This window comes from Shewanella sp. YLB-07 (genome assembly GCF_009377275.1).
On sequence record NZ_VOQB01000016.1, the window covers coordinates 1 to 115,343 of the forward strand.

Annotated in this window: 98 protein-coding genes and 3 pseudogenes (1 of these 101 running past the window's edge); 52 read left to right on the forward strand and 49 right to left on the reverse strand. The window is 45.0% G+C overall.

What is annotated here, in order from left to right; all coding sequences use genetic code 11:
• The 7 genes and pseudogenes from FS373_RS26090 to FS373_RS26120 form a co-directional block, all read right to left on the reverse strand.
• On the reverse strand, positions 1–1,390 hold a 1,390-nt coding region (locus tag FS373_RS26090), incomplete at its 3' end, for an Ig-like domain-containing protein (protein ID WP_194165937.1).
• Between the two features lie 41 nt (positions 1,391–1,431).
• Complete coding sequence (locus FS373_RS26095) at positions 1,432–2,514, reverse strand: OmpA family protein (RefSeq protein WP_227993276.1); 1,083 nt, start codon at positions 2,512–2,514, stop codon at positions 1,432–1,434.
• A 92-nt stretch (positions 2,515–2,606) separates the two neighbouring features.
• Positions 2,607–3,539: a LysR family transcriptional regulator gene (locus tag FS373_RS26100; RefSeq protein WP_322619572.1), complete on the reverse strand. Its 933-nt coding sequence runs from the start codon at positions 3,537–3,539 to the stop codon at positions 2,607–2,609.
• Between the two features lie 12 nt (positions 3,540–3,551).
• Entirely contained in the window at positions 3,552–4,436 is an 885-nt protein-coding gene (locus FS373_RS26105) for a LysR family transcriptional regulator (protein WP_185977008.1), read from the reverse strand.
• Positions 4,437–4,771: 335 nt separating this feature from the next.
• Positions 4,772–5,268, reverse strand: a pseudogene (locus tag FS373_RS26110) (IS6 family transposase); the annotation flags it as partial.
• Between the two features lie 337 nt (positions 5,269–5,605).
• On the reverse strand, positions 5,606–6,658 hold the full coding sequence (zipA, locus tag FS373_RS26115; protein WP_144046034.1) for a cell division protein ZipA: 1,053 nt from the start codon (positions 6,656–6,658) through the stop codon (positions 5,606–5,608).
• A gap of 22 nt (positions 6,659–6,680) precedes the next feature.
• On the reverse strand, positions 6,681–10,091 hold the full coding sequence (locus FS373_RS26120; protein WP_152830923.1) for a chromosome segregation protein SMC: 3,411 nt from the start codon (positions 10,089–10,091) through the stop codon (positions 6,681–6,683).
• Between the two features lie 476 nt (positions 10,092–10,567).
• On the opposite strand from FS373_RS26120, the gene cysZ (FS373_RS26130) reads away from it, so the two are divergent.
• The gene (cysZ, locus tag FS373_RS26130; protein ID WP_144046032.1) at positions 10,568–11,344 is read left to right on the forward strand and encodes a sulfate transporter CysZ; all 777 of its coding nucleotides are present in this window, start codon (positions 10,568–10,570) and stop codon (positions 11,342–11,344) included.
• 688 nt (positions 11,345–12,032) lie between these two features.
• Here the strand turns inward: cysZ (FS373_RS26130) and FS373_RS26135 are convergent.
• The 3 genes and pseudogenes from FS373_RS26135 to FS373_RS26145 form a co-directional block, all read right to left on the reverse strand.
• Positions 12,033–12,662, reverse strand: a complete 630-nt coding sequence (locus FS373_RS26135; RefSeq protein WP_144046031.1) for an SDR family NAD(P)-dependent oxidoreductase — start codon at positions 12,660–12,662, stop codon at positions 12,033–12,035.
• Between the two features lie 364 nt (positions 12,663–13,026).
• Entirely contained in the window at positions 13,027–13,554 is a 528-nt protein-coding gene (locus tag FS373_RS31705; protein ID WP_194165938.1) for a hypothetical protein, read from the reverse strand.
• Positions 13,555–14,604: 1,050 nt separating this feature from the next.
• Positions 14,605–15,134 (reverse strand): annotated as a pseudogene (locus tag FS373_RS26145) (alpha/beta hydrolase fold domain-containing protein).
• Between the two features lie 507 nt (positions 15,135–15,641).
• On the opposite strand from FS373_RS26145, the gene FS373_RS26155 reads away from it, so the two are divergent.
• The 4 genes and pseudogenes from FS373_RS26155 to cysZ (FS373_RS26170) form a co-directional block, all read left to right on the forward strand.
• Positions 15,642–16,325, forward strand: a complete 684-nt coding sequence (locus FS373_RS26155) for an outer membrane beta-barrel protein (protein ID WP_152830926.1) — start codon at positions 15,642–15,644, stop codon at positions 16,323–16,325.
• Positions 16,326–16,450: 125 nt separating this feature from the next.
• A complete protein-coding gene (locus tag FS373_RS26160; protein ID WP_152830927.1) occupies positions 16,451–16,744 on the forward strand; it encodes a DUF333 domain-containing protein in 294 nt (97 codons plus the stop codon).
• A gap of 41 nt (positions 16,745–16,785) precedes the next feature.
• Positions 16,786–17,406: a type II secretion system protein gene (locus FS373_RS26165; RefSeq protein WP_152830928.1), complete on the forward strand. Its 621-nt coding sequence runs from the start codon at positions 16,786–16,788 to the stop codon at positions 17,404–17,406.
• Positions 17,407–17,671: 265 nt separating this feature from the next.
• Positions 17,672–17,990 (forward strand): annotated as a pseudogene (gene cysZ, locus FS373_RS26170) (sulfate transporter CysZ); the annotation flags it as partial.
• A gap of 190 nt (positions 17,991–18,180) precedes the next feature.
• On the opposite strand, the gene FS373_RS26175 reads toward cysZ (FS373_RS26170), so the two are convergent.
• A complete protein-coding gene (locus FS373_RS26175; RefSeq protein WP_144046025.1) occupies positions 18,181–18,534 on the reverse strand; it encodes a YkgJ family cysteine cluster protein in 354 nt (117 codons plus the stop codon).
• 757 nt (positions 18,535–19,291) lie between these two features.
• Here FS373_RS26175 and FS373_RS26180 point away from each other — a divergent pair.
• Positions 19,292–19,954, forward strand: coding sequence for a phosphatase PAP2 family protein (locus FS373_RS26180; RefSeq protein WP_185977005.1), 663 nt, complete (start codon positions 19,292–19,294; stop codon positions 19,952–19,954).
• A 152-nt stretch (positions 19,955–20,106) separates the two neighbouring features.
• On the opposite strand, the gene FS373_RS26185 is transcribed toward FS373_RS26180, so the two are convergent.
• Positions 20,107–21,015 carry an EamA family transporter gene (locus FS373_RS26185; protein WP_152830929.1) on the reverse strand — a complete coding sequence of 303 codons (909 nt, stop codon included), beginning with the start codon at positions 21,013–21,015 and terminating at the stop codon, positions 20,107–20,109.
• A gap of 124 nt (positions 21,016–21,139) precedes the next feature.
• Here FS373_RS26185 and FS373_RS26190 point away from each other — a divergent pair, with 124 nt between their 5' ends.
• On the forward strand, positions 21,140–21,598 hold the full coding sequence (locus tag FS373_RS26190; RefSeq protein ID WP_152830930.1) for an Lrp/AsnC family transcriptional regulator: 459 nt from the start codon (positions 21,140–21,142) through the stop codon (positions 21,596–21,598).
• Between the two features lie 63 nt (positions 21,599–21,661).
• On the opposite strand, the gene FS373_RS26195 is transcribed toward FS373_RS26190, so the two are convergent.
• The 5 genes from FS373_RS26195 to FS373_RS26215 all read right to left on the reverse strand — a co-directional run bounded on the left by FS373_RS26195 (position 21,662) and on the right by FS373_RS26215 (position 26,384).
• On the reverse strand, positions 21,662–22,525 hold the full coding sequence (locus FS373_RS26195) for a DMT family transporter (protein ID WP_152830931.1): 864 nt from the start codon (positions 22,523–22,525) through the stop codon (positions 21,662–21,664).
• The gene (locus FS373_RS26200) at positions 22,525–22,995 is read right to left on the reverse strand and encodes a GNAT family N-acetyltransferase (protein WP_152830932.1); all 471 of its coding nucleotides are present in this window, start codon (positions 22,993–22,995) and stop codon (positions 22,525–22,527) included. The genes FS373_RS26195 and FS373_RS26200 overlap by 1 nt, the downstream gene beginning before the upstream one ends.
• Before the next feature lie 59 nt (positions 22,996–23,054).
• Entirely contained in the window at positions 23,055–23,597 is a 543-nt protein-coding gene (locus FS373_RS26205; RefSeq protein ID WP_227993297.1) for a Crp/Fnr family transcriptional regulator, read from the reverse strand.
• A 171-nt stretch (positions 23,598–23,768) separates the two neighbouring features.
• Positions 23,769–24,059, reverse strand: coding sequence for a hypothetical protein (locus FS373_RS26210; RefSeq protein WP_144046018.1), 291 nt, complete (start codon positions 24,057–24,059; stop codon positions 23,769–23,771).
• A gap of 138 nt (positions 24,060–24,197) precedes the next feature.
• Positions 24,198–26,384, reverse strand: coding sequence for an OsmC domain/YcaO domain-containing protein (locus FS373_RS26215; protein WP_152830934.1), 2,187 nt, complete (start codon positions 26,382–26,384; stop codon positions 24,198–24,200).
• Between the two features lie 358 nt (positions 26,385–26,742).
• Here FS373_RS26215 and FS373_RS26220 point away from each other — a divergent pair, with 358 nt between their 5' ends.
• From FS373_RS26220 to FS373_RS26250, 7 genes are all read left to right on the forward strand, one after another.
• Positions 26,743–29,118: a carbohydrate binding family 9 domain-containing protein gene (locus FS373_RS26220; RefSeq protein WP_152830935.1), complete on the forward strand. Its 2,376-nt coding sequence runs from the start codon at positions 26,743–26,745 to the stop codon at positions 29,116–29,118.
• Between the two features lie 578 nt (positions 29,119–29,696).
• The gene (gene betI, locus FS373_RS26225) at positions 29,697–30,302 is read left to right on the forward strand and encodes a transcriptional regulator BetI (protein WP_144046016.1); all 606 of its coding nucleotides are present in this window, start codon (positions 29,697–29,699) and stop codon (positions 30,300–30,302) included.
• Complete coding sequence (betB, locus tag FS373_RS26230; protein WP_152830936.1) at positions 30,293–31,756, forward strand: betaine-aldehyde dehydrogenase; 1,464 nt, start codon at positions 30,293–30,295, stop codon at positions 31,754–31,756. The genes betI and betB overlap by 10 nt, the downstream gene beginning before the upstream one ends.
• A 3-nt stretch (positions 31,757–31,759) precedes the next feature.
• Positions 31,760–33,460 (forward strand): choline dehydrogenase, encoded by a 1,701-nt coding sequence (betA, locus tag FS373_RS26235; RefSeq protein WP_152830937.1) that lies wholly within the window; start codon positions 31,760–31,762, stop codon positions 33,458–33,460.
• Between the two features lie 252 nt (positions 33,461–33,712).
• The gene (locus tag FS373_RS26240; RefSeq protein ID WP_152830938.1) at positions 33,713–34,930 is read left to right on the forward strand and encodes a BCCT family transporter; all 1,218 of its coding nucleotides are present in this window, start codon (positions 33,713–33,715) and stop codon (positions 34,928–34,930) included.
• Positions 34,931–34,959: 29 nt separating this feature from the next.
• Entirely contained in the window at positions 34,960–35,664 is a 705-nt protein-coding gene (locus FS373_RS26245; RefSeq protein ID WP_144048920.1) for a TorF family putative porin, read from the forward strand.
• A gap of 126 nt (positions 35,665–35,790) precedes the next feature.
• A complete protein-coding gene (locus tag FS373_RS26250) occupies positions 35,791–36,267 on the forward strand; it encodes a MarR family winged helix-turn-helix transcriptional regulator (RefSeq protein ID WP_144046012.1) in 477 nt (158 codons plus the stop codon).
• 33 nt (positions 36,268–36,300) lie between these two features.
• Here the strand turns inward: FS373_RS26250 and FS373_RS26255 are convergent, their stop codons facing one another.
• Positions 36,301–37,542 carry a diguanylate cyclase gene (locus FS373_RS26255; protein ID WP_152830939.1) on the reverse strand — a complete coding sequence of 414 codons (1,242 nt, stop codon included), beginning with the start codon at positions 37,540–37,542 and terminating at the stop codon, positions 36,301–36,303.
• Positions 37,543–37,813: 271 nt separating this feature from the next.
• Complete coding sequence (locus tag FS373_RS26260; RefSeq protein ID WP_152830940.1) at positions 37,814–39,085, reverse strand: RDD family protein; 1,272 nt, start codon at positions 39,083–39,085, stop codon at positions 37,814–37,816.
• Positions 39,086–39,389: 304 nt separating this feature from the next.
• Here FS373_RS26260 and cysK point away from each other — a divergent pair, with 304 nt between their 5' ends.
• On the forward strand, positions 39,390–40,358 hold the full coding sequence (gene cysK, locus FS373_RS26265) for a cysteine synthase A (protein ID WP_144046011.1): 969 nt from the start codon (positions 39,390–39,392) through the stop codon (positions 40,356–40,358).
• Between the two features lie 61 nt (positions 40,359–40,419).
• On the opposite strand, the gene FS373_RS26270 is transcribed toward cysK, so the two are convergent.
• Positions 40,420–41,112, reverse strand: a complete 693-nt coding sequence (locus FS373_RS26270) for a TetR/AcrR family transcriptional regulator (RefSeq protein ID WP_144048919.1) — start codon at positions 41,110–41,112, stop codon at positions 40,420–40,422.
• A 296-nt stretch (positions 41,113–41,408) separates the two neighbouring features.
• Here FS373_RS26270 and FS373_RS26275 point away from each other — a divergent pair, with 296 nt between their 5' ends.
• From FS373_RS26275 to FS373_RS26360, 17 genes are all read left to right on the forward strand, one after another.
• A complete protein-coding gene (locus FS373_RS26275; protein WP_144046010.1) occupies positions 41,409–41,840 on the forward strand; it encodes a CBS domain-containing protein in 432 nt (143 codons plus the stop codon).
• A gap of 207 nt (positions 41,841–42,047) precedes the next feature.
• The gene (locus FS373_RS26280; protein ID WP_152830941.1) at positions 42,048–42,419 is read left to right on the forward strand and encodes an NADH-quinone oxidoreductase subunit A; all 372 of its coding nucleotides are present in this window, start codon (positions 42,048–42,050) and stop codon (positions 42,417–42,419) included.
• Between the two features lie 59 nt (positions 42,420–42,478).
• Complete coding sequence (locus tag FS373_RS26285; protein WP_194165942.1) at positions 42,479–43,075, forward strand: NuoB/complex I 20 kDa subunit family protein; 597 nt, start codon at positions 42,479–42,481, stop codon at positions 43,073–43,075.
• Positions 43,076–43,098: 23 nt separating this feature from the next.
• Complete coding sequence (nuoC, locus tag FS373_RS26290; RefSeq protein ID WP_265575355.1) at positions 43,099–44,868, forward strand: NADH-quinone oxidoreductase subunit C/D; 1,770 nt, start codon at positions 43,099–43,101, stop codon at positions 44,866–44,868.
• An 8-nt stretch (positions 44,869–44,876) separates the two neighbouring features.
• Entirely contained in the window at positions 44,877–45,614 is a 738-nt protein-coding gene (nuoE, locus tag FS373_RS26295) for an NADH-quinone oxidoreductase subunit NuoE (protein WP_227993280.1), read from the forward strand.
• Positions 45,611–46,981 (forward strand): NADH-quinone oxidoreductase subunit NuoF, encoded by a 1,371-nt coding sequence (gene nuoF, locus FS373_RS26300; RefSeq protein ID WP_152830944.1) that lies wholly within the window; start codon positions 45,611–45,613, stop codon positions 46,979–46,981. The genes nuoE and nuoF overlap by 4 nt, the downstream gene beginning before the upstream one ends.
• Positions 46,981–49,965 carry an NADH-quinone oxidoreductase subunit NuoG gene (gene nuoG / locus FS373_RS26305; protein ID WP_227993282.1) on the forward strand — a complete coding sequence of 995 codons (2,985 nt, stop codon included), beginning with the start codon at positions 46,981–46,983 and terminating at the stop codon, positions 49,963–49,965. Before nuoF ends, nuoG begins: the two co-directional genes overlap by 1 nt.
• A gap of 186 nt (positions 49,966–50,151) precedes the next feature.
• Positions 50,152–51,108, forward strand: coding sequence for an NADH-quinone oxidoreductase subunit NuoH (gene nuoH / locus FS373_RS26310; protein ID WP_144046005.1), 957 nt, complete (start codon positions 50,152–50,154; stop codon positions 51,106–51,108).
• A 14-nt stretch (positions 51,109–51,122) separates the two neighbouring features.
• Positions 51,123–51,638 (forward strand): NADH-quinone oxidoreductase subunit NuoI, encoded by a 516-nt coding sequence (gene nuoI, locus FS373_RS26315; protein WP_112353248.1) that lies wholly within the window; start codon positions 51,123–51,125, stop codon positions 51,636–51,638.
• Positions 51,635–52,417, forward strand: a complete 783-nt coding sequence (locus tag FS373_RS26320) for an NADH-quinone oxidoreductase subunit J (RefSeq protein WP_227993290.1) — start codon at positions 51,635–51,637, stop codon at positions 52,415–52,417. Before nuoI ends, FS373_RS26320 begins: the two co-directional genes overlap by 4 nt.
• A complete protein-coding gene (nuoK, locus tag FS373_RS26330) occupies positions 52,414–52,716 on the forward strand; it encodes an NADH-quinone oxidoreductase subunit NuoK (protein WP_144046004.1) in 303 nt (100 codons plus the stop codon). The genes FS373_RS26320 and nuoK overlap by 4 nt, the downstream gene beginning before the upstream one ends.
• A gap of 1 nt (position 52,717) precedes the next feature.
• Entirely contained in the window at positions 52,718–54,622 is a 1,905-nt protein-coding gene (gene nuoL / locus FS373_RS26335) for an NADH-quinone oxidoreductase subunit L (RefSeq protein ID WP_227993292.1), read from the forward strand.
• A gap of 79 nt (positions 54,623–54,701) precedes the next feature.
• The gene (locus FS373_RS26340; RefSeq protein WP_152830945.1) at positions 54,702–56,300 is read left to right on the forward strand and encodes a complex I subunit 4 family protein; all 1,599 of its coding nucleotides are present in this window, start codon (positions 54,702–54,704) and stop codon (positions 56,298–56,300) included.
• Complete coding sequence (locus FS373_RS26345) at positions 56,297–57,724, forward strand: NADH-quinone oxidoreductase subunit N (RefSeq protein ID WP_152830946.1); 1,428 nt, start codon at positions 56,297–56,299, stop codon at positions 57,722–57,724. The genes FS373_RS26340 and FS373_RS26345 overlap by 4 nt, the downstream gene beginning before the upstream one ends.
• 143 nt (positions 57,725–57,867) lie before the next feature.
• Complete coding sequence (locus FS373_RS26350; protein WP_144046001.1) at positions 57,868–58,944, forward strand: methyltransferase; 1,077 nt, start codon at positions 57,868–57,870, stop codon at positions 58,942–58,944.
• 118 nt (positions 58,945–59,062) lie between these two features.
• Entirely contained in the window at positions 59,063–60,049 is a 987-nt protein-coding gene (locus FS373_RS26355) for a TDT family transporter (RefSeq protein WP_144046000.1), read from the forward strand.
• Between the two features lie 671 nt (positions 60,050–60,720).
• On the forward strand, positions 60,721–63,339 hold the full coding sequence (locus FS373_RS26360; protein WP_144045999.1) for a TonB-dependent receptor plug domain-containing protein: 2,619 nt from the start codon (positions 60,721–60,723) through the stop codon (positions 63,337–63,339).
• Positions 63,340–63,466: 127 nt separating this feature from the next.
• Here the strand turns inward: FS373_RS26360 and yfcC are convergent, their stop codons facing one another.
• Positions 63,467–65,005, reverse strand: coding sequence for a putative basic amino acid antiporter YfcC (gene yfcC, locus FS373_RS26365; protein WP_144045998.1), 1,539 nt, complete (start codon positions 65,003–65,005; stop codon positions 63,467–63,469).
• A gap of 725 nt (positions 65,006–65,730) precedes the next feature.
• Here yfcC and focA point away from each other — a divergent pair.
• The 3 genes from focA to pflA all read left to right on the forward strand — a co-directional run bounded on the left by focA (position 65,731) and on the right by pflA (position 69,758).
• Positions 65,731–66,612, forward strand: a complete 882-nt coding sequence (gene focA, locus FS373_RS26370; protein WP_144045997.1) for a formate transporter FocA — start codon at positions 65,731–65,733, stop codon at positions 66,610–66,612.
• 24 nt (positions 66,613–66,636) lie between these two features.
• Complete coding sequence (pflB, locus tag FS373_RS26375; protein ID WP_144045996.1) at positions 66,637–68,919, forward strand: formate C-acetyltransferase; 2,283 nt, start codon at positions 66,637–66,639, stop codon at positions 68,917–68,919.
• Between the two features lie 98 nt (positions 68,920–69,017).
• A complete protein-coding gene (gene pflA / locus FS373_RS26380) occupies positions 69,018–69,758 on the forward strand; it encodes a pyruvate formate lyase 1-activating protein (protein WP_144045995.1) in 741 nt (246 codons plus the stop codon).
• A gap of 37 nt (positions 69,759–69,795) precedes the next feature.
• On the opposite strand, the gene yfbV is transcribed toward pflA, so the two are convergent.
• Positions 69,796–70,239 (reverse strand): terminus macrodomain insulation protein YfbV, encoded by a 444-nt coding sequence (yfbV, locus tag FS373_RS26385; protein ID WP_144045994.1) that lies wholly within the window; start codon positions 70,237–70,239, stop codon positions 69,796–69,798.
• A 193-nt stretch (positions 70,240–70,432) separates the two neighbouring features.
• Here yfbV and ackA point away from each other — a divergent pair, with 193 nt between their 5' ends.
• The 4 genes from ackA to FS373_RS26405 all read left to right on the forward strand — a co-directional run bounded on the left by ackA (position 70,433) and on the right by FS373_RS26405 (position 75,485).
• Positions 70,433–71,629 (forward strand): acetate kinase, encoded by a 1,197-nt coding sequence (ackA, locus tag FS373_RS26390; RefSeq protein WP_144045993.1) that lies wholly within the window; start codon positions 70,433–70,435, stop codon positions 71,627–71,629.
• A gap of 128 nt (positions 71,630–71,757) precedes the next feature.
• Positions 71,758–73,905 carry a phosphate acetyltransferase gene (gene pta, locus FS373_RS26395; protein WP_144045992.1) on the forward strand — a complete coding sequence of 716 codons (2,148 nt, stop codon included), beginning with the start codon at positions 71,758–71,760 and terminating at the stop codon, positions 73,903–73,905.
• Between the two features lie 374 nt (positions 73,906–74,279).
• On the forward strand, positions 74,280–74,702 hold the full coding sequence (locus FS373_RS26400; RefSeq protein ID WP_144045991.1) for a hypothetical protein: 423 nt from the start codon (positions 74,280–74,282) through the stop codon (positions 74,700–74,702).
• A gap of 558 nt (positions 74,703–75,260) precedes the next feature.
• Positions 75,261–75,485 carry a hypothetical protein gene (locus FS373_RS26405; protein ID WP_144045990.1) on the forward strand — a complete coding sequence of 75 codons (225 nt, stop codon included), beginning with the start codon at positions 75,261–75,263 and terminating at the stop codon, positions 75,483–75,485.
• A 109-nt stretch (positions 75,486–75,594) separates the two neighbouring features.
• Here the strand turns inward: FS373_RS26405 and FS373_RS26410 are convergent, their stop codons facing one another.
• Together FS373_RS26410 and FS373_RS26415 are read right to left on the reverse strand one after the other, a co-directional pair.
• Complete coding sequence (locus tag FS373_RS26410) at positions 75,595–76,509, reverse strand: class I SAM-dependent methyltransferase (RefSeq protein WP_152830947.1); 915 nt, start codon at positions 76,507–76,509, stop codon at positions 75,595–75,597.
• Between the two features lie 90 nt (positions 76,510–76,599).
• Positions 76,600–77,685 carry an AI-2E family transporter gene (locus FS373_RS26415; protein WP_152830948.1) on the reverse strand — a complete coding sequence of 362 codons (1,086 nt, stop codon included), beginning with the start codon at positions 77,683–77,685 and terminating at the stop codon, positions 76,600–76,602.
• Positions 77,686–77,780: 95 nt separating this feature from the next.
• Between FS373_RS26415 and folX the strand changes: the two genes are divergently transcribed.
• Together folX and FS373_RS26425 are read left to right on the forward strand one after the other, a co-directional pair.
• Positions 77,781–78,155 (forward strand): dihydroneopterin triphosphate 2'-epimerase, encoded by a 375-nt coding sequence (gene folX / locus FS373_RS26420; RefSeq protein ID WP_144045987.1) that lies wholly within the window; start codon positions 77,781–77,783, stop codon positions 78,153–78,155.
• A gap of 322 nt (positions 78,156–78,477) precedes the next feature.
• Entirely contained in the window at positions 78,478–79,401 is a 924-nt protein-coding gene (locus tag FS373_RS26425; protein ID WP_144045986.1) for a TIGR01777 family oxidoreductase, read from the forward strand.
• Between the two features lie 17 nt (positions 79,402–79,418).
• On the opposite strand, the gene FS373_RS26430 is transcribed toward FS373_RS26425, so the two are convergent.
• From FS373_RS26430 to FS373_RS26440, 3 genes are all read right to left on the reverse strand, one after another.
• A complete protein-coding gene (locus FS373_RS26430; protein ID WP_194165939.1) occupies positions 79,419–80,072 on the reverse strand; it encodes an START domain-containing protein in 654 nt (217 codons plus the stop codon).
• A gap of 182 nt (positions 80,073–80,254) precedes the next feature.
• Positions 80,255–82,708: an ABC transporter permease gene (locus FS373_RS26435; RefSeq protein ID WP_152830949.1), complete on the reverse strand. Its 2,454-nt coding sequence runs from the start codon at positions 82,706–82,708 to the stop codon at positions 80,255–80,257.
• Positions 82,708–83,460: an ABC transporter ATP-binding protein gene (locus FS373_RS26440; RefSeq protein ID WP_144045985.1), complete on the reverse strand. Its 753-nt coding sequence runs from the start codon at positions 83,458–83,460 to the stop codon at positions 82,708–82,710. The genes FS373_RS26435 and FS373_RS26440 overlap by 1 nt, the downstream gene beginning before the upstream one ends.
• Positions 83,461–83,494: 34 nt before the next feature.
• Between FS373_RS26440 and FS373_RS26445 the strand changes: the two genes are divergently transcribed.
• The 6 genes from FS373_RS26445 (at position 83,495) to FS373_RS26475 (ending at position 91,328) form a co-directional block, all read left to right on the forward strand.
• Entirely contained in the window at positions 83,495–84,079 is a 585-nt protein-coding gene (locus FS373_RS26445) for an arylesterase (RefSeq protein ID WP_152830973.1), read from the forward strand.
• Positions 84,080–84,264: 185 nt separating this feature from the next.
• Entirely contained in the window at positions 84,265–85,383 is a 1,119-nt protein-coding gene (locus FS373_RS26450; protein ID WP_152830950.1) for a DUF481 domain-containing protein, read from the forward strand.
• A 271-nt stretch (positions 85,384–85,654) separates the two neighbouring features.
• The gene (locus tag FS373_RS32490) at positions 85,655–86,335 is read left to right on the forward strand and encodes an EAL domain-containing protein (RefSeq protein WP_152830951.1); all 681 of its coding nucleotides are present in this window, start codon (positions 85,655–85,657) and stop codon (positions 86,333–86,335) included.
• Positions 86,311–86,763, forward strand: a complete 453-nt coding sequence (locus FS373_RS32495; RefSeq protein WP_194165940.1) for an EAL domain-containing protein — start codon at positions 86,311–86,313, stop codon at positions 86,761–86,763. The genes FS373_RS32490 and FS373_RS32495 overlap by 25 nt, the downstream gene beginning before the upstream one ends.
• Positions 86,764–87,111: 348 nt before the next feature.
• The gene (locus FS373_RS26465) at positions 87,112–89,751 is read left to right on the forward strand and encodes a parallel beta-helix domain-containing protein (protein ID WP_152830953.1); all 2,640 of its coding nucleotides are present in this window, start codon (positions 87,112–87,114) and stop codon (positions 89,749–89,751) included.
• A gap of 374 nt (positions 89,752–90,125) precedes the next feature.
• A complete protein-coding gene (locus FS373_RS26475; protein ID WP_152830954.1) occupies positions 90,126–91,328 on the forward strand; it encodes an SO2930 family diheme c-type cytochrome in 1,203 nt (400 codons plus the stop codon).
• Between the two features lie 60 nt (positions 91,329–91,388).
• On the opposite strand, the gene FS373_RS26480 is transcribed toward FS373_RS26475, so the two are convergent.
• The 13 genes from FS373_RS26480 to trmJ all read right to left on the reverse strand — a co-directional run bounded on the left by FS373_RS26480 (position 91,389) and on the right by trmJ (position 104,250).
• Entirely contained in the window at positions 91,389–92,414 is a 1,026-nt protein-coding gene (locus FS373_RS26480; protein WP_194165941.1) for an AraC family transcriptional regulator, read from the reverse strand.
• A 192-nt stretch (positions 92,415–92,606) separates the two neighbouring features.
• On the reverse strand, positions 92,607–95,291 hold the full coding sequence (locus tag FS373_RS26485) for a TonB-dependent receptor (RefSeq protein WP_144045980.1): 2,685 nt from the start codon (positions 95,289–95,291) through the stop codon (positions 92,607–92,609).
• Positions 95,292–96,117: 826 nt separating this feature from the next.
• Positions 96,118–96,549 carry a nucleoside-diphosphate kinase gene (ndk, locus tag FS373_RS26490; protein ID WP_144045979.1) on the reverse strand — a complete coding sequence of 144 codons (432 nt, stop codon included), beginning with the start codon at positions 96,547–96,549 and terminating at the stop codon, positions 96,118–96,120.
• Between the two features lie 200 nt (positions 96,550–96,749).
• Positions 96,750–96,947 carry a Fe-S cluster assembly protein IscX gene (iscX, locus tag FS373_RS26495; protein WP_144045978.1) on the reverse strand — a complete coding sequence of 66 codons (198 nt, stop codon included), beginning with the start codon at positions 96,945–96,947 and terminating at the stop codon, positions 96,750–96,752.
• Between the two features lie 135 nt (positions 96,948–97,082).
• Positions 97,083–97,421 (reverse strand): ISC system 2Fe-2S type ferredoxin, encoded by a 339-nt coding sequence (gene fdx, locus FS373_RS26500; protein WP_005497949.1) that lies wholly within the window; start codon positions 97,419–97,421, stop codon positions 97,083–97,085.
• A 55-nt stretch (positions 97,422–97,476) separates the two neighbouring features.
• A complete protein-coding gene (gene hscA / locus FS373_RS26505) occupies positions 97,477–99,339 on the reverse strand; it encodes a Fe-S protein assembly chaperone HscA (protein WP_144045977.1) in 1,863 nt (620 codons plus the stop codon).
• 64 nt (positions 99,340–99,403) lie between these two features.
• Entirely contained in the window at positions 99,404–99,928 is a 525-nt protein-coding gene (gene hscB, locus FS373_RS26510; RefSeq protein ID WP_144045976.1) for a co-chaperone HscB, read from the reverse strand.
• A 20-nt stretch (positions 99,929–99,948) separates the two neighbouring features.
• Positions 99,949–100,272 carry an iron-sulfur cluster assembly protein IscA gene (gene iscA, locus FS373_RS26515; RefSeq protein WP_144045975.1) on the reverse strand — a complete coding sequence of 108 codons (324 nt, stop codon included), beginning with the start codon at positions 100,270–100,272 and terminating at the stop codon, positions 99,949–99,951.
• A 14-nt stretch (positions 100,273–100,286) separates the two neighbouring features.
• Entirely contained in the window at positions 100,287–100,670 is a 384-nt protein-coding gene (gene iscU, locus FS373_RS26520; RefSeq protein WP_005497959.1) for a Fe-S cluster assembly scaffold IscU, read from the reverse strand.
• A gap of 37 nt (positions 100,671–100,707) precedes the next feature.
• On the reverse strand, positions 100,708–101,922 hold the full coding sequence (locus FS373_RS26525) for an IscS subfamily cysteine desulfurase (protein WP_144045974.1): 1,215 nt from the start codon (positions 101,920–101,922) through the stop codon (positions 100,708–100,710).
• Positions 101,923–101,996: 74 nt separating this feature from the next.
• Positions 101,997–102,458 (reverse strand): Fe-S cluster assembly transcriptional regulator IscR, encoded by a 462-nt coding sequence (gene iscR, locus FS373_RS26530; RefSeq protein WP_144045973.1) that lies wholly within the window; start codon positions 102,456–102,458, stop codon positions 101,997–101,999.
• A gap of 194 nt (positions 102,459–102,652) precedes the next feature.
• Positions 102,653–103,474, reverse strand: coding sequence for a serine O-acetyltransferase (gene cysE / locus FS373_RS26535; RefSeq protein ID WP_152830955.1), 822 nt, complete (start codon positions 103,472–103,474; stop codon positions 102,653–102,655).
• A gap of 11 nt (positions 103,475–103,485) precedes the next feature.
• Positions 103,486–104,250: a tRNA (cytosine(32)/uridine(32)-2'-O)-methyltransferase TrmJ gene (gene trmJ / locus FS373_RS26540; protein ID WP_144045971.1), complete on the reverse strand. Its 765-nt coding sequence runs from the start codon at positions 104,248–104,250 to the stop codon at positions 103,486–103,488.
• Positions 104,251–104,404: 154 nt separating this feature from the next.
• Between trmJ and suhB the strand changes: the two genes are divergently transcribed.
• The 5 genes from suhB to FS373_RS26565 all read left to right on the forward strand — a co-directional run bounded on the left by suhB (position 104,405) and on the right by FS373_RS26565 (position 107,437).
• On the forward strand, positions 104,405–105,208 hold the full coding sequence (suhB, locus tag FS373_RS26545; protein ID WP_144045970.1) for an inositol-1-monophosphatase: 804 nt from the start codon (positions 104,405–104,407) through the stop codon (positions 105,206–105,208).
• A gap of 234 nt (positions 105,209–105,442) precedes the next feature.
• Positions 105,443–105,844, forward strand: coding sequence for a phosphate-starvation-inducible protein PsiE (locus tag FS373_RS26550; RefSeq protein WP_144045969.1), 402 nt, complete (start codon positions 105,443–105,445; stop codon positions 105,842–105,844).
• 172 nt (positions 105,845–106,016) lie between these two features.
• Positions 106,017–106,319, forward strand: a complete 303-nt coding sequence (locus FS373_RS26555; protein ID WP_144045968.1) for a PilZ domain-containing protein — start codon at positions 106,017–106,019, stop codon at positions 106,317–106,319.
• A 115-nt stretch (positions 106,320–106,434) separates the two neighbouring features.
• Positions 106,435–107,103, forward strand: a complete 669-nt coding sequence (locus tag FS373_RS26560) for an AAA family ATPase (RefSeq protein ID WP_144045967.1) — start codon at positions 106,435–106,437, stop codon at positions 107,101–107,103.
• Positions 107,090–107,437: a replication protein RepA gene (locus FS373_RS26565; RefSeq protein WP_144045966.1), complete on the forward strand. Its 348-nt coding sequence runs from the start codon at positions 107,090–107,092 to the stop codon at positions 107,435–107,437. The genes FS373_RS26560 and FS373_RS26565 overlap by 14 nt, the downstream gene beginning before the upstream one ends.
• Before the next feature lie 65 nt (positions 107,438–107,502).
• Here FS373_RS26565 and FS373_RS26570 read toward each other — a convergent pair whose 3' ends face one another.
• From FS373_RS26570 to queA, 9 genes are all read right to left on the reverse strand, one after another.
• Positions 107,503–107,745 (reverse strand): YecH family metal-binding protein, encoded by a 243-nt coding sequence (locus tag FS373_RS26570; RefSeq protein WP_144045965.1) that lies wholly within the window; start codon positions 107,743–107,745, stop codon positions 107,503–107,505.
• A 155-nt stretch (positions 107,746–107,900) separates the two neighbouring features.
• A complete protein-coding gene (locus tag FS373_RS26575) occupies positions 107,901–108,440 on the reverse strand; it encodes a YaeQ family protein (RefSeq protein ID WP_144045964.1) in 540 nt (179 codons plus the stop codon).
• 239 nt (positions 108,441–108,679) lie between these two features.
• Positions 108,680–109,591: a precorrin-2 dehydrogenase/sirohydrochlorin ferrochelatase family protein gene (locus FS373_RS26580; RefSeq protein ID WP_152830956.1), complete on the reverse strand. Its 912-nt coding sequence runs from the start codon at positions 109,589–109,591 to the stop codon at positions 108,680–108,682.
• Positions 109,592–109,703: 112 nt separating this feature from the next.
• A complete protein-coding gene (locus FS373_RS26585; protein WP_144045962.1) occupies positions 109,704–110,021 on the reverse strand; it encodes a putative signal transducing protein in 318 nt (105 codons plus the stop codon).
• A gap of 270 nt (positions 110,022–110,291) precedes the next feature.
• Entirely contained in the window at positions 110,292–111,239 is a 948-nt protein-coding gene (secF, locus tag FS373_RS26590) for a protein translocase subunit SecF (protein ID WP_144045961.1), read from the reverse strand.
• A 12-nt stretch (positions 111,240–111,251) separates the two neighbouring features.
• On the reverse strand, positions 111,252–113,102 hold the full coding sequence (secD, locus tag FS373_RS26595) for a protein translocase subunit SecD (RefSeq protein WP_144045960.1): 1,851 nt from the start codon (positions 113,100–113,102) through the stop codon (positions 111,252–111,254).
• 17 nt (positions 113,103–113,119) lie between these two features.
• On the reverse strand, positions 113,120–113,446 hold the full coding sequence (gene yajC / locus FS373_RS26600) for a preprotein translocase subunit YajC (RefSeq protein ID WP_142874218.1): 327 nt from the start codon (positions 113,444–113,446) through the stop codon (positions 113,120–113,122).
• 32 nt (positions 113,447–113,478) lie between these two features.
• Positions 113,479–114,603 carry a tRNA guanosine(34) transglycosylase Tgt gene (gene tgt / locus FS373_RS26605; RefSeq protein ID WP_152830957.1) on the reverse strand — a complete coding sequence of 375 codons (1,125 nt, stop codon included), beginning with the start codon at positions 114,601–114,603 and terminating at the stop codon, positions 113,479–113,481.
• A 198-nt stretch (positions 114,604–114,801) separates the two neighbouring features.
• A protein-coding gene (gene queA / locus FS373_RS26610; RefSeq protein ID WP_144045958.1) for a tRNA preQ1(34) S-adenosylmethionine ribosyltransferase-isomerase QueA crosses the window boundary here: on the reverse strand, positions 114,802–115,343 show its 3' portion. The gene runs 496 nt beyond the window's last position; 542 of the gene's 1,038 nt are visible here — the last part of the coding sequence; its start codon lies beyond the right edge, outside the window — the gene reads right to left on this strand; the stop codon is at positions 114,802–114,804.

Here is a 115,343-nt window from a genome sequence, read left to right on the forward strand (position 1 = left end):
CAATGGTGGCACCACTTCCTGATTGATAGAAAATGGTCCAATTCACTTCGCTGCCATCTTGTATGGCAACATACGTTGTGTTATCGGACAAAGTCGCCGTGGCAGTAAAGGCTATTGAGAAACCTGCCGCCACACTGTCGGTATTCGATGTGACTACAACGGATGTGACTGTCGCATCGGTCACGGTAATGGTTTTATCGGCAGTGTCACTCCACGCAGTCGAGGTGCCTGTAGCCCGCACCGTGATCTCGCCCACTGAATCTGTCGCAGTCGTGAGTATCCCTGTCTTAGTATCGATGGTCGCACCACTTCCTGATTGATAGAAAATGGTCCAATTCACTTCACTGCCATCCTCTAAGCCAGTATGGGTTGTGCCATCAGATAAGGTGGCTGTGGCAGTAAATGCTATTGAGAAGCCCGCCGCCACACTGTCAATATCCGACGTCACCGCGACTGACGAGACTGATGCATCGGTCACGGTAATGGTTTTATCGGCAGTGTCACTCCACGCAGCCGAGGTCCCCTTAACCTGCACAGTGATCTCGCCCACTGAATCCACTCCAGTGGTTAGCACCCCTGTGTTGGCATCAATGGTGGCACCACTTCCTGATTGATAGAAAATGGTCCAATTCACTTCGCTGCCATCTTGTGTGGCAACATACGTTGTGCTATCGGATAAGGTTGCCGTGGCAGTAAATGCTATTGAAAAGCCCGCCGCCACACTGTCAATATCCGATGTGACGGCAACGGATGTGACTGATGCATCGGTCACGGTAATGGTTTTATCGGCAGTGTCACTCCACGCCGCCGAAGTGCCTGTAGCCCGCACCGTGATCTCACCCACTGAATCCACTCCAGTGGTTAGCACCCCAGTCTTAGTATCGATGGTCGCACCGATTCCTGGTTGTGAGACGATAGTCCAGTCCTCTTCACTACCATCCTCTAAGCCAGTATGGGTTGTGCCATCAGATAAGGTGGCTGTGGCAGTAAAGTCTATTGAGAAGCCTGCCGCCACGCTGTCGGTATTCGATGTAACCGCAACGGATGTGACTGTTGCATCGGTCACGGTTAAGGTTGCGGTTTGATTGAACTCAATCCCATCAGCCATACCCGAAGCAGTAATAGTCACCTCACCCGGCATGACGCCAGTAGCAAACCCTGTTGCAATCTCTACCGCCGCGATAGCGGTATCACTGCTACTCCACGATAGTGTAGGATGCGTGGTGACATCTTCGGTAGAACCATCTGACATGATGGCCGTGGCCTCATACTGCTGGTGCAGCCCTACGGGAATGGAAGCTGTGGCCGGAGTGACTTGTAACCCTACAATAGGGTCCCCTAAGTCTGGGCTCCCTAAAAGACCATCATCCCCATTACACGCAGTAAGCATCAACGAAGCCAAAAAAAAGAACGCGTATTTAAAGTAATTCATCATTGTTCATTGCCGCTATTAATTGATGTCTCGTTGCTCACTTCTTCTGTGATTGTTTTTTCAAACGTGATATCTACACGTCTATTTTCCGCACGACCTTCAGCCGTTTCATTGCTCGCAGCAGGGGAGGACTCCCCTTTACCGATTGCAGTAATACGTGATGAGCTAATGCCGTTTTGTATCAAATGGTCTGCAATGGCGTTCGCTCGCCTTTCTGATAACCACTGATTGTATTTCGCACTCCCTGAGCTGTCCGTGTGGCCCGTAATCTCAATGCTCCCTTCACTCGATAGCTGCAACTGCGTTATCAACGCCGTGAGTTGGGCGCTGGCTTTAATGATTGACGAGTCAAAATTAAACGTAGCACTCGGCTTTAAAGAAACTTGGGTGGTCACCAGCACCCACTCTACGACAGGCTCAACCATCTCAGGGATTGGCGCTGCAATAAACTGCCTCTTCTGACCAAAGTGATAACTCAAACCCAATGACACAAAATGCATGTCAGCCTGCATCACCTCTTCATCTCCTATCCCATCGATAAACTGGTATTCTCCGCGAAGCGACCAATTCTTAGATAATCGATAATCCAAACCCACCGCAGACACGATCCCCCACTCATTGGATGTCTGCGCGTCACCCCAGGTACTCTCTTTATCAATGCCTTGATAGGCTGCACCCACCCTAAGGTAAGCATCCAGATGCTCAGAAACGTCGTAAGAAAACACACCCGACAGCTCACTTCCCCAAATATCGGCACTGACATTGTTCACACCGTAACTCGCGTCAGGAGAGCCATAGTCAGTCACAGCAGCCTCAAGCGCAAACCAAGATGTGAACTGATAACCCGCATACAAGCCATACCCGAAGGTATCATCATTGCACACTGAACTATCACTTGAACACGCACCTTCAACGTTCGTCCACCCTCCGCGCAAACCAACATAAGCATGTGCATTATTTTGACGTGTATCAAACCATTCTCCAAGGTTCTCATCTTGAGCTACATTCACGGTATCCGCCTGTACATAAGACATTGCCCAAAATAGCAATAATATTGGTGTAGTTAGCAAGTATCGTTTCATCGGTGTCATCCTACAAAAGAGTATTGTTAATAAAAAATGTCTATCACGTTACATTTAACCTGTCGCTTTACACAACAGAGTAATTAATTGAGTCAACGTATGGTGTCTAAGTGTTCATCAATCAAACTTAAAATTCGATTTTTAAACCACTGAATAATTGGGTCGCTATGTACTCGTGCATGCCAACATAAATAATTGATAGCACTCTTTGCCTCCGGAATATGAACCCGTAATAAATGCTGGCGCCAAAAAGGATCATGAAAAATCCTTTCAGGTACAAAACCAACATGCTGCCCAGCTAATAATCCATGTAACATCACCGTCATCGAATCACTGCTAAATGTGACTTGTCTAATGCAATCAAGCTGAGTAGCAAGTTGATCTATTACTGACTCCAATGAATCTGATGAGCTATACTCCGCAGTTGCATGAGACAAAATTTGTTTCAACGTCGGCTTGTTAATGGCTGAAAGTGGGTGACTATGAACATACACAGCATAATTCTTAAGGTTAGGAATCACACTTCCATAAATATTTGTCGGCGGGTGTTCACTGGCAACGGTAGCTAAATCTAATTCACCCCTCTCAAGCATCGAAAACACCTGACGAGATTTATTCATGAACTCTAACTCAAGATGAGGAGCTTCACTTGCCATTGTTCTTAATATTAACGGCATAAATTGTTCTGCCTGATCATCTCGAAATGCAATGCGGATCGCCCCTCGGAGATCTGATGCATCGAAAGGCGATTGCAGCATAAGGCGCTGACTCATTTGTAGCCATTGATGTAAATTGGGTAACAGCGACAGCGCTTTATCGTTAGCTTTGATCCTATGTCCTTGTTTAAAGAACAATTCATCATCAAAGTAAATGCGTAACTTCTTTAAATGCTTGCTCATTGTCGGTTGAGAAAGCCCGAGACGTTCTGCACTAACTGAAACACTTTGCTCTTCGATCAACACGGCTAAACTCAATAACAAATTAAGATCACATGCTTGTATACGTTCTAATATTGAATAATGCACTCCCCTTCTCCCTCAATCGCACAGTATTGTAGGCAATAACAGAGCAAGCTCATTGCGTAACCATTTGTTAACTTCCGCATGTTCACTATAATCATTCCAAAACAGTTTTAATGCATGTTGCTCTGCGTGTCCTTTCCATTGGAGCGCGGTACGGCACTCACCATCCAGCACCTTTGCCGCATAGTAAGGCAGCCAAGCCACTGTATTAGGAGCACTCAAGGCATTCATAACCGAGCCTAACAAGCAAGACCTCAAAACGATCAGTTCATCGAGAGACTTATCTGCAACAACTGATGATTTTTCACAGCCGAGATGTGTATACACCAATCGTTTTAATTCCTTATCTTGTGAAACGTGACCCATTGACACATCTTGATAAGTAATATAGGAAATGACCTTATGATTAAGGGCGTAAGGGACTCTGTCATAACAGCTAATAACAAAGTCAACCTGTCCTCCTCGTAATTTTTGAAAACTATTGTGATCTAATAAGTTAATTTGCAGATTTAATTTCGGCGCTAAAACCTTTAAATGCTCGATAATTTTTACCGTGCAGAGTCGAGCACTGACATCATCCATGACCAGTCGTACGGAGCCTTGGGCCGTTAATGGAGAAAACCGACGGTTTTCAATCGTATCAACCATGAGTGCAAAGATGGGTTCAAGTGATTGTTTTATCTCCTGAGCTTTATTTGTCAAAATCATGCCGTCTTTAGTTTTAACTAAGATGGGGTCATTAAATAGATGCCGAAACTTTTTTAACATTTGACTCATAGCGGGCTGAGACACTTTCAGTTTTTTTGCAGCATTTGTTACATGCATTTCTTTTAATAAAACTGCTAACATGGGTAAATAATTAAGATCCAGATGAGTCAACTCATCAAAAGACTGATTCATATTGTTCATAAGTAAATTTTCGATAAATACAAAAATAGTAGAACAGAATTCAAATTAAGCTAAATTTGTAGTAGAAAAATTTGATATCTAGAATCAAAACATCTCTGTTTGAGGGCATCCTGCCAATTTATAGATAAAAACTAAATTTTATTATGAGCAAATTTCCTACCCTTTACAACAAGGCGCTTAAATATGCAACATAAGTGCGAGGAATACAGGAGGAGTTCAAGGTAAGAAAACAGGTTCTGTCTCATCTTTGAGAAACAAAGTGATCGCAGTTTCCTCCACGTGCTGTTTGGCCGCTAAAGAATAAAATTGATCCCATGGCGTCATAATTTCAGTTGTGTCCATCTTTGCTCGACAATATTATTTAAATATTTAACGGCCAAAATCTCAATCATAGACAGTATATGTCCAGATAACCAAAGACGAATATTGATGGTATCTAATGCTGCAGCATTCGCACCACCTTTATCAATAACTACCTTTGTCAGATAAGCCATGTTGGTTCATGGCTTTATTTAAAAAGGCCTGTGCCGCTGACTCATCAAGGGTTTCACTCAAATAAAAAATCAATAATAGCGCCGTAGTTATCCACGACCCGATAATAGTAAATCCAGCGATCTTTAACTTTTATATAGGTCTCATACATTCGCCAAGAGCCAAATACTCGGCGCTGTAACGTCCTGAATACGGCTTCGAGTTGCAGCTCATATTTGATAATCCAACGGTTCAGGATTGAGTGGTAAAAGTGGATATTACAATCAGCGAACATCTCCTCAATGTCACGGTAACTGAGTTTATAAGCCAGATAATAGCGAAGCGCCTACATGATGATATTTGGTAGATAATGTTGAGAAGTTGATGGTCATGCAGTGAATGCTCAAAGTTAATATCTGAACATCATCAATATTTTAGCTTGCTTCGTCAACTTTGTGACAGGACCATTGAAATGGATGCTGACATTTTTGAAAGAGCTGCTAACAACTTCAAATGATGTTGTCATAAAGCAAAAAACCGCCGATTAAGGCGGTTTTTATTTTCCTAACGGTTACGTGTGGTCAATACGTGAACACCAAAACTATGGTGCCGATATAAATCAATAATTTACAAGGTTACAGCAAGCCGCAAAGGCGGCCTTTCTAAAATCAATGAGTCTGCAGGAGTGTTTAAGGCAATTGCGTTCGAATACGCTGCAGATAGCTTTGTTTAGTCGTCTCGCTCCAGGTATCACGACCACCATCGAGCACTTTACCACCTAAGTCATCAGCGAGTTGATGCGCAGAATTAAGCATAATCGAGAAGTTCATCAGAGGATCACCATGGCAAGGTAATGTCATAAATAACACCACACCTTCTGTACTGAACTGTTCCATTTCATCTGGATTGAAAATACCAGGTTTCACCATGTTCGCCAGCGAGAACAACACCTTACCTGTGCCTGCATTGTCTTCATGACGATGGAAAATGCTCATGTCACCGAACTTAAAGTTAAGCGTTAGCAAACTAGGTAACAAGTCGGTGCCATTTAATGACGCATCTTCAGCCGCAACAACATGCAGCACCAATACATCTCTGGGTTCGGCTAAGATATCTTGCTCGGCAACTTGAGGCTTTGTTTTAGCCTGAAGTTTTGGCGCGGCCTGTACTCTAGGCTCTGTCACTGGTGTGGCGTAGATAGGGGCTGCTGTTTCTACAAAAATCTCGGCCTCTGGCTGAGCACTATCCGTCTCAAACAAAGAGCTTTGACTCGGCGCTGCTTCCTGTCCAAGCCCGAGTTCCATCTGATTGAGATCGTCAGAATCCTGAACTTGAGCAGATAATACCGGCTCTTGTCTCTGGCGGTTCATCTTCTGCTTCGGTTGATCTGACAATGAAAAATCACTCTCGCTCTCAATTGTCATTTCCACATCACTCAGGCTCTGTGCCTCTGCTGCAGAATTAAATTGTGGCTCACTCTTTACCGTATCGGAATCAAGCGGATCGGTAAGGACTTCATCGTCTAAATTCAGTTCGCTTTTACGAACCCTGACTTCACCAATACCGTCGACATCGAAACCTTGTGAGTCCCGATTTGCGGATTGATCTTTGTAGAAGCCCGACATGGGGCTATCTTTCAATGATTTAGGTTGTTGCTTTCTAATGGACCAAAAACCATGCACAAGTACGGCGATAATAGCTATTGCGCCTAAAACGAATAATACAAGTTGCAAATTTTCCATTGGGTACCCTGTCTTTCCTATGTTATCCAGCGTCGGCCAGTGCCACCGCTTCATCAATATCTACAGCAACTATGCGTGAAACTCCGGGTTCATGCATAGTGACTCCTATCAGTTGATCGGCCAATTCCATGGTGATCTTGTTATGACTAATAAAAATAAATTGCACACTCTGAGACATCTCTTTCACTAATCGACAGAATCTATCGACATTGGCGTCATCCAGAGGGGCATCAACCTCATCTAACATACAAAATGGTGCTGGATTGAGCCTAAAAATCGCAAACACCAATGATAATGCGGTTAACGCTTTTTCTCCACCAGAAAGAAGGTGGATCGTGCTATTCTTTTTACCTGGCGGTCTGGCCATAATAGTCACTCCGGTCTCGAGTAGATCATCATGGGTCAACGCCAGCTCGGCACTGCCGCCGCCAAAAACTTTAGGAAACAACAAACCCAAGTCTTTATTCACCTTATCGAAGGTATCTTTAAAGCGACTCTTGGTTTCCTTATCTATCTTACGAATCGCCTCTTCCAGACTGGTCAACGCCGAAGTAAGATCCGCATCTTGGCTATCTAAATAGTTCTTTCGTTCACTTTGTTGTTCATATTCTTCGATAGCGGCCAAGTTGATCGCACCTAGATGAATAATTTGAGCTCTGATCCTTTCTAACTCTCGTTGACGAGTCTGAGCACTTTTATTCAGATCCAGCGAAGATTTAACTTGTTCCAACTCAATATTTTGCTCTTTTAGCTGCATCAGTTGGCTATCAGCCTGACCTTTCAAGCCTTCGCGACGTAACTTTAACGTGCTGATAGACTGAGTCAAGTTTTCTGTCTTGCCAAGCTGTTGTTTTTTCTTTATTCCTGCACTATCACTCGATTCTTGCAGTTGAGTCTGCTGCGAACGAAGTGAAGCTAATTCGACTTGCTTAGTTTGTTGCTGTGCCAGAGCCTGACCTAACTGCTCTTTTAAAGTGCTCAGGCGGCCATCTTCACTGGCCACATTTTGTTCAACCAACTGATGTTCAAGCGCGGACTTAGCTAAGGTCAGCTCCTCGATGCGAACACCTTGCTGCTCGATAGACTGCTCGTTGAGCGCCAGCTTAGTCGTTAATGTCTGACATATTTGGCTCAACTCACGATCCTCTTGTTGCAGCTGCTTGTATTTATCTTTACAAACACTCACCGAGTCCACTCGTTCCTCAAGGCCTTGAACTAAGCGAGTTTGCGCTTGCTCACCTTGCTCCAAGCTAGATTGCGCCTCATTCAGGCGAGCCTGAATACTCACCTCACCCTCTTGCAGCTCGTTAAGCAGGGCTTTTAGGCGAGCGAGTTCAGAGTCAAGATGTTCACGGCGACGGTTTCGCTCTTGATTTCGTTGTTTATCCGCTTCTATCTGCACGCTCAAGCTAGCAATGGATACATTGAGCTTCTGTAGAGTCTCAATACCCGATGACAGCTCTATTTTTAGCGGCTTGATATGGGCATCTAAGTCATGGCCCTGACGATTAAGATCATTAAGTAAGGACTCGCTATCATCAATGCTGACTTCTAACGCTTCTTGCTCACACTTAAGTTGGACCAGGGAACCTGAATCAGTGCCTTTCTTGATCACGAAGCCTCTGCCTAACAGATAGCCATCCGCGGTCACTATGCGTTCGTGCTCACTTATCCCGCCAACCCACTCTTTAGCCTGCTCCAGGCTATCGGCCCATTGAACCTGACTCAACCAAGGTGAGAGATTCGCATTACTGCTCAGCCCGTGCCACTCTTGGTGTACTAGGCCTTCAAAGCCAAATTCCCCTTTGTCCACACCCGCTGGAATTTTCAGTAAACCGTCAAATATCAGCTCTACTGCTTTCTCCCAACCTGGCTGTACATCGATAAGTTGCCATAGGGCTTTAGTCCCTTCTTGACTCACATCATCGGGCAATAACTTAGTGACTAAGGCCAAACGCCCCCGCTCTTCGGCGAGAGATTGACCCAGGGCTTCCTGCTTAGCCTTGAGGTTAATTTGGGCTTGTAGAAGTTCGCTTAGCTTGTCGTCATGTTCATCATTGAACTCGCCTTGCTCCATGGCATCGCTGTGCCATTGAGTCAGCCGAGAAATATTATCTTGCTCAATCTTAGCCGCTTCTTGTTCGAGGAGCCCGGTAGCTTCTTGCTCTATCTTAGTAAGCTGAGTCCTTGTCTGCTCCAACATAACGCCTTGATGTGACAATTTGCCCCTTGAGACTTCATGGGCCAGACGATACGAGGATACTTTTTCTTTGTGTTCGGATAACTTGGCTCTTGATTCTCCGGCCTTAAGCTCATGCTCACTCAAGTTACTGGTGACCCGTGTCAAGGATAAGTGTGCCAGTTCAAGTTGCGGCTGCTTGAGGGCCAAATCGATCCTCAATGTCTGCTGAGAGATTTCATCAGCAGATAATTTATCTTGATGTTGCTTGAGTTTATGCACGATACCCGCAATACGTTGCTCGACATGTGAGTCTTGCTGCTGACGGTGCTTAAGATCTTGCTCAAGTTTAGCTATCTGAGTACCAGAGAGATAAAAAGACTCGACGCGCTTTTGCTCTTCACCATCGAGTTCTACCAGTTGCACATTGAGCCGAGTCAGCTCAAGCTCTGTGCGCTCCTTCTCGGCCTCAACTTCCGCCTTGGCTAACTCGAGACGATTTACGTCCAGGGTCAGTCTCTCAGTTTGATCGGTTAACTCTAAGTAGCGACTAACAAACAACTCTGAGTCTAACTGGCGCTCAGATTGTTTCAGCTCACGATATTGCTTCGCCGCCGTGGCTTGCTCAGCTAATTTGTCTAACTGTCGACCCAACTCTGTTCGGATATCACCGAGACGCTCTAAGTTCTCTCTGGTATGGCGGATGCGATTTTCGGTTTCACGGCGACGCTCTTTATAACGAGATATCCCCGCCGCTTCTTCGATAAACACTCTCAGCTCTTGGGGCTTAGACTCGATTAACCTTGAAATAGTCCCCTGCTCGATAATCGCATAGCTTCTCGGGCCAAGACCTGTGCCCATAAATAGATCGGTAATGTCTTTACGACGACACTTCTGACCATTTAAAAAGTAGCTTGAGTCTCCGTCACGGCTGACCTGACGTTTAACCACAATTTCCTGATAACTGGAATATTCGCCCGTTAACCTGCCATCTAAGTTCTCGAAGTTCAGCTCGACACTGGCCACAGAAACTGGACGGCGAGCCGTCGAGCCATTGAAGATAACATCGGCCATGGAGTCGCCACGCAGATGTTTAGCCGAGCTTTCGCCCAACACCCAACGTACGGCATCTATGATATTAGATTTACCACAACCATTTGGGCCTATGATGGCGCTTAAGGGGTTAAGAAAGGGGATCTTAGTTGAATCGACAAACGACTTAAATCCAGCAAGTTTTATCTGTTTGAGTCTCATGGTGCCAGTTAGGTCGTTTCCGGTAAGAATAAACTAAATTTAATTTTACCGAACTGAGCTTGTTTAGAGTTGATTTTCTGCGGCTACTCTACCAAAACGGGTAGGTTTTTGTCACGTTTTTATTGAGCTAGAGGCTATATACCAATCAGTATAAAGATGTGATCGCTCAGCGAGAGTTTAGCGCTTCAGAGGCAAGGCAATGAGTGAAGAACATAGTTATTCTACGTTTTAGCTCGTTAACACAGCATCTGAAGCGCTAAAACTCGCCTTTCAGGAGTGTTTTTGGCCGCCTACTTCTTCGTTGAATTACTTCACAAGGGAGCACCATCCCATTATCTATTCACCTTGAATTAGTTTGCCAAAAATAACTCTGAGTAGATCACTTTCTTATATTGATTGGTATTACTACTTGTCATCATCATGCGGGTGGAACACAATCTCGTTAAGTTTACATGGAACGGTGATCGAATCTATTTATGAACCCCAAAACAAACCAAGCAACGACGAAGAGCGGAGTGAACTATTTCCTCGATGGATTTAGTCTGATCAAGACTAAAGGGCTGAGACGCTTTGTGTTTATCCCCTTGATGATTAACCTGGTCATCTTTGCCAGCGTCATCTATTTTGCCATAGGTCAGTTAGAAAGTGCTTTCGCCTGGGTATCGGGTCAACTCCCTGAGTACCTTAGTTGGCTCAATTTTATCCTCTGGCCTCTGGCCGTGATCACCCTACTGGTGGTGCTGTCTTTTCTGTTTAGCTCTGTGATGAACTGGATTGCCGCGCCTTTTAATGGCTTACTCGCCGAAAAGGTCGAGCAACACCTGACAGGTAAAGATCTCAATACCGGTACCACGGTAGACTTAATTAAAGATCTGCCACGTATCTTGGGCCGGGAATGGATAAAGCTTAAATATTACCTGCCCAGGGCCATCATCTGCCTAATCTTGTTCTGGGTCCCTTTTGTCGGTCAAACTTTTGCCCCCATCATCTGGTTCCTGTTTAGTGCCTGGATGATGGCGATACAATACTGTGATTATCCCTTCGATAACCACAAGGTACCCTTCCCTGACATGAAATTTGCCCTCAATCAGACCAAGGGAACGAGTTTCAGTTTCGGCGCGGCCGTCACCCTATTTTCGATGATCCCCATCGTTAACTTTATCGTGATGCCAGTGGCTATTTGTGGCGCGACAGCCATGTGGGTCGATAAATATCGTGAAGCCTATAAACACCCAGAAATTGCGCCAGAGTAACGTCTCGGGTTTACATTTTATTCTGAGCTCAGTTTCATTTAGCTGTTTGATGTTTTGGGTTTGGGTTTGGGTTTGGGTTTGGGTTTGGGTTTGGTGCCATTTGGACTCAATGCATAAGTGCACTTCTACTTTGAACAAGGGTGAGCGGTTATTAATCATCTACTATGGGTACAGTACAAGGATTCACTAATGTCGTATTCACATGGTCAGAGATATCTCAAGACATTTCCCATCTGACCAACACGGACGTGGGAAATGCCTGAGTGATATCTGGAATATCTCAGGCCTTATGGGTCAGATGTGAATGACCTTAAAGTGCAAACACTTCTGCGACACGGTGAATTTGGCATAGCCAAGTGCTTATGAACGAGAGGCAAGGACGCCGAACTGGCCTTTAGGTAGGATATCATTCAAGCACCCTATAGCCTCTGCCGAGACATCCTTGCCACGGAAGGTCACAGCCGCGTTTACACCTGTTATGATTTCGAGAAAGTTATCTCTTCGATTTGAATATATTTTTCTATGTGAAATGTGTGGGGTTTTAGCACGTTTATGGACCGAAATGATTTAAGTCTACAAGTGCGCATAAATAGAAAAACTGTTAAATACCGCCCTTTGGGGAGGTATTTAACAGACTATTTTCTGGCGCACTTTGATTAAGGGGATGCTTTCCTCCTTAAAACTTTCTTTAGTCGGTTGCAGTAGGATCAACACACTGGTAAATCTCACCAACAGATGACGATTCTAATAATTTATGCGTTAACCTTGCAACTTCAGCTCGTGTTATCACGCCATGAACTTCCACTTCTTGTGACAATTCTCCGTTATTTGTCATTGCGCCATCTAGTAAACCGCCGGGACGTAAAATAGTAAAATTTAAGCTACTACTTTTGAGCCACGCCTCAGCAAGTGATTTTTCCCGTACAGCACTACCAAAACCTTGTTTTGCACGCTCAGATAAGTATTTCCATGAGTCGCCACAACCCAGTGATGTAACTAAGAGAAAACGAGAGTGGGAGTACTTTTCTAATGCATTAATAAGATTACGGTGCCCAATATAATCAACAGGAATATCAGCGCGAAAGCTTCCCATTGTAGAAATATTTATCACATCTCTAGGTAGTTGACTGACAGCATTTTCAACTTGATTGCTGTTTGTTGCATCACATGAAATAGCCGTCAACTGGTATTCTGCGATCTTAGTATTCTTATCAGGGTTTCTTGCAATAGCGATTACGTTAATACCTTTTTGATGATAGTAATCAACCATTGCAGCACCAAGCCCACTAGCTGCTCCCCATATCGCGATATTTTTCATAATGTTAATCCATGCCGTTAGAGATGATAATAGTTAGTATTAATGTATATTGTTTTATATCCTATTTTTACGCGATTGTTGTTGTAAAATATAACGACCTGACTTCCCCCACACTAAACAGCTTCGCTGCACAGGCGAATTTTTTTATATTCTTAGCTGCCGCTATATCACGGTCATCGGACGAACTAGCCCTAATTTACATCGGGAATTTATCTAGTCAAGGATAACCATTTAGTTGCACATCCAGCATAAGAAACTTTCATTCAGTATCACCAAGGACAAGATCCTTTAAGTGCTATAACAGCATTTTAGCAAACGAATCATTACAATTTAATAGGCTAAATGGAGCCTATCTTCATGATTGTTAAACCTTCGATAAACTATTTTTTAATATTTTTGCCATCGTATTACCAGATTTTGGTTTATGGGGTTCTTTTAAATGTATTACATCGACAGAATCAGAAGTAAATTCAAAAGCCCTACCAAAACCTCTAAAATACAAGCCTCCAATGGGTTTTAATAAAAAAACTTTAAAATCTGTAACATCCATAAGCCCAGAGGCAAATGTACCAAGATGCTTTTCAAATAACCCTCTTAATTTATCATCCTTTTCTAACTCTTTGGGTTTACAGAGTATTGTCACCCTTTTACGAGAGAAAAGATTTTGCTTTACAGTGCACTCACCAACGACAATGACTGAGAGTTCACTCCCTGCTTCATAATATTTTGTTTGCTTGGCAATCTTAGTCGACAATATATAAAAATGTCCCTCATGGTAAAAAGTGGGGTGGGTACAAATAAACGGTTGATGTGTTTCACAATCGAATACAGACGAGGTGATCTCTGCCGCATTCTTCATTAAACCTTCTATGTCATTTTTTATATCACTCATTCTAATTTCCTTTATCTTACTTAAAGTATGGTTTTATCAGTTTTATTTAAATTTAAAAGTGACACTAATCACACTCTAATATTCACGATCGAAATATTATACTTGTTGTATACAAATGCATTATCAATTAGTGGTGACAATTATTAACAATTGGTATATGTGAACGTATTAATAATGTATTAATGAGTATTTGCACTAAATAATTTTAGGGCATAAACGTGTGAGTTAACAGCTGATAAATTAGCTAAAAGCAGGTCTATTTACCGTAAAATAAAGATGGCTGATAAGAAGGTCTTTCCGCACCATAGATTAAAACGACTCATTACTTGAGCACTACATAGTTCTAATAATGAAAGTACGGTAAATACATTATATAGGCTTTTAAATACACGCTCATTAGAATCCCGAACATGACCTTACCACCTCGCCTGTAAGCAATGCACCTATAAAACTAAACAGCGGTGGGAATCACTAAAAGTTACTTCCCACTTCGATTCCTTCAAGTCATAGGTTTAGACCCTTAATGAAGAATCGATATTGATGAATATTTAAAGAAATAAAACCCGCTAATTGATGGGGGAATTAGCGGGTTGGAGTCACTGAAAAACTAAATAGGAATCTAACTTTCCGTACTAGAATGAATGATTGACTGGTGACGAGCAACTCTCCTAAAAGTCAGTTGACGAAAATGAAATCTAGATAGTTAGACGGTAAGAAATTAAGGCAAAAAAACCGCTAAGTAGCGGTCAAAAGATAGCAATGTTTGTTATAGAGTAATACTGAGCAACTCTCCCAATGGTCAGTTGACATAAAGACAAGCCCCCTTTTTATAATCACGGTCACCCGACGTCAGGCTTGCAGCTATTAACTTGATATAAAACATAATTATTTACATAAAGGCAAAGTATTCAAATGCTGATTTAGGTCAATTTAACTGTGATATGGTCCATTGAAAGGATAAAATCCAGTCTAGTTTTTAATCTAACTATTAGGTTTTTTTTGAATGAACTTCCTTACCAGGACATAATGAAGAACCTGATTGATAACTCGCTACTGCATCTCTATATCTCTATATCTCTGTTGCTGAAACATCTCGTTTAGTGCCTGTTTATAAGCGTAATGAAATATTGGTGCGTCACTTAAAAAGAGTTCCTTGGTACCAGCTTGAATTAAGGTCGGTGGAAAAGGTTTGCTGTAGTCACCATATACCGGAGATACATAAGGATGCTTTTGATCTTTCTTTGCAGCGTAGGCTTCTGCCGATGGTCTTAGCAGTAAGTCGTACAGATAAAGAGGATCGGCATCTTTTAGCGTGTGGTAGCTGTCGCCGGTATCTGTAATGTCTGACCTGGGAGACCAAAGCACAACTGCTGCGGGGAGTTCCATGCCTAAATCACGCATTTTAAGCACAGAACCTGCGGCTAAGCCCCACCCGCGGAGTCCCCATAGATGGCGATATCTGACATCTTGTAACCTTGCTTGGTTAACCCTTGGATAACAGAGATAACCTGATCTGTTATGGTGTCATATTTGGCATGAGGTGCCAGAGTATAATCTACAGATATCACACGAAGACCCATGTTTTGATTTTCATTTTTTCACCCATCATTATTAAAAGTAATTTACCGATTCGATGTGTGTTTATCTTATTGATAACCTTTCCATTATTCATTACTTACAGTGTTAGTTGTTGAGTCACTTTTTTATACCTATCACTAAGATTTTGCCGGCTGAGTAACCTAAGTCATATAAAAAGAGCCTCGAGAATAACTCAATTCTGACATATTTATTTCTACTGAAACCACCCGTTAAAAATGATCACCGTATAATAACGATGAGGCGGCGATTTTTCCTCTTTGTATCTCTAAGGTTTATCAATGTTCTTAATGATGTCTGGTAAACCCTCTCCCAATATCATGAACCCATCTTAATAAAGAGAGACCCCATCTTTGTTAAAACCAAACCATAGTAACCATTAGCAAGCCTAAGTAGTCGCCAGTGACACGCTATGTCAGAAAGTAGCCAGGCTCACAAAGGTGAACAACCGGGCAACAGCCAACTCATTCAGAGAATCAGAGAGAATTTAGATGAAAAAAGTATTATTAGCGTGCGCCGTAACTTCAATGCTTGCCCTATCCGCTTCAGCAAGTGCGAGTGAATTTACACTCAACCCTATGCTTGGTGCATCCAACAATAAAGCATTCGGTACTAACTTAGCTTTGGGCCTGGAAGCCGGCTACCAGAATTTCATCTTTGGTTATACCTATACAGGCGATAAAAATGAGTCAAACTGGTCGGCTGCTAGTGATGATATACATGTAATTCCTTTTGATATTAATGGAGTTATTCAAGCTGATGCTTATACAAATGAAAGCTATAAAGCTCACACTCTATATGTGGGCTATCAGTTTGCCGTGGGTGCGGGTCACCTAGCGGTTAAGGCGGGTGCCGAGTTCTCAAAATATAAGATGGGTGCTGGTGCTGATTTCACTGAAATGGCTCCAGGAGGCATTAGTCATGACACTGGACTCCATTTGAATGCTAGCAGCAGTACAGTCGTTAGCCCAATGATTGGTGTAGGTTACTACATGGATAACGGCCTGAACTTCAACTTGCACTACACCATTCAAAGTGGTGATAGAGACATGGATTACTCTGCTCGTGCCTATATGGATGGCAAGTCTACAAGCGGCTCTTTAGGTCGTGTTAAAAACGAAATTGATAACAAAGACTTCAGCACTGTGATGTTTACTGTCGGTTACCGTTTCTAAGTCATTACTTAAATAATAAACGATAAGCGTTATCTCTAAGCGTCCACTCGGGCGCTTTGTTATATCTACAGGCCGATAAGTGAGAGCTTATCGGTCTGATATCGAAGATTACCTGGAGTTATTTCATGAAAAATATGCACCCTGGTTTGTTTAGCAAGGTCTCATTTGAGAAGGTGGTTAACGGCGTCTTTCTCAGTGTTGGCCTGCTTACTATTATCTTAGCCCTCACGGCATGTTGCCTTCATGAAGAGGCCGTTATGGCAAACATGAGTAACCCAGCTTCCGACTACTGTATCACACAGGGTGGAGAGCTGGAGATAGTCACCGGTCCCGATGGACAACAAGGTATTTGCACGCTTCCCTCGGGTGAAGTCATTGAAGAGTGGGCCCTCTACCGTAGAGATCATCAAGACAAATAAAACTTGTTTCATATGGTTTCGGCCACAACGGGTTTATCACAATGACCAACGCAGTAGCAGTAGTACCAAAAGAGGCAATAATCTTGCGTCCAGCAGTCAGATTAACAACAGATTCAGGTTTTACCTTAGTCGAACTCGTGATAGTGATAGTGATTTTGGGCATTTTGTCAGTCATTGCGACGCCCAAATTTATCAACTTAAAAAGTGAGGCTCATCGTTCAGTATTAAATGGCGTAAGGGGGGCTATTTCAAGCGGAAACCAGCTGGTCTACTCTAAAGCTGTACTACAGGGAAAAGAGCGGCAAGCTGTGGCCGACGTTCAGCTGGGAGGTGGCATCGGCAGCGCCGTATTGACCTATGGTCATATCCCCTCCTCTTTGCAGGTGACACGAAAAGCCAACACAAGTAACTATGGTAGTGCTGATAATAGTGCCGCCGTATATGAAAGTATTACTCAGGTTTTAGCATTAGATGCCGAGCATCTCAAGGATGAGTCCTCTGTCGTTACTCGCCAGTGGGGTATTTATATCCACGGCAATGATAATTTTGTCAATTTTGTGCCCAAAGGTTTATCTGTCGAGTCACAATGCTTTTTGCAATACTCGGGTATAAATGCGCAGGGAGATAAGGTTAGAGTCGAATTAATCGACTCGAGTTGCTAAGAGTATGATGCCGAGTCGTATCTAAAAACTGACTGCTTTCGTCATCCCGGAATCGAGGAACTAGATATCCGGGATCCAGCTAGACTTAAGCGCCTTAGATTCCGTATAAGTTCGTCCCTCACTTTACGGAATGACCAACTTATCAAAATTTGTGTGATTGACTATCAATAACCAATAACCAATAACCAATAACCAATAACCAAGATTGTCAGATGAGGATCCCTTGGCTATCTCCCTGAGAATAAAAATGGATGTCTCGTTATTCATCTGCCTGATCTTGTTCTGGGTCTCCTTCGTCGGTCAAACCTTTACCCCCATCATCTGGTTCCTGTTTAGTGCCTGAATGATGGCGATACAATACTGTGATTATCCCTTCGATAACCATAAGGTGCCCTTCCCCGACATGAAATTCGCCCTCAATCAAACCAAGGGAACAAGTTTCAATTTCGGCGCCGCCGTTACCCTATTTTCGATGATCCCGACAGTTAACTTTATCGTGATGCCAGTGGCTATTTGTGGCGCGACAGCCATGGGTAGATAAATATCGTGAAGCTTATAAACACCCAGAAATAGCACCTGAATAACTTATCCAGCCATCCCTTAAGTGTTAGTGGCGCTATGATGAGTAAGATAGCAATCATGAAGCCTATAAACTGCGCCGGAATAACGTCTCAGGTTAACGTTTTTATTTGGGGTTTAGTTCCATTGGTTTTTTGGGGCTTGATGCTAGTTGGACTCAATGAATGAGTCCATAACTGAGCTGTGATTGATCACTTACACCAAGACTTGTCGTGTGTTCGCGATGTAGTGATGGATCTGACCCTCAGTTTTCGAGTCAATCATCTCTTTTGGTCGACAACCATTTGGGCAGGGCATATTCGGTGTTGTGCCAAACACACGGCAGATCAAGGGGCGTTCCTCATATACCTCGCAACCATTAGGTCCCAGATGTACACAGTTCCACTCATCTAATGCGGCTTCATGTTCAGCATCAGTTTTCACTGGCAGGCGCGACATTTCTTCCGAAGAAGTCGTTACCGGTCCACAACAATCGTGACACCCCTTCACACATTCAAACGACGGAATACGCTCGCGAAGAATCGCGATTATCTCTCTGTTATTATTCATTCGAACCTAACTTCTTTTACAATTCGCGACAATTATAGCGCTATAGCTAATTCATTAAAAGAAGGCGATTTAGTAGGAACTGCGATGGGCTCGATTACTGATAGCAGAGAAGGTGCAACTAGTAGGTGATGTCTTGAAGGCGAAGTTCAACGTGACTGCTGTTAGCGGTTACTAAAGCGCACCATGGCTAACCTCATTAAATGACTCAATTAGGTATCTCTGTGGCGATGAGTTTCATTTAATTTAAGAGATAAATCATCAAGTAGAAGCAGTATAACTCAGTGGCTAGATGTACTGTTATTCATTGCAAGCTAACAGATATGGATCACCAGCATTCCCAAACATTCTCTGGTTACATTTGGATACAATGTCCTGTCTGCAGGTGGAATATAGTGACCCCATAGTCATGTACAGGTGCAATAAAGATCAAAAATGAAAAGAATAAGCTCAATTATCTCAATAACCTTGATGTCCTTCCAAGCCATTGCACAAAGCAATACCTACGTCCGTAACGGTAACATCTACAACCACTAGGACCTGTTTTACACCTCAAGAGTTAATTTGTACCCACTAGCCACTATGGAGATATAACTTGCCTGCATTTAAACAAATAAATAAACGTTCCATAGACAAAACGAACAGTCTGATGAGCGGTTTCCCCATCATTTTATGCATATTATTTCTTCTGCATTTGTTCACCTTAAACCAAGCTAGCAATTATCTAATATTTCATGGCATTAATGAAATGAGTAACTATATGCCGAATTGGATCTCGGCGTTGGTCTCCGATTTTGGTAATGGCATCACCCTGGGGGCTTTGATCTTATGCTATCTAGTCAAACGTCCTGAGTTGATCTGTAGAGTGCTCCTTGCAGCCTTGTTAAGCCTGATTTTTGTCCCCTTGCTTAAGCAGTACTTCGATGCGCCAAGGCCAGCTGTGATATTGGAACATTTAAACGTGATCGGAGAGGCCAGACACAAGCACAGCTTTCCTTCCGGACATAGCGCCACCGCATTCCTATTCGCTGGGCTCATTTACCTTTCAAACCAGCAGGCATTTCTCAGGATGAGCATGATCTTCATGGCGACATTAGTAGGAATATCACGGATCTTGGTGGGAGCACATTGGCCTGCTGATGTAGTCATGGGGGCGATTGTGGGTCTTAGCTGTGCCTATGCCGCGAGTCACATATGTCCTTTAATCCGACTCACGTTCAGAAAGCGCCTATTGGCTTATTTACTCTTTTTCTCGGCTCTGGTGTCGAGTGAATTGCATACGGGCTACGACTTTTCAGATATTTCCATCGTACAATATGTTAGGTGGGGCTTGCTCACCCTAAGTATTGCTGCAGTGCTTATGTTTGCTATGCGGGAAACCATGGCAAGCATAACGGCTAAACGTCAAAGGTTACATCCATAGCAGCAAGAGGCATTTCTGTTGATGAAAGTGATACGTTCCAACCATTTTAATGGATTGATCTTGAGCTCTTTGACTATGGCCGTCACATTGCTGAGTATGTGGGCAGAAAATCAGGCTACCTATTATTAATCAATATTATAAGGAGGTTCTGTTTATTTAGTCATGGTTACGCCCATAGCCTTTTTATTATTTACCCGTTTAATACTGGGTATTGGCGACGTTACAGTGCCTATGGACGCTATTACTATCGTGGCGAGGCCGAGAAATTGAAGAGTGGTAAGCTGCTCACCTAACATGAAGAAACCAACCGCTGCCCCCACAACAGGCTCGCCGCTGGTTAAGACGCCATAGGTTTTTGTCGGCAAATGCCGTAACGCTTTCATCTCTAGGATAAGCGGGATCACACTCGACAAGAGCGCGATCAAAGCGATTAACATGATCACATTCCAATCAATGATACTGAATGATAATTTTTCAATTCCGATGGGAAAGACGAGTATAGACGCAACAATTAACCCTAAAGCCGGCGCCTTCTGTCCGTGTTGCCTGCCGGCTTTTTTCCCCGCAATGACATAAGCCCCCCAAAAGGCGCCAGCGACCAATGCGTAGAGCACACCTGTCGCGTCTAGATTCATCACACTGGTTGAAGTTGGCAGTAAAATCGCTATCCCAACAGCCACTAAGGCCACCCAAATAACATCAGAGCGCTTGCGTGAATAGACGATAGAGACACAGAGCGGCCCCACCAACTCAATGGCGAGCGCCATGCCAATGGGTATAGTCTCGATTGCCAGATAGAAAAACAGATTCATTCCTGCAATCATGCTGCCATACACCACGACAGTGCCGATATTGTCCCGGGTTAATTGCACCTCCCAAGCCCGCAGTACACAGGTGAGAAACACGGCTGACATGATGAATCGTATCGCGGTCACACTGGCTGGGTCAATATAGGAAAACATCGATTTGGCTAAGGCCGCCCCAGCCGTTAGCGACATCATCGCTAGAGCAACAGCCATAACTGACAGCGCTGTTTCGTTGTTGATTAGTAGACCTTTCATGATTTTTACTTTCGTCACCCAATAAGAGTGATAAATTTTATCAATATGCAAGCGTAATAACTGCTAAACTTAAACCGAAAATGATAACTTTTATCACGATTCATGTAAAAGAGATCTTGAAGTTATGGATGCCATTGATTTAAAAATCCTCGAACAGCTACAAATTGACGCGAAAGTCTCAATGGGCGATTTAGCCCACAAGGTTGGCCTGTCAGAACCCGCTTGTTATCGCCGGGTAAGGCTGCTGCGTAAAAGTGGCGTCATAGAGCGAGAGATTGCGGTAGTCAAACCTAAGAGTATGGGCTGGCCGTTGAGCATGATGGTGATGATCACCTTAGAAAGGGATCACAGTTCGATACTAAACCAGTTTTTAACTCGGATTAACAAAGAACCTGAAGTCTTAGATTCCTGGTACGTGACGGGAGACTTTGACTTGATCTTGCGGGTGGTAGCAAAAGACATGGAAGCATACGATGAATTCACCACCAGAGTCTTGCATAAAGATGATTCGGTGAAAGTGTTTCAAACGCAGGTAGTGATGAGACACGCTAAGATAAACGGTCCTATACCAGCTTCACTTTAACCGAGCTCACATGTTGAGCGATACGTCTTAGCATGTGAGCTCGATTTATAGCTTAAGCCTTATTTATTGCCGTTTTCCCTGCCAAGCCTGAAGTGCAATTGGCAATATGATCAACAAGATGCCCATTGAAGTATAGATATCTAAGGATTCGTTAAACAAGTAATAACCAAAGAGTGCGGCGAATATCAGGCCGCTGTATTCGGCAATGACTGCGGCACTGGCATCGGCTTGTCGAAACGCTAGCACCACGCAGCCCTGATAAATACCCACGGTAATGGCGGCGCAGGTCCCGAGTATCAGCAGATCCTGAAATTCTTGGCCACTCATAGGCTGCCAGGTAGCCAAGACCAATATGCTAGTCACCGGTAGTGCACACAGATTAGTCCACATCATGACGCTCACCACCGAAATAGTCTTAGGCAGTTTCACCACTAATAAATTAAAGCCTGTGATGGTTATGGCTACCACAAAAGCCACCAGTGCAGCCCAATGCAGCTGATCCGGACGTAAGGCTATCATCACGCCAATAAAACCAATCACAGCGTTGATAATACGCTGGCGCTGAACCTTCTCTTTAAGCCATATAAAGGCTGCTAACACGGTTAATAACGGCGCTGCATAGAAAATGACATTGGCGGTGGCGAGGCTCAAGTGTAATAACGCGAAAAGTGTACAAGTCGCACCGATAATGCTCAGGTGAGCCCTGAGCAAGTGAATTTTGATCGCGCCAGGACGGCGCTGACTCGGTCCCTGTGCCCACCAAAATGGAAACACCAACACAAGCGTTGCCACCTGGCGTAACCACAGATATTGAAACACAGTATTTCCATCACCTAGGGCCTTAACGATTACATCGGAGAGCGTGGCAAACAGGTTGCCCAAAACCAACAAGGCCATGGCCATCAGCAGTCCACCAGAGTATTTCATTACTGCGATATGAGTTGTTGCGGCGCTCTGACCATGGCCACATGGTCGATACCATCTTCCAGATAGACGTCAGAAACGGTGACAAATCCCTGACGGCCATAATAGCCCTGTAGGTGTTCCTGGGCAGAGATCTTGATTGCTAACTCGGCGTCTTGGGCTAAACACAACGCGACGCCCTCCTCTAACAGCTGATGCCCTGTCCCTTGACCACGCACTGCATCACTGGTGACAACCCGGCCTATGCTTTGATACTCCGGATAAGACACGCCTCTTGGCAATGTTCGTAAATAGCCCGCTAAACGGCCGTCGTGATAACCGAGCAGATGCTGGGCTCCAGGGTGACGGTCTTTATCATCAAGATCTTGGTAATAGCAGGTCTGCTCGACCACAAAGACTTCAATGCGCAGCTGCAACAGCTCATACAATTCATCTATAGTCAGTTCTTTAAAGCTTTTGGTTATAAAATGCATGGTTATCCTTCCTCGTTAATGGCTAAAGTCTATGAGGAATGGCCATGGGACTCATTAACTTATGTTAAGTTAAGGCGTTTTTTTATGCGGCTGTAACTAATCGGAGTCATCGCCAGATAGGAAGCTATCTGGTAGCCCTTGATACGGTGTAGTAGGAAGCCATAATCACGATGAAAGGCGAACACTCGTTGCTCGGGAGTGTTTAACAGCAGAAATGCTTCTTTACGTTCTTTAATTAACAGGTGCTGCTCCAGCTGCTCACGGTGGTAATCGGCCCATTGTGGATCTTGATCGATCATTGTCCGGTAGACGTCTACCGATAAGCGCAGCAAATTACACGGCTCGAGGGCTACCACACTATAAGGCAGAGGTTCATTACCGAGTAGGCTGCGCATGCCATATATCACATCCCCTTGCCAATAGAACTCTTTGCAAAATTCTTTACCCTCTGCGGTAACAAAATATGCGCACAGCAAGCCCTGTTCGAGCCAATAGACATGCGCGGTCTTGTCACCACAATTAAAGAGTTGCTGACCTTTAGCTAACGGGTACGAGCTAGAATGACGACTTTTTTCAAGCAAGTCCCTAAGCTGCTCTGTCATCCCGTTCACTGTATCTCCTTGATTTTAACTTGCTCTCTGCGGATTTTTACTTGGGTCATGATCTTACTTTTTTATGGGGAGTTCAGACTACAACTTTAACAAGCTACAGTAAGAAAAATCAAATATGCTACTGATTACAGCAGCCTAAACTCTCTAACTTATAACGTGAATTCAGGCTAATGAGTCTAGAACTCGGTAAGTATCAAATTCAACTCTTTGATAGGTTCCTTCATCCAGCTTGATGGTGTGAAACTCAGGCTCTCCATCGTTGTTAATAAAGTTCACTTCAACCCATGTATGGTCAAACTCATCTATCAGGCATACTCTCCACAATAAATGTGATTCCACTAATAGCTGATATATTTGATAGGTACGAAATAGCTCACAAGCTCGGTCATTAGAGGCTTGTTTCAAATCTTCAGGTAAAATCGTAACTTTAACTAAATAATCAATTTTTTTCATTCATCATTCTCTGTGTCACGGGATAAAGGAATCAGAGCGAATTAAAGTCAAACAGCCTTGAAAACCACTAAGTCTAGATGCTAACAGGCCCATCATTTGATGGGCCTGTTAGCTCTTAGCAATAAAGAATTTAACGTATTAATTCGATGCGCTAACTTTGCGGGCTTGATGAAGCTTTTTGTAGCTTTCGATCAGCCTTAGATGCGGCTCTATGCCTTCGAGCTTTATGCTGGTTTGGATCAGCCCGAAGAACTTAATCTCACCTGTCACTGAGCCAACCACATTATCCATGGTGTCTTTACCGAACATCCTATTGAAGTTATTAATATAATGTTCGAGTGCCAACTCTTCATCTAAGCTAACCTCAAGCACTGCATGTACCGCTTGATAGAACAGGCCACGCGCTACCGTATTGTCATTGTACTGCAAGAACTCGCCGACAAGCTCCATGGCGTCTTCAAGTTCGCCCAAGGCAAGGTAGATCAGAATCTTGAGCTCAATAATGGTTAGCTGACCCCAAGGGGTATTGTCATCAAATACGATGCCAATCAAGGTAGGAATATCGGTTTGGTTATCTAATTGACTCTCTTCGAGACGCTCAGCTAGGCTGGTTAACTCATCATCAGTCAGCGAATGAAGATTTAAAATATCTTCGCGATAATGGAGTGACTTATTGGTGTTATCCCAAATAAGATCTTCTACCGGATACACTTCTGAATAGTCCGGCACTAAAATGCGGCACACTGAGGCACCGAGTTGATCAAATTCAGCAATGTAAGCTTCTTTACCTATATCTTTTAATATGCCAAATAAGCTTTGACACTCTTCTTCGTTGCTACCAGAGAAGTCCCATTCGCAAAACTCATAGTCATGCTTGCTGCTAAAGAAGCGCCAGGAAATAACCCCAGTTGAATCAATGAAGTGATCGACAAAATTTTCTGGCTCAGTGACAGTCATGCTATCGAAGGTGGGCTTAGGTACGTCGTTTAAGCCTTCAAAACTGCGACCTTGTAATAACTCAGTCAGGCTACGCTCTAACGCCACTTCTAAACTAGGATGAGCACCAAAAGAGGCAAATACCCCGCCCGTTCTCGGGTTCATCAAGGTGACACACATTACCGGAAATTGGCCACCCAGAGACGCATCTTTAACCACAACAGGAAAGCCCTGTGCTTCTAGGCCTTTGATGCCCGCTAAGATACTTGGATACTTTTCCAGCACATCCATGGGCACGTCTGGCAAGATTATTTCTTGCTCGATGATCTGTCTTTTAACCGCGCGCTCAAAAATCTCAGATAAGCATTGCACCTGAGCTTCTTGCAGGTTATTGCCTGCGCTCATGCCATTACTTAAGAATAGGTTTTCGATCAAATTCGAGGGAAAGTACGCTGTTTTTCCATCTGAGTGACGAACATAGGGAATCGCACATATGCCACGCTCAACCATGCCCGAGTTGGTATCGATGAGGTTAGAGCCACTGAGCTCACCATCTGGATTGTAAATATCTAAACAATAGTCATCTAAAATACCAGACGGTAGCGCATCGTCCTCTTCTAACTGAAACCATTTTTCATTGGGATAATGAACAAACTCACTGTTTGCGATATCGGAGCCGAAAAATTGATCGTTATAGAAGAAGTTGCAGTTTAGGCGCTCGATAAACTCGCCAAGTGCAGAGCAAAGCGCACTTTCTTTGGTTGCGCCTTTACCGTTGGTAAAACACATGGGAGATGCGGCATCGCGAATATGCAAAGACCACACATTGGGGACTATGTTGCGCCACGAAGATATCTCAATTTTCATACCAAGGTCGGCTAACATACCCGTCATGTTCGAGATGGTTTGCTCGAGTGGCAGGTCTTTGCCCAAGATGTAAGTGCTAGTATCGTCACCGGGTTGCCCCATCAACATGGCATTAGCGTCTTGGTCTAAGTTTTCAACCGTTTCGATTTTAAACTCTGGGCCTGTTTGTACCACCTTTTTCACGGTACAGCGATCGATCGAACGTAAGATACCTTCTCTATGTTTATCAGAAATGTCATCGGGAAGCTCGACCTGAATTTGGAAAATTTGGTTGTAGCGATCTTCAGGATCGACAATATTGTTTTGTGACAGTCTGATATTTTCCGTTGAAATGTCACGAGCTTTACAATACACCTTTACAAAGTAGGCCGCACAAAGAGCTGACGATACTAAGAAATAATCGAAAGGGCTGGGAGCTGAGCCGTCGCCTTTATAGCGAATAGGCTGATCGGCGGTGACGGTAAAATCATCAAACTTTGCTTCCAGTCTAAGATTGTCGAGAAAATTAACTTTGATTTCCATTAAATATGTCCAGATACGTGCGCTGTCAATCGGCGATTGCTTGTCTTAATTGATGAGAATTATCGGTGTTTTTAGCCCAATAGTCTTGGGTTAATTGCAAAAACGACTTAAATAAGGGCCTTTAAAGAAAAATGGTGTGTGTAAGCTAGGAACTTACCTGTGATATTTGAATTTAAAACACAGATACAAAAGCAGAAATCCCATCCCTAAACAAGCCAAAGCTAAAATCCAAACGACCCTCATTCTAATGCTGACAATTTTTGTAACATATTCCAGTCGGCTAGCGCTTCGCATAACCGCCTTCACCTGTCACAGTTCGCACACACAACAACAACATAAATTGATCAAAAGCAACATAATGACTTTTAAAGTGACATCTAAACATCTAATACGTCCCCTGCTCTCTACTATTCTATTAGCCTCATCCGCCTGCGCGTTTTCAGTTTTAGCTGGGACGAGCCAGCAATTTCATATCGATATTCCAACGCTGGAACAAGGCGTCACCATAGATGGACGGCTCGATGAGCGTCAGTGGCAGCTGGCGGCAAATGCTGAGCTAAAATATGAAACCAGCCCAGGGGAGAACATAGCCGCACCGGTGGCGACTCAGGTCAAAATCTTCGCCACTGACACCAGTTTATTTGTTTCTTTTATCGCCCAAGACCCTGATTCCAGTGCCAGTGGTAACCTTATCCGCGCCAATATCACCGACCGTGACTCTCTTTGGGGTGACGATTTAATCGGTATCAAGCTAGACACCTTCAATGATGAGCGCCTCGCTTATCAGTTCTTCGTTAACCCCTATGGCGTGCAGATGGACTCCATAGAGAATGAGCTTACCGGTGAAGAGAGTAACGCCTGGGATGGGATATGGCACAGCAGTGCCCGAAAAACCTATGCAGGCTACGTGGTGGAAATAGAGCTGCCCTTAAGGCTATTTAATTTCGATAGCAAGCTGGACATGCAGACTTGGGGCATCGAGTTTATTCGTTTTTACCCGAGAGATAAGACCCATAGACTGTCGACCCACTCCATTGACAGAAACAATAATTGCCAACTCTGCCAGTTAGGCACGGCGACAGGCCTCAGCGGCATAGAGTCTGGCCAAGATCTACAGCTCACACCGTCACTGGTGATGAACAAAAACAGTCAGCGAGATTTAGATCCGTTAGAGGATTGGCAGAGTGATAACAACATAGAGCCCGGACTGGATATTCGCTGGGGGATCACCCCGAATACCTTACTGAGTGCCACCATAAGCCCTGATTTTTCTCAGGTCGAAGCCGATGCAGGTCAGCTGGATATTAACAGCACTTTCGCCCTCTTCTACCCGGAGAAGCGGGCCTTCTTCCTCGATAATAAGGACTACTTCGACACTCAACTGCAGCTGCTGCATACCCGAAATATCATCTCACCCGACTATGGTGTCAAGCTCACCAGTAAGATCGATAACCACACCTTCGCCGTGATGGTCACCAACGACACTAAGACCAACTTCCTGGTACCGGGTAACTTGAGCTCAGATATCGCCAGCATCGACGAGGAAAGCTATAACCTTGCGGGGCGATACCGAGCCGACTTTGGCAGTGAGCTTTCTATCGGCGCACTTGTCACAGCCAAACAGAGCGAGCAATACCATAACTATGTGGCCAGTGGTGATGTGAAATACCAGCCGACAAAACAAGATACCATTACTGCACAATATGTATTCTCGACCACGGAATATCCCGATTCTCTGTATAAGGAGCTCTGCTCGGAAGATACCTGTATTCCCGACAGTTCATGTGAGCTGGGTGATTGTGGCATCAATGAGCGCGTGTTGCGGACCAAACTAGATGATGAGATCAGTGATGATTTTTATCGACTCAAATACGTCCATAAACGCCGCAACTGGTTTGCCTTCACTCAATATGAATCGGTTGGTGACGATTTCAGAGCCGACTTAGGCTTTATCAGCCGAGTCGATGTGACTAAGTTGGTCGCGGGCGGTGGCTATATTTGGTATCCCCTTAATTCAAGCTTCAACCGTATCGAACTCAGTGGCGACTGGGATATCAGCCACAACCAAGCTGGGGAGTTAATCGAAGAGGAGACAGAAGCAAGAATAGAGCTTGAGGGCTCGATGCAAAGCTTCACCGCCATTGGCTTTGTAAATCGAGACCGTGTCGGCAGACGCCATGATGCTTCGAGTCTGGCCATCGAGGGAAACACGCAGATGTTTACCGAAAATGTTGGCTGGCTCTATTTCGAATTTACCCCTTTCAGGCAGATAAGCATAGAACTGGATGCCGATTACGGCGACAGCATAGATTATAGCAACGACAGACTAGGCACTCAGCTGTTTATCAACCCAGGAGTAGAGTGGAATATCACAGACAGCGTATCTCTGGAGCTATCCCATATGTATCGCAGCTTAGATGTTTATGATGGCGAGCTGTTCACCGCTAACTTGACGGACATGCGCCTCAGTTGGTATTTCAATATCAACAACTTCATTCGCATCTCCAGTATCTATACAGATATTCAACGCAATCCAAGTTTATACCTCTACAGCACACCAAAAGAGAACGAACAGAGCCTAGGCAGTGAGATCCTCTACGGTTACAAGCTCAACCCACAGAGTGTGTTTTACCTGGGTTACTCAGACGGTATGCAGTCAAACGACGATATAGATTCTCTGACGAGGGATGAGCAAACCTACTTTATGAAATTAAGTTACGCTTGGTTACTCTAGTGAGTAAGTGAGTACAGTAAGAGATGAGCAAACCTTATACAAAACATGAAACTCAGTTATGCTTGGTTACTCTAACTTATGGCTTATAACTTACGGCTTTCGGCTTTCGGCTTTCGGCTGATGGATGATTTGTGACGAAGTAGAGTAAAAAGCGGTTTTAATTGCTAAGGGTACCGATTTTTGGTGCTCTGTTTCGATGCTGTTCTTTGTAGAAACACCGACGCTAAAAATTAAATATTTATCCCAATAAAAGCACTTCCCTCCAAAAAAATTAAACCGTTATTAGATTTTTCAATTGACTAAATTTAAAGCCAAACCTCGACAAAAGTTAGGGTTGAAACTAATTTTAGATAAAATATCGAAATATTTTTCTCCATTATCACTTCGGATTCAACATTTTATTTACTCATTGATAAACAGTACCTTACAACGTGAAGCCTTCTAATCGCAAAGCCTAAAAAAATCTGTGATTGAGTTCTCACTTTGGAATTTGATTTGATAGTTACAGCTCTAACCATTAGAGTTGTAATTAATTGAACGTTCAATTAACAAGTTAAAACACGGAAATTCGCTTTTTTATGCCCAGGCCGCCAATGAAAGCTGTGAGACAACAGCAGCTAATCGACGCAACTTTGATCTCAGTTGAACGTCATGGTTTACACCACACCACAATTAATACCATTAGCGATCTAGCCGGCACATCATCCGGGCTAATCAGTCACTATTTTGGTGGTAAACAAGGTCTGATAGAGGCGACACTCAAGCATCTTCTCGACGAACTTAAACTGGCTTTATTGAGTCGCACCTCAGGTAAAAACCTGACCTCAATCGAACGTCTATTCATGATTGTCGAAGCCAACTTTACCGAGTTTCAACGTTCAACCCCGGCTACTAAGACTTGGTTAAGCTTCTGGTCTCAGGCAGTGCACGAGCCAGGTTTAGCCAGGCTGCAACACATCAACAACCAACGCCTATATAGCAACTTACTGTTTTCTTTTAAGCAATTACTTCCTGAGTCTGAGGCAATAACTGCCTCAAAACAGACTGCGGCTATGATTGACGGGTTTTGGCTACGCAGCGCATTGAGCGCCTACCCCGAGAAAGAATTCGAGCAAGCCCAATTATTATGTAAAGCCTTTATTGAGGCTGTGATCATCCAGTATGGAGAACATCAATGTCATTAGTTGTTTATCAAAATTATGTCCACGGACAATCTCTCTCCAATGACACAGGTGAAACCTTCGAAGTCATTAATCCGGCGACCGGAGAAGTCAGTTACTTAGTTGAAGTCGCTGATGAAAAAATTCAACAAGCGGCCATAGAAAGTGCCAAGACAGGTTTTGCCATCTGGTCAAAGATGACCCCGATGGAACGTAGTCGCATTCTATTAAAGGCAGTGACGATTCTGCGAGAGCGCAATGACGAACTTGCCGTAATCGAAGTACAAGATACAGGTAAGCCTTGGCAAGAGGCCTCTGAGGTCGACGTAGTGACTGGAGCCGACTCCATCGAGTTTTTTGCAGGACTAGCGCCAAGTATCGAAGGTAATCAACAGCAAGTTGGCGATGATTTCTATTACACCCGCCGTGAGCCTCTAGGGATCTGTGCCGGTATTGGCGCATGGAACTATCCTTTGCAGATAGCCTGCTGGAAATCGGCACCGGCACTGGCATGCGGCAATGTGATGATTTTTAAGCCGTCTGAAGAGACGCCACGAGGAGCACTTAATCTGGCTGAAGTCTTCACTCAAGCAGGCGCACCCGATGGCGTGTTTAACGTCGTTCAGGGAGATGGCCGCGTCGGTGCATGGCTGACGACACATGAGGATATCGCTAAGGTATCCTTCACCGGAGAAGTCGGTACAGGTAAAAAAGTGATGGCTGCGGCAGCGGGCTCACTGAAACAAGTGACCATGGAGCTAGGCGGCAAGTCACCTCTGATCATCTTCAACGATGCCGATGTCGACAATGCGGTATCTGCGGCCATGTTAGGTAACTTCTACACTCAAGGTGAAGTTTGTACCAACGGCACCCGGGTGTTTGTCCAGCAAGACATTTACCCAAGCTTTATCGAGAAACTGCTTGAGCGCACACAGAAGAATATAGTTTGCGGCGATCCTATGGATCCAGCCACTAACTTTGGCGCTCTCATTTCAAAAGACCACCAAGCAAAAGTGCTCGAATATATCGAGATTGGCAAGGCAGAAGGCGCACATCTGCTTACAGGTGGTCAGGCCTTGCGACCAGAGAATGCCCCTAATGGCTTCTTCGTCGCCCCTACCATCTTTACTCAGTGCACCGATGAAATGACCCTGAGCAAAGAAGAGATTTTCGGCCCTGTGATGTCGGTACTGACCTTTACTGATGAAGATGAAGTGATCAGACGTGCTAACGATACCCGTTTAGGCTTAGCCGCCGGTGTCTTTACTCAAGATATCACCCGCGCCCATCGCGTGATCCATCAACTAGAGGCAGGGATCTGCTGGATAAATGCCTATGGCGCCTCCCCTGCTGAGATGCCCGTCGGTGGATACAAGATGTCAGGCATAGGCCGTGAAAACGGCAGCGAGACCTTGAAAGCCTATACTCAAATTAAAGCTGTGTATGTCGGTATGCAGCCACTGGAAAGCCCGTTTTAAGACATGAATATGACAAATACCCAGACACAAAAACAATCCGAGTACGATTACATCATAGTTGGCGCTGGCAGTGCAGGTTGTGTATTAGCCAACCGACTGTCGGCAGACTCGGCGAACAAGGTACTCTTATTAGAAACCGGTGGCAGTGATAGAAGCATCTTCATCCAGATGCCGACAGCCCTCTCGATCCCGATGAACAGTGCTAAGTACGCATGGCAGTTTGAGACTGAGGCCGAGCCTCACCTGGACAATCGCCGTATGCATTGCCCACGTGGAAAAGTATTAGGCGGCTCCTCCTCTATCAATGGCATGGTCTACGTAAGGGGTCATGCCCGTGATTTCGATGAGTGGCAGCAAAGCGGCGCAAAAGATTGGGATTATGCCCATTGCCTGCCCTACTTCAAGAAAGCCGAAACCTGGGCCTTTGGCGCTGATGAGTACCGTGGTGATGCGGGACCTCTGGCGATCAATAACGGCAACAATATGAAGAACCCCTTATATCAGGCCTTCGTCGATGCCGGTGTCGATGCCGGATACTTGGCAACGGCGGATTATAACGGTGCCCAGCAAGAGGGCTTTGGCCCTATGCATATGACCATCAAGAATGGCGTACGTTGGTCGACGGCCAATGCATACCTTAGACCTGCGATGAAACGCAGTAACCTGACAGTCGTTACCCATGCCTTGGTACACAAGGTGTTATTCCAGGGTAAAAAAGCGGTCGGTGTTCGTTATGAGCGCAAGGGAAAAATTACCGATATCGAGTGCAACAATGAAGTAGTACTGAGCGCAGGCTCCATCGGCTCGCCACACATTCTTCAGTTATCAGGCATAGGTGAGGCCGATACTTTGGCCAAAGCAGGTATTGACCTGATACATGAATTACCTGGTGTAGGCGAAAACCTACAAGATCATCTCGAGTTCTATTTTCAGTTTAAGTGTCTTAAACCCATTTCGCTCAATGGTAAACTCGATCCATTGAATAAGCTGTTTATCGGTACCCGCTGGATCTTAAATAAATCTGGCTTAGGCGCGACCAATCATTTCGAGTCTTGTGGCTTTATTCGCTCCAAACCAGGACTTGAGTGGCCAGATCTGCAATATCACTTCCTGCCTGCAGCCATGCGTTATGACGGTAAAGAGGCCTTCGCGGGACACGGATTCCAGGTCCACATAGGTCACAACAAGCCAAAGAGTCGCGGTGCTGTCAAGGTCGTATCCAGCGATCCCCATGCGGCCCCGAGTATTCAATTTAATTACCTATCTCATCAAGATGATATTGAGGGCTTTCGGGCTTGTGTACGTTTAACCCGAGAGATCATTAATCAGCCTGGGCTCGATGAGTACCGTGGCGAAGAGATCCAACCGGGAACTGGGATTCAAACAGATGAAGAGATCGATACCTTCGTCAGAAGCTCGGTCGAGAGTGCTTACCACCCCTCCTGTTCATGCAAGATGGGCGAAGATGCTATGGCTGTAGTGGACTCAGAAACCAGAGTACATGGCATCCAAGGGCTTAGGGTGGTTGATTCATCGATTTTCCCTATCATTCCCAATGGCAACCTTAACTCACCCACAATCATGGTGGCCGAGCGCGCTGCCGATCTTATTTTGGGCAATGCACCTTTGACAGCCAGTACGGTCCCCGTCACCTTAGCCAGTGATTGGCAGCAGAAACAGAGGCTAAACCCACCAAAAAGATAACCCCTGATGACTCGTTAGCCCGAGGCATGAGGACAAGAGGTAATTACCAGGTAGTAAGGCCAACCTGAGCCGTATCGGCTAAATGGCCCTATTAACGCCAAGTTCAATTTATCAATCCTTAAATTTTGTCGCATCGATGTTTAAGGCTTGAGGGATTCTTACGAGTTTAAAACCTTGTTCCTTGGCACATTTAGAATAAAAATAAGGAACTAAACCTATGTTTTATCATAATATTAAGGCGAGGACTCAATAATGACAACCTGGCTTACTATCGGGATATTATTTACCTTCGCCGCTATCGCCTTTGTGATTTACCGTTGGGGTAATGTGGAATGTATCGGTGTCACCCCAGTTCGTACTTTCACCTTTATCGCCATACTCTTCACCTCTGGACTCGACGTGGGACTCATCATGTTCCCCCTCACCGAGTTTGCCGGATATGCTGATGTGACTGCTAGCCCTGAATACGGCTTTAGCAATCCTTTGGCCATAGAGTTTGGCTTCTGGGCATTTCTGATCTGGGCATTTTACTTCTTAACTTGCTTCTATTTCTGTGTGATAGAGCCGAGAGTTAAATTCTTTGAGATCCCGCTGATTAAGTTTATCAATAACCTGGTCATTATCGGTACCTGTGCCTTCACCGCTTACCTCTTGCTGACTAACCTACCTTGGTATCTGCCGGGGATGGGCGACGGTGAGACTATTGTCAGCAGCTTCTATCTGATTGTCTTTGCCGTGATTGCCACTGCTGTTTATTCCAGTACCAGTATTCGTTACGTCCGAACCCTGAGCTTAGCCAGCACTTGGATGTTCTTAGGCTTGATCGTGATAATGTGGGCTGGCGCTTTCTTGTCGGACGGCTCCGGTGTCGGCGAGTTTGTCACCACCTTTGCCATGATCGGCGATTACTTCGGCAACCTACATCACTTTGTATTACCGATGAATGATTACCATGAATTCTACCTGTTTTGGTGGTTTGCCTGGAGCATCATGATTGGTCAATTTACCTCTCGCTTCGTGGGTGGTATGAAGACCTATCAAGTGCTGATAGCCATGATGGTGTTCCCATCTATCCCAATCGCAGTTTGGTTTACTGTGCTTTACTACTACAGCGCCAACGAAATCGCGACCACAGGTTTCTATAACTTAGCTATGGTCATGGTAGGTATCACCTTTGTAGTCAATTCACTGGATTCACTCATTCGACTCTATACTGACAATCTAAACTTAACTGTACAGCGTTTCGGTAAGACCAAGTACATCATCGGCAACATAGTGCTTATGAGTGGATTAACCTTACTGTTCCAACTGGATTTCTTGCAAATACAGTGGGTAGGTGCGGTCGCTATCGGTCTGATTTTAGGTTGCTTCGGTTATATTTTAGCGAAGAAATATAAGCAAGTGGCGACCATCGAGCAATCACCTAAAGAAAACAAGATTGATTTTACTAAAATTGAATTAGCTAACTAATAAGCTGAAAATAAAACAAAGAGAAGATGATGAACAATACAATAAAAAATCTAGCATTACTGGGATTAATAGCCCTACCGACAACGGCAATGGCAGGCGTAAGCTCGACCGTCACGGCGGTATCTGATTACACCTTCAACGGTGTGAGCCAAACAGATAATGGCCCGGCCTTACAAGCCAGCCTGGATTATGCAGCAGATTCAGGTTGGTATGTTGGCACTTGGGCCTCAAATGTCGACTTTGGCTCGGGTGACGATACCTGGTTAGAGTTAGATTTCTATGGCGGTAAGTTCTTCCAGCTAACACAGAGCGTGTCTCTGGACGCCGGTATCGCTTATTACACCTATCATGGTGACTCTGGTTCAGATGAATACCAATACCCAGAGCTATACACTAAGTTTGGTTATGCTTCATCAATCGGCCAGAGTGAACTTAATTTCTGGTATTCATGGGATTATTTTGGTGTCGATGCAGGCCATTACATCATGATGGCAGCTCATACGTTTAATATTGCCGAAGGTCATGACATTCGAATCGTTTTCGATCGCTCAACCTCTCTCGATGAAGACAAATGGGCATGGGATGGAGATAAGGCCTACAACCATTACCGCGCCGAGTATATGACAAGCTGGAAAGGCTTCGACTTTAATCTCGCGGTGGAAGATACCAGCATGAACATGGATACCAGCGATACCCGTGCGGTATTGTCTGTAGCGCGAACCTTTGGTTTCTAACTTGGCCTTGCTAGGCAAGGTTAGTCCATAAAACATGCAGAATAGCGCTTAAACGTTATTCTGCATTTTTGTTGCGTGAGTCCCACTAAGAATTCTGTTATTGTGCTCAAAAATGAGGGGAGGATTATGGAAAAGTACGAACAACTATTGATTTCACTGCGCCGGGTTATTCGGGCCATCGATATACATTCCCGTCAGCTGAATAAGCAATCGGGGTTAACTGGCCCTCAACTCATGGTCATGCAAAACATTGCCCAGTTGGACGCACCTCTCGTCAAAGAGATAGCCCAAGAAGTTGCCCTGAGTCCTGCCACTGTGACCACGATTATCGATAGACTCGAAAGCCGTAAATTGGTGTTCAGAACTCGTAGTAAAACAGATAAACGCAAAGTGCATCTGTCATTGAGTGAAGATGGACAAGCGTTACTGAGCAACGCCCCAAAGCCCCTTCAAGAACATTTTATTACCCGTTATCAAAACCTCGAAGGGTGGGAGCAGAGTCAACTGCTGTCGGCCGTAGAGCGTATCGCCTCGATGATGGATGCCCAGGAACTCGATGCAGCTCCTGTGTTACTGGTGGGCCAGATTCAAGCCGAAGAGTAGCGTCACCGCTGGTTTCTAAAAACGAAGGCGAGCTTAGGCGTCGATACAGACTAAGTTTCGACCAGACTCTTTGGCATCATAAAGAGCCTTATCGGCTCTTTGGATAAGTCCATCCAGACCATCATCTGCCAGTCCGGCAATACCTGTGCTCACAGTGATAAACATATCCCCCCTCGAAGTCACGATAGGCTTCATCTCCAGTTGAGAGCGAAACTTATCCATCAAGGCAAAGGCTTTCTCTTGATTAAGGCCTTTAAACGCAACGGTGAACTCCTCACCACCGAATCGAAATACGGTAAAGTGTTGACCGAAGAAATGCTTTAAACGAGCCGAAAACTCAATTAACACTTCATCTCCCACATCATGGCCATGGGTATCGTTGACCCTCTTAAAGAAATCGAGATCCAACAAGGCAACCGTTAATACCCCCTGCTTCTGCTTAATTTGTTCAATTTGCTCTTCAAAGAGCCCGAAAAAATATCGACGGCTATAAACACCAGTTAAGTAATCTAAGTTAGCTTGATCCCACAGCTTACGGATCATATCCAGAGAGTCCAAAGTATTGAGCACTCGGCAGTGAAACTCTTCATGGACGAAAGGCTTCTTCAGAAAGTCATTGGCACCATTTTTAATGAATCGTGCAGACAAACTCTCATCCGAATCACTGGACAGGCCGATGATCGCCAGCTCTTCCCGGCTGAACTTTTCTCTGACCTTCAAGATGAGACCAAAACCATCCAAACCTGGCATATTGTAGTCTGTGATAAGCAGCTGGACATCTGGTTGGCTTTGTAATATCTCCCAAGCCGAATTTCCATCATCGGCTTCGATAACTTGATAGAGGTGCTGCTCGAGTAAAGTTCTGACAAATCTTCGGCTCACCACGGAATCATCGGCAACAAGGACTTTGACGTCTATATTACGTTGAAGACGACGAACTAAACGGACGACATATTCGTAACTGAAACGATTTTCTTTTAAGATATAATCGACAATGCCGAGTTGTAACAGGCGCTGACGCTTCTCTGAATCCAGACTTCCGGTGAGCACGATACAGGGCGTCTTTTTTGACAGAACCAGCCTGACGATTTCCCCTTCCTGGGCATCGGGCAGATTTAAGTCTGTGATCGCGACAAAATATTTTTTCTGTTCTAATAGCAATTTTGCCGACGCCATATCCACCGCGAAATCGACTTCACAGTCTAACTCCTGAGCAATAAGATGCTGTAAAATACGGGACACAACTTTACTGTCCTCTACGACTAAAATACGCAATTTATTCTCCTAAGGCTTATTCTATTTATAATATAATGACTTACTTTTATTTCCCTCATAGGTATTATCATATATTTCTCTGATGAGCGTGTTCTGGCGAGGATTCCGTTTCTCGTTTATATCCACTGCTACGTCTTTGAACTATGCCACCCCTTCATGGAGCCGAATATGTTTTGTTGCATCTATTAAAGGTAGCACTTTAGCTCTGTTTGCCACAAAAGATTTACCTGATAGTATCGATAATTTTGTACAAGCGATGCCTTATCGACCCTTACAGATAATTACCGAGTGTTTTAGCGCTTCTATCGAGATTGAACGACTCACTATCATCGACATGTGTTGTTCTTGCCCTATTGAGATCAATCACGACCGTTGCCGAAATTTTATCTTGTATTGCCTGCCTGTTTGCATCCCAAAATATTTGTAGAAATCCAAGCAGCCCAGTTGCAAATCCAGCACCATAGCCACCATAACGACCAAAAGAATCCCATAAAGAGAGTTTAGTGCCATCGAGTTGGATGACTCTAATCCCCAGTAGCTTCTTGCCCAAAGTTTGTCCGTCAAACCAGGCGGTAAATACGGTGAAGTAAAATGCAGCCCAACCAAAGCCCAAACCTAAGTCATTGAGTATCCCTTTTGCCCAGGAAATTATACTGTAGTCATCCCCCTCATCATCTTCTTTGTCTAATTTTTGTAACTGGCTCATCTCACCCGATTGGCTAAACTCATGCAGTTCCTGGACTTCCTCTGGTAGGTTCAGCTCTTGTAACACCCGAGTATTGGTTAAGACTTCCTCATCACCGGATTGTTCAGACCCCTGTGGCGGTACTAATTCAGTCTCCTTAATGACACTAGCCTCATTTAACTTATCTTTCTCGAGCCCATTTACCTCACCTAATTTTAACTCATCCAATTCGGCCAGGCCTTGCGCTATATTCTGCTTAAGCTTTACCTTGTCGGCTTCCGATAAGGCAAGATCTTCTATGGTATCCTTGAGTATCGAGGCCTGCTCAGAAATTGGCAATTGTGATGCTCTCAGTGCAGGCACTAACTCATTTAGCTCAGTTTCGGCGCAATCCAAAGTTAAACAACTGCTAAAACGAATAATATTGGGTACATAACCAATAAGCTGGCCTACAGCTTCCATTGTCACTGGCGAAGCGGAGAAGCCTGACTCTATATTTAAATCATCATCATCGGCTGAGGATAAGAAGTTCCCTATTGTCACCCAAAGCATCATCACCAACATGGAAATATACAGGCCCCATTTAAATATTTTCCCCAGTTCACGGCTCTTTTTCTGGATCAGCAAGGTCAAACCAACTAATAGGATAAACACCCAGCCCGCCTGCTCAGCGAGCACGGAAATCAACAAGCCATCGACCAACATGGCCAAGCCACGCTTCATTGGAGTCGCTAATGGGGTATAGAGCACCTGAGGTGCAATCTCGAAGGCAAAGGGAGTGACGATTGATTTAGGATCGGTTTTAGGAGCCAATTGCGAGACGTGTTCAGATTTTTTCTCGTGAGTTGCACTTATCATAGCTATCCGCTTTTATTATTTTTTTAGTTTATACACAGATAAACTTATGCCAAAGTGAGCAAATATTTTATACCTAAGGTAGGTAAATACCTTTATATTAAACATCTTAGATTTAGTAGTAGATATAAGCCAGAATCAATTACAGATACAATAGGTTAACATTTTTAACCGACTTCCAACTCAAGGTTTAATACTAGATACATGATGTTTCATAACTAAATGGAATAACGAAGAACAAACTATCACTTCTATTGCCGCTAAAGGCGATTATGATTAGCTTGGATATTCAAAGGAGCAGCAAGCAATGAGCAAAATTTTCGAAGACAATTCTTATACCATAGGTAACACCCCTCTTGTTCGCCTAAAACGTGTGAGCAAAGGCAATGTTTTAGCCAAAATAGAAGCCAGAAATCCAAGCTTTAGCGTTAAGTGCCGCATCGGTGCAAATATGATTTGGGATGCTGAGAAGAAAGGTTTGCTGACTCAAGATAAAGAGCTGATCGAACCAACATCGGGTAATACAGGTATCGCCCTGGCTTATGTTGCAGCAGCACGCGGTTATAAGCTGACTCTAACCATGCCAAATACCATGAGCCTGGAGCGCCGTAAGCTACTCAAAGCTTTAGGGGCTAATTTAGTGCTTACCGATGGTGCTAAAGGCATGAAGGGCGCTATCGACAAGGCCGAAGAAATTCGCCAATCTGCTCCTGAGAAATATGTATTACTGCAGCAATTTGATAACCCGGCTAACCCAGAGATCCATGAAAAGACAACGGGTCCTGAGATCTGGAACGACACCGACGGTGAAGTCGATGTTATCGTTGCGGGTGTGGGCACCGGTGGTACTATCACTGGGGTGAGCCGTTTTATTAAGAATGCTAAAGGTAAGGCAATCACTTCTGTTGCTGTCGAGCCGGCGGATTCACCGGTTATCGCCCAGACTCTTGCAGGTCAACCAGTACAACCTGGACCACATAAGATCCAAGGTATCGGTGCTGGTTTCATTCCTGGTAACTTAGACCTTGAGATAATCGATCGCGTCGAAGCTGTGACTAACGAAGAGTCAATCGAAATGGCTCAACGTTTGATGAAAGAGGAAGGTATTTTAGTGGGTATCTCTTCCGGTGCAGCGGTAGTGGCTGCAAATCGCATTGCCGAGCTTCCAGAATTTGAAGGCAAGACCATAGTTGTGATTTTACCCTCTGCTGCCGAGCGTTATCTCTCTTCAGTATTATTCCAGGGCGAATTCTCTGACGCTGAAAATGTTCAGTAAGAATCACTGATATTGGAATTAAAAAACCGGATGTGATATCCGGTTTTTTTATGCCTCCCCGTTACGCAAGAATACCTCTGATAATATTTCGAATCGTCGAACTGATTATTTTTTCAAACTCGGGCCCGGACTCACTATTATCGTCTCGAACGATAGATTGGTATTCGAGCAGCTTTATCAAGCCTAATATTTGGTAGGCATCCGCCAACGAGCTGCACGAACCCAGCTGCTCGAAAAAACCTTGAATGGTCGCCAGTAAAGATTCATCTAACTGCTTTATCGCACTGGCAAGTTGTTTGTTTCTGAGCGCTTCCTCATGAAAAGCCACCTCCAGTATACGATCATCTCTGCAGGACACCTGCTCTCGGATATGGGTACAGATAAATTGCGTTAACTTGCTCACTAAAACTTCAGTGCTTTCGCTAGCTTTATATGCTTCTTCGTCGGCTCCTAGGCTCGCACTGCTGAATTGTTTGAGTAACTCGAAGCTGCGGGTTTCTAACTTTTTATTCATCCATAAGGTTTTTTCAGCAAAATAGGTCAATGAATCACTGATAAGATCTTTGATGTCTTTAAAATAATAAGTGGTAGATGCTAAAGGCACATCGGCTTCTTTCGCCACGGCGCGATGGCGAACCCCACGGATCCCCTCTCTGACAATAAGCCTCAGGGTGGCTTCTAAAATAACCAGCCGCCTCGCCTCGCCATCACTTCGGCTTGTTTGACGTCCCACATAGGTTAACTGATGAGTCATCATGAGTCCTTCTGCTCTTTAGCCAGCTCATTACGCTGGCAATATCTTGAAAAATAGTCACTAAGCTTAACATTTTCACTTGTACCAATATAAGTCACTATAAATTTTGTTCCGACATTTGTTTTTAATTCTTTTTGTTTATCTCTCTAACAAAACAAGAAATTGCGTCTAATCTTATAACAACAGAGCATATTTTCAGATGCTTAGGCACATCACTTACCAAACACTTACATTTTAACATAACGTCAACTTAATATGACAGACAGGACCACTCAGTTGCAATAAGGGAGCGAACTATGGAGTCGATTAAAATTGCTGACTACATGAATAGACATCCAGTTACATTTACAGCGCATATGCCAATCGCAGAGGCAGTTGAACTCTTCCTGCATAACAAACAAATTGGTGGGCCCGTTATTGATGAAAATAGAAAAGTCATAGGCTTTCTGTCTGAACAAGACTGCTTAATCAAGATGCTGGAAGCCACTTACCTCAACGAAAATCATTATGCTGTAGGAGATGTGATGCATGGCGATCCTCTTACGGTAAAGAAGGAAGCATCTGTCTTAGACCTAGCGCAAAAGATGACCCATCACAAGCCTAAAATTTACCCTATTGTAGATGAAGAAGATAAATTAATTGGCGTAATTAATCGCTCAGCGGTATTAAAGGCCTTAGACGACCATTTAAGAGCCATGTATGAGCGTGGACACACCCGTTTGGTTTAGCTTGTACTCGCGATGATACCAACCTGGACTAAAATCTCAGCGGATCAATGCAGTCAAGCATGCGAACACAAGTCACTCATTAAAATAAAAATATTAGCTAACTCATTTTTTTGAACTCATTTTTTTGGACTATGCTTTATCACAATTAAGGCATGGCCTATAAATTAAGTCTTTTGGGATAAGAAACAAAGAATAAGGCGCTGAGCTATGGTATCTGCGAGTTTTATTTTCTATGTTTTGGCAATAATCATAGTCACCATGACGATGATTATTGTGTCGCATGCCCTAAACCCCAGAGGTCATAAGAGAAGCAACGCCTACCCCTATGAATCTGGCATAGTCCCCGTCGGTGATACCAATATTCGCTGGAACGTAAACTATTTCTTAATCGCCATCTCCTTCGTAATTTTCGACATCGAAGCCGTATTTCTCTACCTCTGGTCCTTGGTGGTAGTAGAAACAAGTTGGCCCGGCCTACTCACAGCCAGTTTATTTATCTTAGCCCTGTTCATTGCCTTGATTTATGAGATCAAACAAGGCGCCTTCAATTGGGGAATTCGCAAAGAGGGGGAATCTTGATGCGATGGCAATTAACCAAACCTGATATTAACGACACTCAGACAATTCCAACGGCCTCAATGAGCATGCAAGAGGTGGTAGAGAAGAACCTGTTAGTCACCCGCTTAGAAGACCTAGTCGCTTGGGGAAGAAGCAACTCCTTATGGCCGTTTAATTTCGGCTTATCTTGCTGCTACGTCGAGATGGCCACCTCTTTCACCAGTCGTCATGATATCGCCAGATTTGGCTCCGAAGTCATTAGAGCGACGCCAAGAGAAGCCGATCTCATCGTCATCTCCGGTACAGTATTTCTTAAGATGGCCCCGGTGATCAAGCACCTTTATGATCAGATGTTGGAACCCAAGTGGGTAATAAGCATGGGCTCATGTGCCAATTCAGGCGGCATGTATGATGTTTATAGCGTGGTCCAGGGTGCAGATAAATTCCTCCCCATAGACCTTTATGTTCCGGGTTGCCCACCCAGACCAGAAGCCCTGATGTATGGGCTCACTTTACTACAAGAGGCCATCAAGAATGGTGATGCCAGACAGAGAAGACCACTCAACCGCGTCATCACCCCACAAGAGATAGAATCCTTTGCCTGCCGTAACCTCCGGGATGAAAAACATGCCTTAAGAGTCGCTAGCAATAAACTCACGCCGCCAGACAGGGTATAAAGATGACCATAATGACGAAGGATATGTCAGTAATACCCACACGGACTCTCAAACTAGGGCTAACATTAGCCATGGTCCCTGAACTGGAACGTCTTCTGGGAGACAGTGCTATTGAGCAGAATACGGCGGACAATATTCTCACCCTCTGGATAGATAAGCATCAGGTTACTCCAGCCTTAAGCCTGCTCAAATCGATTACCGAACCGTTCAATTTTCTGTTCGACCTCTATGCCGTCGACGAACGTCTTAGGTTAGATAAAGCGTTACTGCCGGCCAAAGATTTCACCTTGGTGTATCAACTCCTCTCCATAGAAAGGAACCAAGATATTCGCCTTAAGGTAGCGCTTGAGGATAATGAACATCAAGCCAGCATCACCTCAATCTGGCCCTCGGCAAACTGGTATGAGCGTGAAGCCTGGGATCTGTTTGGCATCGTATTCGATGCACACCCAAACCTGTGCCGTATTCTGTTACCGCCGACCTATCAGGGCCACCCCCTGCGCAAAGAGTTTCCCTGCCGCGCCACCGAGACTGAGCCATTCACTCTGGATGATGAAAAGCTTGCCAGAGAGCAAGATGCGCTAAGATTCAATCCAAAAGAATGGGGAATGGACGACAGCAGCGAAGATAATGATTATCTGTTTCTCAATCTGGGCCCGAATCATCCCAGCGTACACGGGGTATTTAGAATCGCGCTGCAACTCGATGGCGAGCAGATTAAAAATTCGGTACCTGATATTGGTTATCACCATAGAGGCGCAGAAAAGATAGCGGAGCGTCAGACCTGGCATGGCTTTATCCCCTACACTGACAGAATTGACTATTTAGGCGGGGTGATGAACAACTTCCCCTATATTTTGGCCATAGAACAATTAGCTGATATTCGGGTATCTGAGCGAGTCGAGTGCATCCGGGTCATGTTGGCCGAGTGTTTTCGCATATTGAGTCATATGCTGTTCTTCGGTACGTTTGCCCAAGATGTCGGTCAGCTCTCTCCCATCTTTTATCTGTTTATCGACAGAGAAAAACTGTTCAGCATCATTGAGGCCATCACAGGTGCTCGCATGCACCCAAGTTGGTTTAGGATAGGTGGTGTGGCCCAAGACCTGCCTCAGGGCTGGCATATTATGATGCAGGAATTCGTCGATTACTTCCCAGCTAAGCTCGATGAATACGAAGTCATGGTGATGCAGAACAGCATACTCAAAAATCGCGCCGTTGGCATAGGCAAGTATGACACCCAGCAGGCCCTCGAATGGAACATCTCCGGCGTGGGCATAAGAGCCACGGGTCTCGAGTGGGACCTGCGCAAATCCCGCCCGTATTCAGGTTATGAAAACTATCAGTTCGACATTCCAACGGCTCACAATGGCGATGCCTATGACCGCTGCCAGCTCAGGGTCGATGAGATGAGACAAAGCATAAAGATCATCCAACAATGCATAGATCATATGCCACAGGGGAATTATAAGGCAGATCACCCATTAACCACTCCTCCAAGAAGCGACAGGAGCAAGCAAGATATCGAAACCCTGATCCAACACTTTATGAATGTGAGTTGGGGAGGTGTGATGCCCAAAGGAGAGTCAAGTTTCGCCGTTGAAGCCACCAAAGGCATCAACGCTTACACCCTGATATCGGACGGTACCAGCTCAAGTTATCGAACTCGGATCCGCACCCCATCTTTCCCCCATTTGCAGATGATCCCGACCTTGGCAAAGGAGCTAATGGTAGCCGACTTGATTGTGATCTTAGCCAGTATCGATTTTGTTATGGCCGACGTGGATAGGTAGGGGCTAATATGACACAGAATTATGAGCAGCTATTGAGGATCTCCATCCAGGAAGTCATGTCCGGTGACCTACCCTCGAACGGCGATGCTTCAACCGATGATCAGGCGGGCAATCACACACAAGCTACATTCACGACACCAGAGAAGACCCATACTCAGGATGAGTTTCCAGTCCGTAGCACACTGGCCGAGTCAGCGCTAACACCCAGCGCAGAGATTGCAGAGACTCTAGCCAAGGTTGAAGATAGGCAAGCTGTTGATGATTCATCCCAACTGAGCCCATGTGAAACCAAGCAGCTCGATAAGCTGCTGGTATCGGCCCCATATCCAGCCGCGACCTCCATCGATGCACTCAAGGTGATTCAAAAGCAAAGAGGCTGGGTGAGCGATGCCAGTTTATCTCTGCTGTCTGCTTATATTCAAGTCTCCGTTGCAGAGCTGGATTCTGTCGCCACCTTCTACAACCTGATATTCAGACAAGCCGTTGGTGAGGTAGTGCTTCACCCCTGTGATGGTATCAGTTGCGACTTAATGGACGGGGTCGAAGTTCGCGCAGCCATTAGCCAGAAATTACATATTAAACCCGGCGAAACGACGCCAGATAACCGCTTCACCCTAATTCCTCTTCCTTGCCTGGGGGCATGTGATAAAGCCCCGGTAATGATAGCGTCAGAGCAAGTTTACCCGCATCTAACCCTGAGTAAAATAGCCCAGTTGCTCGATGAACTGGAGGGAAATAAAAAATGACCTCTCCTCTCAATCCCTTGACTCGTTTCATTACCGATAAAGCTAATTGCTGGCAACTGTCTGAGTACCTGAGTCATGGCGGATACGATGGATTAACCCGGGCTATGGAGATGAGTTCAGATGAGCTGCTAGATAGCATTAAACAATCAAACCTCAGGGGACGCGGTGGAGCTGGCTTCCCAACCGGACTCAAATGGAGCTTTGTCCCTCGCGGGGCAGATGCTCCTAGGGAAAAATACTTGATAGTCAACGCAGATGAGATGGAGCCTGGTGCATTTAAAGACCGCTGGCTGCTTGAGCAGACCCCACATCAGATCATCGAAGGTCTACTCATTGGCGGCTTAACCTTAGGGGCGACTCAAGGCTACATCTTCCTTCGAGGTGACTACTATCTCGCCGAGGAGAGACTGCTGCAAGCGATAGATGAATGCAAGCAACACCACTTACTCGGCCGGGACATCTTAGGCCGAGGTATTCAAGGACAAGCCTTTAACTTCGATATTCATATCCATTCCAGTGCCGGACGTTATATTTGCGGCGAGGAAACTGCACTGATCAACGCCATGGAGGGCAAGCGCGCGACGCCAAGGGCTAAGCCTCCCTTCCCTCAAGTTGCCGGTCTTTGGGGGAAACCTACCATAGTCAACAATGTTGAGACATTTTGTAATCTGCCCCACATCATCAATTTCGGCAGTGACTGGTTTAAGGCACTCGGCAAGGGACAAGACGCAGGCACTAAAATCTTCGGCGTCAGCGGCAGAGTCAAACGTCCAGGACTGTGGGAGCTCCCCATGGGCACATCCATCAGAGAGATCATCGAGCACCATGCTGGCGGCATGTGCGACGGTTATCGGCTCAAGGGCTTACTTCCTGGCGGCGGCTCCACAGATTTCCTCCTCGAAGAACACTTAGATGCTCTCATGGATTACGACGAAATTGGCAAGTTAGGCAGCCGCATGGGCACCGGTACCATCATCATCTTGGACGATCAATATTGCCCCATCTCTATGGTGCTCAACCTAGTGCGCTTCTTCGCTCAGGAGTCTTGCGGCTGGTGCACACCTTGCAGAGACGGCCTGCCCTGGGCCGTTTCCTTACTCGAAAAAATTGAGCGAGGAGAAGGTGAGCTCAAAGACATTGTTCAGCTGGAGGAGCTGTGCGACTTTGCAGCGCCCGGCAACACCTTTTGCGCACTCGCCCCTGGCGCGGTCGAGCCGCTGCAGAGCGCCCTTAAATATTTCAGGCAAGACTTTGAGACACATATCAATCATCAATGCTGCCCCTATCATGACGAACTAGCCGCAAAGAAGACAGCCACAGCTGAGACACTCAGCACGATAAATGCTAACCGAGTCGAGGGGACGTGATGAATAATCTCAACACTGAAACAGACATGGTCAGCATCACCATAGATAACAAGGCCTATCGAGTATCACCAAATGAAAACCTGCTGCAAACCTGTCTGACACTTGGGTTAGATCTGCCTTATTTCTGTTGGCATTCGGAGCTGGGCTCAGTGGGCGCCTGTAGACAATGCGCGGTAAAACAGTATCAAAATGATGAGGACAAGGTCGGCCGCTTAGTCATGGCGTGCATGACCCCAGTATGTGATGGCATGGTCATCTCGATGCAAGATACTCAATCAATACAATTTAGACAGACCAATATCGAAGCCATCATGACCCAGCACCCCCACGACTGTCCGGTGTGTGAAGAGGGGGGGAACTGTCACTTGCAGGATATGACCGCCATCAGTGGCCATATCAACCGACGTTACACAGGTAAGAAACGCACGCATCTGAATCAATATTTAGGTCCCATGCTCAATCATGAGATGAACCGCTGCATAGGATGCTATCGCTGCGTCCGCTTCTATCGGGACTACTGTGGTGGGGATGACTTCAATGTGTTTGGCTCGAAAAGCCATCTCTACTTTGGCCGAGCCACATCCGGGGCCCTTGAAAATAACTTCTCAGGCAACTTGGCCGAGGTCTGCCCGACCGGAGTGTTTACCGATAAACCCTTCTCCGAGCACTACATTCGAAAATGGGACCTACGAACCGCCCCGACTATCTGCCCCCACTGCAGCCTGGGCTGCAACATCACAGTGAGTGAAAGAGATCAGAAGGTTCGCAGGATAACTAACCGCAGGCATGATGAGATCAACGGCCATTTCCTATGCAATATTGGCTTATTTGGTTATGAACATGCTAATCACAATGAACGACTCGATGCTCCCTTGCTGCGCAATAACGCCGATAAGAGTTCTGTAATCCTTTCCAGCATTGAAGCCAAGAAGCAGCTAGCCAAGCTCCTCTCACCAGCGGACAGCGATGACCAAGGAAGCTATCTCAGCCAAGCAACAGGCAAGTGCATTGCCATAGGCTCTGCCAGAACACAGATAGAAAATAATGCTGCGCTGATGAAACTGGTGGGTCAAGACAACTTTTATCTGGGCGTACCGGACCAACAAGTCCAGATGCTGCACATGCTGTGCAGTGCTTATCAGAGCAATAGAGTCAGCCCATTCTCCATCAAACAGGCCCAAGCTTGCGACGCCGCCCTGATAATCAATGAAGACATTAGTCACACGGCGCCCAGACTCGCACTCGCCATCAGGCAGATGAGCCGTAACCTGGGGGTAGACAATGCCGCGAAACTGGGCCTAGCCGATTGGCAAGATGGCCCGGTTAGGAATATAGCGCAAACGAGCCGCTCACCTTTAGCGATTATCGCCAGCGATACCAGTCAATTGTCCAATTTGGCAACTGAGGAAGTTATCATTTCCCCCGATGAGCAAGTGATCTTGCTTGAAGAGATACAGGATCAACTAGCGCACAGACTTGAAGAAACTAAGAAACTTAACGAAGCAGAGAGACTTAACGAAAATCCCGAGCGTTTTACAGACATACCCCATCGCCCCACCAGCTCCGCAGCAGACATAGATAGCGATATTAATAGCAATATCGAACCATATGCAAATACAGAGTCCTATTCTGCTTCTACCCAGCGCATCGTCGACACTCTGTTAACTGCCGACACTCCCATGGTGATTACCGGCCTTCAGAGTCAAGATCCGACTCTGTTGAGCACTAGCCTTAATATTGCAAGTTTGCTCAAACAGCTTAAGCCGAATGCGGGTTTTTATGGGGTGACCAAGCAGGTAAACGATCTTCATTTTGGCCTGCTTATCAAGGATGAGGAAGGAGAGGAAAATTATCAGGGTATCGACTCCTTCATCACCAGAGTCATGGGCCAAGAGGGAGAAGACTCAACCCATAAAGCCCCTGATACCTTGATTGTTTTAGAGACAGATCTGTATCGCTATATGGAAGTTGAGCGACTAGAAGCCGCATTGGATGCGATAGATAATATTATCGTCATAGATCAAATGTTAACCCCAACCGCTCAGATGGCAGATCTTATATTACCAAGCGGCTCTTTTGCCGAATCCCAAGGCTGTTACCTCAGCTCTGAAGGAAGATTACAGCATGGGTTTGCCACCATATCCGGGCTTAATCAACGCATGATGCCCTGGACCTGGCTCTCTGAGCTAACGGATTTATCTAGCCCAGCAGAGATCCATCATTGGCTATCCCAGCATTTCCCCATACTGGCCCCCATCGAAACATTTTCTGAGCTCGCTCAAATCAATCTAGGCTCCCAGTTCCGGATCGCCAGCCAACCCAAACGAGCCAGTGCCAGAACGGCGATACATGCCGTTCATGATGTCAAAGAGCAGATGCCAATATCGGCTTCTGGCACGCCTTTTGTTCAATCTATGGAAGGAGTCGAGGGATTTCGTCAGAGTCAGGTACAGATGATCACAGTCTTGCCCGCTAATGCTTGGTCACCCAAGTGGAACTCAGATCAGGGAGCCAATCGTTTCGGCAATGAAAGTCACTCCCCCTGGACCTTGGGGATCACACTTTTCTCTCAAGCATACCTAGGCGACCATCAAGCTAAGCCAGGAAACGGGCAGCAAACTAATGCGAGTCGAAAAGAAACTAATAGCTTAGAGTTAACAAGCGCCAGCATCCGCTTAATGCCTTCGGCTAACCTATATGCCGATTTTGAGCTGGCGAGCTATTCATCATCGATACACTCCATGAGCCCGGATCCCAGCCTTAATATTCACCCAAGCCTAGCCGCCTCGTTGAACCTCATCGAAGGAGAGGAAGCCCAGATCCAAGGTGAGCATAAAGCCGCCAGCCTTATATGCACACTCAATCAGCAGATGTCCCCAGATGTCGCACAAGTACCCAATTCATTATTCACCTTACTGGGTAAGCGAGCCAAGATAACAGCACTCAAAGGTAAGAGTAAGGAGGACAGTGATGGTCCTACATGAGGTGTCACAGCTGTCCACTAGATTATTCACCTTACTGGATAAGCGAGCCCTGATAATGCCACTCAAGGGTAAGGAGGACAGTGATGGTCCTATATGAAGTGTCACCGCTGCCCAATACATTATTCATCCTTTTCACCTTGCAGGTTAAGCGAGCCAAGATAACGCCACTCAAGGGCAAGGAGGAGCATGATGGCCCTATATGAGGTGTTACTGGTTCCCACCAGCGTTTTGCTACTATTGTTGCTGTGCGCTGCCTGGTCTACTTGGCTAGAGAGACGATTGCTCGCGGTCTGGCAAGATAGATTGGGGCCCAATCGGGTCGGCCCTATGGGACTCTTGCAAGTGGTTGCCGACATGATAAAAATTTTTACCAAGGAAGATTGGGTCCCTCCCTTCGCCGATAAGGCCTTGTTCATTATCGCGCCGATGATCCTGATGATAATGACCTTACTCGGGTTCGCCATCATACCTTTCTCCCCGAATATCCAGATAGCCAATTTCGATAATGCCTTGCTGTTCATCCTGGCGCTGAGCTCACTGTCGGTTTACAGCATCATGCTAGCTGGTTTCTCCTCCAACAGTAAATATGCCCTGCTGGGCGCGATGCGAACCGCGGCTCAGATGCTGTCTTATGAGGTGTTTATGGGGCTGGCTCTGATGGGCGTTGTCATCATCACAGGCAGCTTTAGCCTCAACGATATAGTGGCGGCTCAGGAAAATTACTGGTTTATTCTGAGTCAGCCCCTTGGTTTTGTGCTGTTTCTTATCGCGGGCGTGGCGGAGAGTCATCGTGCTCCCTTCGATCTTCCCGAGGCCGAAACTGAGATAGTGGCAGGATTTCATACCGAGTATTCCAGCATGAAATTTGGCATGTTCTTCATTGGTGAGTACCTGGGCGTCATCTTTGTCTCCGCGCTCATAACCACTCTCTATTTTGGTGGCTGGCAAGGGCCAGTGCTGCCCCCTATTATCTGGTTCCTGTTAAAAACAGGATTCTTCGTGGTGTTCTTCATTTTGCTGAGAGCCGCCATACCCAGGCCCAGATACGATCAACTGATGCGACTCGGCTGGGCGGTATTATTGCCTCTCACTTTACTCAACCTGCTGTTAACCGCTCTATGGCAGTTAACACTTGGTTTCTAACAGGAGAGTGGATCATGCTTAGCCAAATAAGAACCTTGATCACCATCTTGAAGCATACCTTCACCCCCGCCGATACGGTGCAGTATCCGGAGCAGAAACCTTACCTATCTCCCAGGTATCGAGGCCGAATTGTGCTGACTCGAGATCCCGATGGTGAGGAACGTTGCGTCGCTTGCAATCTCTGCTCAGTCGCCTGTCCCGTCGATTGTATCTCCGTAGAAAAAACCGAGAAACCCGATGGCCGCTGGGAGGCTAAGACCTTCACCATCAACTTTTCCCGCTGCATCATGTGCGGCTTCTGCGAAGAGGCCTGTCCGACCCACGCGATTCAACTCACGCCTGATTTTGAAATGGCGGAATATGACAGGCAAAACCTGGTCTACGAGAAGCATCACCTGCTGATTTCTGGCCCGGGTAAGTATCACGAGTATAATTTCTATAAAGTCAGTGGTAAGGCGATAACGGGCAAGGCTAAAGGTGAAGCCATCGACGAGCAAGCTCCCATCAATGTCAGGAGTCTGTTGCCATGATTGACATTATATTTTTCATCACAGCCGCCGTCGCCATCATATCGGCACTTCTCACCGTCAGCGCCCATAATGTGGTACATGCTCTGCTGTATCTGGTCACCATGATGTTGGCTATCGCGCTGATTTTCTTCCTGCTAGGTTCACCTTTTGCCGCTGCACTACAGATCATTGTCTACGCAGGCGCCGTCATGGTGCTATTCGTATTTGTCACCATGATGCTCCACCAAGGTGAGCGCAGCTTAGCCGCCGAGCGGCTACTGTTTAATCCTAAGGTGGCTAAAGGTCCCCTGATATTATCAGCGCTATTGGTCATAGAGCTCATCTTGATATCCCTAGGCTCGGTTGGCCTACATCAAGAGATACTCACTAGCCTATTACCTGTGAATCAAACGGTGAAACAGCTGGCCATACAGCTCTTCGGCTCCTATCGGGTTCTGGTCGTGTTAGCTGCCATCATGCTGCTGGCCGCGCTTGTCAGTGCCATCCATATCACCAAGCAAGACAGCACACCGCATCCAGCGTCATCAAGTTCAGTCAAAGACCTGGATACTGAATCTAAGCAGGCACTAAGCTTAGGTTCTAGCGAATTCACCCCAGACGTCAGTGTTAACTACATAACCAAACAAGGTGGCACAGCGTCACCCAATTCAGCCAACGACCCTGAGCCGGATACTGAAGCTAAGCCAGCACACAACTCAGATTCTAGCGAATTAACCCTCGCCGAAATTGAACCGAGTCAGGCACAGACGAACAAGCAAACCCGAGGTGAACACAGATGATAGAGATCACTTGGGTACTGGTGTTAAGTGGTGTGCTGTTCGCTATCGGCCTGTTCGGCTTACTTAGCCGCCGAAATTTACTCTTTATGCTGATCTCACTGGAAATCATGCTCAATGGCGTAGCCCTGATATTTGTCGCCGCCTCGAATCTGCATGGCAATGTCGATGGGCAACTCATGTACCTATTCATCCTCACACTGGCCGCCTGTGAAGTTGCTGTTGGCCTGGCTTTGGTTATTCATATTTACCGGCAACAGCAAGATCTTGATGTCGATAAACTCACTAAGCTGAAGGGATAATATGAACAGTCTATTTATAAATGATCTATTGATGAATAACCTGTTGATGGCCATCCCATTGCTTCCCCTTTGCAGCGCGGCAATATTAATTCTAGTTCAGCCCAATGATCGGTGGACAAGAATACTGGGGGTGAGCTCTGTGATCCTGGCAGCCCTGTTAGCCCTTATACTCAATGTGCAAGTCTGGGATGAAGAGGTGTTTATCATTCAGACTTCCTTGGGTGAGTGGCTCAATATAGGCGCTCCAGCATTAGTGTCTTCGGAGTTAGCCACTCAAAATCCAGGATCACTAAACCTGAACTTTGGCCTGTATCTGGACCCCTTATCCCTGGTGATGATCACCATCATCTGCTGTATCGGCGCCCTGATCCATATCTATTCGGCAAGTTATATGATCCAAGATACCGACCAATGCCGCTTCTTCGCTTACTTAAACCTGTTTGTGTCTTCCATGCTGATTCTGGTGCTTGCCGACAATCTGGTGGTCCTCTATCTGGGATGGGAAGGCGTGGGCCTGTGCAGCTATCTCTTGATCGGTTTTTGGTATCAAAAGACTGACAATAACAAGGCCGCCAACAAGGCTTTTATCATCACCCGCATCGGTGACACCGCCATGTTAATCGGAATTATACTGCTTTTTTATCAGTTCGATACCGTCAATATTCAGCAGATACAGCAGCAATCTCAAACACTTCTACAGGCTAATACCGTGGGAGGAAACCAATTAATTGCACTTTCATGCTTGCTCTTATTTGCAGGCGCCGCGGGAAAGTCGGCGCAGATGCCATTACACTCCTGGTTACCCGATGCCATGGCCGGCCCAACACCAGTTAGTGCGCTCATTCACGCGGCGACTATGGTGACCGCTGGCGTATACTTGATCGCAAGAAATGATGCCCTGTACCAACTCGCCCCTCAAGTATTGCTTTTTATCGCCGTTATTGGGGTATTGACCCTACTCCTTGGCGCGACTTCGGCACTGTTTCAAACGGATCTTAAACGCATATTGGCCTACTCGACCATCAGTCAGCTTGGTTATATGTTTTTAGCCTTAGGCGTCGGCGCCGCATCCACGGCAATCTTTCATCTGATGACCCATGCATTTTTCAAGGCCCTGCTGTTTCTCAGTGCCGGGGCATTGATCTATTGCATGAATCATGAGCAAGACATAATGAAGATGGGCGGCCTGAGTAAGAAGCTGCCTTTACTGGCTCTAAGCTTTGCCATAGGCTGCGCCGCCCTGGCCTCTTTGCCCATGACATCAGGATTTTTCAGCAAGGAATTAATTTTACAGCAGGTGGCAATGGCTGAGCAGCCCCTCCTATGGTGGGGAGCCTTATTAGGCGCATTATTTACCGCGCTATACAGTGCCAAGTTATTCTTTATTATCTTTATGGGAAAACTTGGCCATGCGCCTAGCCATAAAACCCCTACTATTATGGCTGCAGTTCTCGTTATCTTGATGACTCTGGCCTTACTCGGCGGCATTCAGCCACAAGGGGTCTTACACTTGTTTGGCGAGTTAACCCTTAGCTCATCTTCAAACCTGACGCCTCTCGAACATGGGTTACCTATTCTAGTGCCGTTAATCGGTGTGATCTTAGCCTGGTTTCTGTTTAGTCAAACAAACAGAGATAAACCCGTCAATAAAGTAAGTTTAAGCCGTTTTATACGTTCAGGCTGGGGCTTCGATGCCTTGTTCACTCACGTTTTTATCACACCTTTTAAAAAACTCACTTTCCTCAATCGCCATGACATTATTGATGCGAGTTTTCGAGCACTCGAGACAGTCAGCTATCGCCTCCACCTGATGTTCAATCGGCTACAAACGGGACAACTAAGACGTTACAGCGCCAGTCTGATCTTATTCAGCATATTAGCTATCGCATGGGGAGTCATAAGATGAATTCACTTAGACAGCCGCATACCTTGCTGCTTTGTCCCTTTATAACCTGCACCTCAACTAGCCTAATAAGGCTCATAAGATGATGCTACTTTGCTTAATATTAATTCCACTCCTGGGCGGGCTGCTTGCCTGGTACAGTCAAGGCTTTAATCCAAACTTGCCACGCAGAATATCTCTGTTCACACTCCTGGGCAGCTTGGCCTATATAGGGATTTTGACATTAACCAGCCCACTTGCCCGAAGCAGTCAGTGGCTTTTCGATGAGAGCCATGTCTGGATTGACAGGTTTAACATCACGGCTCACTTTTCCATGGATGGCCTTAGCCTGATCTTGATATTACTAACCCTATTGATGGGCCTAGCCGCCCTCTCTTCGGCCTGGAGTGAGATTGACAAACATCAGGGATTCTTCTACTTCAATTTTCTCTGGACCTTAGCCGGGATCATAGGTGTTTTTCTGGCGATGGATCTGCTGCTCTTCTTCGTCTTCTGGGAAGTCATGTTGGTTCCCATGTATTTTCTTATTGCCATATGGGGACATGAAAACCGTCGATATGCTGCGCTGAAATTCTTCTTATTTACCCAGGCTGGCGGATTATTGATGCTACTGAGCACCATAGCCTTAGTCGTATTCCATTATCAGGAAACCGGCCAGCTTAGCTTCAACTACCATGTGTTAATTCTCGCACCCATCGCTTCCCCTACGGCCATCTGGATCTGTTTAGGTTTTATTATCGCTTTTCTGGTCAAGCTGCCCGCCTTTCCCTTTCACCCCTGGTTACCCGATGCCCACACCCAAGCCCCCACTCCGGCGAGTATTATATTGGCGGCAATACTCTTAAAGACAGGTGGTTACGGCATCATACGATTCGTACTGCCCCTGTTTCCCGACGCGGTGCAGTTTTGGTCGCCACTGATGATGAGCCTCGCCGTTTTGAGCATCATCTACGGCGCCTTGATGGCTTTTTCTCAACATGACTTGAAACGCATAGTGGCCTACTCGAGTGTGAGCCATATGGGCTTCGTACTCTTAGGTTGCTTTAGCCTGAACATGATTGCACTTCAGGGCGCTGTGATGCAGATGCTCGCCCATGGTCTGAGCAGCGCGGCTCTGTTTATGTTAGTCGGCCTGATACAACAAAGGCTTCATAGCCGGGATCTGCATCAATTTTCCGGCTTATGGCGCTATTTTCCTCAACTGAGCGCCATGGGACTCTTCTTCGCCATCGCCTCCCTAGGCATGCCGGGGTTGGGCAATTTTATCGGAGAATTTCTCGTACTGGTCGGCGCCTTAGAACAGCACGCTAGTTTTGCCGTTCTAGCCTCCTTGGGCTTGATACTTGGCGCTGTGTATTCCCTGCGCATGATTCAAAAGAGTTTCTTCGGGCCTTTTCAAACCCGAGGCTCAGACTTGGATGACCCAGCCTCCACAGTTGACACAGAAATAGCCCTCACATCGACAAGTGATCAAGTAAGCGCCAAAGTGGCTCCCCTCTCAAAACCGCCTACCCTCTCCAGCCCATACCCAGATCTTAGCCTGAAGGAGAAGTTGACTCTCATGTCAATCGCAGCTGGCTTGATACTTTTGGGGATACACCCACAACCACTATTGGACATGCTAGAGCAACCATTAGCCCAAGTACTTGCGCTATACGCCATAACAGGAAGTGCACTATGAGTAACCACTACCTTCCGGCAGGCATATTGTTGAGCACAATTTTGATCTTGCTACTGAGTATTGCCTTAAAACGCTCGCACATTCATGCTTTTTTGATCACAGGTGTGGGCTTAATTGGCGCTTGTCTGGTTCAAGTGTCCTTGATTGAAGCCCCTGCCACGTCTGAGCTACTATTTATTTTCACCCCGGTAAATGCCCTTGTCTCTGCTGGATTATTAGTCATCTTAGTCTTTCTCTGGTCTCAGCTTTATCATTGGCTGGATAAGTCGGATAACACCAATGAAGAGTATTATCTGCTGTTATTGACGGCCAGTCTGGGCGCTGTGTCCATGATTGCCAGTCAGCATTTCGCCAGTTTCTTCCTGGCCTTAGAACTAATGAGCCTCTCTTTCATCGGGCTTATCGCCTATTCAAATAACAATCCTAATAGTCAGGAAGCCGGAATTAAATACCTAGTGCTATCGGCCGGCGCTTCGGCTTTGATACTCATGGGAATCGCGCTCATCTATCTGCAAACGGGCAGCCTGACATTTGATGCAGTGTCTACAAACAAGCTGCAGCACCTAGCGAGTTCGCCGCTGAATTTAACCACTAGCGGGATGATCTTTATTCTCACAGGACTTTGTTTCAAACTGTCTCTGGTACCTTGTCATCTGTGGGTCGCAGACATTTTTGAAGGAGCTCCTCTGCCCACTACGGCCCTCTTGGCTATCGTCTCGAAATTGTCAGCTTTTATCGTGTTATGGAGGATGTTCAGTTATGGAGAGTGGCAAACCGATAGCACAATTTTAGACGTCATCGCCCTAGTCGCGGTCGCATCTATGCTTATTGGTAACTTGTTAGCACTGCAGCAAGATAGACTGCTGCGAATATTGGCCTTCTCCTCTATCTCTCACTTTGGTTATCTACTGATTATGTTGTTATTACTCGAGGGTAATGCCAGCCTGCTAAATGATATAAGCTTTAATCTTGAAGCAATGGTTTTTTATCTACTCGCCTATATGATCACCTTAACAGGTACCTTCTCAGTGTTAATGCAGCTGGAAAATACCACCTCAATCAAGCAATTAAGCGGCCTTTTCTGGCGACAACCCCTGCAGGCAACATGTTTAAGTGTACTCATGCTGTCTTTAGCCGGGATACCATTAACCATAGGATTTATGGGAAAGTTCTATCTTGTCGCTGCAGCCATCTCCGGCCAGCTTTGGTGGCCGATGAGCTTCTTGGTGATTGCCAGTGTGATAGGCCTTTATTTCTATCTTAGGATCATCATGATCATGTTAGCTAAAACTGAAAGCGCCTCTGTCCCATGTAAACTTGATATAAGGGAAAAAGTGACTTCTTGGGTCATTATCATAACCGTCATAGGTGTAGGAACATTTCCAAGTGTATTTGCCGACATGCTCGAGGCTGTCACCCACTGACTGGTGTTATTAACGACAAGTACAGGCTGCATCACAAGTTAATATAAAAGTACAAATAAACTCGGATAAATCATACTGTTATTTTCTTCCAACATGATAGAGTGACTTGCGCTTTTACTTATATAACCGAGTCTACATTTATTATGCCTTTCTATCAGTCTCCACAGGATATCAGTGCTTTCGATGCAAAATTTGAAGCACAAAAAATTGCTTTCGCCCCTATCAGTTTTCAAGTCGCACGCTGTTTACTCAAATTTGGCATATTAGAGCAGATAGATGCTGCGGGTAAATCTGGCTGTTTGCTCGAAGATATTCAACACAGCACCCAGTTATCTGAATATGCTGTCAGCGTATTACTGGATATGGGCCTGAGTATGAGACTCGTTTGGCATAAAGATGAACGTTATCGCTTGGATAAGATTGGTTTCTTCCTGCTACACGATGATATGGCCAAGGTTAACCTGAATTTTGTCCATGATGTTTGCTACCAAGGTGTATACGAGTTAGAGGCATCACTCGTCGAAGGCAAGCCAAAGGGACTAAAAGTATTCGGTGATTGGGAGACTATCTACCCCACTCTCAGTGAATTACCCGAGCAAGTAAAACAAAGTTGGTTCGAATTCGATCACTACTATTCAGATCATGCTTTTGGCCAGTTACTGCCATTAATATTTAAAAACCAGCCTAAACATATCGTCGACGTCGGCGGTAATACCGGAAAATGGGCACTGGCATGCACAGGCTATAACAGCCAGGTCAATATCACCATCATGGACCTCCCCGGTCAGCTGAAAGTCGCCTTAAAAAATGCTAAGAATAAAGATGTAGCCGACCGAGTCCAGGGGTATGAATGCAACCTCCTCGATGAGTCACAAGCTTTCTGCCGTGAGGGCGACCTTTATTGGATGAGCCAATTTTTGGATTGCTTCTCCAAGCCGCAAATATTAAGTATTCTGAAACGTACTGCACTGAGTATGACGACGCTAAGTGAGCTGTGTATATTAGAAACTTATTGGGACAGGCAACCGTTCGAGGCCGGCGCATATTGTGTCAATGCCACCTCTATCTACTTCACCGCCATGGCAAATGGTGACAGTAGAATGTATCACTCTAAAGATATGTTGAGTCTCATCTCCCAAGCCGGTCTGTATGTCGATGAGGATATCGATGACATTGGACTCGGGCATACCTTATTACGTTGTAAGCTAAAACCAAGCTAATATGGAGTCTATTTAGTCATACTAAATTAAATTGAACTCATGATTAACTAGAATCAAATATTTTTAATGAGTCTATTCCCTTAACATTAAGTCATCACTTAATAACTAGGGAGTAGAAATGAAATCTACTTTTAACCTCCTTTCTCACCGAGTCTCTCGTTTACCAAGCCCTATGGCCGGCTTAGCACTTGCTATCGCTAGCCTAGGTTGGGCATGGGAGAGTATGCTTCCAGCTATGGGAGGTCGAGGCCAAATCATCAGCGCTGCTATTGCGGCTATCTTGCTTGCAAGCCTGGTGATTAAATTTGTACTTCACCCAAAGGTTTTACATGAGGAGCTCACTCACCCGGTCATAGGCAGCGTGATCCCAACGTTTGCCATGGCGCTTATGGTCATTTCAAACTCCATCGGTCAATACTCAGCAGCTACAGGTCAAATAATCTGGTTACTAGCCATAATCATCCACTTGGTCTTCCTCAGTATGTTTGTTTTCTATAGAGCCATAGATTTTAAGTTAGAGCATATGGTACCAAGTTGGTTTGTGCCGCCTATTGGTATCATAGTCGCCGCCGTAAGCTTCCCTAGTCATGCTGAGTCGGCAGCTCAAAATCTTCAGTGGATTGCTAACGGCACATTAAACTTCGGTATGCTGTGTTACCTCGTCATGTTACCAATCATGCTATACCGCCTGATATTTTGTGCCCCCATTGCCGATGCAGCTAAACCCACCATTGCCATACTGGCTGCCCCCGCCAGTTTATCTTTAGCCGGTTACCTGACGATTAGCACCCAGCCTTCGATTGTTGTTGTCGCACTTCTGCTCAGCATTGCAGTCTTAATGACGTCGGTTATCTATCTGGCCTTCTTTCATTTGTTAACACTGCCCTTCTCACCTGGCTATGCTGCATTTACCTTCCCTATGGTCATAGGCGCAACAGCTCTGTTCAAGACCTACTACTGGCTAACTGAGACCTATGGAATGAATCAATTCACCAGCCTTATCCAGCAAGCAGCAGAGGGCGAACTGTTTATCGCAACCGCAGTGGTCATATATGTCGCCTATCGTTACTTATCTCACTACAGTCCTAGTGCTTGGAGAGCATAAATATCTACACGGAAACAGGTACTGCTCAACTATTTATTACATATCATTCAGTATTTCCCACAGCCATCAATTTATGATGGCTGACTTTCTGTCTTCTAATATTGATTTCCTCTGATCACAAGTCGCTTACAAAAACAACAAACTCAAACATTAAACTTATTTACAAATACATCAAACTTGTAAAATTGATGATATTTCAAACAAACTAAAAACAAAACAAGGAGATCAAAATGGTGACCAAAATCACAAGATGATTATATTTGTTTCAATCGAATACTTTTTTCACGATCATCCGGTTAACCATATGTTACCGATTTAACCCAGGGAAACATTTATAAAGCTCTCCGAACAAATAGAAACAGAATATAAAATGCCCAAAGATTAACACACCCATTATAATTGTAACCTAACCCATTGATTAACAGATTTACAACAGCCTGAAGTGTTGCGAGAAAGGGGTGGGCAAGTTAACCAAAAGTAGTAATGCGCTTTAATCCTTCTCGTTTACATACCATTGCAGATGTTATCACTACGTGCTTATATCCCACTCCTAGCAACATTAATCAATATTCGTTTAATAAAATTAACAAGCGTATGACTGATTGCATTTGTTGCTATATAAAAATTAAAACCAAATTATTAAAAACATAATAAGTGTCAGGGAGAACAAAATGCTGCCAAACTCAAAAATGGCTAAAGCTGTACGTTTTGCATTAATTAGTGGTGCTGCAACTGCCGCATTAACTGCGCCAGTCGTATTTGCTGCAAGTGATGATGAAAAAGTAGAAAGAATTCAAGTTACTGGTTCACGTATAAAACGTACTGACTTAGAAGGATCTTCACCGGTAACGACTATTACCGCTGCTGATATGGAAAAAACTGGCGCTATGTCAGTCGCCGATGTTTTACGTCGTAGTAACTTAAACACCTTCGGCTCAAGCGCCGAATCATCGGGTAGCTCTTGGCAGAGCCAAGCTAATATCAACTTGCGTGGTGCTGGAGCAGACAGAACTTTGGTTCTTCTAAACGGCAAACGTATGCCTGGTTCACCGACTATGGGTGGCACAGCAGTTAACTTAAACACCATTCCTACTGCCGCTATTGAACGCATCGAAATCCTTTCTGATGGTGCTTCAGCTGTTTATGGTTCTGATGCCGTTGCTGGTGTTGTTAATATTATCCTTAAGAAAGATTTTGAAGGACTAGAGATCTCCGGTACGGGTACTAACCCTCAACAAGCTGGTGGTGAAGAGTGGAAAACTCACATCATAGGTGGTACGAGCAGCGACAAGGGCAGTCTAACTTTCTCATTCGAACATCAGAGTCGTGAAATTATCTTCCAACGTGATCGTTGGTTCACAAGCTCTACTAACACATTAGCAGAGAAATATGCCGATACGACGGGTGTTTCTGCATATGCCCGTAACTTTTTGGATATGACTTCAGGACAGTTTAGCCCAATGGCTGCCTGTGATAACAAAAAAATGGTCGGTGGCGGCCATGTTTACGATTATGGTGATGGCGATTATATCTGTGGTTATGACTACACCTCAGAAGCAGCCGATCACGCCGCGCGTAAGTATACTGCAGGTTATGTAACTGCAAATTACGAGCTATCTGACGAAATCATGTTTGAAACTCAAGGCCTATTCTCACGTAACGAGACTTTCGGTCGTTTCGCTCCTGCAGCTGGCTGGTTTAATGTTGATGCTGGTCAAGTTGATATTCAAAATTACTCAGCCGATGGTACTAACACTGGCACAAGTAAAAATGAAAATGATGGCCGAGTTTACTATCGTTTCACCGACGTAGGTACCCGTGATTCATCTACAATCGATTACAGCACAGATATCCAAGTTGGTTTAGTCGGTGAGCATGATGACTTTGGCTGGGATTTCACTTATCACTATAATCTAGCTGAAAATAGCAACTACGGTAAGGGCTATGTACACCGTCCAACTGTTGAGGCTATGGTTAAGAGTGGTGAATTTAATTTCGGTCCAGAAGGAAACAGTGAGGCTGTTGTTGCTGCAATAAGCCACGATACCCTTAAGCAAGATATCATGGAATTCCAAAGTGTGAATGCTGGTATCAACTTCGAAGCTATCGATCTTCCTGCTGGCATAGTTGGTTGGTATGTGGGTACTGAATTTATGCAGTACAAATATGAAGCTAACGTCGATGCCGAAACCGCTGCAGGTGAAGTCATCGGATCTTCGGGTAACGGTTCAGGCGGAGATCGCGATGTATTTGCAGTCTTTGCTGAGAGTATCATTCCCGTTACTGATGATCTGGAACTCAACCTTGCATTCCGCTACGACAAGTATTCAGACTTTGGCTCAGCAACGACTCCTAAGATTGCACTTAGATACCAGCTAATTGAAGATGTTGTATTACGTGCATCATGGGGCCAAGGCTTCCGTGCACCGGCATTATCAGATCTTTATGCTGCCGATTCTTTCAGTGCAGATTCAGCAACCGATTATCACTATTGTGAACAGCAAGGAACGTCTACTACAGACTGTAAAGCTAAGCAATATGACGTAACTCGTACGGCTAACTCTGAGCTACAGCCTGAAACATCTGATTTCTATAATCTTGGTGCAATCTGGAACATCACAGACAACTTCAGTACTAAAGTTGAATATTACAATTTAAGTATCGATGATGTGATCACGTTTATCACTCTTGACTCTTTGCTTAAAGAAGAGAAGAAAGTCGGCTACGGTAACTTGGCTCTAGGTGATATCAAACGTGTGGGTAATAATGCAGATGGTAAAATCTTGTCTGCAACGACCCCACAGGTCAACGGTAATGGCTTCGATACTTCTGGTATCGATTTCAACTTAACCTATTCTGGCTTAGAAACTGCCGCTGGTGATTTTGGCTCAACATTCGATCTAACTTACATCATCTCTTTCGATGATGAAGAGTACTTCAACGGACCAGTAAACAACCAAATTGGTCGTAATGGCATGCCAGAGTACCGCTTCACTTGGGTTGTTGATTGGGCATATGGTGATCACTCAGCTTCACTATTGACTCAATACATTGATGGACAATCTGAAAAAACAGATCCAAATACCTATGAGCAAATAGGAAGTCTTTCATCACAAACAACATTCGATGCAAGCTATAGTTACATGGCTGCATGGAATGGTAAGTTTACCTTAGGTGTGCGTAACATCACCAATGAAGATCCAGTTCTAGATTCAGATCTAGAATATGATTCATCTCTTTATAATCTATACGGACGTACATACACAGCGTCTTATACACAAAAATTCTAAAAAAGATAATTTTTGACAAAAGCCTAGGTTATTCCTAGGCTTTTTTAACTCAGTTAATATGATTTTAAACAGAAAAACGGCATCATTTGATGCCGTTTTTCTATTAATCTATCTAATCATACTGGCATTAACTAAAACCTAAATAGTGTGCCCCTACGACCACTAAGCTTGATACAACAAACAATCCAAGCATAAAACGCCAGATAAACTTAAGCCAATCCCCCCAATCGACGCGACACACACCTAAGGTCGCCATCAAGGATGCCGATGTCGGAACCAAGACATTTGTAAAACCATCTCCCAACTGAAACGCAAGCACGGCCACCTGCCTGGTCACACCCACAATATCGGCCAATGGCGCCATTAAAGGCATCGTCAGAGCAGCCTGTCCCGAGCCAGAGGTCACGAAGAAATTAAATACCGACTGGAACAGCAACATAAACCAGGCAGAAAGAGCGTTAGGTAATTGGCCAATGACGTTACCTGCACTGTTTAAAATAGAATTAAGCACGCTAGGTTCAGTTGGACCACCGCCGCCGAGTAAGATAAGAATGCCTGAAGCACAACCAACTAACACGGCAGGTTCAAGCATAGTGCCTGCGCCTTGCTTAAAGCTGGTCGCCACTTTATTGATTGTCATGCCATTAAGCTTGAATATCACGCCTATCGAGCCTATCACTATACCCATGGTAAAAAACTGGCTGGCGATCTCGGGAATAAACCAAGCCTGAGTCACCACGCCCCAGATCACCCAAGCAACAGTCGCAACAATCGACAGTAATACTAAGATGTCGCCGATATTGAAACGACTATCTAAGCTAGCTTTACTCTGGTTATCCCTAAAATAAGCATCCGAATGGTAACTAAGGGAGAGTGAAGGTGTTTGTTTGATCTTCTTAGCATAGCTCATGGTGAATGCCAGCCCCATCAGGGTGAATCCTGCCCACATGATCACTCTCATACCCGAGCCCGATAGCACAGGTATACCGGCTATCCCTTGGGCGATGGCTACACTAAATGGATTCATCCATGAGCTGGCAAACCCAATCTGGGTCGCCACATAGGTAACCATCACGGTCGTTATGCCATCGTAGCCCAGTCTTATCATCAGGGGACAGATGATTATCGCGAAGGCAATAGCCTCCTCCCCCATGCCGAACACGGCGCCGCCGAGAGAAAACAAACTAAATATAGCCGGAATAAACAGCATCTCATTACCACGGGTCTTATCGATAAGCCTTAAGATGCCATTATCTATGGTGCCCGTTGCCATCACGACTCCGAACGAGCCGCCAATCACCAGCATAAACATGATGACGCCGATGGCGCTACCCCATTTGGAGCCTGAGACAAGACCTTCGAAAGCGAAGTTAAAGAAACCTGCGCCACCGCCTCCTTCAAACAGCGCAACAGGCTGAAGTTTAGGATCGCCATGCTCGTCTAGGATATATTGAAATGAACTTGGATCGACAACGACTCGCGACTTTTCAACACCATCGGCTAAATAATTGACCTCTTGAGTATCGAAGGCCCCAATAGGGACAAAATAGGTTAAAACCGCAGCCGCCAATGCAACGAAAAAAATGATAACTAAGGTATCTGGCATCTGCCATGTAGAGATGTTTTTGACCGCTTGGGCTTTACCAATTGAGCTCGTCTGTTCCATATTTACAGCCATTTATTCTTATAATATGGACGCAATATAAACTAAATTAACACTTGCCTCAAAGCGATAACACACAGAAGCAATGTGTAGTCTCAAATTAATGAGCCCATTATCGAATCATAAATATCACTACCACCATCTTGCAGTACAAATTATCCGCTAACAAGCTAACCTGATCTGCAAACTTAAAGACTATTACCAATTGATTTAATCTTGAACAGATCTATCCTAATCGATTGAAATTATTTAAATATAAATATAAAAACCTTCTCTGTTCGTTATTATTTTCGATATTAATAATACTCACTAGAATACATGAAGCAAATTACGTGCCTAAAGTATCCCTTTATTAGGCTTACCTATACAATTGTTACCTTGCTCGCAAAATTTTGATTATCAAAGCCAGTAGCCCAGACAAGGAGTGCCGTCATTTTCAGATTGTGTTATCATCTCCGTGGTAAATTGGTCTTACCAATTTAAGATCGAGTGTTAATGAACCACAGCTAGATTCAAGTAAAGATCAAGCATTGACAAAGGAACATTCTGTAAATAAATTACACTTTTCGAGTTTTAGGCCGCAATTTGACCAAGATCACGAAATTTAATTACACCTTTTTTATACTGGCTTTATCGGGAACAAATTTACTCACTTAGCGGTTCCATTGACCAAGGATCAATCTTATATTGGTTGAAAAAACCAATATAAGGCAATTAAAAGGCGAAACATGAAAAATAGTCCGAGTCCGTTTGATGCTAATACTCCAGCAGCCACCGCACTAAAAGTGGAAGATGCTGCCGTTATTAAAGTCAACCGAGACACAGTGTCTACGCTGATCCTGGCGATGACGGCCGGCATGTTTATCGGTTTAGCCTTTATCTTCTATGTCGTTGCCACGGCAGGAGGCAGCATTCTTCCCTACGGACTCAATAAACTCATCGGTGGTCTCTGTTTTAGCCTGGGCCTGATGTTAGTTGTCGTTTTGGGAGGCGAGCTATTTACCTCTACCGTATTGACCATTACTGCCCGCGCCAGCAAACGTGTTACCACTAAAGCGTTAATGCGTAACTGGGGGCTGGTTTATCTGGGCAACTTTATCGGTGCCATGCTCTTAGTCGGTCTCATGATCGCCGCTAAGCATTATGAGGCGGGACACGGGCTGATTGGCCTAGGTTACTTACAGACAGCTCAAGCTAAACTAAACCATACATTCGGACAAGCCTTTGCCTTAGGCATCATGTGTAACATCATGGTTTGTCTGGCTGTTTGGATGGCCTACGCTGGAAAAACCGTCACCGACAAGTTGCTTGCCGTTGTATTACCCGTTGCCATGTTTGTCGCCGCAGGTTTTGAACACTGCATAGCAAACATGTTTCTTATTCCGATGGCGATTTTTACTAAGCAAGTTGCAACAGCCGATTTTTGGGCAAGCGCGGGGATAGACCCTAACCAGTTTGCCGATCTAACTTGGAGTCAATTTATACTCCACAATCTCGTCCCGGTCACTTTAGGTAATATTGTGGGCGGCGCTATTTTCGTAGGACTCACTTATTGGTTTGTTTATCGCCGCCCCGCACTCGCGAAGGCACAGAACGATAATCAAGTTTAATTCTTAACAGAAGGTATTTGCGCTATGACCGAAAAAACTGAACAGTTTGCCAACGCATGGGAAGGATTCACCGCCGGCGATTGGAAATCTCAAGTCAATGTTCGTGACTTTATCCAGACTAACTACACCCCTTATGAAGGCAATGAGTCATTTTTAGCCGAAGCAACCGAAGCAACCACCAAGCTTTGGGACAAGGTGATGGTTGGGATCAAGCAAGAAAACCAGACTCATGCACCTGTGGATTTCGATACCGACAAGGTATCGACCATCACGTCCCATGAAGCCGGTTACATCGAGCAAGAGCTCGAAACCATTGTTGGCCTTCAGACAGAAGCACCGCTTAAGCGTGCCATGTTGCCAAACGGTGGTATTCGTATGGTAGAAGGTTCATGCAAGGCATACGATCGCGTACTTAACCCAGAGATTAAATATGTCTACTCTGAGCTACGTAAGACTCACAACCAAGGTGTGTTCGATATCTACACCCCGGAAATCATGGGTTGTCGTAAATCAGGCATACTGACCGGTTTACCTGACGCCTATGGCCGTGGTCGTATCATCGGTGATTACCGTCGTATCGCCCTTTACGGCATCGATTATCTGATGACCGACAAGTTCGCCCAATTCGGCTCCTTACAAGAGCGTTTCGAAACTGGTGAAGACTTAAGTGCTACCATGCAACTTCGTGAAGAGATTGCCGAGCAGCACAAGGCATTGGGTCAAATGAAGCAGATGGCTACCAGCTATGGTTTCGACATATCTAAGCCTGCAAGCAATGCTAAAGAAGCCATTCAATGGACTTACTTCGGTTATCTAGCCGCAGTAAAGAGCCAAAACGGCGCCGCCATGTCTCTTGGCCGTACTTCAAGCTTCCTCGATATCTTCATCGAACGTGATCTTAAAAATGGTACCTTGACCGAGCAGCAAGCTCAGGAGATGGTCGACCACTTCGTGATGAAGCTACGTATGGTTCGTTTCCTACGTACCCCCGAATACGATGAGCTATTCTCAGGTGATCCAATCTGGGCCACTGAATCGATTGCCGGCATGGGTCTAGATGGCCGTACTCTGGTCACTAAGTCCAGCTTCCGTTTCTTGCATACTCTGTACAACATGGGTGCGAGTCCTGAGCCAAACATCACAGTGTTATGGTCTGAGAAGCTACCGTTAGACTTTAAGAAGTACTGTGCTAAGGTCTCTATTGACACTAGCTCAATCCAGTATGAAAATGATGACCTTATGCGTCCCGATTTCGAGTCTGACGACTACGCTATCGCCTGCTGTGTTAGTCCTATGGTTATCGGTAAGCATATGCAGTTCTTCGGTGCTCGTGCTAACTTGGCCAAGACTATGCTTTATGCCATCAATGGTGGTGTCGATGAGAAGCTTAAGACGCAAATAGGTCCTAAGTCCGATGCTATCACATCAGAAGTGTTAGATTTTGATGATGTTATGGGCCGCTTGGATACCATGATGGACTGGTTAGCCACTCAATATGTGTCTGCACTCAACGCTATTCACTTCATGCATGACAAATACTCCTATGAAGCCGCCCTGATGGCACTTCATGACCGTGATGTGCGTCGTACCATGGCATGTGGTATTGCGGGCTTGTCTATCGCCGCCGATTCACTGTCTGCGATTAAGTTCGCCAAAGTTAAGCCAATCCGTGACGAAAATGGTATCGCCATCGATTTCGACATCCAAGGTGATTACCCTAAATTCGGTAACAACGATGCACGAGTCGATGACTTAGCCAGTGATCTCGTCGAACGTTTCATGGCGAAGATTCGTCATATGAAAATGTACCGCAACGCCATACCTACTCAGTCTATCCTCACCATCACCTCTAACGTGGTTTATGGTAAGAAGACAGGTACCACACCGGACGGACGCCCATCAGGTGCACCATTCGCGCCGGGTGCAAACCCAATGCATGGTCGTGACGAGAAAGGCGCTGTAGCTTCTCTGACTTCAGTAGCAAAACTGCCATTTGCTCATGCACAAGATGGTATCTCATATACCTTCTCTATCGTACCAAATGCACTCGGCAAAGATGAAGATGGCCGACGCACTAACCTTGCAGCACTTATGGACGGCTACTTCTCTCATAACGAGTCACGTGAGGGTGGTCAACATCTGAACGTCAACGTAATGAATCGTGAGATGCTCGAAGATGCCATCGTTAATCCGGACAAATATCCTCAGCTTACTATCCGAGTTTCAGGTTATGCAGTTCGCTTCAATGCCTTGACACCAGAGCAGCAGCAAGACGTTATCACACGTACCTTTACTAAGGGAATGTAATGAGCTTATCTTATATAGATGAGTCCTAGTTAACGTCAATAGAGTCAGGCTGTAGCCAAATAAACTACAGCCTAACTTAGCAAAATTAAGGAGAAATAATGACAGTAAAAGGTCGGATCCACTCACTGGAATCCTTTGGTACTGTAGACGGACCAGGCATAAGGTTTATCGCTTTTATGCAAGGTTGCCTGATGCGCTGCCAATACTGTCACAACCGCGATACCTGGGATCTTCACGGTGGACAAGAAGTCGAAGTGAAAGAGCTCATGGAACAAATTATCAGCTATCGCCCCTTCCTCGAAGCGAGTGGCGGTGGGGTAACCGCCAGTGGCGGCGAAGCTATATTGCAGGCGGAGTTTGTCTCGGCTCTATTCGCAGAATGTAAGAAAGAAGGCATTCACACTTGCCTGGATACCAATGGCTTTGTACGTAAATACACGCCTATCATAGATGAGCTGCTAGATAATACCGATCTGGTGCTGCTCGATATAAAACATATAGACGATCAAAGACACATCGACCTGACACAGGTCAGCAATCAACGCACCTTAGAGTTCGCCCAGTACCTGAATAAAAAACAACAAAAAACCTGGATACGTTATGTGGTTGTCGGTGGTTTCACCGATGATATTGGCGCGGCACAACGTCTGGCAAACTTCCTCAAGCCAATGACTAATATAGAGAAAGTTGAACTACTGCCCTATCACGAACTGGGAAAACATAAATGGGAAGCCATGGGAGAGACATATCAACTCGATAATATCTCACCACCGTCGAGTGAAACCATGGAACAGATAAAGCAGGTCTTTGTTGACGCTGGGATCAAGGCCATCTACTAGTAGAATGGATGATACTCGCTCAATATTAGTGATAAAATTAAAGCTCTTCCCAATAAGTATCGTCTAATCGCTCAAATGCCGCCTTTAATAACAGCGCCATGTCGAGATAACAAGCTCTCGGGCCAAGGGGACTATGTATGACTCCCATACTCGACAGTTTAGCGGTCAGTTGATCGCACCAATCGAGCAGAGACAGAGGCAAGGGATGGCGAGCACGCCAGCCGAGCCAAAGCAGACCTTGAACAGGTAAGCTAAGAAAAAACAGGGCAATAGTGATTGCCTGGGGCAAGAACCCCCAACCATGGATATAGACTTGACTCGTAGCAGCCAAGAGGGCGAGCACTGGCATCAAGGTCACTGCGAGTTGAGTCGCCCTGATGACCCGGTATTCGGGAAAGTAAAAACTAAGTTGTCTGACCATAGGCCAAGTCTTCATATATCGACGACCATCGCCCAGAGTTTTGATAACTTGAATGCTCAACTACGACACCTATTTATATGGATACTGCTTTTACCATAGCACATGCAGCAATAGAGCCCCAAGGCCTTGCGATAGCTAAATTAAGCAGTTCCAGGCTCCGACATAGGAGCACTTCTAGCGACTTCGGCTATTATTGCCAATGAAGTCATATTGTTCAGTGATAAATAATCACAGCATTACAAAAGGTTTAAACATGTCAAACAAACTGGTATTGGTACTTAATTGCGGTAGCTCGTCATTGAAATTTGCGGTTATCGACGCCTCTACGGGCGATGACCAGATCTCAGGTCTTGCTGAATGTTTTGGACTAGAAGACTCCCGTATCAAGTGGAAAGCCAACGGTGAGAAGCAAGTAGCCAGCCTAGGTGCATTCACCGCTCACCGCGAAGCAGTAGAATATATCGTTGATAATATCTTAAGCGCTCACCCACAAATTGCCGAACAGATCTTGGCTATCGGTCATCGTGTGGTTCATGGCGGAGAGAAATTCACTCATTCAGTCATCATAGACGAATCGGTAGTCCAAGGCATCGAAGACTGCGCTGCTCTCGCACCACTGCATAACCCGGCTCACCTTATCGGTATTCGCGCCGCCCAAGCCGCCTTCCCAAGCCAGCCTCAGGTTGCCGTATTCGATACCGCTTTCCACCAAAGTATGCCGGAAAAAGCCTTTATCTATGCCCTTCCCTATAAGCTATATCGTGAAAACAGTATACGTCGTTATGGTATGCACGGTACCAGCCACCTGTTCGTCAGCCGTGAAGCAGCTAAGGTTATCGGTAAGAATATCGAAGAGACCAATGTCATCTGTGCTCACTTAGGCAACGGCGCCTCGGTCACAGCCATCAAAGGCGGAAAGAGTGTCGATACATCCATGGGTCTCACGCCTCTGGAAGGCTTAGTCATGGGTACACGTTGTGGTGATATCGATCCATCCATCATACATCATCTTGTCAGCCGTCTAGGTTACACCTTAGATGAAGTTAACAACCTGATGAACAAGCAGAGTGGTTTGCTGGGGATCTCTGAGCTGACCAACGATTGTCGCGGCATAGAAGAAGCTTATGAACAAGGTCATAAAGGTGCCACATTGGCATTGGATATCTTCTGCTACCGCTTAGCTAAATATATCGCCTCATACACAGTGCCACTAGGTCGTCTGGACGCCTTGGTATTCACCGGCGGCATAGGCGAGAACTCAGATCTTATCCGAGCTAAGGTGCTTAACCTGTTAGAAATCTTCAGCTTCGAGGTTGATGATGAGCGTAATAAGGCTGCACGTTTCGGTAATCAAGGTCAAATCACCACAGACAAGGGTCCTATCGCATTAGTTATCCCGACTAATGAAGAATGGGTCATCGCAGAAGATGCCATGAGTCTGCTGAAGTAAATTAATACATGCAGGTTGGGGGCATATTGATTGCCTCGAGCCTGTCACGAAAGTCATTGAGTAAGCTAAATCGTTCGGCATGTTCAAATTAGAGAACATGCCATTTCGAGCGTCACCAAGAGGTTGTTATGTCTCGCAATATTATGTTAATCCCCATAGGTACAGGCGTAGGCCTCACCTCTATCAGTTTAGGTCTGGTTCGCGCCTTCGAGCACCACGGTGTTAAGGTTCGCTTCTTCAAGCCTATCGCCCAACAGCGTCCACAAGATGCGGGCCCTGAACGTTCGACCACCATCCTATGCAAGTCTCCGACAGTTAACCCACTCGAACCATTCGAGATGGAACATGCGGAAAACTTAGTTCGCGCCGATAAAATCGATGTATTGATGGAGCAGATCATCGCTCGCGTCAGTGAGTATACCGATGAAACTGAAACCTTGGTCGTTGAAGGTCTGGTACAGACCCGAAATCATCCGTTTTCCGGCGATGTTAACTATGCTATCGCCAAGGCTCTGGATGCCGATGTTATCTTTGTTGCCACACCTGGCAATGAGAGCGCTACGGCCTTGATGAACCGTTTAGAGATAGCCCATAACTCATGGGGCGGAAAGAAGAACAAACGTATCATAGGCGCCATCATCAACAAGATTGGTGCCCCGGTCGATGAGGAAGGACGCACGCGTCCGGATCTCTCAGAAGTCTTCGATCATCAGGATATCCAAAGACCCGATGCGGCAAATATGTTCCAACTACCGGGTAAGAGCTCACTGCGTATATTAGGCAGTGTGCCCTATAATCTGGATCTGGTTGCACCTCGCGCCTCCGATCTTGCCAAGCATCTTAGGGCTAAGATCATCAATGCCGGTGATATGCACACCCGCCGTCTGCGTAAAGTCACCTTCTGTGCCCGCAGTATTCCCAACATGGTCACTCACATAAAAACTGACTCGCTACTGGTCAGCTCAGGCGATCGCTCAGATGTCATCGTCGCCGCTTGTCTGGCCTCCATGAATGGTATCAAGGTCGGTGCCCTGCTGCTCACAGGCAGTTATGAGCCAGAGCCAGAGATCATGGCCCTATGTGAACAAGCCTTCGAAACCGGACTACCGGTATTCCTTATCGATACCAATACTTGGCAGACATCGCTCAACATCCAGCGCTTCGATCATGAAGTCCCAGTGGATGACGCCGTGCGCATCGAAGAGGTTCAGGAGTTCGTCGCCAGTCACATAGATCAACATTGGATTGAGTCTGCCACCAAGAACTCACCTCGTGAGCATCGCCTATCACCTCCAGCATTCAGATATAAGCTAACCGAGCTGGCGAGAGCCGCCCGCCGCACCGTAGTTTTGCCCGAAGGTAATGAGCCTCGCACTATCGAGGCGGCCAGTATCTGTGCCGAGCGAGGAATAGCTAAGTGTATCTTGCTTGGTAACAGGGAAGAGATCGAACGCATTGCAAACCAACAAGGTGTGACCTTAGGCGAAGGTATCGAGATAATCGAGCCGGAAACTGTCCGTGAACGTTACGTTGAACCTATGTTGGATCTGCGTCGTCACAAAGGACTCACTGAAGTCGTTGCTCGTGAGCAACTGGAAGACAACATGGTGCTAGGCACCATGATGGTCGCTCAAAATGAAGTTGACGGTATCGTCTCTGGCGCAGTTCATACCACAGCCAATACCATACGCCCTCCTTTACAGCTGATAAAGACAGCACCGGGAGCGAGTCTCGTCTCGTCTATCTTCTTCATGCTGATGCCAGATCAGGTATTAGTTTACGGCGATTGTGCCATCAACCCAGATCCCAATGCCGAGCAACTTGCCGATATCGCCATCCAGTCTGCCGAATCGGCTGCCGCATTCGGTATCGAGCCTAGAGTGGCTATGATCAGCTACTCTACCGGCAACTCAGGCACAGGTTCAGATGTGGATAAAGTGCGTGAAGCGACTCGAATCGCCAAAGAGAAGCGTCCTGACCTTATCATAGACGGACCACTTCAATACGATGCAGCAGTAATGCCAAATGTTGCCCTGTCTAAGGCACCTAATAGCCCTGTGGCCGGCAAGGCAACGGTATTTGTATTCCCTGATCTCAATACGGGTAATACAACCTACAAGGCGGTACAGAGAAGTGCCGACCTGATCAGTATCGGCCCTATGCTTCAGGGCATGCGCAAACCCGTCAATGACCTGTCTCGTGGCGCCCTGGTTGACGACATCGTCTACACCATAGCCTTAACAGCGATTCAAGCCTCACAAAGTGAGCAAGCTTAAATCAAGCCTGTCGGTTAACGTATAAAACAAAAAACCTCTCTAGCCACAAGCTAGGGAGGTTTTTTTAATAAGTGGATAACTAGCTCGACCAGATGACGAGAAATCATTCGAAACAGTAATGCGTCACTTTTTAACCAGCAGTTTAAGTCCATATTAAACATGAACTTAAAAGTTATGCATCTAGTCTTCAACATACTTGTCCACAGATTCTGTGGATAACCAGTAAAAGTTATTCATTCAGATATGACTGAATAACGCTTCGCTGTCAAGAATTAAAATACTTAATAGGATTGATGCACTCATCAGCCTTGCCTTGCTGCAGCAGAATAGCGATACTGACTCAAACCTTATTCGAGCCATAAAAAATAATCTATATGAAAATTATCGCCCTACTTAGTCTCCTCTTTCTTGCCGGTTGCAGTCCTGATAGCGCACCGACCCGAACACCTGAACAGGTTTCTCTCGGCTTCTTTCACGCCATCTATGTGGAACGAGACGTCAACAAGGCCAAACAATTTGTCAATGAGCCCATGAAAGAGGTGCTCAGCCACTACTACATAGCTTCGGCGGTACAGAGGCACGTCCTCAACCTCTCCATGACAGAGGTCACCATGCAGATCGAAGAGATAGATATCGACTTCTTCAGAAAGTTCACCGACGACGTTACCGTTATCGTCAAGATGCAGGGACTAAAGGGGGGTGAGGCCTGGATAGACGATAGAACCATTCGACTGCACAAAATTGGCTCGCGTTGGGAGATTACCGAAGTATTACTCGAGAAAGGTAATCTTAACTAGAAAGTAGAACGGAAAAAACAGGCAAAAAAATAGCAAGCTAAGCTTGCTATTTTTATTCCAGCATAAGCTAGATTAACTCTCGAATTGAGGATTGTTCCCTAATCCAAAAACGCATCTTCATCCTTCTCAACAGGTAAAGACTCCATCACTTCGTCTTGTACTTGGTAGTATGCGCTTTCGTATTCTTGAACTTCCATAACAACTCCGAATCCAGTTTGTAAGGTCTGAGGCATGTCATTACTTTGATGACATTTTGCCATGGTAGGAAGTGGCAGATGTTCTACTTACTTCTTGAACTAATTATATCAGGCATCCTGCCGCAATTACATAAAACTTTCAGTTTAGTTTCACTCGAAAGCTTAATCTATCGTCAAATTCGTTAAAAATAGCCTTAAACCGTTATAAAAGATGAAAGACTTTCACATTTTTATACGCTTGAGGCCTAAGTGTGATTTTTTTGCTGCAAAAAAATCTAGGCTTCGGCCCTCAAACTGCTATCAATTAAGGATAGCTATTAATATTTGTGGGAACGTCATTGAGTTTTTGGAGGACGGAATAATGAATGCGCTTGTTGAATTTGAAGCAGGAAGACTGGTTGACCTGTTTGGTCAAGGTGACACACTCAATATATTCATGTTTATGGACATGATGAACATGCCAATTGATGTACAGGACAGACTCTTCTCTGAGATATCAGCCTTAAAATATATAGATAAAGCAAAAGTCGAGCATATTATCGAGTCCCATGGTCAATCGACGATCCATGAAAGACTGAATTATTGATTCTTTAGCTTGAGTAGTTATCCTGCGGACATCTCTTAATCTATTAGCAAAATTAAATACCAGTCCTACATTCGAACTGGTATTTTGTCCTTGTATCTATAATTGAAACTTAGGTGTTTTTACGCCTATATTTAAGTACCTTGAGCGCTTTGTCTTTGCTGATATCCACGAAAACACTTGGATTAGCCAGCTGCTCAACAAATTCTAGTATTGGGCTAAACTCTTCCACTTGCTTCATCAAAAAATCGATACTCAACTCAGGCGCATTTAAGCACAAGAGTACCTCACCATCGGGCGTCAATAATTCAGGCAGACGTTTCAGCAGCCTGGAATAATCTTTTGTCGCCACGAAACTGCCTTTCTGGTTACTTGGCGGATCGGCGATAATCATCTCATAGGGACCAAGTTTGGTTAACTTACCCCAAGACTTGAAGATATCATGGCCGAAAAAACGTGCGCCAGCAGTGAACCCATTGAGTAGATGATTCTGTTTACCTATCGACAATGCCCCCTTGCTCATATCGATATTAACAACACTGTCACAGCCACCTTGCAGTGCTGCCACTGAAAATGCACAAGTATATGAAAATAAATTGAGTACCTTTTTACCTTGGGCATGTTCCCTCACCCATTGACGGCCGTTTTTCATATCGAGAAACAGGCCATGATTCTGCCCTTTCAGCAGATGAACATGGTATTGGGCACTGTTCTCAAGGACAGTGTGCTTATCCGGGACACTTCCCTCGATTAAATCGGTTTGAGTACGTCCGCCGCTGCGATACTGATAAACAAGGTTTATCACTTCGCTGCCTTTAAGGACGTGCCACCTTTGTTTTATCAATTCTACCGACTTATCTAAGGTATCAGGCTCCAGAGGCTTAAAACTGGTTAACAGGAGTACTGGCGGGTACCAATCCAAACAGATATGCTCAGCTCCTGGATATAAGCCACCACGACCATGAAAAAGGCGATTAACCTCCTCCCCCAGAGTCATTTTATTCAACTCATCAAAAAATAACTGCATTTCTCTCACTTGTAGAAATTTATTTCTCTATAAAAACAACAAAACCACGTATCAGTGGCTTTGTTAATATTCGAATCTCGCCGACAAAACTTAAACGATCTGAGACACATCCTCTTTCTCATTATCATTATCATCCGGCTTAACATCATCAACATCATCGGCCAGCAATATCGCTAACCAGCTCCCTCCCTGACTCGATTCGAGGGCGATTTTGACAATCATGGTTAAGGGTACCGATAATAACATGCCTACTGAGCCTAATAACCAGCCCCAGAAGATTAATGATAGGAAAACAACCAAGGTAGAAAGACCTAAACCTTTACCCATATATCTAGGCTCAACTACGTTACCCATGACCATATTCGTGCCGAAATAAAGCAGAGCCGTTGCCCCTGCTGCTGCTGGGCCGAGTTGAATAAATGCCAATAGCACAGAAGGAATAGCGGCGATAATTGAACCTATATTGGGAATGTAATTAAACAGGAAGGCGATGACCCCCCATAAAAGCGCATAATCCACCCCGATAATTGCCAGGCCGAACCCAACAATCACACCAGTCGCCAGACTCACTAGCGTCTTAATCACCATATACTGATTAACCGAGTGCAAAAACTTATCTATCTGCTGCATTCTCATCTCAGGATCATCCAGAGCAAAATGTAGCTTCCTAGGCAAGGTCTGAGACTCAAACAGCATAAACACCACGGTAAGAATGATTAAAAACAGATTAGCCATCACACCACCCACGCCAGTTAACATGTTAGTGGTCATGGATAAGGCGATACCGGGATCGAAATAGTCCAAGATCTGCTCTTTGGTGATGATGATATTGAGTCTCTGCAGCTTTTGAACAATCCAACCAAATTGCTCCACCAGCTGATCACGATAGTGAGGTAACTGATTAGAAAACTCATTGATTGAACTGCCGACAATTTGCGCTAACCACAACCCCAGCATGACAATAAACACCATCAAGAGGAGAACAGCCAAAGATCTTGGCACTTTAAACCGTGTCATTCCGCCAATAACCGGATTACAGATCACGGCAATGAATGCCGAAAGCACAAATGGCACCACAATCGGGCTTGCCGCCTTAATTCCGGCTAAGATCACGACAATAAATGCCATGATCGCGAAACCTTTATACGCAACAGATTGGGTATCAACTCTTGGCATATGAATATAATCCTTCATGATTAACTAATAGATTGATAGGCTTAATAACTAATAGCTCGTAATAAAAATAACTTCAGCATGGAGCAATGACTAGTATGAGACCAGAAATCGCCATCATCCGCATCAAAAATCTACGTCTTAGGACATTTATCGGCATCAAGGATGACGAAATTCAAAACAAACAAGATATTTTAATCAATACTGAAATTCATTATTGTGCTAATAAAGCACGTAACAGTGACAATATGGATGATGCGCTGAATTATCGCACAATCACCAAAAAAATCATCGAATTAGTTGAACACAATCGATTTAATTTATTAGAAAACCTTACCGGTCAGGTGCTCAACATCGCCAGCGACCACGCTTGGGTCGAGTTTGCAAGTGTCGAAATAGATAAGCCTCATGCACTTCGTTTCGCAGATTCTGTGTCTCTCTCGCTTTGCTACAGTAAAAATAACAAGATGTAAGTGTCAGTAATCACGAGCTATACCGATTAATGATTTGGACCAGTTTACCCCATATTGATAGTCAAGAACCTGACATCTCAGGTTCTTGACTTCAGCCGCTACATTCACTCACATCAGAGTTTACACAGGTTACCCTGTCCCAAAGTGAACCAAGCCCGCCCGAGTTAAATACAGACCTTAGCCAATAATGATAGACAAGTAATTCAATTTCAGTCCGTTTACATGTCGAAAACATCATAAATATAAAGGCTTTGTGCGACAACACACATCTCTCTGCTACAATTGAATCTATGACTAATCTCACCTTTAGAAAAGCTGAACCATGAAAATATTGCTCACAGGTGCGACAGGATTCATTGGCCACCAGCTTGTCAGAGTCTTGAGTCATGAAAATAAACTGACTATTTTAACCCGCTCTCCCGCCTCGGCTCACCACCAGCTAGGTGCAGAACATCAATACTTGGGAAACTTGACCTCACTATCAGATTTTAATGAGTTTGACGCCGTGATTAATCTTGCCGGTGAGCCGATTGTCAATAAACGTTGGTCAGAAAAACAGAAACAATTGATTTGTCAGAGTCGCTGGGACATGACTTCACGTATTGCTGAGTTAATTAAAGCCAGTGATAGTCCACCTCAGGTATTGATAAGTGCATCTGCAGTAGGTATCTATGGCCAGCAAGGTGCTCAGCCCATCGATGAGACCTATGTGTTAACCTCACTCGATGAAAGAACAACCAATGACTTCCCCTTAAGAGTTTGCTCTCACTGGGAGGAGCTTGCGCTATCCGCTCAGTCAGACAACACCAGAGTCTGCATAATTCGTACTGGACTGGTATTAGGTTTATCCGGCGGTGCACTGGCCAAAATGCTGTTACCGTTTAAATTAGGTTTAGGGGGACCCATAGGGACGGGTCAGCAAGGGATGAGTTGGATCCATCAAGACGACCACATTAATTTAATCATGTTTTTACTCAAGCAGACAAAATGTCAGGGGATCTTTAATGCCACCGCCCCCACTCCCGTGAGTAATTACAAGTTTTCTAAACTGCTAGGACAAGCACTCTCTCGTCCGGCATTAATGCCAATGCCCACCATTATTTTAAAGCTGCTGTTGGGAGAGATGTCAGAGTTGTTAACCCAAGGTCAATACGTACTTCCCGCCAGAGCTGAGGAAGCGGGCTTTAAATTTACCTATCCTGAGTTAGAGCAGGCATTTTCTTCACTGATAGAGAATGCCAAGTAATACCTATTCCTAAAAGGCTATTGCCAACTCAGATCTTGGGCCCTGGCCTCTATGGCCCATAAGATATCGTACAAGCCGCTGGTGTTGACAGTATTGGCAAACCAAGCTGGAATACTGCCCGCAGGGTCGGTATACAGCCAATACGTCGCCTGGGTACGTCCATCTTCTCGAGCAGTGAGAGACCAGCTGCCATCACAAACAACTAAACGTACTATTCCCTTTATGGGTTTAGGTCCGTACTGGTTCCTCTGGGTCCAATAACGATAATATCGCCCCTTCTCTGTGTCCACTTCATTAACTACCAGTAAGGTATAGTCTCTTTGACTCACCAGGGGCGGATTAACTCTATGGTAGACATAAGCTCTATTCACTCCCTCTTGTTTGACGACCTTGATCTCATCCATATAAGGCAAGAACTTGGTGTAATGCTCAACTTGGGTCAGCGTTCGCCATACCTGTTCGATAGGCGCATCGATTATCGCCTCCAGCTTCAACTCTTTGATCGAGGTGCCTGGCACTTCTCGAGTCCAAACGACTGCTTGACCTCTTGCAGACGCTTGTTGCCAATGCTCAACGGGGGCGGTTTGCACTCTTTGCACTTCGGCATGCATCTCACAAGAGAAAAAAATACCAAAAATACATAATAAGAACCCCAGCTTCAGAAAGACCATACCATGACTTTTAAACTCACAATTAGATGTCATTACTGTGAGTATAGATCTAGCTTCTCAATTGCAGAAACCCACTGAGTAATATCAAGCCTATAAACGGTTAAAATAAGCAATCTAGGGGCCCGTAAATCGAAATAAAAAAGGCGAAACCTTGCGGCTTCGCCTTCATCAAAGCGTGAACGCTAGCCCGCTTTAAGCAAGTCGCTGCAAGACTTTTGTAGCAACTGTCGGCAACGCCACACCCCCAAAAGTGCGACAGTGACAGCACCACACAAGGGTGCCAGCCCCCACCAAGGCCAGTGCATATAGACATTCAATTCGAACACCTGAGTCTTGAGCAGATAGAGAATAAACTCGGCAACTATCACCGCCAGTAATCCGGCTATGGTGCCCAGCAAGGCGAATTCGAGTCCGGTTGCCATCCTCAATAACCAGCCCGATGCGCCGAAGGTTCGTAACACCGCCAGCTCTCTTTGTCTGCTCGCCATGCCCGCCTCGGTTTGCGCTATCATTACCAGGCTACTGGCCAACACCACCAGCACTAACACCAAGGTGAGGGACAGGGAAACCTGATCGATTATCTGTCGCAACTGCTTGATCATGGTGCCCACATCTATGATGGATACCGTAGGAAATTGCTTGATGATATCCAGAATGACCTGAGACTTATTATCCTCGAGATAGAAGCTTGCCATCGAAGTATAGGAAAACGCCCCCAGTGACTCCTTAGTGAAAATCATGAAGAAATTAGGCTGCATGGTCTCCCAATGCACGGCGCGAATACTGCCAACCTTAACGACTAAGGTCTGGTTATCTATGATATAGGTCAGACTATCGCCTATCTTAAGATCCAAGCGCTCCGCAATACCCGACTCAACCGACACCTCGTCTGAGTTAACATTAAATTCCCCTGTCAGTATTTCATTATTTGGCGGCACACTGTCTCGCCAGGTGAGGTTGAGCTCACGTGAAATCCCTTGCCTGCCCTCGCCCCCTGCCTCTACCTGCTCAGATGTGAGGAACTTCTCGCCATTCACCGCCGTTAAGCGACCTCTGACCACAGGATAAATATCTGTGGTTTTAACCGTATTGGCAGCCAGATAGCGCTCTAAAGGGCTAACCTCATCGGGAGCTATGTTGACTAAGAAATAATTTGGCGCATTTTCGGGCAGCTGCTTCTGCCATTCATTAAGTAAGTCTTGCCTCAAGGCGAAAATGGTCAACAATAATACCAGTGCACTACTGAAACCCACGAGCTGTATGGCATTTTGTTTCGCCCTACGTCTCAGACCCGCTAGGGCTAACTGTAATGGGTTAGTGGTTTTCATGCCCACACTATGACCCATACGGATCATGAAAAAACCTAACACGCTCAATAGTAAGCCCAGCAAGAGCACACCGGCGACAACCGTCAGGGTCAATACCAGACTGCCGGAATACAGATACCCCAACAGCGCCATGGCAGTCAGACTCAATAGCAGATGAAGCCACATCCCCAGTTGCAATCCCTCTAACTGACGCTGCAAAACCCGCAGAGGCGGAATAGATAATAACCTCATCAAGGGGTAGGCCGAGAACATAAAGGCGCTGATAAACCCGGTGGCGAGCCCCAGTAATATCGGTCTGGATAAAGGCGGAGAATAGGCGGCGATTTCAGGCGGTAACAAGAAGGTGATTGCCATATCTAAAACAAAACCACCGAGCAAACCAAGCACAACCCCGAGCAAGGTCACTAACAGCAAGTGCATGCCAAACAAGGTGCGGATCTGTTTACCCGAAGCGCCGAAAGTCTTAAGCATGGCGACGACATCATAATGACGTTGGCAATACCTCTGTGCGGCGATGCCGATAGCCGCACAGGCCAGCGCAATACCCAGTAGACTGGCGAGTAAGAGGAAACGTTCCGCCCGTTTAACCGCATCGGCGATGGGTGAGTCACCCGTTTGCACATCTATCCAACGCTGACTGTTATTGAGCAGCGGTTTAACATAGGCTTCGAACCGTTTCAGTTGAGTCTCATTACCGGTAAATTGCGCCAGATAGGTCACTCGACTGCCAGGCTGGATCACACCGGTTCCGGCCACATCCGCCATACGCATCAAGACCACGGGCGAGGAAGCAAATGGGTTAAATCCGGCGTCGGGTAAGCGTGCTATCTCCTCACTCAAGGTAAACTGAGCCTTACCTAGCTCTAAGGATTTGGGGTAACCCAATAAGCCCCCCAAACGGGTTTCAAACCAAATCTCTCCCAAGCCAGGTAAGGAAACACGGCTATCCGAGTTAAGCTCTATCTTGCCCTTAAGAGGATATCCCTGCTCCACGGCACGGACCGTGACTAATTGAAATTTATCATCCGCAAATACCATAGAGTTAAACTGTAAGCTGGAGACTCGCTCCAATCCTATCTCATCGGCTTTGGCGAGAATTGACTCATCGAGTTTAGTCGGTGAGTTGATGATTCTATCGGCAGCGATAAATTTGGATGCTTGGCCATTGATGGCTAACTGTAATCGCTCACTGACTCGTGCTAATCCTGTCACAGATAACACAGCCAGAGTGATAGCCAAAACGATGAGCACTAGTTGCCCTTGTAAGAGTTCACGTTTAAACAAACGCCACGCCAGACTCATCTCCATTAACTCGCCTCCGCCTTAGCTAGCTGACTATCTGTTATGACAACCTTAGGCTTAGTGGCATCTGACATATTATTTCTAGCCTCACTCAGTTCACCCGAGTCCATCAGCAACTGACGCTCACATCGTTTAGCCAACACCAGATCGTGAGTCACTAACACGAGTGTCGTCTCGCTCTCGCGATTGAGCTCAAACAACATGTCCGCCACCTTCTTACTATTGGCTGCATCCAGGTTTCCCGTGGGCTCATCGGCAAATAACACCTTGGGCTCACAAATAAATGCTCTGGCGATGGCGACGCGTTGCTGCTCACCACCAGAGAGCTGATTGGGGAAATGATTCAGCCTATGACTTAAGCCTACTCTGTCCAACATGGCCTTAGCCTTCTCTTTGGCCTGAGATATTCCAGCCAATTCGGCGGGCAGCATGACATTTTCCAACGCATTGAGTGTATCGACCAACATGAATGATTGAAAAATAAAGCTGACTTTCTGCTTTCGCATTGCCGCCTTCTTCTCTTCATCTAAATGCTGTATGGCAATACCGTCTAAGATGATCTCACCGGAACTCGGAGAGTCCAACGCCGCGAGTAAGCCGAGCAGGGTCGACTTCCCAGACCCTGATGGCCCAAGAATAGCGATACTTTCTCCATGCTTGACATCCATATTGATGCCGTTGAGGATAGTAAGCTCTCCCTCTTGGGTAGCCACTGACTTAACGAGATTCTTAACTGTGATAGCACTGATATCTGACATAAAACCCTTCTATTCCATCTTACTTAGACGTTTCCTGACTCTGCTAACCTTAACCTGCCTGTTCGTTAGCACTCAAGTATTAGCCGCCCCTATATTAATCCTAGGAGATAGCTTAAGTGCAAGCTATGGTATCGATGAAGATAAAGGTTGGGTCAATTTGTTAAGAGCTCAACTACCGAAACATGAGATAATAAACGGCTCAGTGAGTGGTGAAACCACGGCAGGGGGATTACGTAGACTCCCCGCCCTGCTTGAATCTGGTAAACCTAAGCTCGTCTTGATTGAATTGGGAGGCAATGACGGATTACGCGGATTTACTCCCCAACAACTGAAAGAAAATCTTACAAAAATAATCATCTTATCCAAACAGACTCATGCAAAAGTGCTCTTGAGTGAGGTCATGGTACCGCCAAACTATGGCCCCAGATATGCGCAGATGTTTGCCGATGTCTATAGCCAGTTGGCAGAGGAGCATGAAATAACCCTTATGCCCTTCTTCATGAAAGATATCGCCATCTATCCCAAATTGATGCAAAGAGACGGAATTCACCCCAATGCTCAGGCACAGATGCAGATTGCCGACTTCGTACAGCCTTGGGTGACACAAATCTTAGAGTGAGTCCACCACAGGCATCGAATTGACTATCCCATTCTCAAGCGCAGTTTTAAACTTTTAGCTATTTAACACTAAAACTGTGTTCCACCTCCCGAAAAAATAATAAACTCGGCAGAAAATTGCCGCTTAATAGCCTTTTATATAAAATAAGCAAATATTTAGAATTAGTTTATTCAGGGAGCTGGCTTATGAAGAGCCCATTCAATACCATCACGTTCTGTATCAGTGCAGCGGGCCTATGCCTACCGTTAATTTTCAGCACTAGTGCACTTGCCACCAGTTCCTTAAAGCCTCAAATGGTGCAGCTAAATCCAGGGGATTTATCTCCACCTGTCGATGCAGATTTTGATTGGATACAGTTAAGCTCTAATGAACTCCTTAAAGGTGAAGTTAAAAACCTTTATGATGACAAATTAGAGTTTGAGAGTGATGAACTCAATACTTTATACATTGACTGGGATGATATTAAGGTTCTTCAGAGCCACAGTGTCGTCAGTGTTGGCTTTACCGACCTTACGACGCGTACTGGTAAATTGCTCATTAAAGAGGGCAAGACTTTTATTGATGACGTTGAATTTGACCGCACTCAAATCATGACGATTATCGCTGGTGAGCAAACAGAAGCGAACTACTGGTCGAGCAAAATATCCCTAGGTGCAAATCTACGTTCAGGGAATACAGATCAAGTCGATTATAGCGCCATAGCTAATGCACTCCGTCGCACCACAGAGTCTAGATACAACCTTGATTATATAGGTAACTACTCGAAAACAGATGGTAATAACACCATCAATAATCACCGTATTAACACCAATTTTGACTGGTACTTATCGAAGCAGTTCTATTTACGTCCTATCTTCGCTGAAATCTATATTGACCCTTTTCTTAACTATGAATATAAGGCTACGGTCGGTTTCGGTATCGGTTACGACATTATCGACTCATCCAAAACGAACTGGAGCGTGAGTGGCGGTCCTGCATACACTTATACTAAGTTTGATGATGTTTTAGAGGGTCAAAGTGAGAGTGAAACCAGTGCAGCTCTAGTGATTGAAACCGTTTTTGATACAGAGATCACCGCTGATATTGACTTCAATACACTCTACCGAGTTAACTATGGTAGTGATGCATCTGGCGGGTATACTCACCATGCATTAGCCGGCTTCTCTATCGAACTGACCGACATGTTTGATTTAGATCTTTCTTTAGTCTGGGATCACATTAACCAGCCACAGCAAAATGCCGATATGAGCTTCCCTAAACAAAATGACTATCAGTTCATTATCGGTTTCGGTATCGATATTTAATACCCATATGGGATAATCACTCACTATCCAGGCCGCATTGCGGTCTTTTTTATGCCAAGCAGTTATCACAGAGTCACAGATTAGACTTTTTAGTCTTGTGAACAGGCATACAGCGTGGGGATCTTGCTAAACATACGCCCCTTAACTATCTTCAAATGAGTCCATATTTCAATTCGTTTTACCTTATCAAAAAAGGACTTTTTGATGAAAAATCAAGATAAAACACTAAATATATTGCCAATTTAAGATAATCGCACCATGATCGCGGTGATTGCAATCTATCATCAGGAGTAACGATGCCCTTTGCCGAGTGGGTGAAGATGAGTTCGCTATCTACCTTGACTTTATAGAGAATGCATCTGATGCTGCAATTGTTGCCGAAAAAATAATTAGACCCAGCACTATACCTGTAAAGATTGATAACCACGAAATCTATCTTTATTGCAGTATTGGTATCTGCTACCACAGTCAATTCACCGGAAACAGTGAAACTTTAATCAGCAATGCCCAAACCGCCATGCTATCGGTCAAAAAAAATGGTAAAAACAGCTTTATCTATTTCTCCCATGAGATGACAGCCAAAGCTCAGAAGCGATTATATCTAGAGCAGGAGATCAGGCTAGCCCTAGCTAATGATGATTTTCATATGGTCTATCAACCCAAAGTAGATGTAAAAACCCAGAGAGTCACAGGTGCAGAAGCGCTGATCAGGTGGCACCATCCTAAAAACGAGTTTATTCCGGTTGCCGAACAGAGCGATCTGATCCTAAAGCTCGATAGCTATATACTAGACAAGGTCATTAATCAGATCAGCCAATGGCAAGAGGAGGGTCTTGAAGTCCCGGTGATCTCAGTCAACATCCCAAGCCGAGAATTTCAGCGAGGCGATCTGGTTTCCTGTGTTCAAGGTACCCAAGAAAATATCAGGTGGTTGGCAATAAACTCGAAATAGAGATAACTGAACGCTTGTTAATGGAGCGCTGTGAAGAAAATATTAAGATACTCAATCACCTCAAAGATCTCGATATTCATATCTCAGTCGATGATTTTGGTACTGGCTATTCATCCCTAAGCTATTTAGTGCAATTTCCCTGTGACGTGCTAAAAATCGACAAGTCGTTTATCGACCAACTGCCTCAGAGCAAGGACACCTGTAAAATTGTCGAAGCTATCATCATGCAGGCCCATAAACTAGGAAAGCGAGTGGTAGCTGAGGGCGTAGAAACAGAGGTGCAATATCAATATTTATCTTCACTTGGCTGTGACCAGATTCAGGGTTATTATTTTGATAAACCTCTTAATATAAAAGATTTTTCAATTAAACTTGATAAAATTAATTTTAAGGATTTTGCTAACATCTCTCAGATTAAAGCCTGTTAAACTTGGTTTTATCGACTAGATAGGTCACTACCTTTTCCCCCAGAGATACAACGACCTAAATAATGCTCATCTATGTTTTTATACGGGTTTACCTTGATAGAAGGCACCAGTTACAAATATATACAGGCTAGCGTGAAAACAATAAATTTAATCTCATCCAACTCCTGCGTTTAGTTTCGTCATGCTTCACCCTGTTTTATATGGATAAAATATTAAACGCCTGTTTGACACTCCCACAACAAACTTTGACGATAAAATGTTAACAACTTGTTGGCCGGATTTCACATTGCATATATGGTACGTCAGTGCAATCTAAGGAAGGAATAATAAAAATAAGCAGGAGACGCTATGTTCAACAAGAAACCATCTTGGTTAATCCCAACTTTAGTGGCCAGTGCCGTCGCGCTAAGTATCGCTGGTTGTTCATCGGATGATGACGACCCAGTTGTTGAAGAAGATAAAGGCACTGTCGTGCCGAGCCCAGATCCATCCCCCAGCTTTCCACAAGGCGCAATCATGATTGAGGATGGTGAAAACCTCACCATCCGTATTCAGGAAGCTCTGATCAATGCGCAAACCAACGATGTGATTGTACTGCCTAAAGGTAATTTCAAGATTGCATCTACTTTGCTGTTCGATGGCGATGTGGACGGCGATGGTACCTATGCTAAGAACATCACTATCATGGGATACGGTATGAATGAAACCGTTCTAGACTTCTCCGAGTCTGTTTCCGGTGATGGTATCTTCGTACAGAACGCCGTCAATATTATCATTCAGGATATGTCGGTCAACGAAGCCAAGAACAATGGTATCAAGCTTAAAAACACTAATGGCATAATCTTACGCCGACTCGCTACCGTGTGGGAAGGCGAGTTAGATGAAGGCAACGGAGCCTACGGCCTCTATCCTGTCGAATGTGAAAACATCCTCATCGAAGATAGCTATGTACGAGGCAGCGCCGATGCAGGTATCTATGTAGGTCAGTCTCAATACATAGTGGTTCGAAACAATATCGCCAAAGAAAACGTGGCAGGTATCGAAATTGAAAACTCAAAATATGCCGATGTATACGGCAACGAAGCCATGGGCAATACCGGCGGTATTTTAGTCTTCGACTTACCGATCAACAACCATAGATACGGTTCTAGTGTCCGAATTTTCAATAACAAGATCTATGATAACAACACCAAGAACTTTGCCAATGCCTCTGCAAACCCAGCTGGTGTCCATATCGTTCCACCCGGAACCGGTATGATCATCCTGTCTACTGATGATGTCGAGATCTTCAACAACGAAATAACTAACCACGATACCATGGCTGTCACCATTACCAGCTTCTTTATCGCCGAACCCGATATGGGCGCTTTTGTGGCGAGTTACGGCCAGGAAAACCAACCCATCGAAGATGGCTGGAGACCGACTCCAAGAAACATCTACCTTCATGATAATGTGATCACTGGTTACGGTAAAAAACCCAACGGTTACCTTATCGACGATATTATCAAGGCTTACCTGTTCACCCATGGTCAATTCCCAGGCGTACTCTATGATGGCTTGGGCGAGATGTTATCTAATAATGGCACTGCGGCTTATTTAGGCCTACAAGAGACGCCATTTGCCGCAGACGGCAGTGATAATGTCTGTGCCAGTAATAATGGTGATGTCTCCATAGGCCGCCTCTATGCCAATGACAACACAGACGCCAGTATTGCGGATGTCTTATTTGAGTCGACACAAACAGATCTACTAAAATGTGCTCAGGTCAGCTTGCCGGTTCATACGGTGACATTTGGTGATCAGATATTTGGTTGTGGTGTCGACGATAATGTCGCTGGCTGTGATGGTGGCATCCTAATCGGTGGCGGCGGCAGTATAGGTGAAGGTGAAGGCGGCCTAGTCGGTGACGGTGATCTGGCTCTGTGTGAAACTTCGGGATCTGAGGTTAACTGGGATGCCCTGCTCGGTGCCAATTGCCCCAAGCTATCAGATTACAACTTATTTGCCGATGCGAAAAATCCCTCTACTGACGCCAACTCAGCTGGCATGCCCTACGATATGAACACACAACTGTTTACCGACTACTCGAGTAAATATCGTTTCGTATTTGTACCCGAAGGCAAAATAGCTAATTACTCGGCTCAGGAAAGCATGGACTTCCCTGTAGGGACAGTGATCAGTAAAACCTTCGCATTACCGGCTGATACGAGTCAACGTGGCATCGAAAATGAGGATATGGTCGAAACTCGTCTGCTTATTCGCCGTGAAACAGGCTGGACAGCCCTGCCCTACGTGTATAATTCGGAGCAATCTGATGCAGTACTCGCCAAGGCCGGAGCCATTCAAGGTAAGCAGATAGTCCATAATGGTGAAACCTTAGCGTTCGACTACGTCGTTCCCAGTATGAACAACTGTAAACAATGTCATCAGTTCAAGGTCGATGCCGACAGTCCTGCGGTCTTCGTACCCATAGGTCCTAAGGCGCGTCACCTGAATAAAGACTATGTCTATGCCGATGGCACCATGAACCAGTTACTCAAGTGGCAGTCTGCAGGCATACTCCAAGGTGCCCCCGATGTGGCGACTATCGATGCTGTGCCAGCTTATTCAGATGGCGATGAAACAGGCTTAGCGTCATTAACCGATGAGCAGCTGATGGACACGGCTAAGGGATATCTGGATGTGAACTGTGCCCATTGTCATCGTCCCGAGGGCAACGCATCCAACACAGGCCTCACACTGGAATATTGGAGACCTTATTCCGACGGTCACGGCACCTGTAAATCTCCCGTCGCCTATGGCGGTGGAGAGCTGGGTTACGATATCGTGCCAACAGCCCCGGAAAGCTCTATCCTACACTTCAGAATGGAGACTAATCTCCCCGGTGATCGCATGCCTGAGATTGGCCGAGGTCTTTCACACGGTGAAGGTGTTGCGCTTATCCATGAATGGATCAAAAGGCTACCTGTAGCGACTTGTTCACCATAACTGCTGAGCTTACCACTATAAGCTTATACCAATCGGTATAAAGGTGTGGTCACTCAGCGAGAGTTTAGCGCTTCAGAGGCAAGGCAACGAGTGAGGAACATAGTTATTCTACGTTTAAGCTCGTTAACGCCGTATCGGAAGTGCTAAAACTCGCCTTTCAGGAGTGTTTTTGGCAGCCTACTTCTGTGTTGAATGAGTTCAAAAGGGATCACCATTCCCTCACTCATCCGCCTTGAATTACGCAGCCAAAAATAACTCTGAGTTGGCCACTTTCTTATACCGATTGGTAATACTCAAACAAGGCCGGCTAACCCCGGCCTTTTCTTTTAAAAAATCGGTATAACTCCAAACATTTCAAAGTTATAGGTGCAGCTATGAAAAACTCGAGCCTGCTTTTATTGATCATCACACTGATAACTGCCTGCGGCGGCTCAGACAGTGACTCAAATGCCCAACAAGACCCAGTAACAGATACACCTACAACGCCTACTCCCCCCTCGCCAATATCAGTGTGTGAGCTTGGCAGCAGTACCATCAATTGGGATGCCCTGTTAACTGAAAATTGCGATGACTTAGCTCAGTACGGACTCTTTATCGATCCGAGCACGCCAACATCGAGTCCGGTTTCCCCAGGGATCTTGTACCAATTATCGACCCAGTTATTTACCAACTACGCCAACAAGCACAGGTTTGTCTTCATTCCAGAGGGCGAACAGGCCAGCTTTCATCCCAGTGAAGCCTTCGACTTTCCCATAGGCACAGTATTGGCTAAGACCTTCTCCATGCCCTATGATACTCAAGTCATCGGCGTTGAAAATGAAGTATTGATCGAAACCCGATTGCTGATCCGAAGAGCAACTGGCTGGACCACCTTGCCCTATCTGTGGCAAGACGGCAAAGCGACTCTCATTCAAGCCGGAGCCGACATCCCTCATAGCTTAAACCACCAAGGCAAGACAGAAAGCTTCGACTACCATGTTCCCAGCCGTGCGAAATGTAAGTTATGCCACCAACTAAATCGTGACGGCAACAGTATTATCAGCCCAATAGGGCTCAAGGCCCACCTACTCAATCACGATATTAACTACCAAGGCCAAATCATAAATCAATTAACCCTGTGGCAGGAGCTCTCCATGCTCACAGGATTACCAAATACTGATGACATTGCCAGCGGGGCCGCAAAAGAGATAACTCATGCACCCAATCTGTTCGATACCGACGCCGACCTCACTCTTAGGGTTAAAGGCTACTTAGATATCAACTGCGCCCACTGTCACAGAGCCGAAGGCTTTGCCAGTATCTCAGGACTCAGATTAGGGTTTAATATCGACCACACCAGCTACCAATACGGCATATGCAAACAGCCACCAGGCTGGGATGGTGGCGCTAAAGGCTTATCCTACGATATTGTCCCGGGTGATGGTGAACACTCGATATTAGCCTACAGACAAGAGCTCAGTGAGCCTAAAGACAGGATGCCGCCCTTAGGCCGAAGTTTAACTCACACCGAAGCGGTAGCAATCATAAAAAACTGGATCGATACTCTGCCTCCATCCTTAGGCAACTGCCAATGGTAAGACTAAAGGCTGAATCCTAGGTACTAGGACCTAGGGTTTTTCATCGTTAATAGTTAATAGTTAAATGAGTTTCTCATTCAAACGCAGGAAATGGCCGGGTGGATGACCCAGCCAATGTTTAAAGCTTTGTCGAAAGTGGCTGACTTCACCAAACCCCATCACTTCAGCTATCTCATCTATGCTCTTCTGACCCGACAAAATCAAGCCGATGGCAGCCTGACAGCGAACCTGATCGACCAACTTCTGATAGCTGGTACCTGATTGTGAGATTCTACGACGTAAGGTTCGACTACTGATATTCTGACTGCTTGCCATCTGATCCATATTTGGGCAGTCCGGGAAAGACTGACGCAATTCATCGAGTAAGACCTGGATATAAGAAACTTGCTGATTTGAAGTCGTATTGGTATTACTTTTGTCGAAACAGTAAGTCACAGGAAGTGAGAGATACTTATGATCTATCGTCCATTCATTAAATTCCGCCTCAAATATCACCTCAGCCCCAGTAACCGAAGATAAGAACTCGGCATCTCTTTGTCTTTCAGTCAACAATATTTTATCGGCTAAGATGGCTTGGCCGGCCAAGCCTTTACCCACAGTCAACAAGCCACAAACGCTGTGTTGAAACTGACATGAGTAACGTTCAGGTTTGATTTTTCCCGTGTTTAACCAGCGAACGTACAATTTGCCATCTTCGTGACTGACTAAGGTATCGGTAAAGCTGCCAACAAGCTCAGGATGCGTCAGTACAAACTGCAAACAGTCGCCGATAGTATCGCAGCGACTAAAAAAGCTCAGTAAAAAATCTAAATCCTCCACCGAATATTGATGACCCACTTTGGCACCAATTTCGGCATCTTGAGTATATGTCTGCAGAAACTCCATGGCAAAATCAGCTTGCCACACATAGATGACCTGCTGATGTGCTAACTCTTGCTCACCGACGCCTATTTGAGAGCACAATAGCTCAACCACCTCTTCACCATAATGCTGACGGAGATAAGCCAGTACATTACGTAATTGATAGGCCGGATAAGATTGATCCCCCACCATCATGTTCGGCTTATAACTCTGAGCCTGTTTCATCTAGAACCTGCTTCTTTTTATTATCTTGAGCTATTTTGTATAAGAATTAACGTCTGTTGAAAAGGTATTTTTGAGGGTTTCACTAATATATTGGAGATTCCCCCTTGAAAGTCGCTTCAACGTACGGCCATAAATCAGGCATAAAAAAACCTCCGCAAGCGGAGGTTTTTAGCTTTAAATTAGATTGATAGATTAAAACTTCTGATTAAGGCGCAAAAAGTAAGTTCTACCTAGCACATCATATAATCCGGTATCTGCATCTCGATAATCACGGTATTCGGCAAAGTCGTTTGGTGCTTCTTCGTCAAATAAGTTGTTAACACCAAGAGTTAATGAACCATTCCAGTCATGATAATAGCTAACCTGTACGTTATGCTTGAAGTAGTCTGGACGATCTGCGTACTCATAACCCGTATCAGTTCTGCCGTAGTAGTCATTGGTAAAATCAGCATCTTGAGCTCCAATATATACGGTATTCCAAGCTGCTTGGAAGTTGTCACCCTGCCATGAAACCATGAAGTTACCACGTAGATCCGGTCTTCCTACTTCTCCAACCCATTCAACCATTTCAGCATCTGGTTTTTGTTGCTCTTCAAAAGATAGAATCTTAGTCATCTCAACTTTAAAGCTAAAATCACCGACACCAGTTTCTAAATTATAGCCTGTCACAAAATCAATACCGGAAGTGTTAACACTAGCTAAATTACGATACTGGCTGTGAATTGTCTGAATTTTTCCGTCTGGGCCACGTTTAATAAATTCAGAACCACCGTTTTCACTCTCTTCTTTTACAAGATCTGCTACATCAACAATTTCAATTTTATTATCATATTTAATGCTGTAATAAGAAAGCTCTATGTTCCATGCATCAGTTGCATTCCAAACACCACCCAAGGTAAAGGAATTACCCTCTTCAGCCTCTAGGTCAGGGTTGCCACCGTAAAGTGTCTTGTGCTGCTGAGTAGAACGACAGTAGTTTGCATCTGTATTATCACCACACCAAACCGTATCCATTGTACTTTCGAAACTTAATGCCTCAGAAGCAAACATTTCACCCATGTTAGGCGCACGGAAAGAATCACCATAGCTTGCACGAAGTAACAGCGAGTCAACAGGACGCCAGCTTAGGCCTAATTTGGGAACCACAGCGTCAAATGTCGACTCTTGGTTACCATTATTAGTATTACCATTTTGCTCATAGCGCTCATATCGTAATGCCGCAGACAAATCTACATTTGCAGGTAATCCGACTTGAAACTCAACATATGCAGCTTGACGGGTACGCTCTGCATCAACATCATCACCACCTGAACCACCTGAGATAATCCCGGCAGCAGACTCAGGATCACTTACCTGCGAGAAGTTAATCATCTCATACTCTAGACCACCCACTGCAGCAACAACAACACTGTCCCCTTCTATCAAAGTGCTAGAGATTAATCCGTCAAATTGAGTGCTATCAAATTTACCTTGATAAACCCCAGTATGAGCAGCCTTACCATACAGATCAGTCATTTGAGAATTCCAATCTTCGTAACTCATGCCTGATGTATTAAATAAGTCATAGTTACCTGTATCAATTTCACTTTGAACAATACTGTCATTAATTAAGTTATAATTAAAAGAATTTGTAGTTGATGAAGAATGTTGAGCGTTTAGCTCCCAATCAATACCATTACCGATATCAGCAAAACCAACAAATCCACCTAAAATATCAAAATTATTGCCTTCTGTTAGCGTATCGCGTTCACCTGTCTGCACTGATCGCATGTAGAGGGTCATATCAGTATCAGTAGGATTATAAGGATTATCAGCACCCATCACTGGGTAATTAGTAGATACTGGCGTTGCAGCATAACGAGTATTGGTTTCAGTTAACGTCGCAGACCCCCTACCACGGAATTGGATATTTTCAGTCACTTCGTAATCAAAAGTAGTCATAAAAGAGTTTCTAGTGACATCACCGAATAACTTAGTCACTTCACCATAACTATAACCACAACGTCCATTATTTTCTCCATCATGCCAATCAGTTACATTCTCAGTCTGATCACACATCTCTGAGTTGGTATAGAAGTCATAAATTGGCTTACCGTTTTCATCAAGCTTACCAGTGTCATAATAGCCGTTAGGAACTGAGCTGAATGAGCTATAACCTTCATAATTAGGATCATCTAATGCCCAAATATCTTTATCCATCACAGCTTTAGTGTCGTAATATTCATAAGTGAATGTCACATTACCTTTATCTGTGTTGTAGCCTGCTGCAAGTGAGAAACGGTTTGCATCGCCGCCATCTACACTTGGTTGTTCTGTACTAAAATCAATTGAAACACCTTCAAAATCTTTTTTAGTGATGATGTTAATAACACCGGCAACAGCATCTGAACCATAAACTGCTGATGCACCATCGCGAAGAATCTCAATACGCTCGACAATTGCCATTGGGATCTGAGAAGTATCTGCAGTTGCACCTGAACTTGAACTTGTACCAGGCATACGACGACCATCTAACAATATTAATGTCGCCGAAGATCCGAGGCCACGAAGATTAACACTGCTGGTAGCACTACTGCCTGAACCATAACCAGACATACCACGCCATGAACCAAAACTGTTTATCGCCGAGTTATTTAGTACATCAGCGACTGTCTTCTCACCTGTCATGGCAATATCAGCTGCACTGATAATGGTAACTGGAGATGATGTTTCCATATCAACTTGCTTAATACGCGAGCCTGTGACAGAAATTCGTTCTACTTTTGCACCATCACCTTGCTCTTCAGCAAATGCTAAACCAGAAAATGCTACACTTGTTGTTGCTGCGGCTAATAAGCCAACGCGTACTGCTTTTGCTGTTAAGGTCATTGAGTTCATATATTTTCCCTTATCACTTAGACATTAATTAATAACTGAACGATTAATACTGACATCGTGACAATAATTATTATTTTATTGTTTTAGTTTTTTCAAAACTGTAATTAAACAGTTAATACCTTCGGGTTAAATATTGTTAAAATACAGCACCCAAGTCAACATCAATTACAATCAAACAACCTAAATGATAATAATTGATACATTCACAAGAAAACGATACATTTCAAAAAAACAACAAGCACAAAGTAAAGCCGATAAAATCAATGTGTTACACGTGAATTTAATTCAACAAATGATTGAGCACTCAATGTTAAAAACTGCGGCGACGACAGGATACAAATTGAGACCAGTATATCCCAAATGTTTATTCAGTTAATTAAAATAGCTAGGCAAAATAAATAAAAGACAACAACAAATAACCACTGCAAAACTATAAACCGAAGAAAGATTAAAACCAGAAATATAACTTTAATTAATTATGTATTCTCGAGATAAAAAACCAAAAAATCATGCAAGCAATATACAAACCACGAAATTTACAATTACTAAACAAGCACGTGTTAAACTCGTTAACTTACCAGGCAGGAAACGCTCACAAAACAAGAAAAACTCTATTTCAGAGTAAATTATTAACAAATAACCGGGATGTTTCACTTGCTAGAATGAATAAGATAATAGAAACGAGCTAGAGAAAAAGCGACATACTCTTGCTACATTAATCGATGAGAAATTTACAGTTACTGAGACGAGGAGACCTGTAAACATTCAAAATACGGGCAACAAAAAAGGAGCCATAGGCTCCTTTTCAACTTTACTTAGCGTCGAATTAACGAGTGCGTGGGCAAAGCTCTTCTGTGCTGAAGAAGTAAGCCACTTCACGCTCAGCAGAAGCAACCGAATCAGAACCGTGAGCTGCGTTCTCATCGATGCTTTCAGCGAAATCGGCACGAATAGTCCCAGGTGCAGCGTCAGCTGGGTTAGTAGCACCTAAGATGTCACGGTGAGCTAGAACTGCGTTCTCGCCTTCAAGAGCCTGGACCATGATAGGACCAGAAGTCATGAATGCAACTAGTGCACCGAAGAAAGGACGCTCGCTGTGCTCGGCGTAGAAGCCTTCAGCTTGCTCTTTGCTTAGGTGAACCATTTTAGAAGCGATGATTTTCAGGCCAGCAGTTTCAAAACGGTTGTAGATAGCGCCAATGTTATTTTTTGCAACAGCATCGGGCTTAATGATAGAAAAAGTACGTTCGATAGCCATGAGAAGCTTCCTTCATAATAAACAGGTTTTTATTTTCGCGCGGATTATACGAAATTTGACACCAAAAACCTACCTTTATAGCCCACGGAATGCAATATTGCGTTAACTTATCCTGCTTCATCGCTATCCAGTGCCGATTTCAAGCTGAACACTAATACCTGCCGGTATAAACTTGTCTATGCGCCAACGATTTCCAGAGCTCACTGCTCGGCTATCCAGCAGGCTTGGACTGCTTCCAATATGCGCTCATTACAGTGCTCTGGATCATCATCGAACGAATCCAGCGCTAAAATCCATTCACGTAAATCAGTAAATCTGATCGTTTCAGGATCGATTTCTGGATGCGTCTCCAACAAGTCTAAGGCTATATCGAGTGAATCTATCCATTTTAATGGCATATCTAGCCCCTTGAACATATTTGTAATGACTAGAGTATAGCTGGCATCTCACCGCATAAAAAAAGCCAGTCTCGGGAGACTGGCTTAACTATCTTCGACTCACTATCTTCAAATAGACACAAGTTGCGATCAAGACTAGTTAGCCTCACTCACCATATTAACTGTGTATTTAGGAATATCGACCACGAGATCACAATTTGGCACTTTCGTCTGGCAGGATAAACGACTCTCGGGCTCGAGTCCCCACGCTTTATCTAACATGTCATCTTCGAGCTCGTCGCTTTCTGCTAACTCATCGAACCCTTCACGAACGATCACGTGGCAGGTTGTGCATGCACACACCTTCTCACATGCATGTTCGATATTAATACCATTTTTCAAGGCAACGTTAAGAACGGTTTCACCAACATTGGCTTCGACGACTGCACCATCTGGACACAGCTCTTCATGGGGTAGAAATACAATTTGTGGCATCTTTTTTACCTATTGATTACCAATTAATCTATTGATGATTATGATTGATGACTGATCAAATACTGTCAACCGATTGGCCTGTAAGTGCCAAACGGATAGAGTTATCCATACGCTTAGATGCAAAATCTTGCGTGCAAGCATCTAATGTCTCGATGGCTTTTTCAATGGCATCGGTATTATCAAGCGCAGCAACCTGAGCGAGCTCAGCCATACTCTTCTCGATAGTGACACGTTCACCTTCAGATAACAGATCAGCGTCTTTTGTTAAAGCGGCTGTCAGGGTCTCTAAGACCCGAGCCGCCTCTACTTGTTGCTCTGCCAACATGCGTCGGGTGATATCTTCCTTAGCATTGGCCATGGAATCTTTGAGCATGGCACCAATCTCCACATCGGTTAGCCCGAATGAAGGTTTCACCTGAATGCTGGATTTAACTCCGGTAGACTTTTCCATCGCTGTGACGCTGAGTAAGCCATCGGCATCAACCTGGAACGTGACTCGAATGTGAGCGGCACCTGCAGCCATTGGCGGTATGCCTTTCAAGGTGAATCTTGCTAAAGAGCGGCAGTCACCCACCAGCTCACGTTCGCCTTGGACCACATGAAATGCCATCGCGGTTTGACCATCTTTAAATGTGGTAAATTCTTGTGCCTTGGCGACCGGAATGGTGGTGTTACGTGATACCACCTTCTCCACCAGTTCTCCCATGGTCTCTATTCCCAGAGACAGAGGCAAAACATCCAACAACAAGAGATCGGACTCAGGTTTATTACCGACCAATATATCCGCTTGAATAGCGGCGCCTATGGCAACGACTCTGTCAGGATCTATGGATGTCAGCGGCGCCCGACCAAAAAAGTCGGCGACAAGTTGTCTGACCATAGGCACCCGAGTCGAGCCACCCACCATGGCAATTTCAAGCACTTCATCGGTTTTAATCCCAGCGTCACGCAAAGAGCGACGACAGCTGCTTATGGTTTTTTTCACCAGTTTACCGATTAATGACTCAAATAAGGCTCTGGTAACCTTGTGCTGTAATTGGCTACCATCCTCTAACGTCAATGAAGCCGTGACCTCAGTATCTTGGGTCAACTGCTCCTTGATGCGTCTGGCTTCGATAAGCAGTTGCCTGCTGATAGTCGCCGAAGGAGTACCCAGCTGCCATTCATTTAATAAATAGTGATGCAAGAGATGATCGAAGTCATCTCCACCAAGCGCAGAGTCACCTCCGGTGGCCAACACTTCGAACACGCCTTTATTCAGACGTAATATAGAGATGTCAAAGGTACCACCACCCAGATCATAGACGGCAATCACGCCTTCTTGCCCCGAATCTAGGCCATAGGCTATCGCAGCAGCCGTTGGCTCATTCAATAAACGTAAGACCTTTACTCCCAAAAGGGCTGTAGCGTCTTTGGTTCCCTGGCGTTGAGCATCATCGAAATAGGCTGGTACTGTGATCACTACCCCTTCGAGAGCTCCGCCTAAGGTCTTCTCTGCCCGCGAAATCAGCGGCTTTAAAATTTCGGCCGAGATTTGCACCGGGTTCACCTGACCTTGCTTAGTCACAAACAGAGGAAGGCCATTTTCACTGGCTTCGAATCGATAAGGAAGATCTTGGCTGCCTGACTGAATGTCACTGAGGCTGCGACCCATAAAACGTTTAACAGAGATGATGGTGTTTTGTGGGTCTTGTGCAGAATAAGATTCTGCTTCGGCGCCGACTTGGATGCCATCGTCCGTGTAACGCACAATCGAGGGCAACGAGTGTCTAGATTGCTCATCGGCCAAGGTGTTAGCAACGCCACTACGAACCGTAGCCACTAACGAATTTGTAGTACCTAAGTCAATTCCAACAGCCAACCTATGTTGATGTGGTACTGTGCTCTGTCCAGGCTCTGCGATCTGCAAAAGGGCCATAAAATTCCAACCTAAATATTAGCCATTGAGAAAGGATAGCTAATCAAAAAAAGAGTAAAAACGACTAATCAAACTGTGCATCTTCGATGCGTTCCAGCTCGATTTGTAATTTTGCCATAAATTTTAATTTACGGATAAGGTCTGCTGCGGAAGCGAGATCCGACTCAGAATGACTGAGTAACAAGCCAGCTAAGTCCAGACTGATACAGTTGCTATACTCATTAAAACAAGCATACAACTCGGTTATCATAGCATCGGGATCTTCACTGTGAGCAATATCTTCTAACGACTCACGCCATTCCATCTGCTGCATCAGAAATTGCGTATCTTTCACCGTGGTCGACTCATGGCTAAGATCTATGCCAGCTAGAGCCAAGATATGTTCGGCTCTCGACAGAGGATCTTTCAATGTCGAGAAGCCATCATTAACTTGAGCAGTTCGTTGAACGGCGATACGTTTATCTTGTTCACTGGAATTAGCAAACTTATCGGGATGAACCGCCCGTTGCAGTTCGTGATAACGTTCTGCAAGGAGGGCGGTGTCAATGTCATAGGAGGGCGTGAGACTAAACAACTCAAAATAGTTCATGGCTTCATTCTTTCGGCTAGTTAGACTGTAAAGCTTTCGCCACAACCACACTCACCTTTTGCATTAGGGTTATTAAACTGAAAACCTTCATTGAGCCCTTCTTTAACGAAGTCCAGCTCTATGCCCTGAAGATAGATAAAGCTTTTTGCATCGATAATGATTTTAACATCTGCAACTTCGTAGACCTCATCATCGTCATTCAATTCATCGACAAACTCGATGACATAAACCATGCCTGAACATCCGGAGGTTTTAAGCCCCAGACGTAAACCAATCCCCTTGCCACGATTGCTCAGAAAGCTTTTAACGCGTTCTGAGGCGGCCGGAGTCATTGAAATAGCCATCTTAACTCCAGAAATTACTTAGCTTGCTTTGACTTATAATCTTCGATTGCTGCTTTAATGGCATCTTCAGCCAAGATAGAGCAATGAATCTTCACTGGAGGCAATGCAAGCTCTTCAGCAATATCAGTGTTCTTAATCGCTGCAGCTTCCTCGATAGACTTGCCTTTAACCCACTCGGTGATCAGTGAGCTGGATGCGATGGCACTGCCACAGCCATAAGTCTTAAACTTGGCATCTTGAATCATGCCCTTGTCATCGATTTTAAGTTGTAACTTCATCACATCACCACAAGCAGGTGCGCCGACCATGCCGGTTACAACTGATGGGTCATTTTTATCAAAAGAACCTACGTTACGTGGGTTTTCATAATGGTCGATTACTTTTTCACTATAAGCCATGATACTACTCCAAAATCTTTATCTGTTGATATACGACTTAGTGGTGTGCCCACTCAACCGAGTCCAAATCAATACCATCTTTAAACATCTCCCAAAGTGGAGACATCTCTCTCAAGTCATCGATAGACTTATTAATTGTTTCGATAGCGTGATCTATCTCTTCTTCGGTGGTAAAACGACCGAGAGAGAAACGGATCGAGCTATGAGCCATCTCATCATTCAATCCAAGCGCACGTAAAACATAGCTTGGTTCTAGGCTGGCCGATGTACAGGCTGAACCCGATGATACGGCAAGATCTTTCAATGCCATCATCAAAGACTCACCTTCAACGAAATTAAAACTCACATTGAGGCTACCGCAATAACCTTGTACTTTATCGCCATTGATGTACGTTTCTTCGATATGCTTGACGCCATCCCACAATCTGTCACGTAATGTTCTGATACGAGCATTGTCTGATGCCATATCGGCTTTAGCGACAGCAGCAGCCTCGCCCATACCAACAATTTGGTGAGTCGCCAATGTACCACTACGCATTCCACGCTCGTGTCCACCACCGTGCATCGTCGCTTCGAGGCGAATACGCGGCTTACGGCGCACATATAAGGCACCGATACCTTTAGGTCCGTACATCTTATGGGCCGAGATTGACATCAAATCAACCTTAGTCTTCTGCACATCTATAGGTAACTTGCCCGCACTCTGGGCTGCATCGACATGAAAAACTATTTTCTTGCTACGACAAAGTTCACCTATGGCATCGATATCCTGAATGACACCTATTTCATTGTTAACCTGCATGATGCTGACAAGGATGGTATCGTCTCGCATAGCCGCTTCTATTCGCTCGAGAGGAATGAGTCCGTTTGACTCAGGCTCAAGATAAGTGACTTCAAAACCTTCACGCTCTAGCTGACGACAGGTATCGAGTACCGCTTTATGCTCTGTCTTACTGGTGATGATGTGCTTACCTTTCTTATGATAGAAATGAGCAACACCTTTTATGGCCAGATTGTCTGACTCGGTAGCACCGGAAGTAAATACAATTTCACGAGGATCGGCATTGAGCAGGTCAGCGACCTGATTTCGAGCGATATCAACCGACTCTTCAGCCTGCCAGCCATAACGATGGGAGCGAGACGCAGGATTACCAAAATTACCGTCCATAGTCAGACACTGCATCATTTTCTCTGCAACACGTGGATCAACCGGCGTTGTCGCAGCATAATCTAGATAAATAGGAAGCTTCATCACACACTCCGTACAGCGTAGCCTCAGAGAGGCGAAACAGATGTACAAAAAATAATATAAAATACAAAGTTAACTTATAACGTTACTCTTTGTTCCTGTTGCATTGCGTCTTGCTTCACTGAGATAAATTGAACATCTCGTTTATTCATTAAGCCAGCAAGGCTGATCCCATTTAAGAAATCTGAAATTTGTTTGCTCAAGTCACCCCACAGGGAATGCGTGAGACAACGGGTGCCATTCTGACAATCCCCCTGACCTTTGCACCTGGTTGCATCGACTGACTCATCGACGGCGCGAACGACCATGCCAACTGAGATATCGACAGCATCGGCACCTAAACGGTAGCCACCGCCGGGTCCTCTGACACTTGAGACCAGTCCATGTCTTCTGAGTTTTGCGAAAAGTTGTTCGAGGTAAGAAAGAGATATCCCTTGACGCTCAGAAATATCGGCTAAAGGTACAGGCCCTGATGTAGAATGCATAGCAACATCTAACATAGCAGTGACTGCATACCTGCCTTTCGAGGTAAGTTTCATAGCGACCATGGCTCCCAATAATGCATAGGGGAATTCAAACATACCTGAGTAATTTAGTCAAGTATTAAACCTAGTAAAACAGTCAAGTATTAATGAATTTATAGCACTGAATAATACCCTTCAATTTGACTGGGGTATTTAACCCGTTTATGTCTCAATATTCAATCAATGATTTGGGTTTATTTCACTGAGAATCAGATAATGGGATCAAACTCATTTATTGCCTTCTCACGTTGCTTTGCCGCAGCCAACTCCGTATCGCTAAAGTCTTCGACGTCAAGTTCTGGTAGTTTATCGGTACACACACTACCGCCCATGGTTTGAATCGCTTGGCAGACTTCTTGAACTTTTGAGTCCATCAGGTGCATATGGTCTAGCATCTGGCCAATGGCATTAGCAACCGGATCCGGGTTATCCGGAGAAACTGCGTAGGCATCGAAGCCATACTTCTTGGCCATCTCGCTACGTCTTTTACTCTCCGCTTTATTGCTAGCATTAGGTGTTGAAACGATGCGGCCAGGTATGCCTACGACTGTGGTATCTTTAGGTACATCTTTCACCACCACAGAATTGGAGCCCACACGCGCACCATCGTTCATGGTGATAGGACCTAATACCTGAGCACCAGCACCAATCACTACATTATTACCAAGCGTAGGATGACGCTTACCCGCTTGCCATGTTGTGCCACCTAACGTCACCCCATGATAGAGGGTGCAATCATCACCAATTTCAGCGGTTTCCCCGATCACCACGCCCATACCGTGATCGATAAAAAATCGATCGCCTATGGTGGCGCCAGGATGTATTTCAACACCGGTTAACCAGCGTGAAAAAGTAGATAAACAACGCGAGAGCAGGCGCCATTTCCGCCGCCAAAGCTTGTGGCTTACCCTATGGATCCAGATGGCCTGCATCCCAGGGTAGTTCAACAATATCTCCAAGGTTCCGTGAGCCGCAGGATCGCGATGATAGATAGAGTTAATATCATCTCTTAATCGAGCAATTACTCCCATGGATCGATTCCTTATGCTTGTTTGTCGTCTTTCGGTGGCATCTTCTTATCTATCGAAGTCAGCATGCCTCGTAAGATATTCATCTCTTGTCTTTCAAGGCGAGCGCGGCTAAACAGACGACGCAATTTGGTCATGACTTGACCAGGGTGCTGTTTAACGATAAATCCAGTGCCTAATAAGGTTGATTCCAAATGATCAAAGAAGTTTTCACGTTCTTTGGCAAAAGGATACTCAATTTTTTCTTCGACATAATCTGCAGGGCGGCCTTTCTCAAACTCACGCTTCTCGTGCTCTAAATGAGCGACACGCGCCTCGTAACAGATGATCTGCACGGCCTGAGCTAAATTCAATGAGGTATATTCAGGGTTCGCTGGGATAGCTACATGATAATCGCACTTCTGCAACTCTTCGTTGGACAAGCCATTATTTTCACGACCAAATACGATTGCAACTGGACCATCGAGTGCTGACGCGACTAACTTTTCGCCAGCTCCTCTTGGATCAAGCATAGGCCAATCTAGAGTGCGGCTACGTGCACTAGTAGCGATAACCAAGCTGCAATCGGCAATCGCCTCGGCAACGCTATCAACTATGACCGCATGTTTTAATATATCTGACGCACCGGCTGCCAGCGCTACAGAGTGGCCATCGGGTTGGACCTTAGGTTCAGCTAGATATAAAGTAGAGAGCCCCATGGTTTTCATTGCTCGGGCGGTAGAGCCAATATTGCCAGGGTGGGATGTGCCGACGAGTACTACACGAATGTTGCTGAGCATGAAACTACTTAATTTTGATGATTAAACAATTCACAGATATTAACACAGTCAACTTTGTTTGCTTAATACAAAAATCGGTATTTGATATATTCACTAGTTAACGTATACTACGCCCCGATTATTATATCTGTTCTTTAACATCCAGGGGATTGTAATGCATCCGATGCAGACTATTGCCGTGCGCGCCGCTCGCGCCGCCGGCCAAACGATTATACGTGCTTTTGCTGAACTCGATAAAGTCGAAGTGACAGCGAAAGGAGTGAATGACTACGTGACGAATGTAGACATAGAAGCTGAAGCCGCCATTACATATCAGATCCGTAAATCTTACCCAGATCACACTATTATTTGTGAAGAAAGTGGTGAGAACAAAGGCGAGAATAAAGATTACATTTGGATCATTGACCCTCTGGATGGCACTAACAATTTTGTTAGAGGCATTCCTCATTTCGCAGTATCTATTGCCGTTCAGTACAAGGGCAAGACAGAAGTCGCTGTAATTTATGATCCAATCCGTGATGAACTATTTAGCGCGGTACGTGGTAAAGGCGCTAAGTTCAATGATTTCCGTATGCGCGTATCTAAGCATAACGATCTCAAAGACACTATCTTAGCGACAGGCTTCCCATTCAAAGCCAAACAGCACACAGAAACTTACATGAAAATTTTCGGCTCATTGTTTACTCAATGTGCCGATATGCGCCGTGCAGGTTCTGCAGCTTTAGATCTTGCCTATGTCGCAGCGGGTCGTGTAGACGGCTTCTTCGAAATCGGCCTCAAGCCCTGGGATATTGCTGCAGGCGATCTCATCGTACGTGAAGCTGGCGGTACGGTTACCGACTTCACAGGTAATCACGGCTATATGACTTCGGGCAATATCATAGCTGGCGCTCCGAAAACGACTTCAGCTATCGTTAAAACGGCTCGTCCTTTACTGAGCGAAGCACTTAAACGCTAAACTTAGCGTTTGAAAGAACAGATTTAAAAGCCATCAGCCAGATGGCTTTTTTATTTCAGCAACGCTTAGTATCTTATACAATTGTCATTGGTCACAGCTTCCAAGCCAAGCAGCAAACACTAGCTGGTTATTCATTTCCCTATGTATACCAATAATGTGAGTCCCATCACATAGAAAAATAAGCAGAATCCTCAAATATTGCTACCATAAAAAAAACACCTACCAGAGATCGCTATGGGAAAGCTATACAGTCACTACGGTTCGAAAAGTCTTAAAGCTGTCGAACATTTCGTACTCATTATCATTGCCATCGCGACAATAGTCGCCATAGGTCAGGAGATAGTACATATCATCGGAAATGCCAGGGTCGATTTAGCCGATCTATTATTGCTATTTATCTATTTAGAAGTACTGGCTATGGTGGCTAATTATGCCGAATCTGGAAAACTACCTATACGCATGCCTATCTATATCGCGATTGTGGCACTGGCGCGTTACCTGATACTAGATATAAAAGCCATGGATGATTGGCGAATTATGACCATAGCATTATCAACTCTAGTACTCTCTATAACCGTTATTGTTATTCGCTGGGGTCAACTTAAACTTCCTTACCCACGTAAAGAAGAGCACTAACAAGCGATCACTTCACTCACCTGGTATCCGTCGATAGAATACTAGGTGAGCAAACTCCTCCATGCCGTCATCGCTATTACTAATGCCATTCAATATCCACGAACTTTGTTTTTAGAACAAAAATTATGCTACTTTTAAAGAGCTTATTTTTCATTCCGCATTAGGGATTTTTATGCAAGATAATACCGAAGACTTAGATGAACGACGCACCTCCTTCAGAGTCGACCTTGAAGCCGAACGTATTCTCTTGGCTTGGCAAGATGAAAACGGCCAGGAACAAACAGACGATGGGATCTGTGTCGATCTGGCGAGGCACGGGGTGCTAATTGAATATAAAAAGAGTTTTAAAGTGGGAGATCTTCTCACTATAACCTTTAATCCGGATAATGATAAAAAGCATATGGTCAAAGGGCAAGTCTGTCGAACCAACAGCTGTAACCCCAAAAGCTTCCATATCGCAATACAACTTATATAAGCGTTAGCCCCTATGTCCGCAGAGGGAGTTTTCGGCAAAACTCTATAGTCTGTTCTATACTTAACGCGTTTAATAATCAAAGATAATTGGTGCTGAAAGACATGGAGATACTTTTATGATCTTGCTTGTGGGCGGAGAAAAAGGTGGAGCAGGGAAAAGCTGTATGGCCCAGAATCTAGCTGTTCATATCACGCAGAAATACCAAGCGAATGTATTAATGATTGATTGCGATCCACAGCGCACAACTTCAGATTGGATTCAGGCTCGCAATGAAGATCCAGACCTTCCAACCATCAACTGCATTCAACTTTACGGAAAAATCCGTAATGACCTCTTGAGTCAAGATAAACACTTCGATTATGTCATCGTCGATTGTGGGGGCCAAGATAATCTGGCTATGCGTGCAGCCATGTCTGTCGCAACCTATGTCATACTTCCATTAAGACCCAAGCGTAGAGACTTAAAAACCTTACCCCATATGGAAGATATGCTAAGTACCTGTAAGATGGTCAACCCTAAAATGGTAGCAACTATAGTCATGACTCAATGTCCTTCTCTACCCAGTCAATTTAAAAGAATTCTCGAAGCAAAAGAAGTCGTGGAATCATTTGGGTTACGGGTATTAAATGCTGTGACTTTCAACAGAAATATTTACGATGACAGTGAAGAACTTGGCTCATCTGTTATTGAAATTGAGCCCGATGGAAAAGCCGCTGCAGAGATACGAGCAATTGCAGATGAACTTTTTGCTATAGAACCAGAAAATTGCTATGAGCTTAACTGATCTAAAAAGGCGCAAGAAGAAAACACCTCAAACTCAAGTCTCTATCGAGGATTTCATCGAAGATGCTAATAATTACGCCTTTGGCCAACCTAGCGTCGTCAGTAAAAGTAGAAAAAAACTAAGCAGAGCTAAGCATAAAGGCTTAGATAAACATTCAACCAAAATTTATAAACACGCTACTTTCTCCCTTACTGAAGATGCAATTGGAATACTAGACAGGATATCGGCTGAGAAAAAAATAGCTAAATCACGCCTCATCAGAATTTTAATTCGTGAGTTTTCAGTAAAAAGCAAACATGAGCAAAGTACTATTATCGAGTTGAGTGATGACTAATAACCAACAACCAAATAATTAGCACTTTGATTTATATGAAGCTATACAATCAAAACATTAAGCTCTTAATGAGAACAGATCCTATCCGCAACAGTCTCTATACCTTTAGCTGATTCAATAAACTTTCCCTTCTTTTCCAATAGCTCAATTAGCGCATCGGCATTCATCTCACTCGCAGAGCAAGTATGATAGCGCACCGATGCACCAAAATGTTGGTGCATCAATACTTTAAGCTCTTCTTTGGTTATTGCTTTACCTAATGTGAGCATCAACTCCATCACTTGATGGCCATGAACTGATTCGGACATAATACTGCTACCTTTAAGGCTAATAAATATATGCCTTTATAATCAATATTTGAATTTCAAACTTTGATCCATAACCCAAGACTAATAAATAAACAAACAAAAAGGCCAGTCTATGACTGGCTGATTTACATCAATTTTAGGATTAAGGTTAAACGCTAAGCTTTCAGTATTTCTGGGGTAAATTGAACACTAGCATGTTCACTGGATAGCCAGATCTCCCCATCACTTATATTATATTGAAGCTCCATATTACGAGTAACCAAGTCTCCCATCTGCTTCACGGCCTCTTCAGGGATATTCCACACTTTAAGATTTTTATAACGTTCTAATGCTTTCTCATTTTGTTGCCACCATATAGGTACTGCTCGTCCACCATAAGCAAATAACTGTACTTGCTTCGCCCTGCCACTGGCTTTTCTTAACCATTTTTCATCACTCTGACCAAACTCAATCCAAAGCTCGATATCGCCCACTAGGGACTTTTCCCAAAGCTCAGGTTCATCTTCGACGCAAAGCCCTTTACTGAATGCCAATGACTCACTCGCATTCATTGCAAAAGCCAGCAGACGGACCATCATACGGGAATCAGTCTCTGAAGGGTGTTGAGCTAATGTCAGTTGATGATCGTGATAATAGCCGCGATCCATATCGGCTATCTGCAGAGTGACTTTGTATACGGTAGCTTTTGGTGCCATAACTTCTAATTCTCTCAATTAATTGGCGCTAGTGTAACTCAATCTCCCGCCGAATGAGATATGCCGACCTTAATTCGATAAATAAACTCGCCTTCTGGAGTGTTTGGGTCTGCCTACTTCTGTGTTGAATAAGTTCAAAAGGGATCACCACTTTCTCACTCATTCACCTCGAAATACGCTGTAAAAATAGCTCTAAGCTGACTACTTTCTTATACCGATTAGTATCACTAGCGCTTACATTAGATTTTTCCGGCTCTCAAGTGTTTCGCCATGGGGAAATGGGCTTTTAGTTGAGTCACAGTCTCGTTATCCGCATAAACTAGACAACGTTGGCCATTTTCGTACAGCTTACTCAGCTCGCTTAGAGTGGGTAACTTCCCTCTTTCAGCATCGCGTCTGACAAATTCATTGAGAATAAAAGGCAGTTCTTCGAGACTAAAAATATGATCGAGTTTCTGCATTAATGGCATTGCAGCTATGGGTAACAAAGAGGCTTGAGTCTCATCATCGATAAGTAGGATCTCTCCGCCTGTCGACAAGCCTTGGAAGCCGTTGTCGTAATGAACAGGAGTTTCATCATCAAACTTATCACCATTCGCTCTGAAGAAATGCTCCCAAAATAGCTTTCTTTGCTTAAATTCAGGCAGTCTTTGCTGCACTTCTTTGCGCTTAGCCGCAACAAAATCAAACAGAGGCGAGAGAGACTGAGGCAACCAGGACTCGAGTCGCGCCCTTAGCTCTCGTGCAAAAACGGGCGCTGCACCAGCCGTGCTTATCGCAATCTGAAGACGGCCCCGATCGACTATCGATGGTGTGATAAAACGGCACAGTTCGGGGCTATCTACAACATTCACCCAAATCCCACGTTCATCGGCAATACTCGCGAACTTTGCATTGAGCTTGTCATCAGCAGTCGCAAGATAAACGAGATCGACCCCATGGATATCATCTGGCACCACACTGCGTTTAACGAGAGTAATACGGCCTTGCTGGGCACGCTTAGATACCTCTGTGGAGATATCTGTGGCAATAACCAGAATCTCAGCATTAGTTCTGGATAACAGCTCTAATTTTCTATTGGCCACATCACCAGCGCCCACCAACAAGACTTTCAGCTTGGATGTATCAACAAATAGGGGAAAGTACTGCATTAATAATAATTCCTAAACTTGTATTAACGGCAATCGTATTGGAGCCTAAGAGCACCCACGAAACAGAGGATAGAGTATATCGTAATAACAGTATTTGATGTGTAGCAGGAAATTAGTTGTGTATCTCACAACTCTCTGTTCCACATTGCCAACACAAGTCAAAACTAGCCTCATTCATTTCTTGGCACTTTACGCAGCGCCATCGAGGACCTTCGGCATTAAGAGATTCGAGTTGAGATTTAGCAAGCTCATATTTCGACTCACAGACCCAGAGCTCTACATTTTGCAGATCTACTGGCAGCTCACCTATTCCACCGAGTAACGCTTCACCACGAAGCTCTACTTCAATTCCACTTGTTTCTAACAGACCTTTCCACGTATGAGCCTGTAATAAATTACCGCCCGCAACCATTCTACTTCGCTCTTCCATGTTATTCCCTACAACTGTTGCTCTTCTGGCAAATTTAAGGTGTGATAAATATGTTAACTCATCATATGAGTGCCAACATCCTACTGCTAAATTAGCGAGTCTGTCGAGGATAAATGCGGCCAAGCCGGATAACAAATGAGAATTCAGTTATTTGAGTGTGGAACATTGTTGATATCTCAAATGCACACATACTTATTATCTATTTTACCAAGGCAATAAAAAACCACCCGAAGGTGGTTTTCAGTGTACTTCGAATAAGATTAAAAAATATTAAGGCATCAATGGGTCTTGATCTGCGCCTTCTTTTTCGATTTCAACGGGCAGCATATGCTCACGGTTAATTCCAAGCTTAACCGCCAGGAAACTCGCCACGTAGATAGAGGAGAAAGTACCGACGAAGATACCCATTAAGAGTGCCGTTGCAAACCCATGGATCATGGTGCCGCCCTTGAGGAACAAGGCAATGACCACGACCAGAGTAGTACCAGTCGTAATGATGGTACGACTCATGGTTTGAGTGATTGAGGTATTCACAATCTCCTCAGGCCCACCTTTACGCATCTTAAGGAAGTTTTCACGGATACGGTCAAATACAACAATAGTATCATTGAGTGAGTAACCGACAACCGTCAATACCCCAGCCAGTACCGTAAGATCAAAATCCAACTGGAACAGAGAGAACACACCTAAGGTGATAATCACATCGTGTGCTAATGCCGCCACTGAGCCGAGTGCTAAACGCCACTCGAAACGGAAGGATACATAAATCAAAATACAGATCAATGCGACTAATACTGCTAGTCCGCCCTGCTCTGCGAGCTCTTGACCAATCTGAGGTCCAACCATCTCCACACGCTTCTGGATCACCTGCGGATCTAGCTTAATCGCAGCTTCCATCACATGCTGGACCTGGAGTTCACTCTTCACGCCCTCTTTAACAGGAAGACGCGTGATCACATCTCGGCTTGAACCAAAATGCTGTACCACGACGCCTTCTGTTTCTTCACTAGTTAATTCCGCGCGAAGTGCCTGAAGGTTTGCAGTCGATGAGAACTCGAGCTCAACAACGGTACCACCGGTAAAGTCGAGACCCCAGTTAATGCCTTTAGTCGCTAGCGACGTCAAAGAACCAATAACTAAAATAAGCGACAGGATACTGATTGGCACGGCATGACGCAGAAAGTTGACCGTGCCTTTTATGGATAAAATCTGAAACATAATCAACTTTCCTTATATAGACAGTTTCTTAACGCGCTTACCACCCCAAACAGCGTTAACAATTGCACGGGTGCCCACAATAGCGGTGAACATAGAAGTCGCAATACCTATCATCAAGGTGACTGCGAAACCTTTCACTGCACCCGTTCCGACGGAGAACAAAATAAGTGCTGTCATAAAGGTGGTGATGTTGGCATCGGCAATGGTAGAAAATGCATTCGCATAACCTTCATGAATTGCCTGCTGCACACTTCTGCCATTTCTTAGCTCTTCACGGATACGCTCATAGATCAGCACATTGCCATCTACTGCCATACCTACGGTCAATACCATACCAGCGATACCCGGCAGTGTTAGCACAGCCCCAGGGATCATCGACATCACACCGACCACCATGACTAAGTTTGCGGTTAACGCCAGATTAGCAATCAGACCAAAAGCACGGTAATAGACCAGCATGAAGATAAGCACAACGGCTAAGCCCCATATCATCGCTTGAACACCGTTTTGAATATTCTCGGCACCTAAGCTTGGGCCAATAGTACGTTCTTCAACGATAACCACAGGAGCAATCAAGGCGCCGGCACGAAGCAATAATGCTAGACTTTGTGATTCGCCATGATCCAAACCTGTGATAACGAAGTTACGTCCCAGACGCGCTTGAATAGTCGCGACTGAAATAACTTCCTCTATCTTCTCCAGCTTAATGCTGCCATCCGGGTTTTTAGCACCATTATCTTTATACTCGATGAACAAGGTAGCCATTGGTTTACCAATGTTATCCTTAGTCACATTCGAGAAGATTGAGCCACCCTTGGAATCTAGGTTGATGCTTACCTGAGGACGACTATATTCGTCGAAGCTCGGCTGTGCACCTTGAATATGGGTGCCTGATAGCATGACTTCTTTATAGAGGGCGACTTTTCCACCTTGACGGCGGTCATAGACCTTCGAGTTAGGAGAGACGCGACCACTGGCTATAGCGGTAGCATCGGCTTTCTCATCAACCATGCGAAATTCGATCGATGCCGTAGCACCCAGAATTTTTTTGGCGCGAGCGGTATCTTGCACACCGGGTAGCTGAACGATAATACGCTCTGCACCTTGGCGTTGTACCACTGGCTCAGCAACACCCAACTCATTCACTCGATTACGAATCGTAGTGATGTTTTGCTGTAGTGCATCCTCTTTGACCTGTTTTAGATAGCTCTCACTGAGATTGGCAATCAAGAAGTAATTGCCACCCGATGAGGTATCGGTGAACACCATGTCATTGCCACTAGACTTGAGGAAACGCTCAGCCTTAGCTAAATTCTCGGCATCACGGAATTTGATCTCTATGCCTTTAGCACTTTCACGTATACCAGCATAGCGAATTCTCTCACCACGTAGGTCGGTTCTGAAATCGGCCATCTTAGACTCGGTCATCTTACGGACCGCTTCGCCCATCTTCACTTCCATCAAGAAGTGAACACCGCCTCGAAGATCCAGACCTAGTTTCATAGGGCTACCGCCCATACTCTCCAACCATTCAGGCGTCGCCGGCGCTAAGTTTAAGGCGACGGTGTATTTGTCACCCAGCGCAGCGGCAATCGCTTCTCTGGCGAGTAACTGTTGATCGCCGTCCATCACACGAACAAGTAGTTGGCCATTTTCAAGCTCTGAACGCTTCATCGCAATATTCTTGCTGGCAAGAATATCATTGACTGTTGACTGAGTCGCCACAGTCACCTCGGCTCCACGAGTGCCGACTACCTGTACCGCATAGTCTTCACCGAAGAGATTCGGAATTGCATAGAAAAAACCTACGAAGATGATGCAAGCCACCATCAAGTTTTTCCACATTGGGTATTTATTTAACACACCATCGCCCTCTTGGCTTAAAGTGACTTAATAGAGCCTTTAGGCAATACGGCCGCTATGTAATCCTTCTTAATCGTAATTTCAGATGTTTCATTGATTGTCAGTAACACATAATCATTTTCTTCACTGATTTTAGCAATCTTACCTAAAATACCACCACTGGTGAGCACCTCGTCACCTTTGCTCAATGAACCCATTAAGTTCTTGTGCTCTTTGACGCGCTTAGACTGCGGGCGGAAAATCATGAAATAGAATATCAGGCCGAATATAACCAGCATGAAAATTAACTCCATGGTGCCACCAGTTGCTGGAGCATCTGCAGCGTACGCATTTGAAATGAACATAGTTCTCTCTTCTTATTTAGCAGTAGTTAAAATTAATCGGATAATTTAGGAACTTCACGACCTTGACTGGTATAGAACTCCTCAACGAAGGCGTCTAATGTACCTGTCTCGATTGCACCGCGCAAACCTTGCATCAACCTTTGGTAATACCTAAGGTTATGAATGGTGTTTAAACGAGCACCTAAAATTTCATTACAACGATCTAAATGGTAAAGATATGCCCGAGAATAGTTCTTACAGGTATAGCAATCACATTTATCATCGAGTGTGGCAGTATCATCACGATGACGCGCATTGCGTATCTTAATCACACCTTCACTGGTAAACAGATGGCCATTTCGGGCATTACGTGTTGGCATAACACAATCAAACATGTCGACACCGCGACGCACACCTTCAACGAGATCTTCTGGCTTACCGACCCCCATCAAGTAACGAGGTTTATCAGTAGGAATTTGGGGACAGACATGCTCTAAAATACGATGCATATCTTCTTTAGGCTCACCTACTGCCAAACCACCGACGGCATAACCGTCAAAACCTATATCGACTAACCCTTGTAAGCTCTCATCACGCAGGTCTTCGTAGACACCACCTTGAATGATGCCAAACAGAGAGTTAGGGTTTTCTAACTTATCGAACTCATCACGTGAACGTTGAGCCCAACGCAGTGACATCTGCATCGATTTACGCGCTTCATCTTCTGTGGCTGGATACGGTGTACATTCATCGAAAATCATCACCACATCACTGCCCAGCGAGTTCTGGATCTGCATGGATTTTTCCGGATCCAGGAAAATCTTCTCACCGTTGATTGGTGAACGAAAATGCACACCTTCTTCGGTGATCTTACGGATATCACCTAAACTGAATACTTGAAATCCACCGGAGTCGGTTAAAATTGGACCATGCCAATTCATGAAGTCATGCAAATCACCATGCTTACGCATGATCTCTTCACCCGGACGCAACCATAAGTGGAATGTATTACCTAAAAGGATTTCGGCGCCAGTTTCACGCACTTCTTCCGGTGTCATGCCTTTTACTGTGCCATAAGTGCCCACGGGCATGAATGCCGGGGTCTCTACTGTGCCACGATCAAAAATCAAACGGCCGCGCCTGGCGCGTCCATCGGTTGTATCTAATTCAAATTTCATGATTTCACCTCGCCAGATAAACAGTCTGACTCATAAGTGCCTGCACTAAGCTAAATAATCGGTACAAGCTAACATTAAAACTAGAGATAAGGGCAAACAACTGAGTATCAACCCTGTATCCTTAAAATATGCACAAAAATAGCAGAAAAAAATACCCACCTCATCTTGTGGGTGGGTATTTTAAAACAATTTTCGAGATTAGTTCGGCTTTTTAGTCACAAACATGGCGTCGCCATAGCTAAAGAAGCGGTATTTTTGAGCGATCGCGTGTCGATAGGCGTTTTTTACCTCATCGAAGCCTGCAAAGGCGCTGAGCAACATGATTAAGGTCGACTCGGGAAGATGGAAGTTTGTCACCATGGCATCGACCACTTGGAACTCATATCCGGGATAGATAAAGATGTCAGTGTCACTGCAAAATGCTTCCAGTTCAGCAGCACTTGCCTTAGCTGCACTCTCTAATGAACGCACCGATGTTGTGCCTACGGCAATAACACGTTTTCCATTCGCCTTAGTTTGCATGACTTTATCAACAACCTCTTGAGTGACTTCAGCCCACTCAGAATGCATCTTATGCTCGAGGATATTGTCCACTTTTACCGGCTGAAAGGTCCCGGCGCCAACATGTAAGGTGACAAACGCGGTATCAACACCTTTATCAGCCAAGGCTTTTAACATAGCATCGTCAAAATGTAATCCCGCCGTCGGTGCGGCAACAGCGCCCGGAGTCTCATTGTAAA

What these genes read in the sequence shown, in the direction of transcription:
- FS373_RS26095 (WP_227993276.1), bottom strand. Translation starts at nt 2,514, where the DNA reads ATGAAACGATACTTGCTAACTACACCAATATTATTGCTATTTTGGGCA.
- FS373_RS26105 (WP_185977008.1), bottom strand. Translation starts at nt 4,436, where the DNA reads ATGAATCAGTCTTTTGATGAGTTGACTCATCTGGATCTTAATTATTTA.
- zipA (WP_144046034.1), bottom strand. Translation starts at nt 6,658, where the DNA reads ATGGAAAATTTGCAACTTGTATTATTCGTTTTAGGCGCAATAGCTATT.
- FS373_RS26120 (WP_152830923.1), bottom strand. Translation starts at nt 10,091, where the DNA reads ATGAGACTCAAACAGATAAAACTTGCTGGATTTAAGTCGTTTGTCGAT.
- cysZ (WP_144046032.1), top strand. Translation starts at nt 10,568, where the DNA reads ATGAACCCCAAAACAAACCAAGCAACGACGAAGAGCGGAGTGAACTAT.
- FS373_RS26135 (WP_144046031.1), bottom strand. Translation starts at nt 12,662, where the DNA reads ATGAAAAATATCGCGATATGGGGAGCAGCTAGTGGGCTTGGTGCTGCA.
- FS373_RS31705 (WP_194165938.1), bottom strand. Translation starts at nt 13,554, where the DNA reads ATGAGTGATATAAAAAATGACATAGAAGGTTTAATGAAGAATGCGGCA.
- FS373_RS26155 (WP_152830926.1), top strand. Translation starts at nt 15,642, where the DNA reads ATGAAAAAAGTATTATTAGCGTGCGCCGTAACTTCAATGCTTGCCCTA.
- FS373_RS26160 (WP_152830927.1), top strand. Translation starts at nt 16,451, where the DNA reads ATGAAAAATATGCACCCTGGTTTGTTTAGCAAGGTCTCATTTGAGAAG.
- FS373_RS26165 (WP_152830928.1), top strand. Translation starts at nt 16,786, where the DNA reads ATGACCAACGCAGTAGCAGTAGTACCAAAAGAGGCAATAATCTTGCGT.
- FS373_RS26175 (WP_144046025.1), bottom strand. Translation starts at nt 18,534, where the DNA reads ATGAATAATAACAGAGAGATAATCGCGATTCTTCGCGAGCGTATTCCG.
- FS373_RS26180 (WP_185977005.1), top strand. Translation starts at nt 19,292, where the DNA reads ATGCCGAATTGGATCTCGGCGTTGGTCTCCGATTTTGGTAATGGCATC.
- FS373_RS26185 (WP_152830929.1), bottom strand. Translation starts at nt 21,015, where the DNA reads ATGAAAGGTCTACTAATCAACAACGAAACAGCGCTGTCAGTTATGGCT.
- FS373_RS26190 (WP_152830930.1), top strand. Translation starts at nt 21,140, where the DNA reads ATGGATGCCATTGATTTAAAAATCCTCGAACAGCTACAAATTGACGCG.
- FS373_RS26195 (WP_152830931.1), bottom strand. Translation starts at nt 22,525, where the DNA reads ATGAAATACTCTGGTGGACTGCTGATGGCCATGGCCTTGTTGGTTTTG.
- FS373_RS26200 (WP_152830932.1), bottom strand. Translation starts at nt 22,995, where the DNA reads ATGCATTTTATAACCAAAAGCTTTAAAGAACTGACTATAGATGAATTG.
- FS373_RS26205 (WP_227993297.1), bottom strand. Translation starts at nt 23,597, where the DNA reads ATGACAGAGCAGCTTAGGGACTTGCTTGAAAAAAGTCGTCATTCTAGC.
- FS373_RS26210 (WP_144046018.1), bottom strand. Translation starts at nt 24,059, where the DNA reads ATGAAAAAAATTGATTATTTAGTTAAAGTTACGATTTTACCTGAAGAT.
- FS373_RS26215 (WP_152830934.1), bottom strand. Translation starts at nt 26,384, where the DNA reads ATGGAAATCAAAGTTAATTTTCTCGACAATCTTAGACTGGAAGCAAAG.
- FS373_RS26220 (WP_152830935.1), top strand. Translation starts at nt 26,743, where the DNA reads ATGACTTTTAAAGTGACATCTAAACATCTAATACGTCCCCTGCTCTCT.
- betI (WP_144046016.1), top strand. Translation starts at nt 29,697, where the DNA reads ATGCCCAGGCCGCCAATGAAAGCTGTGAGACAACAGCAGCTAATCGAC.
- betB (WP_152830936.1), top strand. Translation starts at nt 30,293, where the DNA reads ATGTCATTAGTTGTTTATCAAAATTATGTCCACGGACAATCTCTCTCC.
- betA (WP_152830937.1), top strand. Translation starts at nt 31,760, where the DNA reads ATGAATATGACAAATACCCAGACACAAAAACAATCCGAGTACGATTAC.
- FS373_RS26240 (WP_152830938.1), top strand. Translation starts at nt 33,713, where the DNA reads ATGACAACCTGGCTTACTATCGGGATATTATTTACCTTCGCCGCTATC.
- FS373_RS26245 (WP_144048920.1), top strand. Translation starts at nt 34,960, where the DNA reads ATGAACAATACAATAAAAAATCTAGCATTACTGGGATTAATAGCCCTA.
- FS373_RS26250 (WP_144046012.1), top strand. Translation starts at nt 35,791, where the DNA reads ATGGAAAAGTACGAACAACTATTGATTTCACTGCGCCGGGTTATTCGG.
- FS373_RS26260 (WP_152830940.1), bottom strand. Translation starts at nt 39,085, where the DNA reads ATGATAAGTGCAACTCACGAGAAAAAATCTGAACACGTCTCGCAATTG.
- cysK (WP_144046011.1), top strand. Translation starts at nt 39,390, where the DNA reads ATGAGCAAAATTTTCGAAGACAATTCTTATACCATAGGTAACACCCCT.
- FS373_RS26270 (WP_144048919.1), bottom strand. Translation starts at nt 41,112, where the DNA reads ATGACTCATCAGTTAACCTATGTGGGACGTCAAACAAGCCGAAGTGAT.
- FS373_RS26275 (WP_144046010.1), top strand. Translation starts at nt 41,409, where the DNA reads ATGGAGTCGATTAAAATTGCTGACTACATGAATAGACATCCAGTTACA.
- FS373_RS26280 (WP_152830941.1), top strand. Translation starts at nt 42,048, where the DNA reads ATGGTATCTGCGAGTTTTATTTTCTATGTTTTGGCAATAATCATAGTC.
- FS373_RS26285 (WP_194165942.1), top strand. Translation starts at nt 42,479, where the DNA reads ATGAGCATGCAAGAGGTGGTAGAGAAGAACCTGTTAGTCACCCGCTTA.
- nuoC (WP_265575355.1), top strand. Translation starts at nt 43,099, where the DNA reads ATGTCAGTAATACCCACACGGACTCTCAAACTAGGGCTAACATTAGCC.
- nuoE (WP_227993280.1), top strand. Translation starts at nt 44,877, where the DNA reads ATGACACAGAATTATGAGCAGCTATTGAGGATCTCCATCCAGGAAGTC.
- nuoF (WP_152830944.1), top strand. Translation starts at nt 45,611, where the DNA reads ATGACCTCTCCTCTCAATCCCTTGACTCGTTTCATTACCGATAAAGCT.
- nuoG (WP_227993282.1), top strand. Translation starts at nt 46,981, where the DNA reads ATGAATAATCTCAACACTGAAACAGACATGGTCAGCATCACCATAGAT.
- nuoH (WP_144046005.1), top strand. Translation starts at nt 50,152, where the DNA reads ATGATGGCCCTATATGAGGTGTTACTGGTTCCCACCAGCGTTTTGCTA.
- nuoI (WP_112353248.1), top strand. Translation starts at nt 51,123, where the DNA reads ATGCTTAGCCAAATAAGAACCTTGATCACCATCTTGAAGCATACCTTC.
- FS373_RS26320 (WP_227993290.1), top strand. Translation starts at nt 51,635, where the DNA reads ATGATTGACATTATATTTTTCATCACAGCCGCCGTCGCCATCATATCG.
- nuoK (WP_144046004.1), top strand. Translation starts at nt 52,414, where the DNA reads ATGATAGAGATCACTTGGGTACTGGTGTTAAGTGGTGTGCTGTTCGCT.
- nuoL (WP_227993292.1), top strand. Translation starts at nt 52,718, where the DNA reads ATGAACAGTCTATTTATAAATGATCTATTGATGAATAACCTGTTGATG.
- FS373_RS26340 (WP_152830945.1), top strand. Translation starts at nt 54,702, where the DNA reads ATGATGCTACTTTGCTTAATATTAATTCCACTCCTGGGCGGGCTGCTT.
- FS373_RS26345 (WP_152830946.1), top strand. Translation starts at nt 56,297, where the DNA reads ATGAGTAACCACTACCTTCCGGCAGGCATATTGTTGAGCACAATTTTG.
- FS373_RS26350 (WP_144046001.1), top strand. Translation starts at nt 57,868, where the DNA reads ATGCCTTTCTATCAGTCTCCACAGGATATCAGTGCTTTCGATGCAAAA.
- FS373_RS26355 (WP_144046000.1), top strand. Translation starts at nt 59,063, where the DNA reads ATGAAATCTACTTTTAACCTCCTTTCTCACCGAGTCTCTCGTTTACCA.
- FS373_RS26360 (WP_144045999.1), top strand. Translation starts at nt 60,721, where the DNA reads ATGCTGCCAAACTCAAAAATGGCTAAAGCTGTACGTTTTGCATTAATT.
- yfcC (WP_144045998.1), bottom strand. Translation starts at nt 65,005, where the DNA reads ATGGAACAGACGAGCTCAATTGGTAAAGCCCAAGCGGTCAAAAACATC.
- focA (WP_144045997.1), top strand. Translation starts at nt 65,731, where the DNA reads ATGAAAAATAGTCCGAGTCCGTTTGATGCTAATACTCCAGCAGCCACC.
- pflB (WP_144045996.1), top strand. Translation starts at nt 66,637, where the DNA reads ATGACCGAAAAAACTGAACAGTTTGCCAACGCATGGGAAGGATTCACC.
- pflA (WP_144045995.1), top strand. Translation starts at nt 69,018, where the DNA reads ATGACAGTAAAAGGTCGGATCCACTCACTGGAATCCTTTGGTACTGTA.
- ackA (WP_144045993.1), top strand. Translation starts at nt 70,433, where the DNA reads ATGTCAAACAAACTGGTATTGGTACTTAATTGCGGTAGCTCGTCATTG.
- pta (WP_144045992.1), top strand. Translation starts at nt 71,758, where the DNA reads ATGTCTCGCAATATTATGTTAATCCCCATAGGTACAGGCGTAGGCCTC.
- FS373_RS26400 (WP_144045991.1), top strand. Translation starts at nt 74,280, where the DNA reads ATGAAAATTATCGCCCTACTTAGTCTCCTCTTTCTTGCCGGTTGCAGT.
- FS373_RS26405 (WP_144045990.1), top strand. Translation starts at nt 75,261, where the DNA reads ATGAATGCGCTTGTTGAATTTGAAGCAGGAAGACTGGTTGACCTGTTT.
- FS373_RS26410 (WP_152830947.1), bottom strand. Translation starts at nt 76,509, where the DNA reads ATGCAGTTATTTTTTGATGAGTTGAATAAAATGACTCTGGGGGAGGAG.
- FS373_RS26415 (WP_152830948.1), bottom strand. Translation starts at nt 77,685, where the DNA reads ATGCCAAGAGTTGATACCCAATCTGTTGCGTATAAAGGTTTCGCGATC.
- folX (WP_144045987.1), top strand. Translation starts at nt 77,781, where the DNA reads ATGAGACCAGAAATCGCCATCATCCGCATCAAAAATCTACGTCTTAGG.
- FS373_RS26425 (WP_144045986.1), top strand. Translation starts at nt 78,478, where the DNA reads ATGAAAATATTGCTCACAGGTGCGACAGGATTCATTGGCCACCAGCTT.
- FS373_RS26430 (WP_194165939.1), bottom strand. Translation starts at nt 80,072, where the DNA reads ATGGTCTTTCTGAAGCTGGGGTTCTTATTATGTATTTTTGGTATTTTT.
- FS373_RS26435 (WP_152830949.1), bottom strand. Translation starts at nt 82,708, where the DNA reads ATGGAGATGAGTCTGGCGTGGCGTTTGTTTAAACGTGAACTCTTACAA.
- FS373_RS26440 (WP_144045985.1), bottom strand. Translation starts at nt 83,460, where the DNA reads ATGTCAGATATCAGTGCTATCACAGTTAAGAATCTCGTTAAGTCAGTG.
- FS373_RS26450 (WP_152830950.1), top strand. Translation starts at nt 84,265, where the DNA reads ATGAAGAGCCCATTCAATACCATCACGTTCTGTATCAGTGCAGCGGGC.
- FS373_RS26465 (WP_152830953.1), top strand. Translation starts at nt 87,112, where the DNA reads ATGTTCAACAAGAAACCATCTTGGTTAATCCCAACTTTAGTGGCCAGT.
- FS373_RS26475 (WP_152830954.1), top strand. Translation starts at nt 90,126, where the DNA reads ATGAAAAACTCGAGCCTGCTTTTATTGATCATCACACTGATAACTGCC.
- FS373_RS26480 (WP_194165941.1), bottom strand. Translation starts at nt 92,414, where the DNA reads ATGAAACAGGCTCAGAGTTATAAGCCGAACATGATGGTGGGGGATCAA.
- FS373_RS26485 (WP_144045980.1), bottom strand. Translation starts at nt 95,291, where the DNA reads ATGAACTCAATGACCTTAACAGCAAAAGCAGTACGCGTTGGCTTATTA.
- ndk (WP_144045979.1), bottom strand. Translation starts at nt 96,549, where the DNA reads ATGGCTATCGAACGTACTTTTTCTATCATTAAGCCCGATGCTGTTGCA.
- iscX (WP_144045978.1), bottom strand. Translation starts at nt 96,947, where the DNA reads ATGCCATTAAAATGGATAGATTCACTCGATATAGCCTTAGACTTGTTG.
- fdx (WP_005497949.1), bottom strand. Translation starts at nt 97,421, where the DNA reads ATGCCACAAATTGTATTTCTACCCCATGAAGAGCTGTGTCCAGATGGT.
- hscA (WP_144045977.1), bottom strand. Translation starts at nt 99,339, where the DNA reads ATGGCCCTTTTGCAGATCGCAGAGCCTGGACAGAGCACAGTACCACAT.
- hscB (WP_144045976.1), bottom strand. Translation starts at nt 99,928, where the DNA reads ATGAACTATTTTGAGTTGTTTAGTCTCACGCCCTCCTATGACATTGAC.
- iscA (WP_144045975.1), bottom strand. Translation starts at nt 100,272, where the DNA reads ATGGCTATTTCAATGACTCCGGCCGCCTCAGAACGCGTTAAAAGCTTT.
- iscU (WP_005497959.1), bottom strand. Translation starts at nt 100,670, where the DNA reads ATGGCTTATAGTGAAAAAGTAATCGACCATTATGAAAACCCACGTAAC.
- FS373_RS26525 (WP_144045974.1), bottom strand. Translation starts at nt 101,922, where the DNA reads ATGAAGCTTCCTATTTATCTAGATTATGCTGCGACAACGCCGGTTGAT.
- iscR (WP_144045973.1), bottom strand. Translation starts at nt 102,458, where the DNA reads ATGAAACTTACCTCGAAAGGCAGGTATGCAGTCACTGCTATGTTAGAT.
- cysE (WP_152830955.1), bottom strand. Translation starts at nt 103,474, where the DNA reads ATGGGAGTAATTGCTCGATTAAGAGATGATATTAACTCTATCTATCAT.
- trmJ (WP_144045971.1), bottom strand. Translation starts at nt 104,250, where the DNA reads ATGCTCAGCAACATTCGTGTAGTACTCGTCGGCACATCCCACCCTGGC.
- suhB (WP_144045970.1), top strand. Translation starts at nt 104,405, where the DNA reads ATGCATCCGATGCAGACTATTGCCGTGCGCGCCGCTCGCGCCGCCGGC.
- FS373_RS26550 (WP_144045969.1), top strand. Translation starts at nt 105,443, where the DNA reads ATGGGAAAGCTATACAGTCACTACGGTTCGAAAAGTCTTAAAGCTGTC.
- FS373_RS26555 (WP_144045968.1), top strand. Translation starts at nt 106,017, where the DNA reads ATGCAAGATAATACCGAAGACTTAGATGAACGACGCACCTCCTTCAGA.
- FS373_RS26560 (WP_144045967.1), top strand. Translation starts at nt 106,435, where the DNA reads ATGATCTTGCTTGTGGGCGGAGAAAAAGGTGGAGCAGGGAAAAGCTGT.
- FS373_RS26565 (WP_144045966.1), top strand. Translation starts at nt 107,090, where the DNA reads ATGAGCTTAACTGATCTAAAAAGGCGCAAGAAGAAAACACCTCAAACT.
- FS373_RS26570 (WP_144045965.1), bottom strand. Translation starts at nt 107,745, where the DNA reads ATGTCCGAATCAGTTCATGGCCATCAAGTGATGGAGTTGATGCTCACA.
- FS373_RS26575 (WP_144045964.1), bottom strand. Translation starts at nt 108,440, where the DNA reads ATGGCACCAAAAGCTACCGTATACAAAGTCACTCTGCAGATAGCCGAT.
- FS373_RS26580 (WP_152830956.1), bottom strand. Translation starts at nt 109,591, where the DNA reads ATGCAGTACTTTCCCCTATTTGTTGATACATCCAAGCTGAAAGTCTTG.
- FS373_RS26585 (WP_144045962.1), bottom strand. Translation starts at nt 110,021, where the DNA reads ATGGAAGAGCGAAGTAGAATGGTTGCGGGCGGTAATTTATTACAGGCT.
- secF (WP_144045961.1), bottom strand. Translation starts at nt 111,239, where the DNA reads ATGTTTCAGATTTTATCCATAAAAGGCACGGTCAACTTTCTGCGTCAT.
- yajC (WP_142874218.1), bottom strand. Translation starts at nt 113,446, where the DNA reads ATGTTCATTTCAAATGCGTACGCTGCAGATGCTCCAGCAACTGGTGGC.
- tgt (WP_152830957.1), bottom strand. Translation starts at nt 114,603, where the DNA reads ATGAAATTTGAATTAGATACAACCGATGGACGCGCCAGGCGCGGCCGT.